Source organism: Mesorhizobium sp. M0862 (assembly GCF_040319795.1).
GTDB lineage: Bacteria > Pseudomonadota > Alphaproteobacteria > Rhizobiales > Rhizobiaceae > Mesorhizobium.
The window spans coordinates 56099-169463 of the sequence record NZ_JAMYOJ010000006.1; the positions used below are offsets into that span (position 1 = coordinate 56099).

At 63.3% G+C, this 113365-nt stretch carries 105 protein-coding genes and 2 tRNA genes (2 of these 107 cut by a window edge); 56 read left to right on the forward strand and 51 right to left on the reverse strand.

Going from position 1 to position 113365, the window contains the following annotated elements:
• Together NKI15_RS11105 and NKI15_RS11110 are read left to right on the forward strand one after the other, a co-directional pair.
• A protein-coding gene (locus NKI15_RS11105) for an AI-2E family transporter (protein ID WP_023728466.1) crosses the window boundary here: on the forward strand, positions 1–660 show its 3' end. The gene continues 1341 nt to the left of window position 1, outside the view; 660 of the gene's 2001 nt are visible here — the last part of the coding sequence; its start codon lies beyond the left edge, outside the window; the stop codon is at positions 658–660.
• A 129-nt stretch (positions 661–789) separates the two neighbouring features.
• Positions 790–948 (forward strand): hypothetical protein, encoded by a 159-nt coding sequence (locus NKI15_RS11110; RefSeq protein WP_023744144.1) that lies wholly within the window; start codon positions 790–792, stop codon positions 946–948.
• Between the two features lie 433 nt (positions 949–1381).
• Here the strand turns inward: NKI15_RS11110 and NKI15_RS11115 are convergent, their stop codons facing one another.
• Positions 1382–1750: a response regulator gene (locus tag NKI15_RS11115; RefSeq protein ID WP_352514019.1), complete on the reverse strand. Its 369-nt coding sequence runs from the start codon at positions 1748–1750 to the stop codon at positions 1382–1384.
• 154 nt (positions 1751–1904) lie between these two features.
• Here NKI15_RS11115 and NKI15_RS11120 point away from each other — a divergent pair, with 154 nt between their 5' ends.
• The 3 genes from NKI15_RS11120 (at position 1905) to NKI15_RS11130 (ending at position 9552) form a co-directional block, all read left to right on the forward strand.
• On the forward strand, positions 1905–3698 hold the full coding sequence (locus NKI15_RS11120; protein WP_352514018.1) for a PAS domain S-box protein: 1794 nt from the start codon (positions 1905–1907) through the stop codon (positions 3696–3698).
• Positions 3699–4654: 956 nt separating this feature from the next.
• Positions 4655–4810: a hypothetical protein gene (locus NKI15_RS11125; RefSeq protein WP_156940817.1), complete on the forward strand. Its 156-nt coding sequence runs from the start codon at positions 4655–4657 to the stop codon at positions 4808–4810.
• A gap of 110 nt (positions 4811–4920) precedes the next feature.
• The gene (locus NKI15_RS11130) at positions 4921–9552 is read left to right on the forward strand and encodes an autotransporter outer membrane beta-barrel domain-containing protein (protein ID WP_352886104.1); all 4632 of its coding nucleotides are present in this window, start codon (positions 4921–4923) and stop codon (positions 9550–9552) included.
• Between the two features lie 161 nt (positions 9553–9713).
• Here the strand turns inward: NKI15_RS11130 and NKI15_RS11135 are convergent, their stop codons facing one another.
• The 3 genes from NKI15_RS11135 to NKI15_RS11145 all read right to left on the reverse strand — a co-directional run bounded on the left by NKI15_RS11135 (position 9714) and on the right by NKI15_RS11145 (position 11608).
• Positions 9714–10946: a MalY/PatB family protein gene (locus NKI15_RS11135; RefSeq protein ID WP_050593557.1), complete on the reverse strand. Its 1233-nt coding sequence runs from the start codon at positions 10944–10946 to the stop codon at positions 9714–9716.
• A 49-nt stretch (positions 10947–10995) separates the two neighbouring features.
• Positions 10996–11409, reverse strand: coding sequence for an amino acid ABC transporter permease (locus NKI15_RS11140; protein ID WP_352514016.1), 414 nt, complete (start codon positions 11407–11409; stop codon positions 10996–10998).
• Positions 11410–11518: 109 nt separating this feature from the next.
• Positions 11519–11608, reverse strand: a tRNA-Ser gene (locus NKI15_RS11145).
• A 360-nt stretch (positions 11609–11968) separates the two neighbouring features.
• On the opposite strand from NKI15_RS11145, the gene NKI15_RS11150 reads away from it, so the two are divergent.
• From NKI15_RS11150 to NKI15_RS11165, 4 genes are all read left to right on the forward strand, one after another.
• Positions 11969–12715, forward strand: coding sequence for a hypothetical protein (locus tag NKI15_RS11150; protein ID WP_023707593.1), 747 nt, complete (start codon positions 11969–11971; stop codon positions 12713–12715).
• Between the two features lie 116 nt (positions 12716–12831).
• Positions 12832–13155, forward strand: a complete 324-nt coding sequence (locus NKI15_RS11155; RefSeq protein ID WP_023683176.1) for a hypothetical protein — start codon at positions 12832–12834, stop codon at positions 13153–13155.
• Between the two features lie 252 nt (positions 13156–13407).
• Positions 13408–14397, forward strand: a complete 990-nt coding sequence (locus NKI15_RS11160; protein WP_023683177.1) for a BMP family lipoprotein — start codon at positions 13408–13410, stop codon at positions 14395–14397.
• A gap of 88 nt (positions 14398–14485) precedes the next feature.
• Positions 14486–14947 carry a GNAT family N-acetyltransferase gene (locus NKI15_RS11165; protein ID WP_352514015.1) on the forward strand — a complete coding sequence of 154 codons (462 nt, stop codon included), beginning with the start codon at positions 14486–14488 and terminating at the stop codon, positions 14945–14947.
• Here NKI15_RS11165 and NKI15_RS11170 read toward each other — a convergent pair.
• Positions 14942–15331: a hypothetical protein gene (locus NKI15_RS11170; protein ID WP_352514014.1), complete on the reverse strand. Its 390-nt coding sequence runs from the start codon at positions 15329–15331 to the stop codon at positions 14942–14944. The two genes, NKI15_RS11165 and NKI15_RS11170, sit on opposite strands and share 6 nt — an antisense overlap.
• Positions 15332–15344: 13 nt before the next feature.
• A complete protein-coding gene (locus tag NKI15_RS11175; RefSeq protein WP_196813821.1) occupies positions 15345–15551 on the reverse strand; it encodes a SlyX family protein in 207 nt (68 codons plus the stop codon).
• Between the two features lie 218 nt (positions 15552–15769).
• Here NKI15_RS11175 and NKI15_RS11180 point away from each other — a divergent pair, with 218 nt between their 5' ends.
• From NKI15_RS11180 to deoA, 6 genes are all read left to right on the forward strand, one after another.
• Complete coding sequence (locus NKI15_RS11180) at positions 15770–17302, forward strand: ABC transporter ATP-binding protein (protein WP_352514013.1); 1533 nt, start codon at positions 15770–15772, stop codon at positions 17300–17302.
• The gene (locus NKI15_RS11185; protein ID WP_352514012.1) at positions 17299–18438 is read left to right on the forward strand and encodes an ABC transporter permease; all 1140 of its coding nucleotides are present in this window, start codon (positions 17299–17301) and stop codon (positions 18436–18438) included. The genes NKI15_RS11180 and NKI15_RS11185 overlap by 4 nt, the downstream gene beginning before the upstream one ends.
• Before the next feature lies 1 nt (position 18439).
• Positions 18440–19411 carry an ABC transporter permease gene (locus tag NKI15_RS11190; protein ID WP_023683182.1) on the forward strand — a complete coding sequence of 324 codons (972 nt, stop codon included), beginning with the start codon at positions 18440–18442 and terminating at the stop codon, positions 19409–19411.
• Between the two features lie 108 nt (positions 19412–19519).
• The gene (gene cdd / locus NKI15_RS11195; RefSeq protein ID WP_023683183.1) at positions 19520–19912 is read left to right on the forward strand and encodes a cytidine deaminase; all 393 of its coding nucleotides are present in this window, start codon (positions 19520–19522) and stop codon (positions 19910–19912) included.
• A gap of 12 nt (positions 19913–19924) precedes the next feature.
• Positions 19925–20743, forward strand: coding sequence for a purine-nucleoside phosphorylase (locus NKI15_RS11200; protein ID WP_352514011.1), 819 nt, complete (start codon positions 19925–19927; stop codon positions 20741–20743).
• On the forward strand, positions 20743–22062 hold the full coding sequence (gene deoA, locus NKI15_RS11205) for a thymidine phosphorylase (protein ID WP_352886107.1): 1320 nt from the start codon (positions 20743–20745) through the stop codon (positions 22060–22062). Before NKI15_RS11200 ends, deoA begins: the two co-directional genes overlap by 1 nt.
• A gap of 9 nt (positions 22063–22071) precedes the next feature.
• Here the strand turns inward: deoA and NKI15_RS11210 are convergent, their stop codons facing one another.
• The 3 genes from NKI15_RS11210 to NKI15_RS11220 form a co-directional block, all read right to left on the reverse strand.
• A complete protein-coding gene (locus tag NKI15_RS11210; protein ID WP_352514009.1) occupies positions 22072–22635 on the reverse strand; it encodes a TIGR02281 family clan AA aspartic protease in 564 nt (187 codons plus the stop codon).
• A gap of 129 nt (positions 22636–22764) precedes the next feature.
• Positions 22765–23394: a uracil phosphoribosyltransferase gene (upp, locus tag NKI15_RS11215; protein WP_023671129.1), complete on the reverse strand. Its 630-nt coding sequence runs from the start codon at positions 23392–23394 to the stop codon at positions 22765–22767.
• A 128-nt stretch (positions 23395–23522) separates the two neighbouring features.
• On the reverse strand, positions 23523–24494 hold the full coding sequence (locus NKI15_RS11220; RefSeq protein WP_023695615.1) for an adenosine deaminase: 972 nt from the start codon (positions 24492–24494) through the stop codon (positions 23523–23525).
• A 134-nt stretch (positions 24495–24628) separates the two neighbouring features.
• Here NKI15_RS11220 and ubiE point away from each other — a divergent pair, with 134 nt between their 5' ends.
• The 3 genes from ubiE (at position 24629) to coaBC (ending at position 28545) form a co-directional block, all read left to right on the forward strand.
• Positions 24629–25405, forward strand: a complete 777-nt coding sequence (gene ubiE / locus NKI15_RS11225) for a bifunctional demethylmenaquinone methyltransferase/2-methoxy-6-polyprenyl-1,4-benzoquinol methylase UbiE (RefSeq protein WP_352514008.1) — start codon at positions 24629–24631, stop codon at positions 25403–25405.
• Positions 25406–25436: 31 nt separating this feature from the next.
• The gene (gene ubiB, locus NKI15_RS11230) at positions 25437–27011 is read left to right on the forward strand and encodes a 2-polyprenylphenol 6-hydroxylase (protein ID WP_352498607.1); all 1575 of its coding nucleotides are present in this window, start codon (positions 25437–25439) and stop codon (positions 27009–27011) included.
• 67 nt (positions 27012–27078) lie between these two features.
• Positions 27079–28545 (forward strand): bifunctional phosphopantothenoylcysteine decarboxylase/phosphopantothenate--cysteine ligase CoaBC, encoded by a 1467-nt coding sequence (gene coaBC, locus NKI15_RS11235; protein WP_352514007.1) that lies wholly within the window; start codon positions 27079–27081, stop codon positions 28543–28545.
• A gap of 120 nt (positions 28546–28665) precedes the next feature.
• Here the strand turns inward: coaBC and NKI15_RS11240 are convergent, their stop codons facing one another.
• The 8 genes from NKI15_RS11240 to NKI15_RS11275 form a co-directional block, all read right to left on the reverse strand.
• Positions 28666–30102 carry an MFS transporter gene (locus tag NKI15_RS11240; RefSeq protein WP_352514006.1) on the reverse strand — a complete coding sequence of 479 codons (1437 nt, stop codon included), beginning with the start codon at positions 30100–30102 and terminating at the stop codon, positions 28666–28668.
• Positions 30103–30296: 194 nt separating this feature from the next.
• A complete protein-coding gene (locus NKI15_RS11245) occupies positions 30297–30791 on the reverse strand; it encodes a DUF992 domain-containing protein (RefSeq protein ID WP_352514005.1) in 495 nt (164 codons plus the stop codon).
• A gap of 89 nt (positions 30792–30880) precedes the next feature.
• Positions 30881–31354: a DUF992 domain-containing protein gene (locus NKI15_RS11250; protein ID WP_023671136.1), complete on the reverse strand. Its 474-nt coding sequence runs from the start codon at positions 31352–31354 to the stop codon at positions 30881–30883.
• Between the two features lie 259 nt (positions 31355–31613).
• Positions 31614–32468, reverse strand: a complete 855-nt coding sequence (locus tag NKI15_RS11255) for a tetratricopeptide repeat protein (RefSeq protein WP_023704049.1) — start codon at positions 32466–32468, stop codon at positions 31614–31616.
• A 203-nt stretch (positions 32469–32671) separates the two neighbouring features.
• Positions 32672–32950 carry a 30S ribosomal protein S21 gene (gene rpsU, locus NKI15_RS11260; protein WP_023671138.1) on the reverse strand — a complete coding sequence of 93 codons (279 nt, stop codon included), beginning with the start codon at positions 32948–32950 and terminating at the stop codon, positions 32672–32674.
• A 176-nt stretch (positions 32951–33126) separates the two neighbouring features.
• Complete coding sequence (locus tag NKI15_RS11265; RefSeq protein ID WP_023671139.1) at positions 33127–33513, reverse strand: SET domain-containing protein; 387 nt, start codon at positions 33511–33513, stop codon at positions 33127–33129.
• A gap of 105 nt (positions 33514–33618) precedes the next feature.
• Complete coding sequence (locus NKI15_RS11270; RefSeq protein WP_023671140.1) at positions 33619–34377, reverse strand: SDR family oxidoreductase; 759 nt, start codon at positions 34375–34377, stop codon at positions 33619–33621.
• Positions 34378–34510: 133 nt separating this feature from the next.
• A complete protein-coding gene (locus NKI15_RS11275; RefSeq protein WP_023671141.1) occupies positions 34511–34879 on the reverse strand; it encodes a YrdB family protein in 369 nt (122 codons plus the stop codon).
• Positions 34880–35081: 202 nt separating this feature from the next.
• Here NKI15_RS11275 and NKI15_RS11280 point away from each other — a divergent pair, with 202 nt between their 5' ends.
• The 6 genes from NKI15_RS11280 to NKI15_RS11305 are packed head-to-tail and all read left to right on the forward strand — an operon-like array spanning position 35082 to position 40928.
• Positions 35082–36335 carry a sarcosine oxidase subunit beta gene (locus tag NKI15_RS11280; RefSeq protein ID WP_023683196.1) on the forward strand — a complete coding sequence of 418 codons (1254 nt, stop codon included), beginning with the start codon at positions 35082–35084 and terminating at the stop codon, positions 36333–36335.
• Positions 36335–36757 carry a hypothetical protein gene (locus NKI15_RS11285; RefSeq protein ID WP_023686459.1) on the forward strand — a complete coding sequence of 141 codons (423 nt, stop codon included), beginning with the start codon at positions 36335–36337 and terminating at the stop codon, positions 36755–36757. Before NKI15_RS11280 ends, NKI15_RS11285 begins: the two co-directional genes overlap by 1 nt.
• Positions 36758–36769: 12 nt before the next feature.
• Complete coding sequence (locus NKI15_RS11290; protein ID WP_352514004.1) at positions 36770–37081, forward strand: sarcosine oxidase subunit delta; 312 nt, start codon at positions 36770–36772, stop codon at positions 37079–37081.
• The gene (locus tag NKI15_RS11295) at positions 37078–40071 is read left to right on the forward strand and encodes a sarcosine oxidase subunit alpha (RefSeq protein WP_352514003.1); all 2994 of its coding nucleotides are present in this window, start codon (positions 37078–37080) and stop codon (positions 40069–40071) included. The genes NKI15_RS11290 and NKI15_RS11295 overlap by 4 nt, the downstream gene beginning before the upstream one ends.
• A complete protein-coding gene (locus NKI15_RS11300; RefSeq protein WP_352514002.1) occupies positions 40064–40648 on the forward strand; it encodes a sarcosine oxidase subunit gamma in 585 nt (194 codons plus the stop codon). The genes NKI15_RS11295 and NKI15_RS11300 overlap by 8 nt, the downstream gene beginning before the upstream one ends.
• A 52-nt stretch (positions 40649–40700) precedes the next feature.
• Positions 40701–40928: a hypothetical protein gene (locus tag NKI15_RS11305; protein ID WP_352514001.1), complete on the forward strand. Its 228-nt coding sequence runs from the start codon at positions 40701–40703 to the stop codon at positions 40926–40928.
• A gap of 123 nt (positions 40929–41051) precedes the next feature.
• Here NKI15_RS11305 and NKI15_RS11310 read toward each other — a convergent pair whose 3' ends face one another.
• The 6 genes from NKI15_RS11310 to NKI15_RS11335 form a co-directional block, all read right to left on the reverse strand.
• Positions 41052–41285: a DUF680 domain-containing protein gene (locus NKI15_RS11310; protein ID WP_023671148.1), complete on the reverse strand. Its 234-nt coding sequence runs from the start codon at positions 41283–41285 to the stop codon at positions 41052–41054.
• Between the two features lie 185 nt (positions 41286–41470).
• Complete coding sequence (locus NKI15_RS11315) at positions 41471–42115, reverse strand: TetR/AcrR family transcriptional regulator (protein WP_023825473.1); 645 nt, start codon at positions 42113–42115, stop codon at positions 41471–41473.
• A gap of 138 nt (positions 42116–42253) precedes the next feature.
• The gene (locus NKI15_RS11320) at positions 42254–43030 is read right to left on the reverse strand and encodes an SDR family NAD(P)-dependent oxidoreductase (RefSeq protein WP_023695622.1); all 777 of its coding nucleotides are present in this window, start codon (positions 43028–43030) and stop codon (positions 42254–42256) included.
• 12 nt (positions 43031–43042) lie between these two features.
• Positions 43043–44080, reverse strand: coding sequence for a phosphotransferase family protein (locus NKI15_RS11325; protein WP_352886110.1), 1038 nt, complete (start codon positions 44078–44080; stop codon positions 43043–43045).
• Positions 44077–44592: a MaoC family dehydratase gene (locus NKI15_RS11330; RefSeq protein WP_280790892.1), complete on the reverse strand. Its 516-nt coding sequence runs from the start codon at positions 44590–44592 to the stop codon at positions 44077–44079. Before NKI15_RS11330 ends, NKI15_RS11325 begins: the two co-directional genes overlap by 4 nt.
• Positions 44589–45404 (reverse strand): SDR family oxidoreductase, encoded by an 816-nt coding sequence (locus tag NKI15_RS11335; protein ID WP_023710918.1) that lies wholly within the window; start codon positions 45402–45404, stop codon positions 44589–44591. The genes NKI15_RS11330 and NKI15_RS11335 overlap by 4 nt, the downstream gene beginning before the upstream one ends.
• Before the next feature lie 127 nt (positions 45405–45531).
• On the opposite strand from NKI15_RS11335, the gene NKI15_RS11340 reads away from it, so the two are divergent.
• Positions 45532–46773, forward strand: a complete 1242-nt coding sequence (locus NKI15_RS11340) for an acyl-CoA dehydrogenase family protein (protein ID WP_023691847.1) — start codon at positions 45532–45534, stop codon at positions 46771–46773.
• 215 nt (positions 46774–46988) lie between these two features.
• Positions 46989–48026, forward strand: coding sequence for a zinc-binding dehydrogenase (locus NKI15_RS11345; RefSeq protein WP_023691846.1), 1038 nt, complete (start codon positions 46989–46991; stop codon positions 48024–48026).
• Between the two features lie 181 nt (positions 48027–48207).
• Here the strand turns inward: NKI15_RS11345 and NKI15_RS11350 are convergent, their stop codons facing one another.
• From NKI15_RS11350 to NKI15_RS11360, 3 genes are all read right to left on the reverse strand, one after another.
• The gene (locus tag NKI15_RS11350) at positions 48208–51339 is read right to left on the reverse strand and encodes an efflux RND transporter permease subunit (RefSeq protein WP_023704042.1); all 3132 of its coding nucleotides are present in this window, start codon (positions 51337–51339) and stop codon (positions 48208–48210) included.
• Positions 51336–52499, reverse strand: a complete 1164-nt coding sequence (locus tag NKI15_RS11355) for an efflux RND transporter periplasmic adaptor subunit (RefSeq protein WP_023691844.1) — start codon at positions 52497–52499, stop codon at positions 51336–51338. Before NKI15_RS11355 ends, NKI15_RS11350 begins: the two co-directional genes overlap by 4 nt.
• 171 nt (positions 52500–52670) lie before the next feature.
• Positions 52671–53495 (reverse strand): MurR/RpiR family transcriptional regulator, encoded by an 825-nt coding sequence (locus tag NKI15_RS11360; RefSeq protein WP_023671160.1) that lies wholly within the window; start codon positions 53493–53495, stop codon positions 52671–52673.
• 147 nt (positions 53496–53642) lie between these two features.
• Between NKI15_RS11360 and NKI15_RS11365 the strand changes: the two genes are divergently transcribed.
• From NKI15_RS11365 to NKI15_RS11435, 15 genes are all read left to right on the forward strand, one after another.
• Positions 53643–54461, forward strand: coding sequence for an N-formylglutamate amidohydrolase (locus tag NKI15_RS11365; RefSeq protein WP_023691843.1), 819 nt, complete (start codon positions 53643–53645; stop codon positions 54459–54461).
• 17 nt (positions 54462–54478) lie between these two features.
• Entirely contained in the window at positions 54479–56023 is a 1545-nt protein-coding gene (locus NKI15_RS11370; protein ID WP_023691842.1) for an amino acid permease, read from the forward strand.
• Between the two features lie 78 nt (positions 56024–56101).
• Positions 56102–57658, forward strand: a complete 1557-nt coding sequence (locus tag NKI15_RS11375; RefSeq protein WP_023691841.1) for an amino acid permease — start codon at positions 56102–56104, stop codon at positions 57656–57658.
• Between the two features lie 79 nt (positions 57659–57737).
• Positions 57738–59108: a glutamine synthetase family protein gene (locus NKI15_RS11380; RefSeq protein ID WP_023671164.1), complete on the forward strand. Its 1371-nt coding sequence runs from the start codon at positions 57738–57740 to the stop codon at positions 59106–59108.
• A gap of 90 nt (positions 59109–59198) precedes the next feature.
• Positions 59199–59654: a DUF7662 domain-containing protein gene (locus NKI15_RS11385; protein ID WP_023691839.1), complete on the forward strand. Its 456-nt coding sequence runs from the start codon at positions 59199–59201 to the stop codon at positions 59652–59654.
• Entirely contained in the window at positions 59651–60070 is a 420-nt protein-coding gene (locus tag NKI15_RS11390) for a type II toxin-antitoxin system VapC family toxin (RefSeq protein WP_023804693.1), read from the forward strand. Before NKI15_RS11385 ends, NKI15_RS11390 begins: the two co-directional genes overlap by 4 nt.
• Positions 60071–60083: 13 nt before the next feature.
• A complete protein-coding gene (locus NKI15_RS11395) occupies positions 60084–61469 on the forward strand; it encodes an aldehyde dehydrogenase family protein (protein ID WP_352513999.1) in 1386 nt (461 codons plus the stop codon).
• An 18-nt stretch (positions 61470–61487) separates the two neighbouring features.
• Positions 61488–62660 (forward strand): iron-containing alcohol dehydrogenase, encoded by a 1173-nt coding sequence (locus NKI15_RS11400; protein ID WP_352513998.1) that lies wholly within the window; start codon positions 61488–61490, stop codon positions 62658–62660.
• A 239-nt stretch (positions 62661–62899) separates the two neighbouring features.
• Positions 62900–64006: an ABC transporter substrate-binding protein gene (locus NKI15_RS11405; protein WP_023671169.1), complete on the forward strand. Its 1107-nt coding sequence runs from the start codon at positions 62900–62902 to the stop codon at positions 64004–64006.
• Between the two features lie 63 nt (positions 64007–64069).
• Positions 64070–64984: an ABC transporter permease gene (locus NKI15_RS11410; protein ID WP_352513997.1), complete on the forward strand. Its 915-nt coding sequence runs from the start codon at positions 64070–64072 to the stop codon at positions 64982–64984.
• The gene (locus NKI15_RS11415) at positions 64981–65772 is read left to right on the forward strand and encodes an ABC transporter permease (RefSeq protein WP_023671171.1); all 792 of its coding nucleotides are present in this window, start codon (positions 64981–64983) and stop codon (positions 65770–65772) included. The genes NKI15_RS11410 and NKI15_RS11415 overlap by 4 nt, the downstream gene beginning before the upstream one ends.
• Positions 65773–65802: 30 nt before the next feature.
• The gene (locus NKI15_RS11420) at positions 65803–66867 is read left to right on the forward strand and encodes an ABC transporter ATP-binding protein (protein WP_023701013.1); all 1065 of its coding nucleotides are present in this window, start codon (positions 65803–65805) and stop codon (positions 66865–66867) included.
• 148 nt (positions 66868–67015) lie between these two features.
• The gene (locus NKI15_RS11425) at positions 67016–68569 is read left to right on the forward strand and encodes a cation:proton antiporter (protein ID WP_023704038.1); all 1554 of its coding nucleotides are present in this window, start codon (positions 67016–67018) and stop codon (positions 68567–68569) included.
• 88 nt (positions 68570–68657) lie between these two features.
• Entirely contained in the window at positions 68658–69566 is a 909-nt protein-coding gene (locus tag NKI15_RS11430) for an endonuclease/exonuclease/phosphatase family protein (protein WP_023671173.1), read from the forward strand.
• A 7-nt stretch (positions 69567–69573) separates the two neighbouring features.
• On the forward strand, positions 69574–70419 hold the full coding sequence (locus NKI15_RS11435; protein ID WP_023683217.1) for an EamA family transporter: 846 nt from the start codon (positions 69574–69576) through the stop codon (positions 70417–70419).
• Positions 70420–70448: 29 nt separating this feature from the next.
• Here NKI15_RS11435 and NKI15_RS11440 read toward each other — a convergent pair whose 3' ends face one another.
• The 14 genes from NKI15_RS11440 to NKI15_RS11505 all read right to left on the reverse strand — a co-directional run bounded on the left by NKI15_RS11440 (position 70449) and on the right by NKI15_RS11505 (position 85698).
• Positions 70449–70682: an MFS transporter gene (locus NKI15_RS11440; RefSeq protein ID WP_023686435.1), complete on the reverse strand. Its 234-nt coding sequence runs from the start codon at positions 70680–70682 to the stop codon at positions 70449–70451.
• Between the two features lie 236 nt (positions 70683–70918).
• Positions 70919–71236 carry a Dabb family protein gene (locus NKI15_RS11445; protein ID WP_352513996.1) on the reverse strand — a complete coding sequence of 106 codons (318 nt, stop codon included), beginning with the start codon at positions 71234–71236 and terminating at the stop codon, positions 70919–70921.
• A 20-nt stretch (positions 71237–71256) separates the two neighbouring features.
• Positions 71257–72885 carry a GMC family oxidoreductase gene (locus NKI15_RS11450; RefSeq protein ID WP_352513995.1) on the reverse strand — a complete coding sequence of 543 codons (1629 nt, stop codon included), beginning with the start codon at positions 72883–72885 and terminating at the stop codon, positions 71257–71259.
• Positions 72886–72897: 12 nt separating this feature from the next.
• Complete coding sequence (locus NKI15_RS11455) at positions 72898–73659, reverse strand: 3-ketoacyl-ACP reductase (RefSeq protein WP_023704036.1); 762 nt, start codon at positions 73657–73659, stop codon at positions 72898–72900.
• Positions 73656–75158: a GMC oxidoreductase gene (locus NKI15_RS11460; protein WP_023704035.1), complete on the reverse strand. Its 1503-nt coding sequence runs from the start codon at positions 75156–75158 to the stop codon at positions 73656–73658. Before NKI15_RS11460 ends, NKI15_RS11455 begins: the two co-directional genes overlap by 4 nt.
• Before the next feature lie 5 nt (positions 75159–75163).
• The gene (locus NKI15_RS11465; RefSeq protein ID WP_023671180.1) at positions 75164–76279 is read right to left on the reverse strand and encodes an ABC transporter ATP-binding protein; all 1116 of its coding nucleotides are present in this window, start codon (positions 76277–76279) and stop codon (positions 75164–75166) included.
• A gap of 4 nt (positions 76280–76283) precedes the next feature.
• Positions 76284–77228, reverse strand: a complete 945-nt coding sequence (locus NKI15_RS11470) for a carbohydrate ABC transporter permease (protein ID WP_023704034.1) — start codon at positions 77226–77228, stop codon at positions 76284–76286.
• Entirely contained in the window at positions 77225–78175 is a 951-nt protein-coding gene (locus tag NKI15_RS11475) for a carbohydrate ABC transporter permease (RefSeq protein WP_023704033.1), read from the reverse strand. The genes NKI15_RS11470 and NKI15_RS11475 overlap by 4 nt, the downstream gene beginning before the upstream one ends.
• Before the next feature lie 256 nt (positions 78176–78431).
• On the reverse strand, positions 78432–79685 hold the full coding sequence (locus tag NKI15_RS11480; protein WP_027049809.1) for an ABC transporter substrate-binding protein: 1254 nt from the start codon (positions 79683–79685) through the stop codon (positions 78432–78434).
• 58 nt (positions 79686–79743) lie between these two features.
• On the reverse strand, positions 79744–81255 hold the full coding sequence (locus NKI15_RS11485) for an aldehyde dehydrogenase family protein (RefSeq protein WP_023704032.1): 1512 nt from the start codon (positions 81253–81255) through the stop codon (positions 79744–79746).
• Between the two features lie 10 nt (positions 81256–81265).
• Positions 81266–82042 carry an enoyl-CoA hydratase/isomerase family protein gene (locus tag NKI15_RS11490; RefSeq protein ID WP_023707598.1) on the reverse strand — a complete coding sequence of 259 codons (777 nt, stop codon included), beginning with the start codon at positions 82040–82042 and terminating at the stop codon, positions 81266–81268.
• Positions 82035–83636 (reverse strand): acyl CoA:acetate/3-ketoacid CoA transferase, encoded by a 1602-nt coding sequence (locus NKI15_RS11495; RefSeq protein ID WP_023707599.1) that lies wholly within the window; start codon positions 83634–83636, stop codon positions 82035–82037. The genes NKI15_RS11490 and NKI15_RS11495 overlap by 8 nt, the downstream gene beginning before the upstream one ends.
• Positions 83633–84643 (reverse strand): Gfo/Idh/MocA family protein, encoded by a 1011-nt coding sequence (locus NKI15_RS11500; protein WP_023704030.1) that lies wholly within the window; start codon positions 84641–84643, stop codon positions 83633–83635. Before NKI15_RS11500 ends, NKI15_RS11495 begins: the two co-directional genes overlap by 4 nt.
• Entirely contained in the window at positions 84640–85698 is a 1059-nt protein-coding gene (locus tag NKI15_RS11505) for a LacI family DNA-binding transcriptional regulator (RefSeq protein WP_023704029.1), read from the reverse strand. The genes NKI15_RS11500 and NKI15_RS11505 overlap by 4 nt, the downstream gene beginning before the upstream one ends.
• 229 nt (positions 85699–85927) lie before the next feature.
• On the opposite strand from NKI15_RS11505, the gene NKI15_RS11510 reads away from it, so the two are divergent.
• From NKI15_RS11510 to NKI15_RS11540, 7 genes are all read left to right on the forward strand, one after another.
• The gene (locus NKI15_RS11510; protein ID WP_023704028.1) at positions 85928–87082 is read left to right on the forward strand and encodes a dihydrodipicolinate synthase family protein; all 1155 of its coding nucleotides are present in this window, start codon (positions 85928–85930) and stop codon (positions 87080–87082) included.
• A 103-nt stretch (positions 87083–87185) separates the two neighbouring features.
• Positions 87186–88256, forward strand: coding sequence for a GDP-mannose 4,6-dehydratase (gene gmd / locus NKI15_RS11515; protein ID WP_352886113.1), 1071 nt, complete (start codon positions 87186–87188; stop codon positions 88254–88256).
• A gap of 9 nt (positions 88257–88265) precedes the next feature.
• Positions 88266–89234, forward strand: coding sequence for a GDP-L-fucose synthase (gene fcl / locus NKI15_RS11520; RefSeq protein WP_023704026.1), 969 nt, complete (start codon positions 88266–88268; stop codon positions 89232–89234).
• A gap of 81 nt (positions 89235–89315) precedes the next feature.
• On the forward strand, positions 89316–89522 hold the full coding sequence (locus NKI15_RS11525; protein WP_023686425.1) for a hypothetical protein: 207 nt from the start codon (positions 89316–89318) through the stop codon (positions 89520–89522).
• Between the two features lie 406 nt (positions 89523–89928).
• On the forward strand, positions 89929–90393 hold the full coding sequence (locus NKI15_RS11530; protein ID WP_023671192.1) for an Hsp20 family protein: 465 nt from the start codon (positions 89929–89931) through the stop codon (positions 90391–90393).
• A gap of 64 nt (positions 90394–90457) precedes the next feature.
• Complete coding sequence (locus tag NKI15_RS11535; protein WP_348524465.1) at positions 90458–90880, forward strand: DUF982 domain-containing protein; 423 nt, start codon at positions 90458–90460, stop codon at positions 90878–90880.
• Between the two features lie 112 nt (positions 90881–90992).
• Complete coding sequence (locus NKI15_RS11540) at positions 90993–91280, forward strand: DUF982 domain-containing protein (RefSeq protein WP_245260022.1); 288 nt, start codon at positions 90993–90995, stop codon at positions 91278–91280.
• 207 nt (positions 91281–91487) lie between these two features.
• Here NKI15_RS11540 and NKI15_RS11545 read toward each other — a convergent pair.
• Positions 91488–91562 (reverse strand) — tRNA-Val (locus NKI15_RS11545).
• Positions 91563–91676: 114 nt separating this feature from the next.
• Positions 91677–92039, reverse strand: a complete 363-nt coding sequence (gene cpdR, locus NKI15_RS11550) for a cell cycle two-component system response regulator CpdR (protein ID WP_023671195.1) — start codon at positions 92037–92039, stop codon at positions 91677–91679.
• Positions 92040–92203: 164 nt separating this feature from the next.
• Between cpdR and NKI15_RS11555 the strand changes: the two genes are divergently transcribed.
• On the forward strand, positions 92204–93145 hold the full coding sequence (locus NKI15_RS11555; protein WP_023747131.1) for an N-formylglutamate amidohydrolase: 942 nt from the start codon (positions 92204–92206) through the stop codon (positions 93143–93145).
• A 337-nt stretch (positions 93146–93482) separates the two neighbouring features.
• Positions 93483–94256: a histidinol-phosphatase gene (gene hisN / locus NKI15_RS11560; protein ID WP_023683233.1), complete on the forward strand. Its 774-nt coding sequence runs from the start codon at positions 93483–93485 to the stop codon at positions 94254–94256.
• A gap of 12 nt (positions 94257–94268) precedes the next feature.
• Here the strand turns inward: hisN and NKI15_RS11565 are convergent, their stop codons facing one another.
• The 4 genes from NKI15_RS11565 to NKI15_RS11580 all read right to left on the reverse strand — a co-directional run bounded on the left by NKI15_RS11565 (position 94269) and on the right by NKI15_RS11580 (position 96762).
• On the reverse strand, positions 94269–95099 hold the full coding sequence (locus NKI15_RS11565; RefSeq protein WP_023683234.1) for a helix-turn-helix domain-containing protein: 831 nt from the start codon (positions 95097–95099) through the stop codon (positions 94269–94271).
• A 125-nt stretch (positions 95100–95224) separates the two neighbouring features.
• Entirely contained in the window at positions 95225–95464 is a 240-nt protein-coding gene (locus NKI15_RS11570; protein WP_023683235.1) for a DUF1127 domain-containing protein, read from the reverse strand.
• A 3-nt stretch (positions 95465–95467) separates the two neighbouring features.
• Positions 95468–95638 (reverse strand): hypothetical protein, encoded by a 171-nt coding sequence (locus NKI15_RS11575; protein WP_023683236.1) that lies wholly within the window; start codon positions 95636–95638, stop codon positions 95468–95470.
• Positions 95639–95802: 164 nt separating this feature from the next.
• Positions 95803–96762, reverse strand: a complete 960-nt coding sequence (locus NKI15_RS11580; protein ID WP_023683237.1) for an alpha/beta fold hydrolase — start codon at positions 96760–96762, stop codon at positions 95803–95805.
• Between the two features lie 458 nt (positions 96763–97220).
• On the opposite strand from NKI15_RS11580, the gene NKI15_RS11585 reads away from it, so the two are divergent.
• Positions 97221–97688 (forward strand): Hsp20 family protein, encoded by a 468-nt coding sequence (locus tag NKI15_RS11585; RefSeq protein ID WP_023671202.1) that lies wholly within the window; start codon positions 97221–97223, stop codon positions 97686–97688.
• Positions 97689–97845: 157 nt separating this feature from the next.
• Entirely contained in the window at positions 97846–98610 is a 765-nt protein-coding gene (locus NKI15_RS11590; RefSeq protein WP_023701029.1) for a sulfite exporter TauE/SafE family protein, read from the forward strand.
• On the opposite strand, the gene NKI15_RS11595 is transcribed toward NKI15_RS11590, so the two are convergent.
• Together NKI15_RS11595 and NKI15_RS11600 are read right to left on the reverse strand one after the other, a co-directional pair.
• Positions 98607–99503, reverse strand: coding sequence for an MBL fold metallo-hydrolase (locus NKI15_RS11595; protein WP_023747133.1), 897 nt, complete (start codon positions 99501–99503; stop codon positions 98607–98609). The two genes, NKI15_RS11590 and NKI15_RS11595, sit on opposite strands and share 4 nt — an antisense overlap.
• A gap of 18 nt (positions 99504–99521) precedes the next feature.
• Positions 99522–100571, reverse strand: coding sequence for a threonine aldolase family protein (locus NKI15_RS11600; RefSeq protein ID WP_023728416.1), 1050 nt, complete (start codon positions 100569–100571; stop codon positions 99522–99524).
• A 508-nt stretch (positions 100572–101079) separates the two neighbouring features.
• Between NKI15_RS11600 and gltB the strand changes: the two genes are divergently transcribed.
• Both gltB and NKI15_RS11610 read left to right on the forward strand, forming a co-directional pair.
• Positions 101080–105831, forward strand: a complete 4752-nt coding sequence (gltB, locus tag NKI15_RS11605) for a glutamate synthase large subunit (RefSeq protein WP_352513986.1) — start codon at positions 101080–101082, stop codon at positions 105829–105831.
• Positions 105832–105971: 140 nt separating this feature from the next.
• Complete coding sequence (locus tag NKI15_RS11610; RefSeq protein ID WP_023671207.1) at positions 105972–107426, forward strand: glutamate synthase subunit beta; 1455 nt, start codon at positions 105972–105974, stop codon at positions 107424–107426.
• On the opposite strand, the gene NKI15_RS11615 is transcribed toward NKI15_RS11610, so the two are convergent.
• Together NKI15_RS11615 and NKI15_RS11620 are read right to left on the reverse strand one after the other, a co-directional pair.
• A complete protein-coding gene (locus NKI15_RS11615; RefSeq protein WP_023704017.1) occupies positions 107423–108628 on the reverse strand; it encodes an SGNH/GDSL hydrolase family protein in 1206 nt (401 codons plus the stop codon). The genes NKI15_RS11610 and NKI15_RS11615 overlap by 4 nt on opposite strands.
• A 104-nt stretch (positions 108629–108732) precedes the next feature.
• On the reverse strand, positions 108733–109956 hold the full coding sequence (locus NKI15_RS11620; RefSeq protein ID WP_023704016.1) for a lytic murein transglycosylase: 1224 nt from the start codon (positions 109954–109956) through the stop codon (positions 108733–108735).
• A 207-nt stretch (positions 109957–110163) separates the two neighbouring features.
• Between NKI15_RS11620 and galU the strand changes: the two genes are divergently transcribed.
• Entirely contained in the window at positions 110164–111069 is a 906-nt protein-coding gene (gene galU, locus NKI15_RS11625) for a UTP--glucose-1-phosphate uridylyltransferase GalU (RefSeq protein WP_023704015.1), read from the forward strand.
• Here the strand turns inward: galU and NKI15_RS11630 are convergent, their stop codons facing one another.
• Positions 111070–112854: an outer membrane beta-barrel protein gene (locus NKI15_RS11630; RefSeq protein WP_031195922.1), complete on the reverse strand. Its 1785-nt coding sequence runs from the start codon at positions 112852–112854 to the stop codon at positions 111070–111072.
• Between the two features lie 150 nt (positions 112855–113004).
• Here NKI15_RS11630 and NKI15_RS11635 point away from each other — a divergent pair, with 150 nt between their 5' ends.
• Positions 113005–113365: the 5' end (the start) of a KpsF/GutQ family sugar-phosphate isomerase gene (locus NKI15_RS11635; RefSeq protein ID WP_023704013.1), read on the forward strand. The gene runs 635 nt beyond the window's last position; only the first 361 of its 996 coding nucleotides appear in the window; the start codon lies at positions 113005–113007; its stop codon lies beyond the right edge, outside the window.

Below are 113365 nucleotides of genomic sequence, written 5' to 3' on the forward strand. Positions count from 1 at the left end.
GATCAACAGCGAAGGCAGGTGGCGGCGAGCGCCCAAATTCTTGTGGCAAATCTTGCTGACGATGCACAGGAAGAGGCAAGCGAGGAAGATGCGCCGACAACCACCGCGGAAGGGAGCGCGAGCAGGGAAACAGATGGCGTCGAAGAGGAAGAGATCGAGCTGCCCGACGGCAAGGACATGTCGGTGCTTTGTGCCGGCGGTCGCGGCGAACTCGACGATGCCGCTGCCGCCATGCTCGCTCAGGTGCTGGAGGTGCAAGGTGCTACGGTGGCGAAGGCCAGTTTTGTCGATATGGAGCCGGCAGGTATTCGTCGTCTCGAACTAGAGGCGATCGACACCGTCGTGGTCGGCTTCCTGAACCGGGATTCGCTCAAGCATGCCCGCTTTCTGGTCCGCAGACTGAAGCGCGCCAAGGCAGGTTTGAGAATTGGGATCGTGTTCTGGTCAGACGCGGAGCAGGGCGATGTCGGGCAAGAAAGGCAAGCTTTGGCCGCCGACATCAGCGCCGATTTCGTAGCGCACGGCATGGTCAACGCTGTGCTTGGCGCACTTTCTCCAGCGCCGGCCGTTCCCCTCAAAGTCGTTTCGAAACGCCGCGATCGACGCCGTCCGGCCCCTCGAAAACGGATCCCGGCCCAAGCAACGGCCGCAACAGCCTAGCCGCACCGCCATGTCTCAGATTGCCGCGCCGGCGCTGGAATGCCTGGTGCGACGGCAAGATCGTCCCCACTCGCAAGCCATGGAACAATCTCGCGGCCTTGCGGTTCCTAACATCGAAGGAGAACCCCCATGCTTAGATTCCTTATCCGCCTCGGCGCGATCTACGCGGCGTTCCAGATCGGCCGAGAGTTCGGCCGCAAGGAGACCGAAATCATGCTCCTGCCGCCGCCCGTTGACTACGAGCGGCACCCCACGTCAAGAAACGAAACCGATTTCGGAGAGGCATAGGACCGCTCAATCTGTCTGGTCGATTTGGCCCATGCTGGCGCCGTCCCTGCGCGGGGCGCTTTATCGTACGAACGGACCCGGCCACTTGGCTGTTGCCAGGATCGTTTCTGGCAACGCAATAATTGAGCCGCTATCTCTGTCGCTCAAACGCGGCACAAAGAGGTTGACCGTGCGTCGAGGAATGAGTCTCTCTCAGATCCTGGCGGTGAGCCGATGGAGAAGGCATGATCAGCACGGGCAAGGTACGACCCTAAGAAAGTGGAAGGGAAGAAGCACTGGTGCTGTCAATTGCCAGGGAGACCGGCATCACCGAGGATCACGGGCGCGACCTTGTTCGCCTGATCGGCACCGGCCGCAATTCGCTGCTCCGTGAGGCGCGGCAGCTGCTCCGGCAGCGCCTGGCTAGTTTAGACCGAAGGTGCTCAGAGCACGGCTATCCCGTCGCCTTCTGCTGCCCGGCGGTCATCGCTTTGAGAGCCCGGACCACTTCTGCAGGTCCGGCGGGTTTCATCACTCTTACGCCAGACGAGAACGCTTCGGGGGTTTCCTCGACCCCCAGGCCGGAATAGACGACGAAAGGAACAGCTCGCCCTGCCAAGGTTTTTGCCGCTTCAACAGTCTCGCCGTCCGACAGCTTGACGTCCAGGACAGCTGCGGCGGGGGTATGGTCCGCAAGAAAACGTTTCGCCTGGTAACATGTCGCCGCCAACGCCACGGCAAAGCCCGCCTCCGAAAGAGTGGACTCCATATCCAGTGCTATCAAGGCTTCGTCGTCGACGACAAGGACCAAGGGTTTGCCCATGAGCAGATGATCGCACGTTTGTAGATGGAAGACGAGTCGAGGCTACGCCCCTTTTAGGATCGAGTTCCCGTACGCCGCGGGTCGAGATCGCGAGTGATGGGAACCAACTGATCCAAGCCGCATTATATTTGGTTGGACTGAAAAAGGTGTTTGGATGCATGAAGCAACACAGGCGAATGTTGTCGCCTTCGAAAACCCGGGAGTGTCCAGCAATGACGGTCTGGATTTCGATTACAAGGATTTCTTCGAAAACGGCGCCGTTGCCCTGCATCTGGTGAACGCAGACGGCGTGATCGTGCATGCCAACCAGGCTGAGCTCGACCTTCTCGGCTATCCTGCGGAGGACTACCTCGGTTGCCACATCGCCGAGTTCTATCCCGACCGGGACGTCATAGAGGACATTTTGGGTCGCCTTGCCAATGGCGAGAAGATCGTAAGATATCCGGCGCGATTGAGGGCCAGCGATGGATCGATCAAGCACGTCGAAGTCACCTCAAGCGGACATTTCCGGGACGGCAAGCTGATCAACACCCGGTGCTTCACGGTCGATGTAACCGACTTGGTGCACACCCGCTCGGAGCTCAGGCAGCATGACAGTACCTATCACCAGATACTCGACGGCCTTCCCGTCGCCATCTACACGACCGATCAGGATGGGACGATCACCTACTACAACCGCGCCGCGGCCGATCTGGCAGGCAGGGAGCCTGAAATCGGCAAGGACAAATGGTGCGTGACGTTCAAGCTGTTCACTGCCGACGGCAAGGAATTGCCGCACGATGAATGCCCGATGGCCATCGCGCTCAAGGAGAACAGGCCGGTCCGCAATCAGCAAGCTGTTGCGCAGCGTCCCGACGGATCGTTTTTTCCGTTCCTGCCCTACCCGACACCGCTGCGGGACGAGCACGGCGCTCTGATTGGCGCCGTCAACATGCTGCTGGACCTGACGGACCGCCAGCGTGCCGAAGAAACCAGGCAGCACCTGTCAGCGATCGTGGAATCCTCATTTGACGCTATCGTCAGCAAGGATCTCAACACCATCATAAAAAGCTGGAACCACGGCGCCGAACGGCTTTTCGGCTATACCGCCGACGAAGCGATTGGCCGGTCGGTGACCATGCTGATCCCCGAAGACCATCAGGACGAGGAACCCCGCATCCTCCAACGCATTCGCCGCGGCGAGCGCGTCGAACCATTCGAAACGACCCGCCTGCGCAAGGATGGCAGCCTGGTTCCGGTTTCGCTGACGATATCGCCCGTGCGTAACGCAACTGGGCAGATCACCGGCGCATCGAAGATAGCGCGAGACATCACGTCGGCGAAGGAGAATGAATACCGCATCCGCATGCTGATGCGCGAGGTCAACCACCGGGTGAAAAACCAGTATTCGGTCATCCTGTCGATGATCCGGGAGACCAACAAGCGATCGGAGACGCCAAAACACTTTGAAACCCAGGTGCGCGAGCGCATCATGGCGTTGTCGCGATCTCACGACCTGCTTGTATCGGCGGATTGGAAGGGTGCCACGATCAGTGACCTTTTGGCGGCCCAGGTCGAGCCTTTCCCGCGGGGGGATGTGATCGAAATGTCGGGCCCATCATTGGTGCTCAGTCCCAACGCTGTTCAGTATCTCGGGATTGCCTTCCACGAATTGGCGACCAACTCGGCCAAGTACGGCGTGCTCTCAGGGGACAAGGGCCGGATCTCGGTCACATGGGGCATCACCGGTTCCGGTGCTTCGAGGCTCTTTCACCTCACCTGGGTCGAAACCGATGGGCCGCAGGTTCAGACTGTCGGACAAGGTGGCTTTGGAACCGTGGTGCTGAAGCGGGTCGCGCCCGCAGCGGTTAGTGGGAAGGGAATTCTCGAACACGGTCCGCTTGGCATAACATGGAGCCTGGAAGCGCCTTTGGCTTCCGTGGCAGCTTCTGCCGTCCATGAAGCTTAGAAGCACGAAGCAGCCCGGCGACGAGCATTCGTCAATTGGGGGCCCTTGATGCGGCCTTTGTCGGGCGAAAACCCCGTTGCCGCTAAAGATCGCCGGAGCCATTGCTAAAGTCGACAGAGCAAATCACCGGCAGAGGGCGCATTTCGTTCCACGGAACGGGACAGGACCGGCGTAGCCAGAGGCGAGGTAACTATGGACGTCGACGAGTTCCGTGCGACCCTTCAGGGTGTAGAGCCCCCGGCGAATCTTGGGATGGCGCTCCACGCTCTATGGTGGGATAGACAGGGCGATTGGGAGCGGGCGCATGAGTGTGTGCAGGCCAACGAATCTGATCCGGCCTCTGTATGGGTTCATGCCTATCTGCACCGCAAAGAAGGCGACCTTTCTGATGCAGCCTACTGGTACTGCCGCGCCGGGCAGCCTGTGGCAACTGGCAAGCTAGACGCAGAGTGGGAGTCGATTACAGAATCACTTCTTGCAGGATAGTGAGGGTCGCCCAAGCGGCAGCCTAGCGCCTCATCGCCCCCGTAGAGGCGAAACTCACCTCCGCCCGATGGGATCGGCTGGGCCCAGGAGGTCCGAACGTTTCCGCATAAATTCATGCAGCGAGATTGTTCTCGCGATTCCGTAAGGTCTCTGTTTAATAAGCTATATCTAATATTGACTATTTTCTGTCGCTCAAAAGTCGCAGACTTCATTTTACTGGTCACCGTTAGCTTCTTGGTAGCTCTCACGACTATAAACTTCTTGCGGGCGAATAGCTTTCATGCTGCCTTCGCGCACTCAGGAATCAGGGAGCTTAGGCATGGCGGAGCGGATTGCGCGTGATGGGTTTTGGGTTTTGCATCTCGCGCGCTTGCCGCAAGTCGTGTCGCTTCGCTCCGGCACTTCCGCCTTGACGATCCTAACTGTTGCCCTTGCGCTGAGCGCCGCGCCAGCTCGGGCCGATGGCGGCAATGGCAGCAGCGCAGGCGCTGGACAAGGTGGCGTTGACGGCGCGCTCGCGAGTGCCACGGGTCAGAATGCCGCCAATGGCGCGACCGCTGGTGGCGGTGGTGGCGGCATTGACCTCACGACGGGTGACGGGGCGCCAGGAGGATCGGGAGCGGTAAGTGGGACAGCCAACAACCCAAATGGCGTTGCCGGTGCCACTGGTGCTACGGGTCTGGTCATCTCGACAGACGGGCCCATTGCAACCAGCATCAGCGGCGGGGCCGGCGCTTTGGGCTCCCCTGGCACGAATGGCGTCGTCAGGAGCGGCGGCGGTGGCGGTGGCGGTGTGGGCGTCAGTGCCACGGCCGACGTTACAGTCACTGGCACAGGATCGGTGAGTGGTGGCACTGGCGGCCGAGGTGGGACCAATGGCAACAGCGGCAGCGGTGGTGGCGGCGTCGGCATATTCTCGTCCGCAAACGTGTTTGTAGAGGCGGGCGGCAGCGTTACCGGCGGCACGAGTCTTTCCACAATTGGGGTCCAAGCAGGTGGTGGCGGCGGCGCAGCTGCCATCGTCCTGATGGGCGGCGGGACAATCCAGAACAGCGGGAATCTGCTCGGGGGTGCCGGTGGAAGAACAGTTCTCGGCGGCGGTGGGGACGGTGGCGCCGCTGTTCTGCTGCTTTCAGGTGGAACCGTCATCAACAAGCTAGGTGCGACGATCGTTGGCGGCAGTGGCGGTCAGGGCTCCTTGGCAGGCGGCGATGGCGCCGCAGGGATCAAGGGCGCCAACATCGCGGTCATCAATGCGGGTACGATCAGCGGCGGTGCCGTCGGCACCGGTGGCGGAACGCCGGCAGCCGGCAAAGCCATCCAGTTCACCGGCGGCGTCAATTCGCTGGAGATTCAGGCCGGCTCCACCATCACAGGCAATGTGGTCGCTTTCAGCGCCGCGGATACATTCAAGCTGGGTGGCGATATCAGCGCCAGTTTCGGTGTGTCGCAGATCGGCGCTGGCGCCAAATATGACGGGTTTGGGTTCTACGAGAAAACCGGAAACAGCACCTGGACCCTAACGGGGACGACAACTGCCGTCACGCCTTGGACCTTGTCCGGCGGGATCCTGCAGATTTCGAACAATGACAATCTGGGCGCCCTCTCGGGCGGCTTGACCTTCGACGGCGGCACGTTGCGCACGACCACCAGCTTCGCCACCAATCGCAATGTCCTGATCAATTCGACCGGCGGGTTCGACACGGTGGCAGGCACGCAGTTGGACGTGTCAGGCCAGGTGACCGGCACCGGCACACTGGTCAAGAGCGGCGCCGGCACCCTCAACGTCACCAATTTGTCCAACAGCTATACGGGTGGCAACATCGTCAATGCAGGAACGCTTGCCGGCAACACCGTGGCGATCCGTGGCGACATCCTGGACAACGGCGCAGTCTCGTTTCTCGACCTCGGCCCCCACACCTTCGGCGGAAATATCTCCGGCTCGGGCAGCGTCGACATCGAAGGCTTCGGCACGCTGACGCTGACCGGTGCCAACACCCACAGCGGCGGCACGAAGGTCGGGACCGGCAAAAGCATCTCGGTCGCGTCGGACCAGAATCTGGGTGCCGCGACGGGCCTGCTGACACTCGACGGCGGCGAACTCGGCACGACAGCAAGCTTCGCCATGAGCCGCGATGTCAAGCTCACTTCCGCCTATGGCTACTTCCGCGCGGCGGCGGGTACGACGCTGACCGCCAATGGCGAGCTGAGCGGCGTGGGCGGCGTCTACAAGGAGGGCGCCGGCACCCTGGTGCTCAAGGGCGACAGTACCTATTCCGGCCGCACCACCGTCGACAGCGGCAAGCTTATCGTCGAGGGCTCGCTCGGCAGCACCGAAACGACGGTCAACAGCGGCGGCACGCTGGGCGGCTCCGGCTCGATCGGCGGCGCGGTGATCGTCGCCGATGGCGGTGTGCTGGCGCCGGGGTCCAGCCCTGGCACGCTTACGGTCGGATCGCTCAGCCTGAGCTCCGGTTCTATGCTCGACTACGAGCTCGGCCAGGCGGGCATTGTCGGCGGCGGTGTCAACGACCTGATCGAGGTGACCGGCGCGCTGACGCTGGACGGCAGCCTCAACATCACCGATGTCGGCGGCTTCGGGCCTGGCGTCTACCGGCTCATCAATTATGGCGGCGCCCTCACCGACAATGGTCTCGAGCTCGGCAATCTGCCGGCCGGTGTCACGGCCGCCGACCTGACGGTGCAGACCTCCGTCGCCAACCAGGTCAATCTCGTCAGCAGCGTCGGCACCGACTTGCTCTTCTGGGATGGTGACGCGGCCGGCAATGCCAACAATGATCTGGTCGATGGCGGCAACGGCACGTGGACGGCGACAAGCCTGAACTGGACGACGAGCACCGGCCTGGTAACTGGCGCGATGAAGCCGCAGCCCGGCTTCGCCATCTTCCAGACGCTCGGCGGCACCGTCATCGCCGACGGCAGCGCCGGCGCGCTTGCGATTACGGGCATGCAATTCGCCGCCGATGGCTACCGCATCGAAGGCGACGCCATCACGCTTGATGGCGCTGGCGGCGAGAGCATCATTCGGGTCGGCGACGGCACGGTGGCCGGAGCAGGTTACACCGCCACCATCGCCTCCGTGCTAACCGGGACCAGCTGCCTGACCAAGACCGATGCGGGCACGCTGGTGCTGTCCGGCGCCAACACCTACACGGGCGGCACCTCCGTCCTGGGCGGCGTGCTATCTGTTTCAGCCGACAACAATCTTGGCGTTGCCGCTGGCGGCCTGACGCTCTCCGGCGGGACGCTGCGCAACACAGCGGCGTTCAGCTCGGCGCGCGACGTCACGCTTTCGTCGGCCGGCGGCACCTTCGACACTGTGGCCGACCTGACCTTGTCCGGTGCGATCTCTGGCGCTGGCAGCCTTGCCAAGACCGGCGCCGGCACGCTGACGCTTACGGGAACGAACAGCTATGGCGGCAACACGTTGGTCAGCGCTGGCACGCTGGTCGGCGATGCAACCTCGATTCGTGGCGACATCGGCAATTCCGGCACTGTCGTGTTCGACCAGGCGGCGGACGCCAGCTTCGCCGGCGATATCTCCGGCACCGGCGCAATGATGAAGGATGGCGCCGGCGTGCTGACGCTGTCAGGCACGTCGCTGCTGGACTGGACCGTCAATCAAGGCGGCCTCGTCTCGGCAGCCGAGCGCTTCGGTGGCGATGTCGCGATCGGCGCCGGCGCCTCCTTCACATTCGACCAAGTCGCCTCCGCCAGCTATGCCGGCGTGCTCTCGGGCGCCGGTACGTTCATCAAGGACGGCCAAGGCACGCTGCTGCTTGCGTTGGACAACTCAGGCTTTACCGGCGCCACTACGGTCAGCGGCGGCACCCTTGCCGCGGGCGCTGCGAACGCGTTCAGTTCCTCCTCGCAGTTTTCCGTCGCCTCGGGCGCCACGCTCGATCTTGCCGGCACGTCCCAGACGATTGCGGGGCTGAGCAACGCCGGAACGGTGCGCATCGCGGGTGGCGACCCAGGCGACACACTTACCGTCAGCGGCGACTATATCGGCAATGGCGGCGCCGTCATCCTCAACACGGCGCTCGGTGGTGACGGTTCGCCGACCAATATGCTGGTGATCGCCGGCAACACGTCAGGGACTGGTACCCTTCAGGTCGTCAATTTCGGCGGGTCGGGCGCCCAAACGGTCGGAGGCATCAAGATCGTCGACGTCGGCGGCGTCTCGAACGGCAGCTTCTCGCTCGACGGCAATTATACCTTCGAAGGCGATGCAGCGGTCGTCGCGGGCGCCTACGCATACAGGCTCTACAAGAACGGCGTCAGCACACCGGCCGATGGCGACTGGTATCTGCGCTCGGCCCTGGTCAACGGCGATCCCGATCCGCAGCCGCTCTATTCGCCCGGCGTGCCTCTGTACGAGGCCTATGAAGGGGTGCTGCAGGCCTTCAATGAACTGGGCACCATGCAGCAACGCATTGGCAATCGGTCGTGGGGCGAGGGTGCTACGCCGCAAGGTGCGGACCTGCCAGGCCAGGGCTCGGTCGACGGCAAGGCGATATGGGCGCGCATCGAAGCTGCCCATGCCGAGATCAAGCCGGAGACGTCGACCTCCGGCACGAACTATGACGTGACCACCTGGAAGCTGCAGGCCGGCGTCGATGGCCTGCTGCACGAAAGCGACGCCGGTACCCTGATCGGAGGGATTACGGCCCACTACGGAACCGCGTCGTCGGACGTGTCCTCGATCTTCGGGGCAGGGTCGATCGCTGCCACCGGCTACGGCGTCGGCAGCACGCTCACCTGGTTCGGCAGCGGTGGCTTCTACGTCGACGCGCAGGCCGAGGCGACATGGTACGACAGTGACATCCGGTCGGCCACGCTGGGCACCACGCTTGCGGACGGCAACAACGGTTTCGCCTACGGGCTGAGCGTGGAGACCGGACAGAAGATCGCCCTCAACGGCAACTGGTCGCTGACGCCCCAAGCCCAGCTTGCCTATTCCTCGGTCGACTTCGACGCGTTCACCGACCCGTTTGGCGCCGTCGTGTCGCCCGGCAGCAGCAACAGCCTCGTTGGCCGCCTCGGCCTCTCCGCGGACTATGAAGACCAGTGGGTGGACGAAGCGGGGCAAGTCAGCCGTACGCACATTTACGGGCTCGGCAACCTTTACTACGACTTCCTCGACGGAAATGATGTCGATGTGTCTGGCACGAAACTGGTCAGCGAAAATCAGGCGCTGTGGGGCGGTGTCGGCCTCGGTGGCTCGCTGAGCTGGGCGGACGGCCGCTACGCAGTCTTCGGAGAAGGGACAGCGCGGACAAGCCTCAAGGATTTTGGCGATAGCCACGCCCTGGGCGCCAAGCTCGGGTTCGCTGTGAAATGGTAGCGGCGATCAAGATGGACATGTCGACTTTGGCTTGAGGGTCGTGTCCGGCACGGTTATGGATCCGGACTTGCGGGCCACCCGGCTCGTCGGCCCTCGGACGTTTCCTTACCGGCTGCCGGCATCAAGTACCAGGCTCGCATCCGAAGCACCCTGGGGCTCGATCACAGGGATGCCAGCGCGCTGGACATGCGCTCCAGCCCTTGGCGCAGCAGAGGACGCGGGCAGCCGACATTCAGGCGGATGAAGCCTTCGCCGCCACGCCCATAGACGCGGCCGTCGTAGAGATTAACCCCGGCCCAATCGACAAAGAACTTCTGAATCCCACCCACTCGGCGATCGAGCGCGCACGCGTCCAACCACACCAGAAACGATGCGTCGGGCCGCATGGGCGTGATGCCTGGAAGGTGTTCACCGGCGAACTCGCAAACCAGATCGATGTTGCCGGCGATGTAGCGCGTGAGTTGGTCGAGCCACGGCGCGCCGCTGCTGTAAGCAACCTCCAAAGCCAGGCGGCCGAAAAAGTTCGCATTCACCATGAATGACGCCTGCATTGCGGCAAGAAGCGCCTCGCGGCGCTTTTTGCTGGCTACCGAAATGATTGCCGAAGGAACCCCGGCAAGATTGAAAGTCTTCGTTGGAGCGGTGCAGATGAACGATTTCTCCGCAGCATCTTCCGAGATGGAGGAGAAGACGATGTGGGGACGATCCGACAACCTTATGTCGCAGTGAATGTCGTCGGATATGACCAGGATGCCATGGCGCTCGCAGATGTCGTTGAGCGCCGCCAATTCTTCGCGTGTCCAGGCCATTCCGGCAGGGTTGTGAGGATTGCACAGCAGGAATGCCTTGGCACCGCCGGCCGCCAGTTTCTCGAAATCCTCGAGATCGAGTTCATATCTGTTGTTCTGCAGCCTCAGCCGGTTCGTAAGCAGAACCCGCCCGTTTCCCTGAACAACTTCGAAATAGGGCGAGTACACGGGCGACTGCACAATGACGCCGTCACCGGGCTTGGTGAAGGTTCGCAGTATCGCAGCCACGGACGGCATGATCGCCGGCGCGGGAAGCAAGGTCTCCAGTTTCGGCGACCAGTTGTGCCGGTGCGCGAACCACGATTGCACGATCTCATAGTGGCGCGGATCGCGGCGTGTGTAGCCGTAAATGCCATGCTCCGCGGCCTCGCGCAGTCGCGCGATGACGGTTTCCGGAGCGCGGAAGTCCATATCCGCCGTCCACAGCGACAGCAGGTCCTGGCCCTCGACCTGGGGAGAGAACTCGTCCCACTGGTTGGCCCATTTGACGGATCCGAACTGCTGACGGTCGTGGATCTGGTCGAAATCTATTCCCGCGATATGTCGTTGCCCAAGCGTCGATGCGGGCGTGTCTGCACAAGCCATTTGATAGTCACCTTGCCGCGGGCATTGCTTGCGGCATCATCAGCGCCTCCTAGGATTTGTGGCCACGCGCCAATTGGCGCTCCACAGATTGCGAGTAACGCGACATGCCGAAGCAAAAGCTCCAGTAGACCAGCCCCGCAAAGAGGTAGCCGGTTGATGAGATCGTCGGGCCTGCCCAGTTCGGATCGACGCGCGCCGTTTCGACGGCCTTCAGGAAATCCGCGATGCCGACGACGGCGACCAGAGTCGTGTCTTTGAACAGACCGATGAAGGTCGAGACGATACTCGGTATGACGATCGTCAACGCCTGAGGGAGGACGATCAGGCGCATCATGTCGAAGTAGCCGATCCCGAGCGCCTTGGCCGCTTCTTGTTGCCCCTTCGGGATCGCCTGAAGGCCGGCTCTCACGACCTCGGCCATATAGGCGGACGAGAACAACGCTATCGCGATGAGCGGGCGCAACAGACGATCAGGCGTCAGATAATCCGGGACAACCCAGGGCGAGCATGTGAAGTAAAGTCAGCCGCACCCGCTGGGAAGGGAAATCGCAGCGGTTTCAATGGCTTGATAATGGCGGAGAGAGCGGGATTCGAACCCGCGTTACGGTCTCCCGTAAACACACTTTCCAGGCGTGCGCCTTCAACCACTCGGCCACCTCTCCGTCCTTGCATTCGCGCCGGCCGGTTTTGCCACGCGGGTTGGGGAGATGCATCCCTTTGGGATTTGCGGGAAGACCCGCTTGATGGACACCGCCAACCAGCGGATGCCCTTCCCGGCGCCCGTCAATTAAACAGGCGCGGGGCTCATCTAGTCGATCCGGCGCCGAATGCCAAGCCATAACGGCAGTCTATTCGCTTTGCCGGCCATGCATCGTTTCGCGGGGCGTTGAACGGCTCCGCTTCTAAGGCGCTTCGGTTCTGAATGGTGTTCCACGGGCAAGGCGGCAGGGCCGGCCGCGCTTGACTTCGCCCCTCGCCACCTGTCGAGTGCGGCGGAGGCTTTGCGAGGGCAACGTCCAGACATGACATCGAGCAATGAACAGCCGGCCAGCGGAACGCCGGCCGGAGGCATGCCAGGCGGGCTGACGCCCGCAGGGCGTTCGGACAGCGGGCTGTCCTTCGTGCCCGTGGTCTGGCTCCTCTTCGTCATGGCATGGTCGGTCTACTGGCTGGTCTCGGCGCGGTGGCTGTTCGAGAGTTCCGGCGTGCCGGACAGGATCTTCTATTTCGTGCTTGGCGGACTGGCCTTCGACATCGTCACCATCGTGTGGGGGCTTTATCTGCTCGGCCTGGCCTTCAGCCGTTCCGCGCGCTTTCCGCGTCATTTCACCATCTGGCAGATCACCACCATCGCCTGGCGGCTGGCCGAGCAGGTCTATGCGCTGACCGTGCCCGATTTCACCGTCTCCGCCAGGGAGCTTGCGATCGCCGCCACCGAAATCGTCATCGGCCTGTTTTGCATTTACCTGCTGCGCCGCCGCGACGAGGCCAAGGCCTTTTATGCAAGGCCGGAAGCGCAGGCACCGTCAGCCTTTGGTTCGATCGTCGCCGCGTTGGCCGGCATCATCCTCGGCGCCGTCGTCGGCACTGTCGCCGGCTTCGCGCTTGGCGCGGGGATCGCCGAAGCCACCGACATCAGCTGTTTCGAAGGCGGCTGCGGCTACTTCGCGGTGTTCATCGGCCTTGCCGGGCTGGTGGTCGGGGCCATTGGCGGCGGCGTCCTCGGCGTCTGGCTCGTCCATCGGCGGAGCCGAAAGGTGGCCATATAGGCGGGCGATAGGCTTCAAATTCGCGTATGGCGATTGCACGCCGGGCGTGCGCATTCTATTCCTCGCCTTTGACCGGAAGGTCCTCGGGAGGAACTTGAGGACCGGGGAAGATTTCGATGTTGCGTTTTTTGTTTCGCCTCGCGGCCATGATCGCACTCTCGGTCGCCGTCATCATGGCCGTGCTCGACGCGACGCGCTCGGTGGCGGCTTCCACTTTGGTCATGACGCCGCTGAATTCGAGCTGGCTGGCGGTTTCGCCCGACACCCGCGCGGCCTTCGAGACCTTTGTGCGCGCCAAGGTCAATCCGATGATATGGGATGGCGGCATCGCCTGGGTGCTTGCCCAGCCGGGGTTTGCCGTCTTCGCGGTGCTTGCCTTCATCCTCTATGCGATCGGCTACCGGCGCCGGCGGCGCGGCGGAGAATTCGCGCCGGGCTGATGGGTTGTCCCAGCGGACTTGCGACGACAACGCGGCAATCGTCCACAGCTGTCACCGCATTGGGCATGTTTTTCCAACGGGGGGCATGCTTTTCCAAAAGGTCAAAATTCCGCGTGAATTTTGTTTCGGGCCGTGCCAGATTGCCTTGAGCGGGAGGGGAGTACACTCCTGGCTGATGCCGCATGCCTGCCGGAGAACCGGGCAGGCGGGCGGCGCGTAACGGAAAAAAATAACCGACAGGGTGTGGATCACATGAAACGTATCGTTCTCGGCCTCCTGGCCGCAACCGCAATGGTTCTTCCGGCTTTCGCCGCGGATGTCCAGCCGGCCATCCTCTACGATCTCGGCGGCAAGTTCGACAAATCCTTCAACGAGGCTGCCTATCACGGCGCCGAAAAGTTCAAGACCGAGACCGGCACCGCCTATGTCGAGTTCGAAGTGTCGAACGCCTCGCAACGCGAGCAGGCGCTGCGCCGCTTCGCCGAGGACGGCCGCAACCCGATCGTCATGGCCGGCTTTGCCTGGGAGGATGCGCTGAAGGTGGTCGCGAAGGAATATCCCGATCTCAACTTCGCCATCATCGACGATGCCGTCGATATGCCCAATGTCCGTTCGCTTGTGTTCAAGGAAAACGAAGGCTCCTATCTCGTCGGCATCCTGGCGGCGATGGCCTCGAAGTCCAAGAAGGTCTCCTTCATCGGCGGCATGGACATTCCGCTGATCCGCAAGTTCGAATGCGGCTATGTCGGCGGCGCCAAGGCGGCCGGTGCGACCGATGTCATCCAGAACATGACCGGTGACACGCCCGCGGCGTGGAACGATCCGGCCAAGGGCGGCGAGATCGCCAAGACACAGATCGACCAGGGCTCCGACGTGGTCTATGCCGCGGCCGGCGGTACCGGCGTCGGCGTGCTGCAGGCGGCGGCGGATGCCGGCAAGCTCGGCATCGGCGTCGATTCCAACCAGAACGGCCTGCAGCCCGGCAAGGTGCTGACCTCAATGCTGAAGCGCGTCGACGTGGCCGTCTACACCGCCTTCATGGACGGCAAGAACGGCACCTTCAAAGGCGGCCTGCAAAATCTCGGCCTCAAGGAAGGCGGTGTCGACTACGCCATGGACGACAACAACAAGGCGCTGGTCACCGACGAGATGAAGGCTGCCGTCGAAAAGGCCAAGGCCGACATCATCGCCGGCACGATCCAGGTGCACGACTACACCGCCGACAACGCCTGCCCGTATTGATCTGTATCCATTAGAGTTGAAACCGCCGGGCGAGAGTCCGGCGGTTTTGTTTTTGGGTTTGACGGGGGCCGCAACTTGAGAGGCGAGAGTGAAGCCGACCATCGGACCGATGACCGAACGCGATGTTGATGCAGTGGCGCGACTGCGCATCGCCGCCTTTTTCGAGGGCAGCGCAAGAACGTTGAATGAGGACGTCGCCGGGCTTCGCGAGTTGCTCAATGGAGATGGCTTCGAGGCGGCGCTTGTGGCGCGGATAGGGGACGTCCCGGCCGGGACCTGCCTGCTGGTTCGCCACGAACTTGAACCCGCGCATGAGCTGACGCCTTGGCTGGCGGGATTGGTCGTCGATAGCGACCACCGCGGCAAAGGGATCGGCCGCGCGCTGGTTGCAGCCATCGAAGCGCATGCAACCGCGATCGGTGTGGAGAGGACCTACCTCTATACGTGGGTGGCGCGAGACTTCTATGCCGGGCTCGGTTGGGCAGTGGTCGAGTCGTTTGAGCAGGACGGCTACCCGATGCTGCTGATGTCGCGCGAACTCGGCCTATAGCTGTCCGACGAGATAACCCAGCGCGAATACCATGATCAGCGCGATGGCGATGACGGCGCCGCGTCGGCCACCGAGCGAATGCACGCCGACGACGCCATAGGGCTTCCGCTCCAGTCTGCCGGTCACCGGCTTCGCTTCGTCCTGGCCAACCACACGCATCTGCGGCAGTTCGGCGATGCGTTGCGAGATCAGCCGCCAGCGATCGCTGCCGCCCGATAGCGCACCACGGTCGAAGACATGCATGCGCTCGGCCAGCCGCATCACCGTGTCGCGGAAGGCGGGATCGATCTCCAGGTCGCGCTCGGCACGTTCGCGGTCGCGATCGTTCATCAGGCCAAGCACATAATCGCCCGCCCGCGCAACGCGATCGCTTTCACTGGCCATAGGCTTCTCCTTGCTACCAGTGCGGCGGTTTGGTTATCGGCACGTCGGGTGCCGATTGTTCCTCCAGCGCCATGAAGCGCCCGGTCAGGGCATCGAGCTTGCGCTGCATGCGTTCGATCGCCGTCCACTGCTCGGCGATCTGGCCCGACAGTTCCTCGATGGTCTTTTCCTGCTCGGCGGCGCGGATTTCCAGCGTCGTCAGCCGGTCGACAGGCATGATCATTCGAAACTCCCCAGGTCCTGGTGCACGCAGTTGCAGCATGATGCGACTGTTGAGCCTTGCATATTAGTGAATGTGAAGGTCTGCGGCCACGTTCGAAATTGACAAGCGCACCGGGATTTGTCGAGAGTGGCCACTGCGCCGCCAATTGGCACGGGTGGGGCATCATGCTAGGCGTTTTGACCAAGCGATAAAAAAATAAGAGTGGGACAGGCTGCATGGCGCAAGCCGCAATCGAACTGATCGGCATCAACAAGAGTTTTGGCGCCGTTCGCGCCAATCGCGACATCAATCTGGAGATCGCACGCGGCACCATCCACGGCATCGTAGGCGAGAACGGCGCCGGCAAGTCGACGCTGATGTCGATCCTCTACGGCTTCTACCAGGCCGACAGCGGCGAGATCCGCGTCGGCGGCAAGCCGGCGTCGATCAAGACTTCCAACGACGCCATCGCGCTCGGCATCGGCATGGTGCACCAGCACTTCATGCTGGTCGACAATTTCACCGTGCTGGAAAACATCATCCTCGGCGCCGAAAGCGATGCGCTGTTGAAAAAGAGCATCGCCAAGGCGCGCTCCGAACTGGAGCGGCTCGAGCGCGAATACGGGCTGGAAGTCGATCCCGACGCCATCATCGAGGAATTGCCGGTCGGCCTGCAGCAGCGTGTCGAAATCCTCAAGGCGCTTTATCGCGGCGCCGAGATCCTGATTCTCGACGAGCCGACGGGCGTGTTGACGCCGGCCGAGGCCGACCATCTGTTTCGCATCCTCAGGCAATTGAAGGACCAGGGCAAAACGGTGGTGCTGATCACCCACAAGCTGCGCGAGATCATGGCCATCACCGACAATGTCTCGGTCATGCGCCAGGGCACGATGGTGGCGACGCGCGAGACCAGCAAGACGACAGTCGGCGAACTGGCCGAACTGATGGTCGGGCGGCGCGTGCTGCTGCGGGTCGAAAAGGGCGAGACGGAGGCTGGCGCGGTCAAGCTGGCCGTCAAGAACCTGACGGTGAAAGACCAGCGCGGCGTCACCATGGTCGACGACATCTCCTTCGATATCCGCGCCGGCGAGATCGTCGGCATTGCCGGTGTCGCAGGCAACGGCCAGTCCGAACTGCTGGAGGCGATCTCCGGCATCAGGCGCGCGGTTTCCGGCTCGGTCATGCTCGACGGCAAGCCGATCGACCTGACGGGGGCCGCCGATCCCGGCGAGTTGCGCGACCGTGGGCTCGCCCATGTGCCGGAAGACCGTCATCATGTCGGTCTGGTGCTGGCCTTCGAAGAGAACGAGAATTCGATCCTCGGCTACCATGACGACCCGCGCTACCTCAAAGGGCCGTTCCTCAACATCGACGCCATCATGACCGACGCCAAGGACAAGATCGAGAAATACGATATCCGTCCCGGCAATCCGCGTCTGAAGACGGCGAATTTCTCCGGCGGCAACCAGCAGAAGATCGTGCTGGCGCGGGAAATGGAACAGGACCCCGGTGTTCTCATCGTCGGCCAGCCGACGCGCGGCGTCGATGTCGGTGCCATCGAATTCATCCACAAGCGGCTGATTGCCATGCGCGACCAGGGCAAGGCGGTGCTGGTGGTGTCGGTCGAGCTCGACGAGATACGCTCGCTGTCCGACCGTATCCTGGTGATGTTTGCCGGCCGCATCGTCGGCGAGCGCGGCCCGGAGGCGACCGAAGGCGAGCTTGGCCTGCTGATGGCCGGTGTCGAGCGCCAGGAGGCGGCGCAATGAGCACGCCTTACGCAAAATTGCCGGCCTGGGCCGATTATGGGCTGATCCCGCTGATCAACCTGTCGGTGGCCTTCATCGTTGCCGGCTTCGTCGTCATGCTCGTGGGCGAAAACCCATTTCGCGCCGCCGTCATCCTGGTCGAAGGCGCCTTCGGCAAGGGAACCGGCATTGCCTTCACCCTGTTCTACGCCACCACCTTCATCTTCACCGGCCTGTCGGTGGCGGTGGCCGCGCATTGCGGCCTATTCAACATCGGCACCGAGGGCCAGGCCTATATTGCCGGCCTCGGCGTGGCGGTGGTCTGCCTTGCCTTCGACAGTGTGCTGCCATGGTGGCTGACCTTTCCGCTGGCGATCGCCGCCGGGGCCGCGGTCGGCGCGCTGTGGGCGCTGATCCCGGCCTATCTGCAGGCCAAGCGCGGCTCGCACATCGTCATCACCACCATCATGTTCAATTTCATCGCCGCGTCGATCATGGTCTATCTCCTGGTCGGGCCGTTGAAGCCGGCGGCCTCGCAAGCGCCGCAGACGCGCAACTTCCTCGCCGGCGCCGAACTGCCCAAACTCAACTGGATCATCGAACTGTTCGGCGCCAAGATCCGCTCGGCGCCGTTCAACATCTGCTTCCTGCTGGCGCTGCTCATGGCATTCCTAGTCTGGCTGCTGATCTGGCGCACCAAGCTCGGCTATGAGATGCGCACCTATGGCCACAGCCCGAAAGCGGCGCGCTATGCCGGCATTTCGGAGACCCGCATCATCATCATCGCGATGATGATTTCGGGCGCGCTGGCCGGCATGATGACGCTGAACCCGGTGATGGGCGACCAGCACAATGTGGCGATCGATTTCGTCTCCGGCGCCGGCTTCGTCGGCATCGCCGTGGCGCTGATGGGCCGTCTGCATCCGGTCGGCATCGTGCTGGCGGCGATCCTGTTCGGCATGCTCTACCAGGGCGGCGCCGAACTTGCCTTCGAAATGCCGGCGATTTCCCGCGACATGATCGTCATCATCCAGGGCTTGGTCATCCTGTTTGCCGGTGCGCTGGAGCACATGTTCCGGCCCTACGTCCAGGCGCTGTTCGCCTCGTTCAGTCCAAGGTCGGTGGGCATCGAAGCGTTCAAAGGGAAGGGCGCCTGAGATGGACGTCTTCATCGCCATCGTGCAGATCCTGGACTCGACCATACGCCTGTCGGTGCCGCTGCTGCTTGCCTGCCTTGCCGGCCTCTATTCGGAACGCGCCGGCGTTTTCGACATCGGGCTGGAAGGCAAGATGCTGGTCGGCGCCTTTGCAGGTGCGGCCGCCGCTTCGGTCTTCCATTCGGCCTTCCTCGGTCTCGGCATGGCGATCGTGATGTCGGTCGCCTTTGCCCTGGTGCACGGCTTCGCCTCGATCACCCATCGCGGCAACCAGATCGTCTCCGGTGTGGCCATCAACTTCGTCGCCGCCGGCTCGACCATCATTCTGGGCCAAGCCTGGTTCCAGCAGGGCGGGCGAACGCCGGCGCTGCAGCCGGGCGAGCGTTTCGAGGCCATCACTCTGCCTGGTGCTGCCGCGATCCACGACGTGCCGATCATAGGGCCGATCTATTCCGAGCTGCTCTCTGGCCATTCGATCCTGGTCTATCTCGCTTTCGCCATGGTGCCGTTCACCTGGTGGGTGTTGTTTCGCACCCGCTTCGGCCTGCGCCTACGCGCCGTCGGCGAGAACCCGGCCGCCGTCGACACCGCCGGCATCTCGGTCGCCTGGCTGCGCTACCGGGCCCTGATCTGCACCGGTGTGCTGACCGGCATTGCCGGCGCCTACCTCTCGATGGTGCAGAATGGCGGCTTCGTGAAGGACATGACCGCGGGCAAGGGCTACATTGCACTGGCGGCGCTGATCTTCGCCAAATGGCGGCCGGTCAACGCCATGTTCGCCTGTCTTCTGTTCGGCTTCCTCGACGCGGCGGCGATCCGCCTGCAGGGTTCGCCGCTGCCGTTGATCGGCAAGGTGCCGGTGCAGTTCATGCAGGCGCTGCCCTATGTGCTGACCGTGATCCTGCTTGCCGGCTTCATCGGCAAGGCGATCCCGCCGCGCGCCGGCGGCGTGCCTTATGTCAAGGAACGTTGATCCGGGCGCCCAGGAGCACTGAGCCGAAGATGCGGCCCGGTGCTCGAAAGGCGCCACGAAAACGCAAAGCGCCGGGTTTTGACCACGATCGTCGGAGAGAACACCTGAATGTCGCATGATCTGTTCGAAGCCGCGCAGGAGGCCATGGCCAAGGCCTACGCGCCCTATTCGAAGTTTCCGGTGGGTGCGGCGTTGCGCACCGAAGACGGCCGTGTCTTCACCGGCGCCAACATCGAGGTCGCGTCCTATCCGGAAGGCTGGTGCGCCGAGACCACGGCGCTCGGCCATTACATCATGGGCGGCGGCGGCAAGATCGTCGAGATCGCCGTCATTGCCTCGCGCATGGCGAAATGCTCGCCCTGTGGCGGCTGCCGGCAAAGGCTGGCGGAGTTCTGCCGGCCGGACACGAAGCTCTATCTTTGCGACAACACCGGCGTGGTCGAGACCGTGACGATGGGCGACATGCTGCCCTACGGGTTTCGTGGCGACATTTTGAAGTGAGAGTTGGCTGATATGAAGGAAGCTCTGGACCACCTCGTCGAAAGGCTGGACGGGTTGGCGCCGACCACCGCCATGGTGCTGGGGTCGGGCCTTGGCGGGCTTGTCGACCAGGTCGAGAATGCCGTGCGCATCTCTTATGCCGACCTGCCGGGTTTCCCCCGCAGCGGGGTGACTGGCCATGCCGGCGAGGTGGTCGCGGGGCTTTTCGCCGGCACGCCGGTGCTGATGCTGTCCGGCCGCGCCCATTACTACGAGCACGGCGTTGCTGCTGCAATGCGGCCGGCGCTGGAGGTGCTTGCCGGCATCGGCATCACCAAGCTGATCCTTACCAATGCCGCCGGCTCGGTCGATCCCGACATGCTGCCTGGATCGGTGATGCTGATCACCGATCACATCAATTTCTCCGGCTCCAACCCGCTGATCGGCGAGCCGAGCGACCGCCGCTTCGTCGGCCTGACCGAAGCCTATGATGCCGGCTTGCGCGCGGCGATCGAACGGGCGGCGAAGGCGACAGGGACGGCGCTGCACAAGGGCGTCTATATGTGGTTTTCCGGTCCGAGCTTCGAAACCCCTGCTGAAATCCGCATGGCGCGCGTCATGGGCGCCAATGCGGTAGGGATGTCGACCGTGCCGGAGGTCATTCTCGCCCGCTTCCTTGGGCTTCGCGTAGCCGCCTGTTCGGTGATCACCAATCTCGCCGCCGGGATGACCGGGGCGGAACTGTCGCACCAGGAGACCAAGGACATGGCGCCGATCGGCGGCGCACGGCTGGCGACGATCCTTGCGCATGTGTTCCAGGATGGGTTGCCGGAGCCGAAGGGCGCTGCCTGATGCTTCCGCAGGAAATCATCCGCCGCAAGCGCGACGGCCAGAAACTGTCCCCGCAGGAGATTTCGGCCTTCGTCGCGGGCGTGACTTCGGGCAGCGTCTCGGACGGCCAGGTCGGCGCCTTCGCCATGGCCGTGTTCTTCAACGGCATGAACCGCGACGAGGCGGTGGCGCTGACGCTCGCCATGCGCGATTCCGGCGATGTGCTCGACTGGTCGGACCTGCCGGGTCCGGTCACCGACAAACATTCGACCGGCGGCGTCGGCGACAATGTCTCGCTGATGCTGGCGCCGATCGTCGCCGCTTGCGGCGCCTATGTGCCGATGATCTCCGGCAGGGGCCTTGGGCATACCGGCGGCACGCTGGACAAAATGGATGCCATCCCAGGCTATATCAGCCAGCCGGATATCGCGCGCTTCCGCAAGACCGTGCTCGAGACCGGCTGTGCCATCATCGGCCAGACCGCCGATCTCGCGCCCGCCGACCGTCGCCTCTATGCGATCCGCGATGTGACCGGAACGGTGGAATCGGTGCCGCTGATCACTGCCTCTATCCTGTCGAAGAAACTGGCGGCCGGCCTGCAGTCGCTGGTGCTCGACGTCAAGGTCGGCAATGGCGCCTTCATGGAGAAGTCGCGCGACGCGACAGCACTTGCCAACAGCCTGGTCGAGATCGCCAACGGCGCCGGCCTGAAGGCATCGGCGCTGGTCACCGGCATGAACGAGCCGCTGGCGTCGGCGGCCGGCAACGCGGTCGAGGTGCGCAACGCCGTCGATTTCCTCACCGGGAGGCTCCGCGACAAGCGACTGGAGGATGTGACGCTGGCGCTGGCCGCCGAGATGCTGCAATCGGCAGGGCTGGCGTCGTCCAATCAGGACGGTCTCAGGCGCGCGGCCGAGACGCTGGCCGGCCGCCCCCCGGCCGCCCCCATAGCACGTATTGTCGCAGCCCTTGGCGGTCCCGCCGATTTCGTCGAGAAGCCGGAAAAATACCTGCCGAAAGCGGCGGTGGAGTTTGCGGTCAAGGCGGCAGGCAACGGCTTTGCCACCGGCATTGCCACCCGCGATATCGGCCTTGCCGTGGTCGGGCTCGGTGGCGGGCGTACGCGGCCGGACGACAGGATCGACCATGCGGTCGGCATCACCAGGCTGCTGCCGCTCGGCGCCGAGGTGCGGACCGGCGAGCCGCTGGCGCTCGTCCACGCCCGCACGCAAGCGGAGGCCGAAGCGGCCGCAGCCGCCGTGCTTTCGGCCTATACGATCGGGGCGTCGAAACCAGCCGCCGACAAGACTGTCATCCGGCGCGTGCTGTCGCGCGGGTAGCGGAAGGCGCTACTGCACCAGCAACAGTGTGCCGTTTTCGACCTGGTATTTTGCCAGCCGCTGCAAAAAGCTCATGCCGATCAGGTTGGTGCGCAGCGCCTTGTCGTCGAGGACCACGGCCTGGATGTTGTCGACGCTGATCTTGCCGATCTGCAGGCGGTCGATGTTGACCACAGCGGCCCTGATCGCGCCATTGGCGGTGTTGACCTGATGGCTGAAATCCGACGGGTTGAGCGAGATGCCGATGCGGCGCGCCGTCGAGGTGTTGATGGCGACCAAAGTGGCGCCGGTGTCGATCATGCCGTCGACCTGGCGGCCGTTGAGCTTGAAGGCGGAGGTGAAATGGCCGCGCTCGTCGGCCGCCACCAGGACCTTGCGACCGGTGGGCAGCGGTGCGGCCGGCTTGTCGGGAACCGAGGCCAGGTTCAGTTCGGGCTGAGGCTGCGCGGACGGCTTGCCGGCGACGGTCGACTTCAACAGGTTGTCGAGAATCTGCGGGTTCGACTGATAGACGATCGGGATCGATGCCGACGTTCCGGCGAACACGCCCAGAATGAGAAGCTTGCGCAGCATGAACGGACCTTCGTGAAGGCCCATTCTCGTGCGCACATGGTGTTTGCCGCTTTAACGCCAACCCGAAACCGCGGCTTTGCGTAAACGGGCGGTAAACGACTGGATGTCAGCTGGCCTTGCCAGCCGCCGTCATTTGGTTCCGTACATGCGGTCGCCGGCATCGCCGAGGCCGGGCATGATGTAGCCCTTCTCGTTGAGCTGGCGGTCGATGGAAGCGGTGAACACGGGAACATCCGGATGCGCCTTGGTGAAGCGCTCGATGCCTTCGGGCGCCGCCAGCAGGCAAAGGAAACGGATGTTGGTGGCGCCGCGCTCCTTCAGCTTGTCGATGGCCGCGATGGCCGAGTTCGCGGTCGCCAGCATCGGATCGACGACGATCACCAGCCGGTCGGCGAGATCGCTCGGCGCCTTGAAGAAATATTCCACCGCCTCCAGCGTTTCGTGATCGCGGTAGAGGCCGACATGCGCGACGCGGGCCGCCGGGACCAGGTCGAGCAGGCCTTCGAGCAGGCCATTGCCGGCGCGCAGCACCGAGGCGAAGACCAGCTTCTTGCCCTCCAGCGTCGGCGCTTCCATGGTTTCCATCGGCGTTTCGATGGTCGTCGTCGTCAGTTCGAGGTTGCGGGTGACCTCGTAGCCGAGCAGGAGCGAGATCTCGCGCAGCAGCCGCCGGAAACCAGCGGTCGACGTCTCCTTCTTGCGCATGATGGTGAGCTTGTGCTGGACAAGCGGGTGGTCGACGACGGTGACGCCCTGCATGGGTTGCTCCAGTGAATGGTGAATAGTGAATAGTGAATAGTGAGCAGGTTTGCGAGTCCCGATGGATCGATCATTGCCGTTGACAGGCCGAAGCGCCGGCAAACCAATCACCAGTCACCAGTCACCAGTCACCTCTTCGCATCGAGCCGGGCAAGCAGCGCGCTTTTCGTCTTCCTGTCGACGAAAGCCGCCTCGATCGCGGTTCGGGTGATGGCGGCCAGCGCCTTTTCGTTCATGGCGAAATGCTCGGCGGCGATGTCGTATTCGCGCTTCAGCGAAGTCCAGAAATAGGGCGGGTCGTCAGAATTCAGCGTCACCTTGCAGCCGGCTGCCTGCAGCGCAGGGAAAGGGTGATCGGCGAAACTGTCGTAGACCTTGAGCGCGATGTTGGAGCCGGGGCAGCATTCCAGCACGATGCCCTCATCGGCGATGCGCCGCACCAGATCGGGGTTTTCGATGGCGCGCACGCCATGGCCGATGCGCGACGGGCGGATATGGTCGAGTGCGGCCTGCACCGTCTCCCATCCGGTCAGCTCGCCGGCATGGATGGTGATGCCGAGGCCGGCTTCGCGGGCGATCTCGAAGGCCCTGACATAATCCTCCATCTCGCCCATGCGCTCGTCGCCGGCGACGCCGAAGCCGGTGACCAGCGGATTTCCGCAGCGCGCCGCAAAGCGCGCCGCCTGCTCGATCGACTCGACGCCGACATGGCGTACGCCGGTGACGATCATGCGGCCCTCGATGCCGGTCTTGGCTTTGGCGCGCAGCATGCCTTCGCCGAGCGCATCGGTATAGGCCTTGGGCGACAGGCCGGCCCTGACGGCATGGTCGGGCGAGGTGAAGACCTCGGAATAGATGGCGCCGTCGCGGGCAAGGCTGGTCAGATAATGGTCGGCGAGGCGGGCATAATCCTCCTCGGTGCGGAACAGGTCGGCGGAAAAATCATAAGCCGCCAGGAACGAGGTGAAATCATGCCAGACGAAGGAGCCGTTCTGGATATAAAGCGAGGTGTCCTTGCCGTATTTCTGCGCCTGACGGATGACGAGTTCGGGCGCCGCTGCCCCCTCGATGTGGCAGTGCAGTTCTGCTTTCAAAGGCATGCAGTTATCCCGTCTCATCAGTCCAGGCCGTAAAGCCCACCACCTGGAAGCGCGGCCGAACACCGCGCCTTAAACAATAGCGCCCGCAGCATCGATCGGCTATGGTCCCGCCGGTTTTATGACGGATCAAAATAATGTCAGTTGAGAGAACCACGGCCGCGGGCGGCATGGAAACCTCCTATGGTTTCAAGAAGGTAGGGCCAGGCGACAAGCAGCCTCTGGTCAACGATGTTTTCCACAAGGTGGCGAACCGCTACGACCTGATGAACGACCTGATGTCGGCCGGGCTGCACCGGCTGTGGAAGGATGCCATGGTGACATGGCTCAATCCGCCGAAACGTCCGGGCTGGAAAGTGCTTGACGTGGCGGGCGGCACCGGCGACATCGCCTTCCGCATTGTAGACGCCAGCCATGGCAACACGCATGCCACGGTGCTCGACATCAACGGCTCGATGCTCAGCGTCGGCCGTGACCGCGCGGACAAAAAGCGCCTGTCCGGCAACACCGATTTCGTCGAGGCCAATGCCGAGGAACTGCCTTTCACCGATAGCACCTTTGACGCCTACACCATCGCATTCGGCATCCGCAACGTGCCGCGCATCGATGTCGCGCTGACGGAAGCCTTTCGCGTGCTGAAGCCCGGCGGACGGTTCCTGTGCCTGGAGTTTTCCGAGGTCGAAATGCCGCTGCTGGACAAGGTCTACGAAGCCTGGTCGTTCAACGCCATTCCGCAGATCGGCAAGATGGTGACGGGCGAGGGCGAACCCTATTCCTACCTGGTCGAATCGATCCGCAAATTTCCCAATCAGCAGAACTTTGCTGCCATGATCACCCGCGCGGGCTTCGAGCGCGTGTCGTTCCGCAACTATTCCGGCGGCATTGCCGCCCTGCATTCGGGCTGGAAGCTTTGAGGCACCACAGTTTGCAGCAGCAGGGTAGGCGATGAGCAGCGTCGGCGCCGCCTTTCGGCTCGCGCGGGCCGGCTGGGTGCTGGTTCGCGAAGGCGTGATCGCAGCATTGCCGGGCGACGAACTCGGCGGCCTGCCGAAATTCGGCTGGCGCATGGCCCGGCTCTTCACCCGCCGCCGCGCACTCGCTTATGAGCGCAGCGACCGGCTGGCCAAGGCGGTGGTCCGGCTCGGACCCTCCTACGTCAAGCTCGGCCAGTTCCTGGCGACGCGGCCTGATGTCGTCGGCAACGACATGGCGCTCGACCTCGCCATGCTGCAGGACAAGATGCACACTTTTTCGCAGGCGGAAGCGGTGGCGGCGATCGAGGGCTCGCTCGGGCGCAAGATCGGCGAACTCTATACGCAGTTCGGCGGGCCGGTCGCGGCGGCCTCCATCGCCCAGGTCCATCCCGCGCAGGCCATGCATGACGGTGTCGATACCAAGGTGGCGGTGAAGGTGATCCGGCCTGGCGTGCGCCGCCGCTTCTTCCAGGATCTCGAAAGCTATTTCCTCGCCGCCCGGCTGCAGGAGAAATACATCCCGTCGTCGCGCCGGCTGCGGCCGGTCGAGGTGACCGAGACGCTGGCGCAGACCACCAAGATCGAGATGGATCTTCGCCTCGAGGCGGCCGCACTTTCGGAACTGGGCGAAAACACCAAGGACGATCCGGGCTTCCGCGTTCCGTCGGTCGACTGGGAGCGCACAGGGCGCGATGTGCTGACCATGGAATGGGTCGACGGCGTCAAGATGAACGACATCGCCGGCCTCGCGGCGGCGGGGCACGATCTGAAGGCGATCGCCACCAACCTGATCCAGTCGTTCCTGCGTCACACGCTGCGCGACGGCTTCTTCCATGCCGACATGCATCCAGGCAATCTGTTCGTCGAGGCCAATGGCAATATCGTCGCCGTCGATCTCGGCATTGCCGGACGGCTCGGCAAGAAGGAGCGCCGGTTCCTCGCCGAAATCCTCTACGGCTTCATCACGCGCGACTATCTGCGCGTCGCCGAGGTGCATTTCGAGGCCGGCTACGTGCCGCGTCAGCACAATGTCGCGGCTTTCGCGCAGGCCATTCGCGCGATCGGCGAGCCGATCCATGGCCAGCCGGCTGAAACCATCTCGATGGCGAAGCTTCTGACGCTGCTCTTCGAGGTCACCGAACTGTTCGATATGGCCACGCGGTCGGAACTGATCCTGTTGCAGAAGACCATGGTGGTGGTCGAAGGCGTCGCGCGCACGCTCGACCCGGCCTTCAACATGTGGAAGACGGCCGAGCCGGTGGTCGGCCAGTGGATCGCCGGCAATCTCGGGCCGAGCGGCCTGCTGATGGACGCGCGCGACGGCGCCAAGGCGCTGCTGGCGCTGGCCCGCCAGGCGCCCGATCTTGCCGCCCGCACCGAACGGCTGTCGCGCGAGATCGATTTTATGGCCGAACACGGCCTGCGCTTCGACGAAGCGACATCGCGCGCCATCGGCAAGGCCGAAGCGCACTACTCCCGCTCCGGCCGGATGGCGCTGTGGGTCATCGCGCTGACGCTGGTGTATATCGCGTGGAAGCTGCTCTGATCGCTTGCAACGCTAGCAACTGTGGTGCTAGCGTTGCGATCGCGCTATTGATGTCGCGGAGCAAGTCATGGGCACCATTACTGTCCGCAATCTAGCTGACGACGTGAAGCAGAAATTGCGTGAGCGCGCTGCGGCGCGCGGGGTGTCGATGGAGGAAGAGGCGCGTTATGCGCTTGCCAAAAGCGTGCTGTCGGCGGAAGCCGGCATGCCCGAGAGCGAAACCCTCTATGCAACAATCCGCCGCTCGGTTGAGCCTCATGGAGGTTTTGACATCGATCTGCCCCAGCGAGGTCAATCCACAAAAACGCACAAAACCCTCGGCGGCAAACGCATCCTGCTGATCATCGGCGGCGGCATCGCCGCCTACAAGGCGCTGGACCTGATCCGCCGGCTGCGCGAGCGCGGTGCGGCGGTGCGCGTCGTGATGACATCGGCGGCGCAGGAGTTCGTCACCACGCTTTCGGTCGGCGCGCTTTCGGCCGACCATGTTTTCAGCGAATTGTTCCACCTCAATGACGAGCACGATGTCGGCCATATCCGCTTGTCGCGCGAGGCCGACCTTCTGGTGGTGGCGCCGGCCACCGCCGATCTGATGGCCAAGCTCGCCAACGGCCACGCCAACGATCTGGCCTCGACGGTGCTGCTCGCCACTGACAAGAAGGTGCTGATGGCGCCGGCGATGAATCCGAAAATGTGGTCGCATGCCGCGACGCGCCGCAACCGGGCGACGCTCGCCAAGGATGGCATCGCCTTCGTCGGCCCGGCCAAGGGCGAGATGGCGGAGAGCAACGAGGCGGGCGAGGGCCGCATGGCCGAGCCGCTGGAGATCGTGGCAGTGATCGAGGCACTGCTCGACAGCAGGCCGAAGCCGCTGGCCGGCCGCAGGATCATCGTCACCTCGGGGCCGACGCATGAGCCGATCGACCCGGTGCGCTACATCGCCAACCGCTCTTCGGGCAAGCAGGGCCATGCGATTGCGGCAGCGCTGGCGAGACTGGGCGCGGATGTACGCCTGGTCTCCGGTCCGGTCAGCATTGCCGATCCGGCCGGCGTTGTGACGACACATGTCGAGACCGCGGCCGAGATGAAGGCGGCCGTCGAACAGTTGTTGCCGGCGGACGCCGCGGTCTTCGTAGCTGCCGTCGCCGACTGGCGCACCGCTGGCACGGCCGGCGAGAAGATCAAGAAGGTGGCGGGCCAGGGCCCACCGGCGCTGCAAATGGTCGAAAACCCCGACATTCTCGCCAGTGTTGGTCATCACGGGCAACGGCCGGGGCTGGTTGTCGGCTTCGCCGCCGAGACGCAGGACCTGATTGCGAATGCCGAGGCCAAGCTGAAGAAGAAGGGCGCCGATTTCATTGTCGCCAACGATGTCTCGCATGAAAGCGGCGTCGGCCCCACCGGCGTCATGGGCGGCGACCGCAACAAGGTGCGCATCGTCTCGAAGGACGGTGTCGAGGAATGGCCTGAGATGGGCAAGGGCGAGGTGGCGGCGCGGCTCGCCGCGCTCATCGCCGAGCGTTTGCAAGCCTGAGCGGCCGCCGGTTCCGCAATCGGGCAGGCCATGGTCTTGCAAGCAGCCTTGTGGCCGAGGGCATTTGACGCCGACAGCGCCGGCGGAATGCTGTCGCCAAATTCTCGATCGGCCGTGCCCTCAGCCTGGCGCCAGTTGCGGCCGGCGTGCCTCCAAAGCCATCTTCACCGCCGCCAGGCAACCGACAATGCCGAGCGGCACGAAGGCCAGGTACAGCCAGCCGGCGACGTGCGCTGCTGCCTCGCGGTTCAGTCCGTCCGAAAAGCCGCTGGCATTGGCGATGATGCCGGCCATGGCGGCGCCCACGGCGTAGCCGATGCGCTGCATGGTCGGCACGGCGGCCGAGGCGATCGTCTGCTCGCCGCCGCGGGCCGAGGCGACGATGATGCGGGTCAGGAAGGGCCATGACACGCCGAAGCCACCGCCTTGCAACAAAGCGCAGAGCAGGATCAGCGGGATCGAGCCGGCGGGGATGGCATAGGCGAAACCCGCGAGGCCGGCTGCAATCATCAGCGCGCCGATGACGAGGATCTGCCGTTCGCGCTGCAGCGGCGCATTGGCGACGGCGATCGACAGGATCGACCAGGCGATCGATTCGGCGGCGATGATGTAGCCTGTGGTCAGGATCGGGATGCCGTGCAGCGTGGTAAGCAGAAGCGGCCCGTAGATGGAAAAAGAGACTGTCGCCACCGAGAAGGCGGCAACCATGCTCATGCCGCTGCCGACCGGCGAGCGCCATGAGAACAGGCCCGACGGGAACAGTCGCGATTGCGGCTTCATGGCGTCGACGAAAACGAACAGCGCCAGGCCGGCGAGGCCGAGGGCCAGCAGCAGCGACGAGCGCAGCAAGGCGACGTCGACGCCTGCGGTGGCGATCAGCACGACGGCGATGGCGAGGCAGCCAAGTGCTGCATAGGGGAAGGGCGGCGAGGTGCCGGCGGCGGCTTGCGGCTTCGTCGCTTCCGGCGTGTTCAGGACGATGAAGCTTGCCGATGCCATGGCGATGCCACCCAGCACGAAGACGCCGAAGGCCCAGCGCCAGGACAGGAGCTCGACCATGATCGCGCCGAGCATCGGGCCGCTGAAGGCGGCGACGCCCCAGATCGCCGACATGATGCCGAACAGCTGTGGCCAGATGTTGCGGTTAAACAGCCGCTCGACCGAGACGAAGGCCAGCGACACCAGCGCACCGCCGCCGAGACCCTCGACCAGACGGCCGGCAAGAAACACCGGCATGGACGGCGCGGTGGCGCAGATCAGGGCGCCTACGGCATAGAGCAGAGCGGCGACCGTGACGTTGGAGCGTAGCGCGACATAGCTGACCAGCCGCCCGGCCGCTGCGCCGGCGACAATGGCGCCGAGCTCGTAGACGGCCAGCGACCAGCCGACGAACTGCACACCAGCGAGGTCTCCGACCATGGCCGGCATGACCGTCGCCACCATCGTCTCGTTGGTGGCGTGCAGCAGGATACCGAGACTGATGAAGCAGAAGCGCGCGAGGTCGCCGCTTGCCCACAATGCCCGCCAGTCGACCTTGTTGCTGGTGATTTCAGTCATTCTTTTACCCTGCATTTGCATATCTCGATGCCGGCGCATGGCGCCAGAAGCCAGTGGGGGCTTTCCGGCGGGGCCATGCGCGCTGTTTCAGTCAGGCGAGTTGTAAAACCTCAAGCGCAGTTGAGCTCAAGTGGCTTTTTATCGAAGTGCAGACGGTCGAGATTGGCCGGAAACCTCTCCGCTTGATGCGCCGGTCAGTTCTCAATGCTGCGCAGCTGAAACTGGCTGACGCCGATGGCAATGTTGATACCGGTCTGCGTCTGCAGGCTGAGCGGCTGCAGGCTGAGCGGCTGCAGGGTGAAGGCCTGCGAGGAGCCGCCGACCAGGAGATTGGCGCCGGCGCCGACCGCCGCCGTCACTTCGGCGCTGGCCCCGATATAGTCGCCGGCCAGCGCGCCGGGCGCATAGATGTTCCTCAGCGGCGTCAGCACCAGCCATTGCATGACGGTCTGCTTGGTGGTGCCGATGTCGAGCCCGTATTTGTTGACGGCGCCGAAATAGGCTTCCGGCGAAAAGCTCTTGTCGGCCGGCGTGAAGGTGCAGCTCAGATCCTTGCTGGAGCCGAAGATGAAGCCGGTGCCGCCGCCGATGGCGCAATCGAGCACGCCGAGTTCGATGCCCTGGTCTTGCGCTTGGGCCTGGGCGGTACAGATGATGGTGATAGCGGCGGCGATGGCTGGTTTCAGCACGGCGGATCCCCCAAAAAGCATACGGCGCGAAACAGTAACCTGTTCCGCGCCGCGCGTAGAGGGATCAGTCGATCCTTATTTGCCGATGCTTACTTGAACGAGTGGATCAGCTCCAGGGAGGTCACGGCGACCGCTACATTGACGCCGGTCTGCGCCTGGACGCTGAGCGGCTCCAGCACAAAGGCGCCGTCGAGCCCGCCGACCAGCAGATTGGCGCCGCCGCCGGTTACCACGCTCGCCTCGGCGTTGACGCCGTAATAATGGCCGGCAAGGTCGCCCTCGTCATGGCCGCGGGTGGCGGCCAGAACCGCCCACACCAGCTGGCCCTGATGCGTCTGGCCGAGATCGACGCCGAGCTTGGAGATCATCCCCGTGTATTTCTCGGACGGCCCATGGTGATAAGGACGGAACGTGCAGTCGACGCCCTTGTTCGACGTGATGACGTAACCGACGCCGCCGTCGATGGTGCAATCGAGCGTGCCGAGCTGAAGCTTGCCGGCGCTGGCGGGAACGGCAAGCAGCGTCGTGGCAAGTGCCGCGGCACAGATGATTTTCTTGATCATGGGTCAGTCCTTTCGAAAAATGCCTTCAACAACGGTTGAATGGCCCGGAGCGTTCCGCTGAAAACTTGGCGCGATCAAGGCAGGGGTTAACGCTTTGCCCCCGGTGGTTAAGATTGGGTGATAGTGGGGTTTTCTGGATACGCAATCCCTAGGGGACGGGCTCTGCGCTTTCCCGGGGAGAAACCGCTCACGCGGCGCACTGCATCAGGAATGGAACGTTGTTATAAAAGGCCGCCGATGGCGGCGCGCCGGCCGCATCTCAGCCGGCGGTGGCGCCCGATGTGCGCGACAGGCCGTCCTTGGCCGGCTGGTAGGCCGGGTCGAGATGGACGGCTTCGCGGTAGGCTTTCGAGGCCTTGACCTTGTCGCCGCGGCGCTCGTAGATCAGCGCCTGGTTGGACCAGGCTTCGGCGTTCTTGCCGTCGAGTTTGATGGCCATGTTGAAGTCGGAGAAGGCGTTGTCCTCGTCATTCATGGCGAGATAGGAGAGGCCGCGGCCGTTGTAGGGTTCGGCGGCGTCCGGCGCCAGCGAGATGGCGGTCGAGAAATCCTCGATGGCAAACTTGTGCTGGCCCTGGCTCTGATAGATCAGGCCGCGATTGTGGTACGCGCGCGCATCCGTCGTATCAAGCTGGATCGCCTTCTGGAAATCGTTGAAGGCCTGCTGGGTCTGGCCTGCCTTGCGATAAAGGTTGCCGCGGCCGATATAGGCGGCGTCATAATTTGCATTGATCTGGATTGAGCGGTTGTAGTCGGCAAGGGCGGCCGCCTGGTTGCCGAGGAAGCGCTGGATCAGCGCCCGGTTCGAATAGGCCTGGTAGAAATTCGGGTTGAGCTGGATGGCGGTGTCGAAATCCTTCAGCGCCGCCTGATACTGGCCGCCACGGCCATAGGCCGAGCCGCGCACATTGTAGCCTTCCGGATCCTGCGGATTGCGCTGGATCACCGCCGACAGCGAGGAGATGTTCTCGCTCGAGCCTTGCGCCTTGTCAATGTTGTTGAATTCGCCGGTCGGAACGCTCTGGCAACTGGCAAGCACCAGGCCGGACATCAGGGCTGCCGCCAGGGCCAAACCGCGCATTGTGGTTCTGCGCTCTACGCCGATTGCGTTCATGTCTGCCCTGTCCTCACTTCAGCCTCGCCGTCCAGGTCCCCCTCCGGGCCGGGTCACAGATTCTCGTAACAAAATCTAGAACGCCGTTTGCGCGTTCAAGGGAACGGCCTCCAACAGAATGGCGGCGCTCCAAACAAAAAGGTGGCGGCGATTCCGCATCGCGCCACCTCAGAGTATCCTTCGAAAAGGACGAAAAATTGGCGTCAGAACCGCGGCGGACGCGGAGCACCACCAGGACCACCGGCGGCGCCGGCAGCAACCGGGCGCGGCGTCATCGGCAGCAGGCCTTCGCGCTGGGCGCGCTTGCGGGCCAGCTTGCGGGCGCGGCGAACGGCTTCGGCCTTTTCACGGGCGCGCTTCTCGGAAGGCTTCTCGTAATGGCCGCGCATCTTCATTTCGCGGAAAATGCCTTCGCGCTGCATCTTCTTCTTGAGAGCGCGAAGCGCCTGATCAACGTTATTGTCGCGGACGAGTACCTGCACGGGCAATCCTGTCTTTCGGGTTTGATATCAACAGGCAAGTGACCATAGCCACATGCCTCCGCGGCGCTTTACACCACGAATTGTGGCGGCTGATAGCAGAATCAGGCCGCGCTGTCCACACTGGAAATGAAGGACAACCGCCAATTTGCCACGGCAGCCCCGAGATAGGGCGCCAACTAGGCGCTGGCCAGATGGAGCCGTGCGAAATCCTCGAAGAATTCGCCGTAATCGCAGGTAATTTCCTCGCCGGCTGATATATCTCGAGTGGCGGTGGCGCCGCCATATTGCGAAAAATCCGTGTTCGGCCGCTCGGCGTGGTTCATGAAGCGGCCATTATCGACTTCATAGACCATGAAGCCGGGACGGTCGGGGCTCGGATAGGCATAGCGGTCGAGCAATTCCTTGAGGTGCGGCGGCGCCGCCTCGTATTTGTCCATCGGGATCAGCCGGTCGAAATCCGGATCGAGCCGCCAGATCGAGGCGCCCTTCCTGATCGGCTCGGCGGCGAACACGCCGACGCCTTCGATTGCGCTCTGGGCGACATAGGTCCTGATCAGCAGCATGTCCGTCCTCCTCACCCGAAAGCGAATCGCCAAATCGCGTGGAAAAAGCAAGTCCGGTTTCGGGTTCTATGGCTGATCGGCGCGGGCGATGACCCGCGAAATGCTTCACGTCCGGGTGATCGAGACGCCGCCATCGGCAAACAGCGCCGATCCTGTGGTGAAGCTCGACGCATCCGATGCCAGGAAGAGCGCAGCGCGGGCGATCTCTTCAGGCACAGCGACACGTTTCAAGGCATGCAGGTTTTCCACGAAAGCGCGTGATTCCGGCGTCTTGAATGTTGCCGACGGCGTGTCGGTGCCACCCGGCATCAGCGCGTTGACCCGCACGCCCCTGGGGCCGTATTCGGCGGCCAGCACCTGCGTCAGGCCGATCAGTCCGGCCTTGCTCGCGGCATAGCTGGTCATGCCCGGCATGCCGACTGTGTGACCGACGAAGGTCGAGGTGAAGATCAGCGATCCGCCGCCGCGTTCGACCATCGCCGGCACCTGGTATTTCGCGCCGAGAAAGGCGCTGGTCAGATTGGCGTCGAGCGTCTCGCGCCATCCGTCCAGCGACAGTTCCGAAATCGGACCCATCGTTCCGACGGAGCCGACATTGTTGAAGGCGATATCGAGCCCGCCGAATTTTTCGACGGCGAGATCGACGAGGGCTTTTGCATAGGCTTCGTCGCGGACATCGCCGGCAAGCGCGACTGCCGTGCCGTCGGCGTCCTCGATTTCGACGACCAGCGCATCGAGTTCGGCCTGGCGGCGGGCGGCGATGACGACCCTGGCGCCTTCTTCGGCGAAGAGTTTTGCGGTGGCGCGGCCGATGCCGGAACTGGCGCCGGTGACGATCGCTATTTTATTGGTGAGTGCGAACATTTTTTACATCCTTTCATCGCGCCGGCTGTGCCGGCAACCGGGATGTTGATCGCAGTTCGGGACGGTGCTAGCCACCCGATACGTGCTCGACTTGCTGAATGGCTTCGCAGCGGCACAAGCGCCGCGCGCCGGACTATTGCTTCAGCAGCCAGCCGAGGCGGTCGAGCGAAAATGCGTAGCTGATGGCGATGAGCAGCGTGATGACAACGCCCGTGGTCGTGTGACCGGCGGCATAGAATCCGGCTGCACCGCCAAACAGGATGGCCAGTTCAAGCACCAGCCTGACTGCGCCTGGTACAGGAACCGGCGCGCGTCCGGACCGGCTCGGATCGCCGCGCACCGCGAAGGTTCCCCACAGCGCAGCTGCAATGAACGGCAAGGCCAAGGCGAAGAGCCAGCGCCACCATCCGCCGGAGAGGCTCCAGCCGGCAAAGCCGAGGCCAAGCAAGGCGGCAAGTTCCAGCAGGAAACGCAACGTCAGATTCCACCAGGCGTTGCCCATATTCGTCCTCCAGAGTCTCGCGATCGCCAGTGTGTCCGAACGCAGCCATGCCTGCCAGCCCGGGCAGGTCTTTTCCACCGCGGCGCAAAACGGCAAGCGCCGTCGCAAACAGCGCAAGGGTGGAAGCGCCGTTTCGCTAGTGATACACCTCGCGCGCCGGGGCTGCGTAAAATACCCCACCGCCATTTGCGAGGCTGGAACGTTGAAAAAATATTCGGTATTCGCCATCGCCCGCGAGGCCATGCGCGGCCACAAGGGCTGGGAGGAACAATGGTCCTCGCCGGAACCGAAGAAGGAATATGACGTCATCATCGTCGGCGCCGGCGGTCATGGCCTGGCCACCGCCTACTATCTCGCCACCGTTCACGGCATCACCAATGTCGCGGTGCTGGAAAAGGGCTGGCTGGGCGGCGGCAACACCGGGCGCAACACCACCATCATCCGCTCCAACTACCTTTACGACGAGAGCGCCGGCATTTACGACCATGCGCTGAAGCTGTGGGATGGGCTCTCCCAGGAACTCAACTACAACGTCATGTATTCGGCGCGCGGCGTCATGATGCTGGCGCACAATGTGCACGACATCCAGGTGCTGAAGCGCCATGTCCATGCCAACCGTCTCAACGGCATCGACAATGAATGGCTGACGCCTGAGCAGGCGAAGGAATTCTGCCCGCCGCTCAACATTTCCAGGCAGGCGCGCTATCCCGTCGTCGGCGCCGCCTTGCAGCGGCGAGGCGGCACGGCGCGTCACGATGCGGTGGCCTGGGGCTATGCGCGCGGCGCTTCGGCGCGCGGCGTGCACATCATCCAGAATTGCGAGGTCACCGGCGTCAAGCGGGCGGCCAATGGCGCGGTCATGGGCGTCGACACGACGCGCGGCTTCATCGGCGCCAAGAAGGTCGGCGTGGTGGCTGCAGGCCACTCCTCGGTGATCATGAACATGGCCGGCGTGCGCATGCCGCTGGAAAGCTATCCGCTGCAGGCGCTGGTGTCGGAGCCGGTCAAGCCGGTGGTGCCGTGCGTGGTTATGTCGAACACGGTGCACGCTTATATCTCGCAGTCCGACAAGGGCGAGCTGGTGATCGGCGCCGGCACCGACCAGTATGTCTCCTATTCGCAGACCGGCGGCCTGCATATTTTGCAGCATACGCTGGACGCCATCTGCGAGATGTTCCCGATCTTCACCCGCATGAAGATGCTGCGCTCGTGGGGCGGCATCGTCGACGTGACGCCCGACCGTTCGCCGATCCTGGCCAAGACGCCGGTGCCCGGCCTCTACGTCAATTGCGGCTGGGGCACGGGCGGCTTCAAGGCAACGCCCGGCTCAGGCCATGTCTTTGCCCACACGATTGCCAAGGACGATCCGCATCCTATCAACGCGCCCTTCACCATCGAGCGCTTCCGTACCGGCCGCCTCATCGACGAGGCAGCGGCGGCGGCGGTGGCGCACTGATGATGGTGGAGTTGGCTGTAGCGGTGCCGCTGGTGCTGGCGGGGGAGCAGGACCTGTTCCATTTTCCGTCACCGGACGAGGTGCGGACGCAGCCGATCAGCCGCGCCGGCAACGAAGCCAATTGGCCGTTTTCGATCGACGCCGGCATTCTGGCATGCGTGTGGAGCGGTGGCCAGAAGGTGGTCATCTTCATGGAGAACAGGCCCTCCGATCTCGGCGAGGACGACACATTCGATGCGCGCAGCGTCATCGTGACGACCGATCCGTTTCAGCTCACGATCGGCAACATGGCGTATCGCGAGCTGTTTCGCCCCGCCGCAAGTGTAGAGGAGCGCATTCGGCTCGTCGCGCCTTTTGCTGCGATGGGCCAGAGGCTTTGCAACCAACCGGCCGGCGCGCATGTCGGCCACGGCGAATTGTAGGAACGAACGATAATGCTTCTCATCCGCTGCCCCTATTGCGAGGAAGAGCGCCCGGAGCTCGAGTTCCGTAACGCCGGCGAGGCGCATATTGCGCGTTCGGCCAACATGGCGGGCGAGAGCGACGACGATTTTGAAAAGTTCTTCTTCATCCGCTCGAACCCCAAGGGCATCATCTATGAGCGCTGGCGCCACATCCATGGCTGCTCACGCTTCTTCAATGCGGTGCGCGACACCGTCACCGACAAGTTCGTCATGACTTACAAAGCCGGCGAGCCGAAACCGTCCAAGCTGCCCAAAAACTCCAACGAAATGGCTTCCAAATGAGCGGCGCGTTCCGCATTTCGAGCGCCGGCCGTCTCAGCCAGGCGAAGACCGCGCGGTTCTCTTTCGACGGCCAGTCTTACACCGGCATCGAAGGCGACACGCTGGCCTCGGCGCTGCTTGCCAATGGCGTGCATTTGGTGGGACGTTCGTTCAAGTATCACCGTCCGCGCGGCTTCCTGTCGGCCGGAGCGGAAGAGCCCAACGCGCTGGTCGAGGTCAAGCGCGACGCGGCACGCAAGGCGCCCAACATCCGCGCCACGGTGCAGGAGCTCTATGACGGGCTCGTCGCCAACTCGCAAAACCGCTGGCCGTCGCTCGCCTTCGACGTCGGCGCGGTCAACGACATTGCATCGCCGCTGTTTTCGGCCGGTTTCTACTACAAGACCTTCATGTGGCCGAAGGCGGCCTGGAAGAGCCTCTACGAGCCGAAGATCCGCGCCGCGGCCGGCCTCGGCGTTTCGCCTGACAAGCCAGATCCCGACCATTATTCGTCGCGCTATGCGCATTGCGACGTACTGGTGCTAGGCGGCGGTGCGGCCGGCATTGCGGCAGCGCTCGCCGCTGCCGAAACCGGCGCGCGTGTCATCCTCGCCGATGAACAGGCCAGCTTCGGCGGCAGCCTGCGCTTCGAGAGCGGGGCGAAGATCGACGGCCAGGACGGTTATGCCTGGGCGCAAGGCGCGGTGGCCAAGCTCACCGCCCTGGACAATGTCCGCGTTTTGTCGCGGACGACGGCGTTCGGCTACTACGCGCAGAACTTCGTCGGCCTGGTCGAGCGGGTCAGCGACCATCTGCAAAACCCCGGCCACGATTTGCCGCGCGAGCGCCTATGGCAGGTACGCGCCAAGCGCGTGGTGCTGGCGACCGGCGCCATCGAACGCCATATGGTGTTTGCTGACAATGACCGGCCCGGCATCATGCTGGCCTCGGCGGCGCGGACTTATCTCAACCAGTACGGTGTCGCGGTCGGCAAAAATGTCGGCGTCTACACCGCAAATGACTCGGCCTACTCCGCCGCGATCGACCTGAAGAAGGCCGGCGTCAACGTGGCGGCGATCGTCGACCTGCGCGACCATCCGACCGGACCTGTGATCGACGAGGCGAGGGCGCTCGGGATCGAGGTCAATTTCGGCCGCGCGGTGATCCGCGCCGGCGGCAAGTTGCGCGTGACCTCGATGACGGTGCAGCCGAAGAATGGGGGCGGCGAGCGCACCATTCCGGTCGACGCCATCCTGATGTCGGCCGGCTGGACGCCGTCGGTGCATCTGTTCTCACAGTCGCGCGGCAAGGTCGCCTTCAATGACGAGACCAAGCGCTTCGTGCCGGGCATCTATGCGCAGGACTGCGTTTCGGTCGGCGCCTGCAACGGTACGGATGGGCTCTCGGCGTCGATCGATGAGGCCTATGCGGCCGGCGCAAAGGCGGCGAAGGATGCGGGCGGCAAAGTGGCCAAGGGCGTAAAGCCGAAGGTCGACGCGTCGGAAAGCTGGTCGCGCGGCATGCTGGGCGCGGCGCCCGGCGCCGGGCCGGACAAGACGGTCAAGGCCTTCGTCGATTTCCAGAACGACGTCACCGCCAAGGACATCCGCCAGGCGGTGCATGAAGGCATGCGCTCGATCGAGCACGTCAAGCGCTTCACCACCAACGGCATGGCGACCGACCAGGGCAAGACCTCCAACATGCACGGCCTGGCGATTGCCGCCGAGACGCTTGGCAAGCCGATCCCCGAGGTCGGGCTGACCACGTTCCGCGCACCCTATACGCCTGTTACTTTCGGCGCGATCGTCAGCCATTCGCGCGGTCCGCTGTTCGACCCGACACGGAAGACCGCGATCCATCCCTGGGCCGAAGCGCAAGGCGCCGTGTTCGAAGATGTCGGCCAGTGGAAGCGCGCCTGGTATTTCCCCCAGGCGGGCGAAGACATGCACAAGGCGGTCGACCGCGAATGCGTCGCGGTCCGCAGCAATGCCGGTCTGTTCGACGCCTCGACGCTGGGCAAGATCGAAGTGGTCGGGCCGGATGCGGCCAGGTTCATGGAACTGCTCTATACCAATCCATGGGAGAAGCTTGAGCCCGGCCGCTGCCGCTATGGCATCATGCTGCGCGAGGACGGCTTCATCTATGATGACGGCGTCGTCGGCCGACTGGCGCCGGATCGTTTCCATGTGACGACGACAACCGGCGGCGCGCCGCGTGTCATGAACCACATGGAGGACTATCTCCAGACCGAGTTCCCGCATCTGAATGTCTGGCTGACGTCAATCACCGAACAATGGGCGGTCATCGCCGTGCAAGGGCCGAAGTCGCGAGACACCATTGCACCGCTGGTCGAAGGCATCGACATGTCCGACGAGGCGCTGCCGCATATGTCGGTGCGCGAAGGCAAGATCTGCGGCGTGCCGACCAGGCTGTTTCGCATGTCGTTCACCGGCGAGCGCGGTTTTGAAGTCAACGTGCCGGCCGATCACGGCCAGGCCGTCTGGGAAGCGCTGTGGGCCGAAGGCCAAAAGCATGGCGCCGCCGCTTACGGCACCGAGGCGATGCACGTGCTGCGCGCCGAAAAGGGCTACATCATCGTCGGCCAGGACACGGACGGCACGGTGACGCCGAACGATGCCGGGCTCGACTGGGCGGTCGGCAAGAAGAAGACCGATTTCGTCGGCATCCGCGGCCTGACGCGGCCCGATCTGGTCGCCAAGGGCCGCAAGCAGCTGGTCGGCTTGAAGACCAAGGACCCGAAAGTGGTGCTTGAGGAAGGCGCGCAGATCGTCGCTGATCCGAAGCAGGCGATCCCGATGAAGATGATCGGTCACGTCACATCCAGCTACTGGTCGGAAAATTGCGGTCGCTCGATCGCGCTGGCGCTGGTTGCCGGCGGCCGCGACCGGATGGGCGACACGCTCTATGTGCCGATGCCGAACAGGGTGATCGAAGTGGAGGTTACCGGCATGGTGTTCTTCGACGAGACGGGAGGGCGCCTCAATGGCTAAGGCTGCTGCAAAGAAGACGGCCCCAGCTGCAGCGCCGTCCATCGAGCGCCGCCCGGCCCTGGCTGGACGCGTCGTTTCCGCAACGGATGTCAAGGTCGAGGTGCTGCCGCCGGCGGAGCGCATGTCGCTGCGCGCGCCGGAGGCTTCCGTCGCGGCGCTGTCGAAGGCGCTCGGCCTGACCTTGCCGAAGCAGCCGAAAACTTCGGCGGCCAAGGCTGGCCGCACGGCGCTGTGGCTCGGCCCTGACGAGTGGCTGGTCATCGACGAGGCCGGCAAGGATCCGCTGGCCGATTGTGCTGGGGTTGCCGCATTGCATTCGGCGGTCGGCATCTCGCACCGCAACGTCGCCTTCGCCGTCACCGGCCCGGCGGCGGCCGCCGCGATCAATGCAGGCTGCCCGCAGGATTTGTCGCTCGAGGCTTTTCCGGTGCGCGCGGCGTCGCGCACCATTCTCGGCAAGTGCGAAATCCTGCTGCTGCGCACGGCAGCCGATGCCTTCCGGGTCGAGTGCTGGCGTTCCTTCTCGGACTATGTCTTTACTTTCCTGTCGGAAGCAGCCAGCGACGCGGCGGCGTAGGAACGTTTGACGGGTCAAGCCGTTCTGCTTCCCCCATCAGGGAGAACATACGATGCCGTCGAAAGCGCCGCCGAAGTCAGCTAGCAAGACGTCCGCCGTGCGCTCACTCGAACATGAGCAGCATCACGAGGTGACTGCCGAAGAGGAACTCGAGGAAGGCCTCGAGGACACGTTTCCGGCCAGCGATCCGGTGTCGATCACCTCGACCGCCATCCCAGGCGCGCCGGCAAGACCCGGCAAGGCTAAGACGGTGCCGGGTCGCAAACCGCGCAAGAAATAACCCGTTCGGCTACGCCAGGTTTGAACTCAGGAAAAGCCGGCTTGCGCTGAGGAAAAAACGGGCGGCCGGGATTATCCTGCCGCCCTTAAATTAGTCGTTGTGCTGTGGTCGAGCCCGATCAACTTAGAACGTGCTCGGCACGATCCATGGGTTGATCTCGATGCCGAGACGCGGGCTCTTGGCCTTGACGTCGGACTTTTCGACCGAGCCGGTCACGGCGCAATCGAGCTTGGCATTGGTCGTGGTGTCGACGCAGGTGGCGGCGGGGGCCTGCTTGGTCGAGTGTGTGTTGTTGGCGGCGAAAGCCGAGCCGGAGAGAGCCAGCACGGTGGCGAGGGCGAGAAGGGTCTTGTTCATGTCAGTCTCCATCGGTTAAACTTTTTCGTACATGTACGATACAACGTACACATACGTCCACCGAGATGGGTTTTCAAGTCGGAAAACGTACGCGTACGACAAATTTTTTTGAATGCCGAAAATTACGGCGCACTGACACAGCCGAAGCTGTCAGGCCGGACGCTGAATTGGAGGGGCGGGGATGCTCAGCAGTCGGCCGGGGTCTCGGTCAGCGGCGGCACATTCTGGGTGCTGAGCGTGGCGAGTGTGAAATCGCACATCCGCGTCACGAAAGCCTGCGGGTCGCCGAAGGGGTAGAACGGGAACGTGATCAAAAGCGAGATGGTGCCGTGGCCGACTGCCCAAAGCATGGTGGCGATGGCGCGCGGATCGCCCTGCAGCTTGCCTGCAGCAACGCAGGCCTCGACCCTAGATATCAGCGCTTTCATCGCCGGGTTGGCCTCTTCCATGTCCTCATAGCTTCTGCCTTCCGGCAGCTTGGTCTTTTCGGTCATGAACACGGTGCGGTATTCGTTGGGGTTGCCGAGCCCGAAGGCGGCATATTCGGTCATCACCGCACGCAAGGCCTCGATCGGATCGTCGGAAGGATGCTCCTCGATGCGGCGGGCAAGTGTTTCGAAGGCATCCTCGGCCAGCGCAAACAGGATGTCTTGCTTGTCGGCGAAGTAGGAATAGACCGACATCGGAGCATAGCCGACCCGCTTGGCCAACTTGCGGATGGTCAGGCCTTCATAGCCCTCTTCCTTGACGAGCTTGTGGGCTGCGTCGAGCAGTTCGGAACGCAGTTCGGCCTTTTGTTTCTCGCGGCGTTTCTGGACGCTCAGCGGCACTTGAGTCTGCCTTCATGTGGTGGGTGTTGGCTAAATTATATACGCTGTACGGAAACGAACAAGGGCGCCGTAGGTTCCCCACCGGCAATGGTTACCAAATCGGGGGTTATCAAATCTGGGGTTGCCAAATCGGGGCTATCAAATTGCACCGACGCCGCCATCCACGGCCAGTGTGTGGCCAGTCATGAAGGAATTCGAGGGGTCGGCGGCAAACAGGATGGCGGTCACGACTTCGTCCACTTCCGCCACCCGCTTCATCGGCACGCCGCGCGTCAGTTCGGCCAGCGCTGCGGCTTCCGGCGCGCCGGACATGCGCACGAAACCGTCGACCATGGCGGTCCGCGTGTGCGCCGGGCAGACGGCATTGATGCGGATGCCCTTGGTGGCGTATTCGGCGGCCGCCGATTTGGTCAGTCCGACCACGCCATGCTTGGCGGCGGCATAGACCGACAGTTTCGGCGCGCCGACCAGGCCGGCAACCGAGGCGATGTTGACGATGACGCCGCCCTTGCCCGTGGCCTTGAACTGCCGCTCCATCTGCGGAATCTGGTGCTTCATGGCGTAGAAGACGCCGAGCAGGTCGATTTCCAGCACGCGGCGCGCCTCGTCGGAGGCCACTTGCGGCAGGCGCACGGAACTCTGGACAATACCGGCGTTGTTGATGGCGATATCCAGCCGGCTGAATTTCTCCGCCGCCAGTTTCACCAGATCCTCGGACAGTTTTTCATCGGCTATGTCGCCGGCACGGACGGCGGTTTCAGTCTGCAAAGAGCCGGCGAGCTCGGCCAGCGCCTTGTCATCGATGTCGGACAGCACGAGGCGGGCGCCTTCGGCGGCAAAGCCCTTGGCCGCGCTGCGACCGAGGCCGCCGGCGGCGCCGGTGATCAGCACGGTCGCTCCATCGAAACGGCCCATCATGCCTCCCCTTTATGCCTGCTTGTCGATCAGCTTGCTGGCGACATGCGACAGCAGTTTCACCGCCTCGCCATAGGTCTTGGCCTTCTCGGGATTGGAGGCGTTGCCGTCCAGCGCCCGCTTGTAGACGCCTTGGCAGATCGCTGCCAAACGGAAGAAGGAGAAGGCGAGGAAGAAACTCCAATTGTCGATGCCGACAAGCCCGCGCCGCCGGCAATACGCCGCGACATAGGCTTCCTCCAAGGGCAGGCCGAGGGCAGCGCGGTCGACGCCGCCAAGACCGCGAAAGCCCGAGGCGTGCGGCAAGCGCCATTGCATGCATTGATAGGCGATGTCGGCGAAGGGGTGGCCAAGCGTCGACAGTTCCCAGTCGAGCACCGCCAGCACTTTCGGCTCATTGTGCGCGAAGATCATGTTGTCCAGCCGGTAGTCGCCATGCACCAGCGAGACGCGACCGTCATCGGTCGGCATATGCGTCTCCAGCCAGGCGATCAGCCGGTCCATGTCGGCGACCGTGCCGGTCTCCGAGGCGCGGTACTGGCTGGTCCAGCGTGCCAGCTGGCGTTCGAAGTAATTGCCGGGTTTGCCGAAATCGCCGAGCCCGATCGCCTCGACATCGACATCGTGCAGGGCCGCAAGCGTGGCGTTCATAGCATCGTAGAGGGCGGCGCGCTCATCGTTGCCAGCGGCCTCCGGCACTGCCGGATCCCAGAAGATGCGGCCGTCGAGAAAGTCCATGACGTAGAACATGCGGCCGATCGGCGTCGCCTCCGCCGACAGATGCAGCATCGCCGGCACCGGCACGGCGGTGCCGGCCAGGGCCTTCATGACCGTGAATTCGCGGTCGACCTGATGCGCCGATTTCAGCAACTGGCCCGGCGGCTTGGCGCGCAGGACATAGCGGCCGCTGGCCGCGGTCAGCAGATAGGTCGGGTTGGACTGGCCGGACTTGAATTTTTCGATTGCGGAAAGTCCGGCAAAACCCGGGATGTGCAACTCGAGATAGGGCGCAAGTTCTGTCTGATCCGGCGCATTGGCGTCGCCGCTCATGCGGTCTCCGGCTCACGCTCCATCAGCGTCAGCGTCAGCCAGCGCGCGGTCAGCGCCGGCTTCTTCGAGCCTTCGATCTCGATGGTCACGTCATGCGCCGTCTGCACCCAGCCCGACGGCCTGACCTTGACGTCGGCCAGCACGAAGCGGGTGCGGATGCGCGCGCCGGTCTTCACCGGCGCCAGGAAGCGCAGCGAATCGAAACCGTGGTTGACGCCCATCTTGCCCTTTTCCAGCGGCGGCATGGTCTCGAAGGTCATCGCCGAGAGCAGCGACAACGACAGGAAGCCATGCGCGATGGTGCCGCCGAACGGCGTCTCGTTTTTGGCCCGCTCGGGGTCGCAATGGATGAACTGGTGGTCGTCGGTGGCGTCGGCGAACTGGTCGATCATGGTCTGTGTGACCTCGCGCCATGGCGAGACGCCGACTTCCTTGCCGACGCTGGCCAGAAGCACATCGAGACTGATCGGTTCCACTGCGGTGTCCTCCCCTCGCCGCCGACCGCGGCTCATTCCTTGAACAGTGTCAGCCCATGCTGCACCGACTGCCCGCCGTCGATCGGCAGGATGGCGCCGGTGACATAGGAACCGGCACGGCTGCACAAATAGAGCGTTGCGCCGCCGATGTCATCCGCCACGCCGATACGGCCGATGGGGACATGGCTGCCGACATGTCTGGCCTTTTCGTCGGTGCCCGTGGCAAAGGCGGTCATCCGGCTCTGGAAGGGACCGGGCGCGAACGCGTTGACGGTGATGCGCCGCGCCGCGAGTTCGATCGCCAGCGTGCGCGTCAGGTGGTGAACGGCGCCCTTGGACGCGGTATAGGAATAGGCGTCGTCGGCCAGCGGCTGCGTGCCCATCACCGAGCCCAGATTGATGACGCGAGCCGGATCGGCATCGCTGGCCGCGGCTTCCAGCAGCGGCAGCAATTCGCGCGTCAGATGAAAGACGGCGGTGACGTTGACGGCGAACACCTTGGCCCAGCCGCTATAGGGAAAATCCTCCAGCGAGGCGCCCCAGGATATGCCGGCATTGTTGACGAGGATGTGCAGCTTCTCGGTGCGCGCCTTGACCTCGCTGACCAGCGCGGCAATGCCTGCTTCGCTCGAGACGTCACCGGCGAAACCTTCGGCACTGCCGGAGCCGCCGAGCCCGTTCAACTCAGCGGCGACCTTGATGCAATCCTCGCCCTTGCGCGAGGCGATCATCACGGTAGCGCCGGCTTGGACCAAAGCGGTCGCCACCATGCGGCCGATGCCGGTCGCGGCTCCCGTCACCAGCGCTGTCTTGCCGGCGACTGAGAACAGTTCTTCCAGATAGCTCATCGCAATTCCTCCGCGCCTCTCTGCTCACGGTCTGGGGCGAAAGGGCTCGCGTTGACAAGGCTACCCGAAGTACGGTCATCCTTGCCACGGGTAAAGTGCCCCAGATGCGTGAAAGGGTTGGAGACCGATGGCGGACATGAATCTCGGCATGACCGAGCGGCTGAAGCCGATCCACGCCCGCGTCGCCACCATGGTGCGCGATGAGATCATGCCGCTCGATCATGAGTTTTTGAGCGAGGTCGGCAAGGGCGGCGACCGCTGGGTCTACACCGCGCGGCAGACCGAGATCCTCGAAGGGTTGAAGAAGACGGCCAAGGAGCGCGGTCTGTGGAATTTCTGGCTGACCGGGTCCGAGCGCGGCTACGGGCTCTCGACCGTTGAATATGCCTATCTCGCCGAGGAGATGGGCAAGGCGCATCTCGGCGCCGAGACCTTCAACTGCTCGGCGCCCGACACCGGCAATATGGAGGTGCTGGAGCGCTATGGCTCGGAGGATCACAAGCAGGCATGGCTGGCGCCGCTGCTCGAGGGGAAAATGCGCTCGGCCTATCTGATGACCGAGCCGGACGTCGCTTCCTCCGACGCCACCAACATCGCCATGCGCTGCGAACGGCGAGGCGACGACTATGCACTCAACGGCGAGAAATGGTGGGCGTCGGGGGCCGGGGACCCGCGCTGCGCCATCTACATTGTCATGGTTCGGACCGGCGGCGAAGCCGAGCCGCAGCACCGCCGCCATTCGATGATCTTGGTGCCGTCCGGTACCAAGGGCGTGACCAAGCTGCGGCCGATGCAGGTTTATGGCGACGACGACGCGCCGCATGGCCACATGCATCTTCGCTTCGACAATGTGCGGGTGCCGGCCGGAAACCTGATCCTCGGCGAGGGCAGGGGGTTCGAGATCGCCCAGGGGCGGCTTGGCCCCGGCCGCATCCACCATTGCATGCGCGCCATCGGCCAGGCCGAAATGGCGCTGGAGCTGCTGTGCCAGCGCTCGGTGCGCCGCGAGGCCTTCGGCCAGCCATTGGCCAAGCTCGGCGCCAATTTCGACATCATCGCGGAGTGCCGCATGGAGATCGAGATGGCGCGGCTGCTCTGCCTCAAGGCGGCGTGGATGATCGACCAGGGCGATGCGCGCGCAGCCGCGCCCTGGATCAGCCAGATCAAGGTCATCGCACCGCGCGTCGCGCTCAAGGTCACCGACGAGGCAGTGCAGATGTTCGGCGCGCAAGGCATCAGCCAGGACACGCCGCTGGCACGCTCATGGACGCATCTGCGAACCCTGCGCCTCGCCGACGGGCCGGACGCCGTGCACCGCCGGCAGGTGGCGCGCACGGAGCTCAGGAAATACACGCAGGAAAAGGTCTGAGTGGATGAAAACCCTCATCGCCCGCGATCGCGCCGCTCGGCCACCTCGTCTATGCCGACAATCTGAAGGAGCTGGGTCGGCTGGCATCGCGCCGGCAAGGTTCGGCCGGTCATCGAAGGCACTTATCCGCTGGCCGATGCCGCCGCCGTGGTGACGCGCGTGCTTGGCCGTGGCGCATCCGGCAAGCTCATCCTCAAACTGTAAGGAGCCCCGCCATGGCGATCCCCTCAGACATGAAAGCACTGCTGCTGACCGGCGACGGCTACACCAGGACGCCCTCCGGCAGTGCGCTGGAGGCGATGGAGCCGTATCTCAAGCTTGGCAGCATCGGCGTGCCGACGCCCGGACCGAGCCAGGTGCTGATCAAGGTCAGCCTCGCCTCGATCAACCCGTCCGACGTCATGTTCATCAAGGGCCAGTACGGTCAGCCGCGCGCCAAGGGCCAGCCGGCCGGCTTCGAGGGTGTCGGCACGGTCGTTGCCAGCGGCGACGAGCCCTATGCGAAAAGCCTGATCGGCAAGCGCATCGCCTTCACCACAGGCGTCACCAATTGGGGCGCCTGGGCGGACTATGCAGTTGCCGAAGCTGCCGGCTGCATTCCGCTGCTCGACACGGTCCGCGACGAGGATGGCGCGGCGATGATCGTCAACCCGCTCACGGCGCTCGCCATGTTCGACATCGTCAAGGAGACGGGCGAAAAAGCCTTCATCATGACCGCCGGCGCCAGCCAGCTTTGCAAGCTGATCGCGGGTCTCGCCAAGGAGGCTGGGTTCCGGCCGATCGTCACCGTGCGCCGCGACGAGCAGATTCCGCTGTTGAAGGAGATCGGGGCTGCCCATGTGCTCAACGAGAAGGCGCCGGATTTCAAGGCAGCACTACGCGATGTGGTCAAGGCCGAGCAGCCGCGCATCTTCCTCGATGCCGTGACCGGGCCGCTGGCCTCGGCGATCTTCGACGCCATGCCGAAGCGCTCGCGCTGGATCATCTATGGACGGCTCGATCCGGACACCACTGTCATCCGTGAGCCCGGCCAGATGATCTTCCAACACAAGCACATTGAAGGCTTCTGGCTGGTCGAATGGATGCGCCAGTTCCGCGACAAGCGCGGCCCGGCGATCATGGAAGCACAGAAGCGCTTTTCGGATGGGCGCTGGTCAACCGACGTGACGGCGGTGCTGCCGCTGGATGAGGCGATGGCGAAGGCCCCGGCGGAGCTGGCCAAGCCGAACGGGAAGGTGTTTATTAGGCCGTGACTTTCTACCCTCCCCCTTGTGGGGAGGGTCGACGAAAGAGCAATTTTGCTCTTTCGTCGGGGTGGGGGTCTTGGCTCCTACCTCTGTTATCGCGGGAGCGCTGGACCGACGGTAGTTGGCGCTGCACCCCCACCCCGGACCTGCGGTCCGACCCTCCCCACAAGGGGGATGGTAAGCGGAGCTACTCCGCCGGCTCGACATTGGCGTACGCCGCTTCCTCAAGCTCCCGCTTCAGCCTCGCTTCCTCATGCGTCTTCGGCGTGACGAAGCGGCCGAGCAGGAGGTAGGCGACCGGGGTCAGGAACAGCGTCGAGACGGTGGCGAGACCCAGCCCGCCGACAATGACCCAGCCGAGCGCGATGCGCGCTTCGGCACCGGCGCCGGCGGCCAGCACCAGCGGGACCCCGCCGAGAATGGTGCAGATCATCGTCATCATCACCGGCCGCAGGCGGATGATCGAGGCCTGCTCGATCGCCTCGCGCACGCCGAGGCCGCGGTCGCGCAGCTGGTTGGCGAATTCGACGATGAGGATGCCGTTCTTGGCCATGACGCCGACCAGAAGCACGAGGCCAATCTGGCTGTAGGCATTGAGGCTGGTGCCTGACAAAAGCAGCGCAAAGATTGCGCAGGCAAGGCCGAGGGGGACCGTCGCCATGATGATGACGGCGCTGACGAAGCTTTCGAACTGGGCGGCGAGCACCAGGAGGATGATGACCAGCGCGAAGCCGAAAATGGTGATCATGGCGCTGTTGGTCTCGCCGAGCGTCGCGGCTTCGGCCAGCGGCAGGACGCGGCTGCCCGGCGGCAGCAGCGGGGCGGCGATCTGCTCGGCAACGCCGAGCGCGTCACCCAGTGCGAAATTGCCGTTCAGGTTCGAGGTGATCGCCACCGAAGGCTGCTGCTGTTCGCGGGTCAGCGACGGCGGCACGGCGCGCTCGGTCAGCGTGGCGATGGTCGACATTGGCACGAAGCGGCCGTCGGCGGTCTTCAGGAAGATGTTTTCCAGATCGGTCGGATCATTGATCGGGTTGGTGGTCGAGACCAGCTTCACGCCATAGCTGCGGTCGGCGATGTAGACATCGACGACATCGTTGCCGTCGAGCATCGCCTGCAAGGTGTTGGCGAGACCCGATATGTCGATGCCGAGATCGGAGGCGCGCTCGCGGTCGATCGCCACCGCCAGCTGCGGCTGCGTCGGGTCGATGGAAAGCCGCGGCGTCTGGAAGCGCGGATCGGCCTGCATCCGGGCGATGATCTTCACCGCCGCGTCGCCGAGCGCCTTGCGGTCGTTGCCGACCAGCGCGAATTGCAGGCCGTTGCCGGCGCCGCGAATGCCGAGGCTATTGGCCTGCACCGGGAAGATGCGCACGGATGGCACCTGCCGGGTCAGCTGGCTTATCTGCGCCATGATCTCCTGCTGGCTGCGCGTGCGCTCGTCCCACGGCGCCAGCGTCATCACCATGAAGCCGGAATTGTAGGCGCCGTTCTGGCCGGCGTTTTCGAAGGTCGAGACGATCTCGCCGGAATCGCGCAGCGGCTGGATCAGCCGCTCGATCTTCTGCATCTGCTGCGTGGTGTAATCGAGGCTGACGCCTTGCGGCGCGTTGATGCGCAACAGCACGACGGCGCGGTCCTCGCTCGGCGTCAGTTCCTGGCGGATGGTGCCGAACAGGCTGAAGGCGACGCCCGCAAACAGCACCGCAACCAGCAGCACGATCCACGGCGCGCCGAGGCAGGCATGCAGGGCGCGCTTGTAGGCCGCGTTCAGCGCGCCACCGACGCGCGCGCCAATGCCGTGACCGCCTTCATGGTGGAGCGATGCGCCGGTCAACATGCGCGAGGCCAGCATCGGGCACAGCGTCAGCGCCACCACGCAGGAGAGCAGCACCGACATGGCGAGGACGAAGCCGAATTCGCGAAACAGGCCGCCGGTCTGTCCCGGCAGGAAGGAGATCGGCACGAAAACGGCAACGAGCGTCAGCGTCGTGGCGATGACTGCGAAGAACACTTCTTGGGCGCCGAGCACGGCGGCGGCACGAGGCCCCATGCCTTCGTTGCGCCGTCGCACGATGTTTTCCAGAACGACGATGGCGTCGTCGACGACAAGGCCGGTTGCCAGCACCAGCGCCAGAAGCGTCAGGATGTTGATGGAGAAGCCGGCGAGATAGATGGCGGCGATGGTGCCAATCATGGCGACCGGCATTGACAGACCAGGGATCAGCGTCGCGCGCCAGTCGAGCAGGAAGATGTAGATGACGATCAGCACCATGGAGATCGACAGGCCGAGCGCGATCTCGACCTCGTGCACGGCGCCGTTGACGAAGACTGCGTCGTCGCTGGTGATCTTGATCGACATGCCCTTGGGCAGGTTTTCCTGCAGCTTGGCGACGGCTGCCTTCACTCCGGTGGAAATATCCAGCGTGTTCGATTCCGCCTGGCGGATGATGCCAAGGCCAATGCCGGTCTTGCCGTCGGAGCGCAACGAGGTCTGGCCGATGTCGGGACCGAGCGTGACGGTGGCGACGTCGCGGATGCGCGTCGTGCCGCCGATGATGATGTTTTCGAATTCTTCCGGCGTCGTCACATCGGCCGTGGTGCGGACGATGAGATCCTGGTTGGTGGTGGTGATCGAACCGGCTGGTGAATCGAAAGCGACCGAGGCAAGCGCTGCCCTCAGATCGGCCACAGTGAAGCCGAGGCTGGCGAGCTTGTTCTGGTCGACATCGATGCGGAAGATCTTGTCGCGGTCGCCATAGACCTGAACGTCGGCGACGCCAGGCACGGCAGCCAGTTCGTCCTCGATCTGGTCCTGGACGATCACCGTCATGTCCTGCACCGACATGGTGTCGGAGGTGACGGCCAGTCGCATCACGGCATCGGAATTGGCATCGGCCTTGACGATGCGCGGCGGGTCGGCGGTCTCCGGTATCATGTTGGCGACACGGCCGACCGCGTCGCGCACGTCGGAGGCGGCGACGTTCAAATCGACGCCGTCGTTGAACTCGATGGTGACGCGGCTCTGGCCGAAGGAAGAGGTCGACGAGATCGACTTGACGCCGGAGACGCGGGCGACCGCGCCCTCGATGGTGTCGGTCAGTTCACGGTCGACGGTTTCGGCGGCGGCACCCTCGAAGGCCGTCGACACGGTGACCACGGCGCGGTCGACATCGGGCAGTTCGCGGATTTCGACGCCATAGAAAGCGGCAAGGCCGGCCACTGCGATCAGCGTGTTCAGCACGAAGGCCATAACCGGCCTGCGGATGAAGAGTGCGGTGAAGCCGGTTTCGCTGGCGGTGCTGACGGGTGCAGTCATGAGCCTTCGGCAGCTTCCGCGGCGCGCTGATCCTGGCCGGCGATGCGGACCGCGCCGCCTTCGCTGACGCTCTGGGTGCCTTCGGTGACGACCATGTCGCCATCCTCGATCTCAGCGTCGATCAGCACCGTCTCAGTGTTGCGCTGGATGATGCGCACGGGAACGCGCCTGGCCTTGCCGTCCTCGACCTGCCAGACATAGGCGCCGTCGGAACCCCACAGGATTGCCAGCGGGCTGACGGCCGGATAGGTGTCGCCGGGGAAGCGCATGGTGATGCCGAACGACATGCCGGCGCGCAGCGAATCCGCCGGATTGGCGATTGCAGCCTTGACCAGCAGGGTGCGGCTCTTTTCGTCGATGTGGTTGTCGATGGCCGACACAGTGCCGGTATAGGCCTTGCTCGGATTGGCGATCGGCGTCGCCGACAGTTGCGCGCCGACCTTGACGGCGGCGGCGAAGCGCTCGGGCACCAGGAAATCGACCAGGATGGAGGAGCGGTCGTCAAGCGTGGCGATCGCCGACTGGCTGGTGACGTAATTGCCGGCCGATATCGGCAGGATGCCGACCGTGCCGGCGATAGGGGCGACGATCGAACGACGCTGCAAGGCGAGTTCGGCATCCTGCAGCGCCAGTTTGGCGCCGGCCAGCACCACTTGGGCATCGGCGACGGCGACCGGGGTCGCGGCGTTGGAGGCCCTCAATGATTTCACCCGCTCGAGCTTGTCCTGGGCATCCTGCAAGGCAAGCTTGGCACGATCTTGCGAGATCACCTCGGTCTCGGAATCGAGAACAGCGATGATCTGCCCCTTGTCGACGCGGGTGCCGGATTGGACGAGAAATTCAACGAGGCGCCCAGAGCTGTATGGGTTGACCGTCACCGAGGCGTTGGCGCGGCCGGTGCCGATCGCCTGCAGGCGATCGTTGATGGTGGCGGTGGTCGCCGGCAAGGCGACGACATTTGCCGGGCGGCCGGCAGCGTTGCGGCCGCCTGCCTGTTTTGTCGTGTCGACCGCACCGGTTGTGGCGGGCGCCGAAGCATAGGTCCAGTCGATGCCCCAGCGTGCTAGAACCTCCGGCGCGCCCGGGAAGAATCGCGCCCAGGCGAGGACAGCCGCGACCAGGATCACAAGCGCAAAAACGATCTGTTTCCAGGCGGCCATCGACACTCCGGTTGGCAAAACGTCTACCGGTTTCGCCAAGCAAAAAAACGCGCAGCGACGCACCCGGTATGTGCGAAGCCGCCGCAATATCATGGCTTTATGGCAATTCTGCCGCTTCCATGCACATTAAATCTGCGTAATTTTGCGCACCTGCGGCGGGGATTGAACGTGTCAGCGCAGGCTTTCGAGGTCGCGGATGCGCCTGGCGCTGTCGGCCTCGAGCTGCCTCGTGACGGCGCCGATCAGCGTCTCGGCGACAACGAACAGAGCGGCCGAAGAGTCCCACGCCGAAGGCACGGCGGTGCGTCCGGCAATGACATGGCGGGCAAAGCGGGCGATCGGCGATAGCCACTGGTCGGTGAACAGCACGATCTGAACGCCGCGCTGATGCGCGGTCTGGGCAAAGCGGACCAGACTGTCCTGGTAGCGCCTGATGTCGAAGATCACCAGCACGTCGCGCTTGCCCATGTCGATCAGCCGGTCGCGCCAGATGCTCTCCTGGCCGGCAAGGTGATAGACATCGGGCTGGATGATGGCGAGGTGGGCGGCCATGTAGCGTGCCAACGGATCGGTGAAGCGGCCGCCGATCAGGAATGTCTTGCCGCGCCGGTCGGCAAGCCTTGCGGCGATGTCGGCAAGCTGTCTGTCGGAGAGATGCCTGAAGGTCTCGCGCATATTGTCCAGCGTCGCCTCCAGCATTGGCGATACTGCACCGCTTGGGGAGGCCGGGTTGAGCGTGCGCGATGCCGGCGACTGCAATTGCGCCGCCAGTTCGTCCTGCAGCGCCGACTGGAATTCGGGATAGTTCTGGAACCCCAGCCTGGAGACAAAGCGCAGGATGGTCGGCGACGATACGCCGGCGGCGGTCGAGAACTCGGCGACCGTCTTCAGCCCGATCAGCGGATAGTTCGCAATCAGTGTCTGCGCGGCGCGGCGCTCGCCGGCCGGCATCGTGCCGATGCGGTCCGAAATCAGTTCGGCAATGCTGGAAATCATCGTTTTCCCCACCCCTGAGCCCGTCCAGACCGCTTCCCCGAAATCGCGTTTGACAAAGCCGGACAAACTGTATGAAATCATCCACAGGGACGCAATGAGGCAAAATACGTAACATAAGATACAGCGCTCCCCAGGGGACGGCAGACTATGGAGAGAGCACGGCCCGCCAGCCTTGCATCGTCTGATACCGTAGGGGTGACGAACCCCGGCGGGTCCAGCCCTTTCGTGCTGACCTGCGACCACGCTTCCAACTTCCTGCCGTCCGAATTCGGCACGCTTGGCCTGCCGGCCGAGGACCTCTCCCGCCACATCGCCTGGGACCCCGGCGCGCTGCCGGTGGCGCGCCGCATCGCGACCGCCCTCGATGCGACGCTCATCGAAACCCGCATCTCGCGCCTGATAATCGACTGCAACCGTCCGCTCGAGGCACCGGACCTGGTGCCGCCGGTAAGCGAGACGACGGCCATTCCGGGCAATGCCGGCCTGTCGGACAGTGAGCGCGCCGAGCGCATCGCTTTGTCGTGGCGGCCGTTCCACGACACGATCGCATCGATCATCGACGACCGGCAGGCGCGTGGGCAGGACACCCGGCTGGTGTCGGTGCATTCCTTCACGCCGGTCTACAAGGGCAAGAACCGGCCCTGGCATATCGGCATCATCCATGATGACGACCGCCGGCTGGCGTCGCCGCTGATAGCGGCGCTGCAGCGGCTCTCCGGCGTCACTGTCGGCATCAACGAGCCCTATTCGCCGGCCGACCGCGTCTATTTCACTTTGGAGCGCCATGCACGCTCGCGCGGCCTTGCCTGCGCAATGATCGAAATCCGCAACGACGAGATCTCCGGCGAGACCGGGCAGCGGAAATGGGCGGATCTGCTCACGGGCATTTTTTCTGACCTGGAACCCGAGGAGGCCAAGGGTTCCCGGCGACACGCAATGGGAAAGTCAGTTCAATCGGCCAGCTAGAAAAACAGGGGACGAAAATGGCAGGACCGGACAAATCAGACGCTGAAAGATCGGAGGATGTAAAAACCCTCCATAGCATGGGCTATGCCCAGGAGTTGGCTCGCCGCATGAGCGGCTTCTCGAATTTCGCAATTTCCTTTTCGATCATTTGTATTCTGGCGGGCGGCATCACGTCCTTCCCGCTGGCCATGGCGACCGGCAGCGGCTTCGAGGCGACTGTCGGCTGGGTCATCGGCGGCGTCTTTGCACTTGTCGTTGCCGCGTCCCTTGGCCAGATCGGCTCGGCCTACCCAACGGCCGGCGGTCTCTACCACTGGTCGTCAATTCTCGGCGGGCGCGGCTGGGGCTGGGCCACGGCCTGGATCAACTTGCTCGGCCTGGTCTTCGTCGTCGCCTCGGTCAATGTCGGCGTCTACGCGCTGTTCAAGGACCTTGTCTGGTCCGGCGTGTTCGGCAACGACGTCTCCGCGTGGGGCTATCAGGAGCAGGTGATCGGCGTTGTGATCATCACGGTCGCACAGGCGCTGATCAACCATTTCGGTATCAGGCTCACCACCATGCTGACGGATTTCTCGGGCTACCTCATTCTGGTCGTCGCCGTCGTGTTGACCGCGATGTTCCTGATCTGGGGCGCAAGCTGGGATTTCTCGCGGCTCACCACCTTCGTCAACAACACCGGTGATCCAGGCGCAGGCTACGTTCCGACCGCACGGACGGCACTCGTCGCCTTCCTGATCGGCCTGCTCTACCCACTCTACACCATCACCGGCTTCGACGCTTCGGCCCACACGTCCGAAGAGACCCACAATGCCCGCGTGGCGGTGCCGCGCGGCATGATCCATTCGGTCCTGTGGTCGCTGGTGTTCGGCTTCGTCATGGCCGTTTCGTTCGTACTGGCCAGCCCCGATCTGGCAGCGACGGCCAAGGATGGCGCCAATGCCTGGTTCAATCTCTTCAACAACCTGCCGGCACCATTCCTGCTGAAGAGCATCATTGCCATCGCAATCGTGCTGGCGAACTTCATCTGCGCTCTCGCCGGACTGACGTCGACCTCGCGCATGATCTTTGCCTTCGCGCGTGACGGCGGCCTGCCCGGTTCGTCGGTGTGGAAAACCGTCAGCCCGACATGGCGCACGCCGGTGGCGGCAATCTGGCTCGGAGCGGTGCTCGCGGTCGCAGCGACATTGTACTCACCGGCTTTTGCCGCACTGGCGGCCGGCTGTGCATTGTTCCTCTACGTGTCCTACGCCATGCCCGTGGCCGCCGGCCTGCTTGCCGAGGGCAAGAGCTGGACCGAATTCGGCCCGTTCCGCCTCGGCATCTGGTCCAAGCCGTTCGCCGTCATCACGGTGCTTGGCGTTCTGGTGCTGATGTATGCCGGCATCCAGCCGCCCTTCGACATCCTGATCAACTATGCCATCGGCCTGATCGTTCTGCTCGTGGTGCTGTGGTTCGGCATCGAATCGCGCCGCTTCAAGGGCCCGCCGATCGGCGCCGACATTGCTCGCCGCGCTTCGGAGATCGCGGCCGCGGAAGCAGCCGTCGGCCAGACGGCAGGCTAACAGCAAAGACTAGATGCTCCGGCCGGCGCAAGCCGACCGGGGCAGGGCCGGCCAGCTAAGAATGCAAAGGGGACTACAATGGCAGCACCGGGTTATTCAGACACAGACAAGGCGGAAGACGTAAAGCACCTCCATTCCATGGGCTACGCCCAGGAACTTGAGCGGCGGCTAAGCCGCTTCTCCAACTTCGCCGTTTCCTTCTCCATCATCTGCATCCTGTCGGGCGGCATCAATTCGCTGGCGCAGGCAACGTCGGGCGCCGGCGGTATCGGTATCGGCATCGGCTGGCTGGTCGGCTGCTTCGTTTCGCTCACCTTCGCGGTCGCCATGTCGCAGATCAGCTCGGCCTATCCGACGGCCGGCGGCCTCTATCACTGGGGTTCGATCCTCGGCAATCGCGGCACCGGCTGGGTGACGGCCTGGCTCAACCTGCTCGGCCTGATCACCGTGCTCGGCGCCATCAATGTCGGCACCTGGACCTTCTTCATCGGCGCCTTCGGGCCGACGCTCGGCATCGAGGGTACGCTGACCAATCAGATGATCTTCCTGGTCATCATCACTGGCGCCCAGGCGCTGATCAACCATCTCGGCATCAAGCTGACTGCGAAGTTGACCGACTTTTCGGGCTACCTGATCTTCTTCGGCTCGATCCTGATTGCTGTCGTCTGCCTGTTCTCCGCCGAGACCTGGGATTTCAGCCGGCTCTTCACCTTCCACAACTACTCGGGTGAGGCCGGCGCCAGCGTCTGGCCGTCCGTCTCGAACGCCTGGGTGTTCGCTCTCGGCCTTCTGCTGCCGATCTACACCATCACCGGCTACGATGCTTCGGCACACACTTCCGAGGAAACCATCAAGGCGGCCTCATCGGTGCCGCGTGCGATGGTGATGTCGGTTATCTGGTCGGCGGTCTTCGGCTATTTGTTCCTAGCCGCCTTCGTACTGATGATCCCCAACATGGACGACGCCGCCAAGCAGGGTTGGAACGTGTTCTTCTGGGCCTTCGACCAGCGCGTCAGTCCCGGCCTCAAGGAGTTCGTCTACCTCGTCGTGTTCATCGCCCAGCTGTTGTGCGGCCTCGCAACCGTCACCTCGGCTTCGCGCATGATCTTTGCCTTCTCGCGTGACGGCGGCCTGCCGGGCTCGTCGGCACTGGCCAAGGTCAGCCCGACCTATCGCACGCCGGTGGCGGCGATCTGGACGGCGTCGGTCCTGTCGGTGCTGTTCGTCTGGGGTTCGACGCTGGTTTCGGTCGCCGGTACCTCGGCCTACACCATCGTCGTGTCCTGCACCGTCATCTTCCTGTTCCTGTCCTTCACCGTGCCGATCGTGCTCGGCATGGTGGCCTGGGGAACGCCGAAGTGGGACAAGATGGGACCGTGGAACCTGGGCCGTGGCATCTTCATGCTGTTCGGCGTTCTCTCGATCGTGTCGATGATCCTGATCTTCATCATCGGCATCCAGCCGCCGAACGACTGGGCGCTGTACATCACCGTCGGCTTCTTCATCCTGACGGCGATTGTCTGGTTCGCCTTCGAGCGCAATCGCTTCCAGGGCCCGCCGCTGGGCGACATCATCGCGGCGCGTCAGGCAGCGATCAAGGCTGCCGAACAGGCTGTCGGCGAAACCGGCCACTGACGTCACCATCATGGCCATGGCCGGCGTGCAGCCGGCTATGGTTTCGTCCTCAACGACCAAGCACTGGAGTGCCAAAGGAATGGCCGGAAATTTCTCGTTCGATCAGTTGAAGAAAGCGGTCTCCAATGGCGAGATCGACACGGTGCTGGCCTGCATCGTCGACATGCAGGGGCGGCTCGCGGGAAAGCGTTTCCTGGCGCAGTACTTTGTGGATTCTGCTCATGACGAGACGCATGGCTGCAACTATCTGCTCGCCGCCGACATCGATATGGAGCCGGTGCCGGGCTACAAGGCGGCAAGCTGGTCGAAGGGCTATGGCGACTTCGTCATGAAGCCGGACCTTGCCACGCTGCGGCGGATTCCGTGGCTGGAAAAGACCGCGCTGGTGATCTGCGACGTGCTCGACCACCACACCCATGACGACCTTCCGCATTCGCCGCGCGCGATGCTGAAAAAGCAGGTCAAGCGGCTCACCGAACGCGGCTATATCGGCTACTTCGCCTCCGAGCTCGAATTCTACCTGTTCAACGAGACCTATGATTCCGCCCGCAAGAAGCACTGGCAGGGGCTCGACACCGCGTCGCCCTATATCGGCGACTACCAGATCGGCATCACCACCAAGGAAGAAGGCGTCATGCGCCGGCTTCGCAACGAGATGGAAGCGGCGGGCATTCCGATCGAAAACTCCAAGGGCGAATGGGGCCCGGGGCAGGAAGAGATCAATGTGCGCTATGCCGAGGCGCTCGACATGGCGGACCGCCACGTCATCCTGAAGAACGGCGCCAAGGAGATTGCCGAGTCCGAAGGCAAGTCGATTTCCTTCATGTCGAAATACAATTACGGGCTCGCCGGTAATTCCAGCCACATCCACAATTCGCTGTGGAGCGCCGATGGCAAGACGCCATTGTTCTTCGACAAGAAGGCGGACTGGACTTTGTCCACGCTTGGCCAGCAATGGGCGGCTGGGCAACTGAAATATGCCAGGGAGTTTACCTGGTTCCTGGCGCCCTACATCAACTCCTACAAGCGCTTCCAGGCCGGCACCTTCGCACCGACCAAGATCATGTGGAGCGAGGACAACCGCACCGCCGGCTTCCGCCTGTGCGGTGAGGGCACCAAGGGCATCCGCATGGAATGCCGCATCGGCGGCGCCGACCTGAACCCCTATCTCGCTTTCGCGGCGCTGATCGCCGCCGGCCTTGCCGGCATCGACGAGAAGCTCGAACTGCAGAAGCCGTTCGTCGGCGATGCCTACCAGGCCTCGCGCCTGCCGGAGATCCCGAAGACGCTGCGCGACGCCACCGAGACGCTGGCCAAGTCGAAGATGTTGAAGCAGGCGCTCGGCGACGATGTGCTCGAACATTATGTCCACACCGCAAAGTGGGAGCAGTTCGAATACGACCGCCGCATTACGGATTGGGAACTGCACAGGGGGTTCGAGCGGTATTAAAACTTTATACAGCTTTAATGTTGACAATGTAGTGAAGTTAGTACCATATGGTACCTGTAAACTGCAGTGCGCTACATTGAGGAGTTTGCAATGTCCAAATATGCGCCGCTCAAGGACTTTCTCATTGCCCAAAATGTCGATCGCATTCCGATGTCATTCGCCGAAATCGAGAGAGTGCTCAATCTGCCGCTGCCCGCATCGAAGCAATACCCTGCATGGTGGAGCAACAATCCGAGCAACAATCCCATGACAAGGGAGTGGCTTGAGGCTGGGTTCGAGACCGAATCCGTCAATATAGGGAGTGGGAAATTGGTATTTCGCCGCGTTCGCAAAGTGCCCATTTCGGCGCCGCCCAGTGGTAGCGTGCCTGCCGCGCCAAAGGAGGCGCGCGCGGATCGCCACCCCGGTTTTGGTTTCATGAAGGGCCTGATAACAATCGAAGCCGGATTTGATATCACCAAACCTTTCGATGACGAGCCATGGGACCGGGGCTATCTGGGCGGTGAGGCTGACGCGCGTGACGGCAAACTTGCGGTGCGTAAATGAGCGAAGGGCCAAACCTGCTTCTGGATACATGTGCGATGATCTTTGTCGCCAACGATAGTCTGATCGATCCGCACGCAAGCCGGGAGATTTCGGAAGCGGCCTATGACGGCCGTCTGTATCTTTCGCCGATGTCGGCATGGGAGATCGGAATTGGCGTAGCCAAGGGCCGGCTCAATCTGCCATTGGCGCCACTCGACTTCGTGGAGAGATTCATCGAGCGAATGTCGGCAAAGCTCAGCGCTATCTCACCAGCCATTCTGATTGCGTCATCCAACCTGCCCGGTCCGCCTCATGGTGATCCCATGGATCGGATACTGATGGCAAGTGCGAGAGCGTTGGACATGGTTCTGGTGACGCGTGACGAGCCCATCCTTCGCTATGGCCGCAATGGCCATCTGCGCACCCTAGCCTGCTAAACTGGAGTATCCTTTGGAAACCGTAAAACTCAAATCGCCCATCGATGGTTCGATTTACGCCGAGCGGCCGATCGCGACCGACCAGGCGATCAATGCCGCGGTCGAGCGCGCCAAGGCGGCGCGGGAGAAGTGGGCGCTGACGCCGATCGTCGAGCGCGGCAAATTTATGCTGGCGATGCTCGAAGCGCTGGTCGCGATGACCGACGAGATCGTGCCGGAGATCGCCTGGCAGATGGGGCGACCGGTGCGCTATGGCGGCGAGTTCGGCGGCGTCAGGGAACGCACCAATTACATGGTCGAGATCGCTGAAGCCGCGCTGAAATCCGTGCCGGCATCCAACCCGAAGGACGGCTTCCGACGCTATGTGAAGAAGGATCCGCTCGGCGTCGTCATGGTGATCGCGCCGTGGAACTATCCCTATCTGACCGCCGTCAACACCATCGTGCCGGCACTGATGGCCGGCAATACCGTTATCCTCAAGCATGCGGCGCAGACGATGCTGGTCGGCGAACGGTTCCAGCAGGCGTTCGACAAGGTTGGGCTGCCCAAGGGCGTGTTCCAGAATGTCGTGCTGAACCATGCCCAGACCGAGAAGCTGCTCGGCTCGGGCAAGATCGACCATGTCAATTTCACCGGTTCGGTCGGCGGCGGCCGCGCCATCGAGAAGGCGGCGGCCGGCACCTTCATGACGCTCGGGCTCGAACTCGGCGGCAAGGATCCGGCCTATGTGCTGCCCGACGCCAAGCTCGACCATGCGGTGGCCAATCTGGTCGACGGCGCCTTATACAATTCCGGCCAGTGCTGCTGCGGCATCGAGCGCGTCTATGTGCATGAGAAGGTCTACGACCAGTTCGTCGAAGGTTTCATCGCCGAGACGAAGAATTATGCCGTCGGCAATCCGCTGGAACAGGCGACGACAATGGGGCCGATGGCGCAGGCGCGCTTTGCCGACCTGATCCGCGAGCAGAAGGCCGAGGCGCTGCGCAAGGGTGCAATCGCACACATCAATATGAAGGTGGCTAACGACAAGGCCGGCTCGCCCTATCTGGCGCCGGAAGTGCTGACCGGCGTCGACCACCAGATGAGCGTCATGCGCGAGGAAAGTTTTGGCCCGATCGTCGGCATCATGAAGGTGCGCAACGACGAGGAGGCGATCGCGCTGATGAACGACAGCCCCTACGGGCTGACCGCTTCGATCTGGACCGACGATATCGAGCATGCGGTGGCGATCGGCGACCGCGTCGAGACCGGCACCGTGTTCATGAACCGCTGCGACTACCTCGATCCGGCGCTGGTCTGGACCGGCGTCAAGGACACCGGCAAAGGCGTCGCCCTTTCGGCGCTCGGCTACGACAATCTGACCCGGCCGAAATCCTTCCATCTGCGCGAAGCCATCTGATTTTTTGAAAGACAAGACATGTCCAAGCTGATCTCCAAATGGAACTACCCGACCACCGTCCGCTTCGGCGCCGGGCGCATCAAGGAACTGCCTGAGGTGCTCGCTGCCACCGGCATTAAGCGGCCGCTATTCGTCACCGATCCGGGGTTGGCGAAACTGCCGGTCGTCGCTTCGACGCTGAAAATCCTCGACGACGCCAAGGTATCCTATGGCGTGTTCTCCGAGGTGAAGCCGAACCCGGTCGATTCCAACCTCACCGCCGGGATCGCCGTGTTCAAGAAGGGCAAGCATGACGGCGTCATCGCCTTCGGCGGCGGTTCAGCGCTCGATCTCGGCAAGCTGATCGCGTTCCAGGCTGGCCAGACGCGGCCGATCTGGGACTTTGAGGATGTCGGCGACTGGTGGACGCGCGCCAATTCGGATGCCATCGCGCCGATCATAGCCGTGCCGACCACTGCCGGCACAGGCTCGGAAGTCGGGCGTGCCGGCGTCATCACCAATGAGGCGACGCACACTAAGAAGGTGATCTTCCATCCGAAGCTTTTGCCGGCAATCGTCATTGCCGATCCGGAACTGTCGGTCGGCATGCCCGGCTTCATCACCGCCGGCACCGGCATGGATGCGCTGGCGCACTGCCTCGAAGCCTATTGCGCGCCGGGCTATCACCCGATGGCCGACGGCATTGCGGTGGAAGGTGTGCGCCTGGTGTTCGAGAACCTGCCCAAGGCCTATGCCAACGGCAAGGACCTTGTCGCGCGCGCCCACATGATGAGTGCGGCCGCCATGGGTGCTGCCGCCTTCCAGAAGGGTCTTGGCGCCATCCACTCGCTGTCGCATCCGATCGGCGCGCTCTACGACACCCATCACGGCATGACGAATGCGGTGTTCATGCCCTATGTCTTGGCCTTCAATCGCGACTCTATCGAGGAGCGGATTGCCCGGCTCGCTGCCTATTGCGGCATCAAGGGTGGCTTCGACGGCTTTGCCAAAGCGATCATCAAGCTGCGCAAGGAATTGAAGGTGCCGCATGCGCTGCCCGATCTGATCAAGGGGCTCGACATGGACAAGAAGCGCAAAGGGCTGATCGCCGACATGGCGCTGGTCGATCCGACCGCCGGCGGCAACCCGGTCAGGCTGACCAAAAAGGCGGCGCTGACGCTGCTCGAGAACACTATCGCCGGCACTGTCTGAGGCGGTTTCTGCGCCGGACGTGATCTAAAAACGAAGGGAAAGGAAGGGCAAGGGGGCAAAAAGCAAGGCAATAAACCATTAGCCGGGAAATTAAGTCGAGGCTAATTGCTACAGCCGGTTAAAAAGAGTTAACTTTTCGTACCGCCGGGGGCCAGTTTCAAAAAGCTTTCATCTGGCTGTCATATGAAACCGATACCGCATCGCAGGCGTCCAGGACGCCAGTTCAACGGAGAGAACACATGTTCAAGTTCACAGGGAAAGTGCTTTCCCTTTCGGCCGTCGCCCTCATGGCGACCTCTGCTATCTCGTCGGCCCAGTCCATGGATGAACTGGTTGCCGCAGCGAAGAAGGAAGGCCAGCTCACGACCATCGCGCTGCCCCATGACTGGTGCGGCTACGGCGCCGTCATCGACGGCTTCAAGGCAAAGTATCCTGAGATCACCATCAACGAACTCAACCCCGATGCCGGCTCCGGCGACGAGGTCGAGGCGATCAAGGCCAACAAGGACAACAAGGGCCCGCAGGCGCCCGACGTCATCGACGTTGGCCTGTCCTTCGGCCCGACCGCCAAGGCTGACGGCCTGATCCAGCCCTACAAAGTGTCGACCTGGGACTCGATCCCCGACAGCGCCAAGGATGCCGATGGTTACTGGACCGGCGACTACTATGGCGTGCTATCCTTCCTGGTGAACAAGGACCTCGTCAAGGAAGCGCCGGCTGACTGGGCTGACCTGCTGAAGCCGGAATTCGCCAACACCGTGGCGCTTGCCGGCGACCCGCGCGCCTCGAACCAGGCCATCCAGGCCGTCTACGCGGCCGGCATTTCCGGTGGTGCGGCTGCCGGCGAAGCTGCTGGCACTGCTGGTCTCGACTTCTTCAAGAAGCTTAACGCCGCCGGCAATTTCGTGCCGGTCATCGGCAAACCGGCGACCCTGGCACAAGGCCAGACGCCGATCCTGGTGACCTGGGATTACAATGCACTTGCCGGTCGCGACACGCTGAAGGGCAATCCGCCCGTCGACGTCGTCGTGCCGAAGACCGGTGTCGTTGCCGGCGTCTATGTGCAGGCGATCAGTGCTTTCGCACCGCATCCGAACGCTGCCAAGCTCTGGCTGGAGTATCTCTACTCCGACGAAGGCCAGATCGGCTGGCTGAAGGGCTATTGCCACCCGATCCGCTTCAACGATCTTGCCAAGAACGGCAAGCTCCCGGCGGACGTGATGGCCAAGCTGCCGCCGGCCGAGGCTTACGCTGCCGCGGTGTTCCCGACGCTGGACGAGCAGGGCAAGGCAAAGGAAGCCGTCACCAAGAACTGGGATGCCGTCGTCGGCGCCAACGTCAAGTGAGGCTTGAAACCAACCGGGCGGCCTCGCGGCCGCCCGGTGTTCCTCGGAGACGGTAGCCGGCGCATGACAGATATCTCGCTTTCCGATCACGCAGTTGCCGGGAAGACCGCGCCCCCCAGCGAGGCGCGTGCAATGCGACTGCCGACGCAGTGGCTCGGCGTTGCGCCATTCTTCATCTTCGCCATCATGTTCCTGATCCTACCCACGCTCTATCTGATGCTGGGTGCATTCCAGAACGATGCCGGCGAATTCACGTTCGAAAACATAGCAGCACTGGCGCAGCCATCGATTGTCGCCGCCTACTGGATCTCGCTCAAGGTCAGCCTTTCCTCGTCGCTGATCGGCGCCTTCGCAGGTATCGGCATCGCCATCGCCATCGTGCGCGGCGGCCTGCCGGAGTGGATACGTTCGGCGACGCTGACATTCTCCGGCGTGGCTTCCAATTTCGCCGGCGTACCGCTGGCCTTCGCCTTCATCGCCACGCTCGGACGCCTCGGTCTCGCCACGGTGCTGCTCAACACCGTGTTCGGCCTCAACATTTATGCGCACGGCTTCAACATCCTATCGTTCTGGGGCCTGACGCTGACCTATGTCTATTTCCAGATTCCCCTAATGGTGGTCATCATCACGCCGGCGATCGACGGCTTGAAGAAGGAGTGGGGCGAGGCTGCGGCGACGCTTGGCGCCACCCAGACGCAATACTGGCGCATGGTTGTCATCCCGGTGATCTGGCCGAGTTTCCTCGGCACGGTCATCCTGCTCTTCGCCAATGCCTTCGGCGCCATCGCCACGGCCTATGCGCTGACCGGCTCTTCACTCAACATCGTGCCGATCCTGCTCTATGCGCAGATACGCGGTGACGTGCTGCACAATGCCCATCTCGGCTATGCGATCGCCTTCGGCATGATCGTCATCACTGGGCTGGCCAATGTCTTCTATATCTGGTTCCGGACGCGCTCGGAGAGGTGGCTGAAATGAAGTCCGGAAAATTCTGGGCCTGGGTCGTCTTCGGGCTGGGCGCGGCCTATTTCTTCATTCCGCTGATCGCGACGGTGGAATTTTCCTTGCGCATGCGGCGCGGCGCTTATTCCTTCGACGCCTATCAGATCGTGCTTGGCGACCCTCGTTTTCAGGCGACCTTTGGCTACTCAGTGCTTGCCGCCATCTTCACCATCATTCTGGGCGTGTTGATCGTGGTGCCCGCCGCCTACTGGATTCGACTGCGCCTGCCGCAACTGCGGCCGATCGTAGAGTTCATCACGCTGCTGCCGCTGGTCATTCCCGCCATCGTCATCGTCTTCGGCTATATCAGGATGTACGGTTCGAATTCGCCGCTGCCGTTCCTGGCGACCGACATGGGCACAAATGCCTTGCTGGTCATCGGCTATGCAATGCTGGCGCTGCCCTACATGTATCGCGCGGTCGATACCGGACTGCGCACCATCGACGTCAGGACGCTGACCGAAGCGGCGCAGATCCTTGGCGCCGGTTGGGGCACGATCATTGGTCGTGTGATCCTGCCCAATGTGCTGATCGCCGTGCTGTCGGGCGCCTTCCTTACCTTCGCCATCGTCATTGGCGAATTCACCATGGCCAGCTTGCTCAACCGGCCCGCCTTCGGCCCCTATCTGCAAAACGTTGGCGCCAACCGCGCCTATGAGCCGGCGGCGCTTGCTATCATCGCCTTCGCCATCACCTGGGGCTGTATGTCGCTGATCCAGATCCTGTCCCGTTTCGCGCCGAGATCGGCGAACCGCCCGAACTGATCGACAAAGTACTGATCGAAAGAAAAAGCCATGGCCGAACCATTCCTCTCCATCCAGCATGTGCGAAAATCCTTCGGCGCCACCACCGTGGTTGAAGATTTCAATCTTGATGTCGAGCCGGGCGAGTTCGTTTCCTTCCTTGGGCCATCGGGTTGCGGCAAGACCACCGTGCTGCGCATGGTCGCCGGTTTCGAAGAGCCGTCGGCGGGCAAGATCGTCGTCGCAGGCAAGGACATCACGAGGCTAAAGCCCAACCAGCGCAATGTCGGCATGGTGTTCCAAGCCTATGCGCTGTTCCCCAACCTGACGGTGGCGCAAAACATCGGCTTTGGCCTGAAGGTCGCCGGCATGCCCAAGGCGGACATCGACAGACGCGTGGCCGAGATGCTCGACATCATCAAGCTGCCGCAGATGGCCGACCGCTATCCCTACCAGCTCTCCGGCGGCCAGCAACAGCGCATCGCGCTGGCCCGCGCCATCGCGCCGAAGCCGAAGCTGCTTTTGCTCGACGAGCCGCTGTCGGCGCTCGACGCCAAGGTGCGCGTCTCGCTGCGCGAGGAAATCCGCTCGATCCAGAAGAAGCTCGGCATCACTACCATCTTCGTCACACATGACCAGGAAGAGGCGCTGTCGATCTCGGACCGCATCGCGGTGATGTATGGCGGCAAGGCCGAGCAGGTCGGCACCCCGTTCGAGATCTACAACCGGCCGGCGACCAAGTTCGTCGCCAATTTCGTCGGCACGCTGAACGTGCTCGAAGGCACTGTCACCGATGCCGCGTCCGGCAAGGTGCGCGTCAACACGCAGGAAGTGTCGCTAATGGGCAAGCTCAACGGCTCGAAGTCCGGTGACACGCTGTCGCTGGCGCTGCGACCGGAGGCGATTTCGCTCGGACGCCAACCCGGGCGCGATTCAAGCCTGTCGGGCGAAATCTCCGAAGTGCACTTCCTCGGCTCAGTCATTCGCGTTCGCGTCGGCATCGGCGGCAACACAGTGTCGCTCGACACCTTCAACAGCCCGGCAACGCCACCGCCCGCGGTCGGCGAGAAGGCCGACATATCGTTCTCATCAAGCGATATGCTGGTGCTGCACTAGCAAGCAGCATTTTGGCGCGACCGAGGCGGTCGATTAGAGCTGGCGCGATGAACGGCCGTATCATTGCCGGACCCCGAGTGCTGGATAATCAACAGCATCTTGCCATCCAGCCACTGCCCATGATGCCGCTTCGCCGCTACGATGGGCCATGGCGCTATTCGAACTTACCCTCATCCTGCTTCTGGCTGCCGTCGCGCTGACGGCGCTGTCGCGGCGGCTGGAAATTCCCTATCCGTCCCTGCTGGCTCTGGCCGGCGTCGCGATTGCCTTCGTACCCGGTGCGCCGACGATCGAGATCGATCCGGAGCTGGCGCTTGCCCTGTTCATCGCGCCGGTGCTTCTCGACGCCGCCTATGACACGTCGCTGCGCGACCTCAAGCGCTACCGGCTGTCGCTCGCGTTGCTCGCGCTGGGCGCCGTGGTCTTCACCACCGTGGTGGTTGCCTTGGTCGGCTGGAAGATGGCCGGCCTGCCGATCGCGGCGGCAATCGCGCTTGGCGCCATCGTCGCGCCACCGGATGCGGTGGCCGCATCCGCCGTGCTCAGCCAGTTCAAGGTACCGCACCGCATCACCGCCATCCTGCAGGGCGAGAGCCTGCTCAACGATGCCACGGCGCTGCTGATCTACCGGCTGGCGGTTTCGGCGGCGCTTGGCACGATCATGCTCAGCAACGCCGTTCCGGTGATCCTGCTGGCAACGATCGGCAGTGTGATCGCGGGCTATCTGTTTGGCCGCGTCTCGCTGCTGGCGCTCGGCCGCATCGAGGATGCGGCGAGCAGCACGGTGGTGCAGTTTGCCGGAACCTTCGCCGTGTGGATCATCGCCGACAGGCTCGGCCTTTCCGCCATCATCACCATCGTCGTCTATGCCATGACCATTGCGCGCAGGGCGCCGCGCCAGTCGTCGGCGAGACGCCGCGTCAGCACCTATTCGGTCTGGGAGTCGGCCGTGTTCGTGCTCAACGTGCTGGCTTTCGTGCTGATGGGCCTGCAGGCACGCACGATCGTCGGCAGGCTGGCCGGCGACGGGCAAGGCGAAGCATTCCTTTTCGCCGCAACGGTGCTGGTCGTCGTTATCGTCGCGCGCCTTGTCTGGGTGGCGAGTTACGTCGCGATCATCCGGTGGCTTGCCCGCTTCGGCAGCCAAGAGGCAAGGCGGGAATTGCCGACATTCGGCGGCGCCGTCATTGTCGGCTGGTGCGGCATGCGTGGGTTGGTGACGCTGGTGGTCGCCATTGCGCTGCCGGCCGATTTTCCCGGCCGCGACCCGATCGTGCTTGCCGCCTTCGCGGTGGTGCTGGGCACGCTGGTGCTGCAAGGCATGACGCTGAAGCCGCTGCTGCGCTGGATCAACTTCGACCCCGATAGAACCGTCGACAATGAGGTGGCGCAAGCGCGCGTCGCCATCATGCAGGCAGCACTGGACGTGCTGAGCCGCAAGACATCTGCGGCCGCCGCCGTCGTGCGCGAACAGTATGAAGCGCAGCGCCTGATTGCGGAAAACCCGGAGGACGCTCAGGCCGCGACCGAATACGACCGGCTGCGCCTCTATGCCATCAACCGCCAGCGCGACACGCTCGAGGAGTTGCGCAGCAACGGCACGATCGGCGACGAAGCCTACCACCGGCTGGAGGAAGAGATCGACTGGGCCGAACTGGCGGCATCGCCGGCGGGCCGGTTCCAGCCGCTGACCACATCATAGACGCTGGCCCAGTTCCGCCATCCTGCCGGTACATTGCAACCCATCTGCCGAACCGCTACTGCCAAAGCGAAATTGAGCCGGATAAGCAATGAAGCTGGTCAGCTACAACATCCAGTACGGGTTCGGCGGCGATGGCCGTTACGATCTTTCGCGCTGCACCAAGCTGGTCGACGGCGCCGATATCATCGCGCTGCAGGAGGTCGAGAGGCATTGGCAGCGCACCAATGAGGACGACCAGCCGGAGGTCCTGTCCAAGCTGCTGCCTAGCTATTACTGGGTCTATGGCCCGGCCTTCGACATGGACGCCAGTGAGCAGCGCGACGGCCGGGTCGTCAACCGCCGCCGCCAGTTCGGCACCATGCTGCTGTCGAAGCTGCCGATCGCCTGGTCGCGGCTGCACGCGCTGCCCATGCGCCGCACGCTGCGGCCGCTCAACACGCGCAACGCCGCGCTCGAATGCATGATCCGCACGCCGGCCGGACCGGTAAGGGTCCTGTCGCTGCATCTCGCCCATATCGCGGCGGAGGAGCGTCTGGAGCAGATCGACTATCTCTTGGCCGAGCATCGCCGCGCGCCGTCCGAGGGCGGCCCGTGGAGCGGCGCGGACGATGAGCCTTCGCGCAACTGGACCAGTGGCGAGGCCGAGCCGGAAAACCCGACAGCTGCGATCTGGATGGGCGATTTCAACATGGAGCCTGGCAGCGCCGAATACAGCCGCATCGTCGGCAGCACGCCCTATCATCGCGGGGCAGCTTATCTCGACGGCTTTGTTGATGCCGCTGCCGTCGCTAGCGAGCCGGCTGCCGATTTCCACACCCATGTGAAAACGATCGACGGGAAAGTGGCAAAACGCCGGCTCGACCATTGCTTCGTCGGCGGTATGTTCGCGGACCGTGTGCGCTCGGTCAGTGCCGATATAGGCGAGATCGCTTCAGACCATTTTCCGGTCCGGATCGATATCGATCTCGAAACGCCTTTGAGCTCGGGAGATCGGTGAGCCCTCAATGACGCTTTTCGTCTTTTTCGCGGTGCTTGCCGCCGCCGCCATGCACGCGATCTGGAACGCGCTGGTCAAGGTGCATCTCGATCGCTTCCTGTCGATCACGCTGATGACGCTGGGCATGGGTTTTGCCGCACTGTTCGTGCTGCCCTTCGTCGAGTTTCCGAAGGCTGCGGTATGGCCCTTCATCATCGCCTCGGTGCTCTTTCACATGGGCTACCGGACCTTCCTCATCGGCGCCTACAAGGCAGGCGACTTTGCCCAAACCTATCCGCTGGCGCGCGGCACGGCGCCGCTTTTGACCGCCCTCGGCGGCGTTGTCGTGGTGCAGGAGATGCCGGCGCCTTTCGCCATCCTCGGCATCCTGCTGCTGTCGGCCGGCACGCTGGTGATGTCGTTTCGCGGCGGCGCGCATCTGGAGCGGATCAATGTGCGGGCGGTCGGCTTTGCGCTCGGCACTTCGATCTTCATATCCAGCTACACGCTCTCCGACGGCAGCGGCGCGCGGCTGGCCGCAACGGCAACGAGCTATGCCGCATGGCTGTTCATCTGCGATGCCACGTGGGCGCTGGTGCTGTGCCTCATCTTTCGCGGGCCCAAGGCGCTGCCCGTGCTGGCGCGTGACTGGAAGGCAGGCCTGTTCACCGGCGTGCTCAGCGGCGCGGCCTACTGGATCGTCATGTGGGCGATGACCAAGGCGCCGATCGCCTCGGTGGCGTCGTTGCGGGAGACGTCGATCCTGTTTGCCATGATGATCTCGGTTTTCGCGCTCGGCGAGAAGATGACAGGCTGGCGCGGCGCCGCCGCGCTCAGCATCGTCGCCGGTGTCGTGGCCCTCAGACTGGGCTGAGAGCCTGATACTTCAGCCGAGCACCGTCATCACCTGTCCGCGCCGTTCCGGACTGAAGCGGATGACGACGATGATGCAGACGGCGACCACGCCGGCAAACAGCGCCAGCGCGTAGCCACGAGATTGGGCGAGAAGGCAGCCAGCGCGCCGATCACCGAATAGCTGACGATGTTGAGCATCAGAATGGGCTTGCGCCCATATTTGTCGGCCAGCCTGCCGAAGAAGAAGGCGCCGATGAAGCGTGTCGCCAGCGTCAGGAACAACGCTTTGGAGGCTGCCGGAACGTCAGTGTTGAATCAGGTTGCGATATCGGTGAGCAGGAACGTCAGAAGGAAGAAATCAAAAGCGTCGAGCGTCCAGCGGAGGAAGGAGGCAAGGACGGTTTTCTTCTGCTGCGCGGTGAGAGCCACGACGTTCCTCCTAAACGCCCCCGGGGAACGGTATGTTCCTTGGGGCGCAAAAGAGAACAGGCGTCAGCCGGCTTTCGAAAGAAGCGCGGTCACTTTTTCGTAATGTCGAGATCGAACACCATCAGCCCGTCGGTGCCGCCTTCGAGCGCTGCGACCAATCGGGCGCCGGCGCGCTGATGCGCTTCATGCACGAGATAGGCGTCGCGGGCGGCGGCATCGCGGAAGTCGATGGTGAAGGCATGGCTGAAGCCGCGCGCGAACGGCTCCGGGCTGACATTGGTGCTGAAATGGGCCGTGTCCATGCCGTCGACAACGGAGCGCAGTGCTTCGAGATCGGCGTGGATTGCCGTGCGCTCGGTGGCGGGCACATCGCTGCGGAAGCGTACGAAGACGCAGTGTCTGAGCATTGGTTCGTTCTCCTAAGTGGCTATGCGGCCCGATTGCCGGAGAACACCGCCGGCGGAAGCGGCTCGCGGCCGAGGATGATGTCGGCGCCTTTTTCGCCGACCATGATGGTCGGCGCATTGGTGTTGGAGGAAGGCACGCGCGGCATCACCGAGGCATCGCAGACGCGCAGGCCCTCGATGCCGCGCAGGCGCAGGTCCGGTGTGACCACCGCCATATCGTCATGGCCCATGCGGCAGGTACCCACGGGGTGATGGTCGGTCTTGGCGGTGCGGCAGGCATAGTCGATCAGCTCGTCATCGCTGGCGAGCGATGGTCCGGGCAGCACCTCGCGCAACACGTAAGGTGCAAGCGCCTTTTGCCGCATGATCTCGCGCGCAAGCCTGAGGCCCTTGATCGACATGGCGCGGTCATAAGGGTCCGACCAATAGTCGGGATCGATCAGCGGGTGGTCGGCCGGGTCGGCGCTGCTCAGCCGCACCGTGCCGCGCGAGCGCGGGCGCAGGAAGGCCGAGTTCAAGGTCACGCCGGGGTTCTTCAACCTCTCGACGCCGGCCTCGATGCCGGAGCCCAGTCCCAGATGGAACTGGATGTCGGGCGAGGCGGCGGTCGGATCGGCGTACCAGAAGCCGCCGGTCTCGAACAGGCTGGAGGCGACCGGCCCTTTCTTCAGCAGCAGATACTGCAAGCCGGCCCACGCGGTGCGGTGCAGTTTGGCGTAGTTGTCATAGGTGTGGTCGCCGGTGCATTCGGCGATGACGAACAAATCGAGATGGTCCTGCATGTTGGAGCCGACACCGGGCAGATCATGCACCGGCGTCACGCCGACCGATTTCAGGTGATCAGCCGGGCCGATGCCCGACTGCATCAACAGCTTCGGCGAACCGATGGCGCCGGACGAGACGATCACTTCGCGCTCGGCGCGCATGATGGTCTTCTCGCCGCCGGGTTTGTCGACGATCTCGACGCCAATGGCGTGGCCTTTCTCGACGACGATGCGGGTGACCAGCACATCGGTTCGGACCGTCAGGTTCTTGCGGGCGCGGATAGGCTTCAAATAGGCGACCGAAGCGGATGAGCGCCGGGCGTCCTTCTGGGTCAGCTGGTAGTAGCCGACGCCTTCCTGGCTAGCGCCGTTGAAATCCGGGTTGAAGGGGATGCCCATCTCTTGGCCGGCGCGGAAATAGGCCTCGCAAATCGGCAGCGGCGAAATCGGGTTCGACACGCCGAGCGGCCCCTGGTCGCCGTGAAAATCGTTGGCGAAGCGCTGGTTGTTCTCGGCGCGCTTGAAATAGGGCAGCACGTCGCGATAGCCCCAGCCCGCGAGGCCCTCTTCCTTCTCCCATGCGTCGTAGTCGCGAGCGTTGCCGCGCGTGTATATCTGGGCATTGATGGACGAGCCGCCGCCGACCACCTTCGCCTGCGTATACCAGAAGACGCGGTCCTGCATGTGCCTCTGCGGCACGGTCGACCAGCCCCAGGAAGCGATGCCCTTGGTCATCTTGGCAAAGCCCGCCGGCATGTGGATGTAGGGGTGCCAGTCCTTGCCGCCGGCCTCGAGCAGCAGCACGGAATTCGCTGGATCGTCGCTCAGCCGGTTGGCCAGAACGCAGCCGGCCGGGCCGGCACCTACGATGATGTAGTCGGTCATAACCCTATCCACCTACAGTCGAGGCACGGAGAGCGCGCCGTCGATATTGATAATCGAGCCTGTGGAAAAGCCGAGCTTGCCGGCGGCAAGCGTCGCCACCACGGCGCCGATGTCCGATGCTTCGCCCCAGCGTTTTGCCGGCACCAGGCCGCTGTCGATAAGCGCGTCGTATTTGGCTGATACGCTCGCGGTCATGTCGGTGCGAATGATGCCCGGCCGCAGTTCGAACACGCCGATGTTTTCCGGCGCAAGCCGTAGCGCCAGGTTCTTCACCCACATCGAAAGGCCGGCTTTCGAGATGCAGTAGTCGGCGCGTTCCGGCGAGGCCATATCGGCGCTGACCGAGGTGATGGTGATGATCGAGCGCGGATGATTGCTGGGAGCCGCCAGCATCGCCTTGGCGACGGCCTGGCTAAGGAAGACTGTGCCGCGCAGATTGACGTCCAGCGCACGGTCGAAATTCTCGGGCTTCAGCTCCAGCAGATCGCCGCGCACCACGGCGCCGATGCCGGCATTGTTGACGAGGCAGTCGATGCGGCTGAAGGCACGTATGGCGGCGTCGACGAGGGCCGTGTGATCCTCGAGGTTGGCGATATCACAACGGACATAGGCGAACTCCGCACCCCGTGCGGTGATGTTGGCGGCCAGTTCGTCCGGCGCTTGTTCGGCAAGGTCGGCGATCAAAATGTCGAAGCCGTCCCCGGCCAGCGCCTCGGCGCAGGCGAGCCCAATGCCGCGCGCACCGCCGGTGACGATTGCTGCGGGGCGGGTCATGCCGCGAGGTCCGTTCGGCGAATATGCTCGGCCACGCGCAGCGCCTGTGCCGCAATCGACAGCGCCGGATTCACGGCGGCCGAGTTCGGCAAAAAACTGGCGTCGACAACGAACAGGTTCGGGTGGTCGAAGGCGCGGCAGAAAGGGTCGAGCGGCGACGTCGCCGGATGGTCGCCCATTTTCACCGTGCCGCACTGGTGCGAGGGCGTGCGCTTGTCGAAGGCACGCGACAGCACGATGGGATAACCGCAGGCGCGGAAGTTCTCACGCATCACCCTGGTCAGCCCGTCCAGCGACTGCATGTTGGAGCGCCGCCATTGCATGACGATGTCCTTGCCGTCGACCATGATGCGGCTTTCCGGATCGGGTAGATCCTCGCACATCAGATACCAGTCGACGGCGTGACCGGCCATGTAATCGAGCGCGAATTTCGGCACGCGTTTGACGTTGGCCTTCAACATGTTGCCGTCGATCTTGCCGAGCAGCTGGACGTTGCCGAGCGGCTTGCCGCCTTTGCCGTCGGAGAGATAGTAGTCATTCAGCATCAGCGTCTTCTGGTAGACGCTGTCGTTCCTGCGGCGCGGATCGATCGCCAGCATGGCGCTCGAATTATGGTTCATGAAATTGCGGCCGACCTGGTCGGAGCGGTTGGCGAGGCCTTTGCCATCTGGTGAAGGCGAGCGCAGCAGGATGACGGCGGAATTGACCGCGCCGGCGGACAGGATGACCAGCTTCGGCGCGACTTTCTTCAGCTCGCCATTCTGACGGTAGTGAACGGCAGCGATGCTTTTGCCGTCGGACGACGCTTCGAGATATTCGACATGGCAGCCGGTTTCGAGTCGGATATTGCTGTCCTTGAGTGCAGCCGTCAGCGGTCCGGTCTGCGCATCAACCTTGCCCTGGGCGGTGTTGGGGAATGCGTCCCAGCCGGTCTTGCCCTCTTTCAGCCAGGTGTCGATGTCGACGCCGAGCGGCAGCGAGGCGGGGTGCAGGCCCAGTCCCTTCAGCTCGGCGCGGGCGCGCGCAATCGGCGCTTCGTCGGGCACCGGCTTGAAAGCATAGGGGATCGAGTGGAACGGTTCGGTCGGGTCCTCGCCGAGCGAGCCGCGGACGCGAAACAGCTGCTCGGCTTTGGAATACCAAGGCTCGAATTCATCGTAGGAAAACGGCCATGCCGGCGAGACGCCACCGAAGTGCTCCATGGCGGCGAAATCCTCTTTGCGGTAGCGGATCAGCACCGCGCCGTAGAATTTCGAATTGCCGCCGACATAGTAGTAATTGCCGGGGTTGAAGGCGCCGCCGCCGGGCTCGCGCCACATCTCCTTCGGACGGTAGTGGCCATCGACGAAGATCGAGCGCGTGTCGCGGGCATGCGGCGTTGCCGGCAAGGGCTCGCCGCGCTCCAGCATCAGGACCGAGGCGCCGCTGCCGGCCAGGCCGGAAGCGATCGTAGCGCCGCCGATGCCGGAGCCGATGATGACGATATCGGGGCTGACCATCTCGATCAGCGGATGCGGTGTTCGGTCGCCGGATCGAAGAACACGGCCTTGGTTAGGTTGAAGGCGAGCGGCGTGCTGGTGCCTGGCTGGATGTTGGCGTCGGCCCGCAACCGCGCCACCACGCCCTTGCCGCCGAGGTTGGTCACCGCGAACGTGTCGGACCCTGCCGGCTCGACCACTTCGATGTGCAGGTCGGCAGTGGCAATGTTGGAGGCGTTGCGTTCCGCACCTTCCGGATCGGTCAGCGCTTCCGGGCGCACGCCGAAGATGATCGGCTTGCCCTGGAATGCCGAAAGACCCGCCGGCGCGTTGGCCATCGGCAGCGTGATCGGCTCGCGCGCCTCGCGCTCCAACACGACGGACAGCGCATTGCCCGACGTGGCAATGGTCGCCGGGATCAGGTTCATCGCTGGCGAACCCATGAAGTCGGCGACGAACAAATTGGTCGGGTTGTTGTAGATCTCGGCCGGGGTGCCGAACTGCTGCACCTCGCCGTCGCGCATGACGGCGATCTTGGTAGCCAGCGTCATCGCCTCGATCTGGTCGTGGGTGACGTAGACGATGGTTGTGCCGGTGGTGGCATGCAGGCGCTTGATCTCGATGCGCATGTCAACGCGCAATTTGGCGTCGAGGTTGGACAAAGGCTCGTCGAACAGGAACAGCTTGGGGTCGCGCACCAGCGCCCGGCCCATGGCGACGCGCTGGCGCTGGCCGCCGGAAAGCTGGCTCGGCTTGCGCTGCAGGAGGTGGCCGATCTGCAGGACCTTGGCCACCTTGTCGATCGCCTTTTGGCGTTCGTCGGCCGGCACGCCGCGCATCTCCATGCCGAAGGAGATGTTTCCGGCCACCGTCATGTTCGGATAGAGCGCATAGCTCTGGAACACCATGGCGATGTCGCGCTTGGATGGGTGCAGATCGTTGATGGCGCGGCCGTCGACGCGGATTTCGCCCTCGGTGATCTGCTCTAGGCCGGCAATCGTGTTGAGCAAGGTGGACTTGCCGCAGCCGGACGGGCCGACCAGCACCAGGAAGCCGCCCTTTTCGAGCTCGACATCGATGCCCTTCAGGATCTCGACATTCCCGAAGCGCTTCTTCAGCCCATCAATTTCCAGAAAAGCCATCAGATTATCCTTTGACCGCGCCCGCCATCAGGCCACGCACGAAGTAGCGGCCGGCGACCACATAGACGAGAAGGGTGGGCAGGGCTGCGATCATCGCCGCAGCCATGTTGACGTTGTATTCGACGACGCCTGTCGAGGTGTTGACGACGTTGTTGAGCGCCACCGTCATCGGCATCACGTCGCCGGAGCCGGCATAGGCGGAGGCGAACAGGAAGTCGTTCCAGATGTTGGTGAACTGGTAGATCACCGTCACCACGATGATCGGCAGCGAGTTGGGCAGCATGATGCGCCGGAAGATCTGGAAGAAGCTTGCCCCGTCGATCTGCGCCGCCTTCACCAGCTCGTTCGGAAACGCTTCGTAGTAATTGCGGAAGAAGAGGGTGGTGAAACCGATGCCGTAGACGACGTGAACGAACACCAGGTTCACGGTCGGATTGCCAAAGCCGAAGGTGAAACCGGTCGCGTTCTGCAGCTTGACGCCGAACCGGCCCAAGCTGCCGAGGATCGTTGCCATCGGCAGCAGTACCGACTGGAACGGGATGAAACAGGCAAACAGCATCAGCCCGAACACCAGCGTCGCCCCGCGAAAGCGCCATTTGGTCAGCACATAGCCGTTGAGCGCGCCGAGCAGGGTCGAGATGATGACTGCCGGAACCACCATCTTGATCGAGTTCCAGAAATAGCCCTTCATGCCGACGCAGGTCAGGCCCGAGCAAACTTCGCTCCACGCCTTTATCCATGGGTCGAAGGTCGGCGCCTGGGGCAGCGCCAGCATGTTGCCGTTCTGGATCTCCTCCATGGTCTTGAACGAGGTCACCAGCATGACGAACAGCGGCATCAGGTAGAACAACGCAAACAGCGCCAGCAGTCCGTAGATGACGATGCGGTTCAGGGTCTTGGTGCTCATGCCGCTAGAGGCCTGGCGGGCAGGGGTGGCAACGGCGCTCATTGCGGCCTCTCCCGCAGTTCCGAATAGAGATAGGGCACGATGATGGCGACGATGGTCATCAGCATGATCACGGCACTCGCCGAGCCGACAGCCATTTCGTTGCGCTTGAACGTGTACTCATACATGAAGTTGGACGGCAGCCAGGCCGAGCCACCGGGGCCGCCGCTGGTCAGCGCCACCACCAGATCGTACGACTTGATGGCGAGGTGGGCGAGCACGATGAAGGCCGACAGGAAGATCGGCCGCAGCAGCGGAATGACGATGCGGCGGTAGAGCTGGAAAGTAGTGGCGCCATCGATCTGCGCCGCTTTCATGATCTCACCGTCGATGCCGCGCAGGCCGGCCAGGAACATCGCCATGATGAAGCCGGAGGCTTGCCAGACGCCGGCGATGACCACCGTGTAGATGACGAAATCCTTGTTCTTGATCCAGTCAAAATGGAAGCTCGTCCAGCCCCATTGATGCAGGGTCTGCTCAAGGCCGAGGCCGGGATCGAGAAACCATTTCCAGGCGACGCCGGTAACGATGAAGGACAGCGCCATCGGGTAGAGATAGATCGGCCGCAACACGCCTTCGCCGCGGATCTTCTGGTCGAGCAGGATGGCCAGGAACAGGCCGAGCGCCAGGCACATGGCGATGTAGAGAAAGCCGAAAATGCCCATATTGACGATCGACGTGTACCAGCTCGATGGCGGGTCGGAGTCGAACGTCCAGCCCCATAGCCGTAGGTAGGCGCGCGGTCCGGTGATGACATAGGACGGAAAAGTCTTGGAATTGGTGAAGGACAGATAGACCGTCCACAGGATGAAGCCATAGACGAAGACGATGGTGATGGCGAAGCTCGGCGCCAGCACGATCTTCGGCAGCGCGTCCTGCAGTCGCGCGCGCACCGAGGGGCGCGACCGCTCCGGCGTCAGCTTGATCTGGGTTGTCGCTACACTGCTCATGAGGCTCCTCCCGTTTCGGGTTGTCCGTGCTCTGCCGTCAGGCGGCAAGGCGACCCCGTGCATACGGGTCTCTGGTCGGCATGGTGTTCAAGAGCGTTTTCACCGTTTCACGGAAACGGCGAACCTCTCTAACTCTTTCTTTTACGCAATTCCGGCCGGAAAACCGCTCACACTTTTCCTGGAATTGCGCCAGCTGGCCAATCCTTAGGTGAAACCTTCCCCGCCGAAGCGGGGAAGGTGTGTTTCTGGCTAGCGCTTACTTGGCGTCGTCGATCGCCTTTACCAGTTCGGTCACGGCTTCGTCCGAGGTCTTGATCTGACCATGGACGAACTTCGAAACGACGTCCTTGTAGGCATTGGCGACTGCCGGAGGCGCGCCATAGCCCTGGGCAAGCGAGCCGAACAGTGTGCCGCCTTCGTTGGCAGCCTTCAGGTCGGCGATGCCCTTCTTGCCGCACGCGTCGAAGTCGGTGTCCGGAACGTCGGTACGGGCGGGAACCGAACCCTTGACGACGTTGAAGGCCGACTGGAAGCTCTTCGACAGGGTGGCGGTGGCCAACGCGACCTGGGCGGCCTTGCGGTCGTCCGGAACGTTGAACATGCCGAACATGTCGGAGTTGTAGACCACCGAGCCTTCCGTGCCCGGGAAGCGATAGCACAGGAAGTCGGTGCCCGGCGTTTTCTTGGCGGCGTTGAACTCGCCCTTGGCCCAGTCACCCATCACCTGCACCAGGGCATCGCCCTTGATGACCATGGCGGTGGCAAGGTTCCAGTCGCGGCCCGAGAAGTTCGGGTCGACATAGGTGACGAGCTTGGCGAGGTTATCGAACGACTTCTTCATCGTGTCCGACTTGAGGGACTCGTCGTCGAGGTCGTTGAAGGCCTTCTTGTAGAACTCAGGTCCGCCGGTCGACAGCACAACCGAGTCGAACATGGTGGCTTCCTGCCAGTTCTGGCCGCCAAGGGCGAGCGGAATGACGCCAGCCGCCTTGGCTTTGTCGAGCAGGGCGACGAAGTCGTCGAAGGTCTTTGGCTCGGTGCCGCCGATCTTGTCCATCACCGCCTTGTTGATCCACAGCCAGTTGACGGAGTGGACGTTGACTGGAGCAGCGACCCACTTGCCGTCATAGACGGAGAACTTCTGCAGGGCTGCCGGAACCGACTTATCCCAGCCCTCCTTCTTCGCCGTCTCGGTCAGGTCGCCCATGACGCCGGCCGCCGCATAGTCGAGCACGGTGTAGCCGAGCATCTGCGACGCGGTCGGGTAATTGCCGGCCGCGACCATCGCCTTCAGCGCAGTCATGGCGGCGTCGCCGCCACCACCGGCCACCGGCACGTCCTTCCAGGCATAGCCTTCCTTGGCAAGGTCGCCCTTGAGGACGTTGAGAGCAGCCGCTTCGCCGCCCGACGTCCACCAATGCAGCATCTGCACTTCCTTGACGTCCTCGGCATGGGCCGAGAAAGCAAAGGCCGTCGCCAGAGCCGTTCCGATAAGCAGTTTGCGCAACATGTTCTACCTCCCTTGTTGCATTACACGACCGGTGGAAGCCCACCGGGTTCTTCCAAACTCAGCCGACCCACCAACCGGTGCGCTGGCCGCGATGAAATTGGATTGTCTTTTCCTCGGTATAATCCTCGACAGCGCGTTTGCCGAGTTCGCGTCCGATGCCGGACTGCTTGTAGCCCCCGAATGGCAACTCGGGAAAGCCTTCCATGAATGTGTTCACCCAAACGGTCCCCGAACGCACACCACGCGCCACCGACATACAAGTGTCGATGCTGGCGCTCCACACCCCTGCCGAAAGACCATAGGGCGTGTTGTTGGCGATGTGCAACGCCTTTTCAATCGATCCAAAAGTCAGCACGGAGAGCACCGGGCCGAACACTTCCTCGCGCGCAATAGCCATGTCTTCGGTAACGCCGCGGATGATGGTCGGATCGAGGTACTGGCCGGCATTGGACGCCAGCTGGCCGCCACCGCAATAGACATTGCTGCCGTCTTTTGCTGCTACCGCGACGTAACCCGCGACCTTGGTCAGATGGTCGGCTGATATCATCGCGCCAACCTTGGTTCGGTCGTCGAGTGGGTCGCCGACCGTTACCTTGGCGGTCAGGGCCTTGACAGTGGCGAGGAAATCGTCGGCGATGGCTTCATGCACGATCAGCCGACTGCCGGCATTGCAGCATTCGCCGGCGTTGAAGAAGCCGCCGAACACTGCTGCGTCAGCGGCCGCCTCGAGATCGGCATCGGGGAAGACGATCTGGCCGTTCTTGCCGCCGAGCTCCATCGAGACTTTCTTCAGCGACTGCGCGGCGGAAGCCATGGTCATCTTGCCGACGCGGGTAGAGCCGGTGAACGACACCATCTCGACCAGCGGATGGCTGACCATCGGCCCCCCGACATCGGCGCCGAGGCCGGCCAGGATGTTGACGACGCCCGCGGGCAGGCCGGCCTGCATCAGGATGTCGCCGAGCACGAAGGTCGAGGCCGAGGTCATTTCGCTCGGCTTGACCACCGCGGTGCAGCCGGCGGCGAGCGCGAAGGGCAGTTTCTGGCTGACGATCAGGAACGGGAAATTCCACGGGGTGATGATCGAGACGACGCCGATCGGCTCGCGCAGGACCACGCCCAGCATGGCGTCGCCGAGATTGGCGTAGCTTTCGCCGTGCAGCGTGCGGGCGAGCGAGGCGGCATAGCGCCAGATGTCGATGGCGCCGCCGATCTCGCCGCGCGCCTGGGCGATCGGCTTGCCGGATTCCAGCGCATCGAGTCGGGCGATGTCTTCGAGCTGGGCCTCGATCAGGTCGGCCGTCTTGAGCAGGATGGCGGCGCGCTCGGCCGCCTTCGTGCGCGGCCACGGGCCGGTCTCGAATGCCTTGTGCGCGGCCTGCATGGCCGCCTCCACCTCGGCCTCGCCTGCCTGCGCATAGCGCGAAACGGTGAAGCCATGGCCGGGGCTGTTGCGCGCAATCGTGCGGCCGTCACGGGCATCGACATGCTTGCCGTCGATCAGGAGCTTGTAAGCCTTCGGCGCCTTGGACGCCTCGGCCGGCATGGAAATGTTGAGCGGTGCGTTCATCATGCTTTCTCTAGGATCTTGAAAAGGCCGGCTTCTGCTTGGCCTTGAAGGCGCTCACGCCGGCTTTGAGGTCGCCGGTCAGCGCAACGAAGCCGCTGGCGAGCGCCTCGGTGGCGGCCGCACTTTCCTCGCCTTCGGCGACCGCAATCATCAGCTTGGCGGCTTCGGTTGCGAGCGGCCCGCGCCCGGCGATTTTTTCGGCCCAAGTCCTGGCCTCTGCCAGCGCCTGGCCGGTCTCGACCACGCGGTCAACGACGCCGAGGGCAAGCGCGTCGGAGGCGGCAAAGAGCTCGCCGCCGAGTGCCATGCGGCGCACGATCTGCGCACCAAAGCGGCGCACGGCGCGCTGCGTGCCGGACCAACCGGGGACGACGCCGATCGATGTCTCGGGGAAGCCGAGCTTCACCTGCGTTTCGGCGACACGGAAGTCGCAGGCGACCGCCAGCTCCAGCCCGCCACCCAGCGCATGGCCGGAAAGCACCGCGATGGTCGGCTGCCGCAGCCGCGCCAGTCGGTCGAAGACACGGTGCCCGTAGCGCACCCATTGCACCTGAAAGTCGGCAGCGCTCATTTGTGCCCAGGCCTCGACGTCGCCGCCGGCGCAAAAGCCTTTGCCTTCGCCACGGATCAGCACGACGCGCACGTCTTCAGCCATTTCGGCCTCGTCGAGCGTTGCCTCGAGCGCGCGCAGCATCGGAATGTCCAACGCATTGAACTTTTCCGCCCGGCGCAGCGTGACGATGCCGATGGCGCCGTCCTGTTCGAAGGTGACGAGGCGCTCAGCCATGCGCGCCTCCGAGCGAAGCGCCGCCATTGAGCGACAGGCCGATCGGCCGATCCTGGTACAGCGCCGCCGGTGTCACCTTGAGGTCGTTGGCGACGCCGAGCGGTGTTTCGGACTGAGCCAACACATCGCGCTCGAGGTCGACGCCCGGCGCAAGTTCCGTCACCATCAGGCCGTCCGGCGTCAGCTTCATCACGCAACGCTCGGTGACGTAGGTGATGTCCTGGCCTTGAGCGACGGCGCGCTTGCCGGAGAAGGAGATGTGTTCGACCTCGTTGACGACCTTCTTGACCTTGCCTTCCGCGTCGATGCGGATGCCGCCATCGGCGAGCGAAAGCTTGGCGCCGGCATTGAACAAGCCGGAGAAGACGATCTTTTTCGCCCGTGCCGTGATGTCGACAAAGCCGCCGGCCCCGGCGGTGACATGTGGCCGGGCCGAGAGTTTCGACACGTTGACGGAGCCATGGCGGTCGATCTGCAAGAAGGAGAGCAGCGAGGCATCGAAGCCGCCGGCCTGGAAATAGATGAACTGGTGCGGCGAGGGCATGATCGCCTCGGCGTTGGAAGCGCAGCCGAACTTGAAGTCGAGCAGCGGCACGCCGCCGACCGCGCCCTGCTCGATCACCCAGGTGACCTTGCCGTGCTGGCCTTCCTCGAGAAGGATACGCGGCACATTGGCCGAGATGCCGAAGCCGATATTGACGGCCATGCCATCGCGCAACTCCATGGCGACGCGGCGCGCGATTACTTTCTGGACGTTCATCTCGGCGTTGCGAAAGCTTGACAGCGGGCGGAAGATCTCGCCCGAAATCGCCGGGTCGTAAGGAGTCAGCGTCGTCTGCAACTGGTCCGGCGCCACCACGATGTGGTCGACCAGGACGCCGGGCACGCGCACGTCATGCGGCTTCAGCGTGCCGTTCTCGACGACCCGCTTGACCTGCGCAATGACGATGCCGCCATTGTTGCGCGCGGCGAGCGCCTGTTCGAGGCCGCCGAGATAGGCGCCTTCATGTTCATAGGTCAGGTTGCCGCGCTCGTCGGCGGTGGTGGCGCGGATGATCGAAATGTCAGGCACGATCGAGCGGAAATAGAGCCATTCCTCGCCGTCGAACTGCTGCACCGAGACGATCGGCTCGCTTGCCGCCGCGTTCATGGCGCAGCCCTGGTGGCGCGGGTCGGCAAAAGTGTCGAGGCCGACCTTGGTCAGCACGCCCGGCCGCTTGGCGGCGGCCTCGCGGTGCATGTCGAACAGGATGCCGGAGGGCACGTTGTAGGCGGCGACCGAATTGTCGCCGATCATCTTCCATATCTGCGGCGGCTCGGACGAGGAGGGGCCTGAGGGATAGGAGCCGCAGAGCGTGCGCTTCAACAAGCCGGGCTTGGCCAGATGGTCGATGCCCTTGATGCCATACATGTCGCCGGCGGCGATCGGATGCAGCGTGGTGATGTCTTTCGGATGGCCTTCGGCGTCGAAGCGCTCGCCGATGGCAGCCAGGACGGCGTCAGGGCAGCCAAGGCCGCTCGACGACGAGACGGAGACGGTCATGCCGTCCTTGATGAGGCTTGCTGCTTCAGCGGCGGAGACGAGCTTGCTCACACGACACCTTTCGGATCGATAGTGACGGCCTTGCCGGACTTTGCCGACTGCAACGCTGCTTCGGCTGAGGCCAGCGACCAGACGCCGTCCTCGCCGGTGGCGGAGGGCTGGCCTTCTCCACGCATGGCGGCATGGAACTGGCGCAGCGACCTGGCGTAGAGGTCTTCTCGGTCTAAGCTCAGTTCTTCCTCGCCTTTGGCGGTGCGTAGCAGCACCGAGCCGACTGGCTTCTGCGTCATCACATTTTTTGCGATCAGCGAACCTTCGGAACCATGCACCTCAAAGCCGGTATCGGCGAACTTGGTTGTGAAGCCTTCATGCGACTGGGCGATGATGCCCGACCCGAAGCGCCAGATGCACATGGCGCCGTCTTCCAGCCCGCTGCTGGCCATGCCGGCCAACTGGGTGAAGGCGGAGACCTCGACCGGGTCGTCGCCGAGCACGAAGCGCAGCGTGTCGGCATCATGCACGGTGATGTCGAGCACCACGCCGCCGCCGGCCTCAGGCTTGGTAATGCGCCAGCCCTGCAGGTTTTCCGGCAAATAGACGGAATGGAAGACGCGCGCGGCAATCGGCTTGCCGATGCGGCCGGCTGATATGGCGTCGCGCATGGCGCGGTGGGCGCCGGCATTGCGCAGATGATGGTTGGTGCCAAGCACCACGCCGGCTTCCTTGGCGGCGGCGACCATGGTGCGCGCGTCAGTGCTGGTCAGCGCAAGTGGCTTTTCGCATAGGACATGCTTTCCCGCCTTGATCGCGGCCAGCGCCTGTTCGAGATGCAGTTCATTGGTGGTCGAGATGTAGACGACGTCGATGTCGGCGCCGAGCAAATCGTCAAGCGTCGAGACGGCGAGAGGAATGTTGTTTTCTGCGGCATAGGTCTTGGCGCGCTCCGGGTTGGAGCTCATCACCGCTGATATCTCGCCATCCTTTTGTGCGCGGATGGCGTTGATCATGAACTGTTTGGCGATCGTGCTGGCGCCGATCAATCCCCATCTGACGCTCATGCCGCGTCTCCCATTCCTGCTGATGTGTCCTGGGCGCGGCGATCGGGACCGCAGCTGTCCCTGACGACCAGATTGACCGCGCCGATATGGTCCTCGGCATGGGTGATGCGCGACTGGATCATCTTCAGCATGACGTGAGCGGCGCGTTCACCGAGGCCGGGTGTGTCGACCGAGACGCTGGTCAGCGCCGGCATATAATGCTCGGCTTCGACCACGTCGTCGAAGCCGACGACGGCAAAGTCCGCGCCGGGCTCCAGCCCGCGCTTGCGCAGCGCCAGCATGACGCCGAAGGCGACGGCGTCGTTGAAGCACAGTGCCGCCGTCGGCGGCTCGGCCATGGCAAGGGCGGTTTCCAGGCACGCGATGCCGCTCCTGCGGCTGGTCTCGCCTTCGACGACAAGCACGTCGCGCCTGGGGATGCCCAATGTTTCGCAAGCTTCACGAAAACCGCCCAGGCGCTCCTGATAGACGACCAGGTCGGAGGTGCCGCCGAAGAAGGCCAGCCGGCGATGGCCCTTGCCGATCAGATGGGCGGCGGCGAGATACGCGCCGCGATGGTTGTCAGGAGCGATCACCGGGATGCGGCTGTCCGGCAGGCGGCGCATGGCGAAGACGACCGGCACGCCCGCCATCTCGAGGCGACGGAAGGCGCCCGGCGTGGTGCCGCGTGCCGGTGACACGATCAGGCCTGCGACGCCCTGTTCCATCAGCGACTTCAGCACTTCTTCCTGGCGCACCGGGTTCTCCGCCGTGTTGGCGATGAAGGGCACTATGCCGGCCGACTGGAAGACGCGCTCCATGCCGACCGCCAGCTCGGCGAAAAAGGGGTTGGTGAGATCGTTGATGACCATGCCGATGACGTTGGAATGGGCTTTGCGCAGATTGGCGGCGCCGCGGTTGTAGACATAGCCGACATCCTCGATCGCCTTGCGAACCTTGACCGCGGTTTCAGGCCGGATCAGCCCTGAGCCTTGCAGCACAAGCGACACCGTCGATTTGGACACACCAGCCTCGCGGGCGATGTCCAGGATCGTTGCCTTGGCCCGGCTGGCCATGTCGGTGGTTTCCTCCGCCTAAATGGGCAAATCTATTGGAACGTTCTAACCACTCTGCCAAACGAGAGTCAATCAGGATTCTTGCGGAGATCGAAAAGGTGATGAATGCGGTTCCCAGCAAGGACTCTTAGCCTTCTTCGGCAGTTGGACCGGTTCAATCGCCGGAATCATAAAGGTGCTTGATTTATTGGAACGTTCCATTTACAGGATGCCGAAAACGGAGGTTGCCATGGATATCACCCTGCCTACGCAGAATGGCGGCCGCGTCAGCTACAAGCTCGCGGGCAGTCCGGTCGAGCCCGTAATCGGTGCGGTTTTCCCGCGCATCGCCTATGCCGCGGCCCATGTCGTCGCCGACCCTTTCGCGATGACCGACCCCTGGTCGAAGCCTGCGGTCGACTGGGACAAGACGATGGCGTTTCGGCATCATTTGTGGCGGCTTGGCTTCCGCATCGCCGAGGCGATGGACACCTCCCAGCGCGGCATGGGTTTCGACTGGGCGAATGCGCAGGAATTGATCCGCCGCTCGATCGCCGAGGCGCGCAGCGTCGAAGGCGCAGACCTCGCCTCGGGCGCCGGCACCGATCATCTGGCGCCGGCCAATTCGAGATCACTCGAAGATGTGATCGCCGCCTATGAGCAGCAGTTCGCTTTCATTGAAGGCGAGGGCGGCAAGGCGATCATGATGGCCAGCCGGGCGCTGGCAGCGGTCGCAAAGGGTCCGGACGACTATATCAGGGTCTACGATCGCATCCTCAGCCAGGCATCCGGCAAGGTCATCCTGCACTGGCTGGGCGACATGTTCGATCCTGCACTGAAAGGTTATTGGGGCAGCGGCAATTTCGAGGCCGCGCTCGACACCGTCGTCGCCATCATCGAGCGCCATGCCGGCAAGGTCGAGGGGATAAAGATTTCCCTGCTCGATGCCGGCAAGGAAGTTGCCTTGCGCAACCGGTTGCCGGAAGGCGTCGTCATGTTCACCGGCGACGATTTCAACTATCCCGAACTGATTGCCGGCGACGGGAAGCGGCACTCGCACGCCTTGCTCGGCATATTCGACGCCATCGCGCCGGTCGCCAGTGCGGCGCTCGCGAAACTGGCTGACGGCGACCGCGCCGGCTTTGACGCGCTGATGGCGCCGACAGTGCCGTTGTCGCGCAAGATCTTCGAGGCGCCGACGGAGTATTACAAGGCCGCCATCGTCTTCATGGCCTGGCTCAACGGCCATCAGGACCATTTCGCCATGGTCGGCGGCATGCAGTCGGCGCGCGGCATCCTGCACTATGCCGACATCTTCCGCCTTGCCGACCAGGCAGGGTTGCTCGCCGATCCCGAGCTTGCGCTGGCCAGGATGAAGCATTTCTGCGCGGTTGCAGGTGCCTGAGAACGACACAATCGCTGGCTGAAACCTGTCCCCCGTATGGGGATTTGCGTTCTCGCGCCAAATCTGTATTCGGTTGCCGGGATTGGATGCGGACGGAGCGGCAATGACGGAAAAAGTGGCGCTCATCACCGGTGTAACCGGGCAGGACGGGGCCTATCTCGCAGAATTGCTTCTGCAGAAGGGCTATATTGTCCATGGCGTCAAACGCCGCTCGTCCTCGTTCAACACCGAGCGCGTTGACGACATCTATGTCGATCCGCACGAGCGCGGTGCGCGTTTCTTCCTGCATTATGGTGACCTGACCGACGCCACCAACCTTATTCGCCTGGTGCAGGAGACACAGCCCGGCGAGATCTACAATCTCGGCGCCCAGAGTCATGTCCAGGTGAGTTTCGAGACGCCGGAATACACCGGCAATGCCGATGCGCTGGGAGCACTCAGGCTGCTCGAGGCGATCCGCATCCTGCGCCTGGAGAAGTCGGTGCGCTTCTATCAGGCCTCGACGTCGGCGCTTTATGGCAAGGCGCGCGAGGTCCCGCAAAGCGAGACCACGCCCTTTCATCCGCGCTCGCCCTATGCCGCGGCCAAGCTTTACGCCTACTGGATCACGGTCAATTACCGCGAGGCTTACGGCGTGTTCGCCGCCAACGGCATCCTGTTCAATCACGAAAGCCCGACACGCGGCGAGACCTTCGTCACTCGCAAGATCACACGGGCCGTCGCCTCGATTCATCATGGCCTGCAGGACACGCTCTATCTCGGCAACATCGATGCCAAGCGTGACTGGGGCCATGCGCGCGACTATGTAGAGGGCATGTGGCGCATTCTGCAGCACAGCGAAGCCGATGACTTCGTGCTGGCGACCGGCGAGGCGCATTCCGTGCGCGAATTCGTCGAACTGGCTTTTGCCGAGACCGGACGCAGCATCCGCTGGCAAGGCGAGGGTGTCGATGAAGTCGGTGTCGATGCCGGTTCGGGCACTGTCCTGGTCCGTATCGATCCGCGCTATTTCCGGCCGACCGAGGTCGATCTGCTGCTCGGTGACCCCGCCAAGGCCAAGGCAAGACTCGGCTGGTCGCACACGACCGGCTTCAGGGATCTGGTGACGGAAATGGTGCAGGCCGATCTGGCACGCGCGGCCGGCGGCACGCGGCAGAACAGCCGTTCTGCGTGAGGCAGGCCGATGGACGCGACATTTGAACTGAAGGGCAAGCGTGTCTTCGTCGCCGGGCATCGTGGCATGGTCGGTTCGGCCGTCGTGCGCCGGCTGGCGAGCGAGGACTGCGAGATACTCACCATATCGCGCGACAAGCTCGACCTGCTCGACCAGGCGGGGGTGCGGCGCTGGATGGCCGACCACAGGCCGGATGCGGTGGTGATGGCGGCCGCCAAAGTCGGCGGTATCCTGGCCAATGACCGGTTCCCTGTCGATTTCCTGCAGCAAAACCTGGTTATGCAGGGCAATGTCATTGACGGCGCCTTTCGCAGCGAGGTCGGCAAGCTTTTGTTTCTCGGCTCGTCCTGCATCTATCCAAAGCTCGCGCCGCAGCCGATCAGGGAAGACGCGCTGCTGACCGGTCCGCTCGAACCCACCAATGAATGGTATGCGATCGCCAAGATCGCCGGGCTCAAACTGTGCCAGGCCTATCGGCGCCAGCATGGCGTCGACTACATCTCGGCGATGCCGGCCAACCTTTATGGTCCTGGCGACAATTTCGACCTGCAGAGCAGCCATGTCGTACCGGCGCTGATGCGCAAGGCGCATGCGCTGGCGCTGAGCGGTGGCAGCAGCCTGGAGGTCTGGGGCTCGGGCACGCCGCGGCGTGAATTCCTGCATGTCGACGACGCCGCCGATGCCTTGGTCTGGCTGTTGAAGAATTATGCCGGCGACGGCCACGTCAATGTCGGCTCGGGAGAGGATGTCACCATTGCCGAGCTTGCCCAGACCGTCGCATCGGTCGTCGGCGTCGAGGCTGATATCGCCTTCGATACGACCAAGCCAGACGGCACGCCGCGCAAGTTGATGGATGTTTCGCGGCTGTTTGCGACGGGATGGCGCCCCCGCTACGCGCTTCGCGGTGGATTGGAACAGACATATGCGTGGTTTCTCAACCATGTTGAGAAGGGTGATGTCCGCCTCGGCGCGGCCTGATTCCAATTTTCCTTGAACCATTTCGCTGCCGCCCGCGACCAAGCGGTGTGTAGCAAACACGGTCCATCAAGGAGAACGTCAATGTTTATCACTTCAAGAAACGTCTTTCTCGCCGCCATCGCGGTTTCGGTGCTGGCAGGGTGTCAGACGGCACCGCCGAGGGAATGCGAGAAGACCAAGCCCGGTGTCACCTACAACGGCAAATGCTGCGGCATCGGCACACCGTGCCGTGAAGGCAACAACACCCCTCATGACAAGCCCGACAGGCCCGATCCGCGGCCACAGTGATCCGCGAGCCAGAAACGTCCCGGCACGTGCCGGGACGTTTCGTCCCCCGACAGGGTGGATTTACGGTCGGAAGGCCGCTACCCGGTTCCTTGCTGGCCGGCATTTTAATACGAAACGGGACGGCGGGGCAGTAGACGATGCGGTCGCGCAGATCGCGCGAAAACTTCCCGCCGGATCTGTACTTCAAGGGGCTGTTCGACTGTTCGAAGGGAAGGTCCCGGAGAAACTCAGATTTCGCTTTCCGTCGATGCGAAGGATGCTACTAAAAAAAATTCGAGATGCTCTTGAACTCATTTGGGGCGCCTCCTAATTCGATTTCCGCCAAGGCCATAAGGCTCGGCAAAAAATGGCGGCGCCGCACGGGGCGGCGTCCTTGTACCCATGTTGCTTCAAGGAGGATGTGGCTATGAGAACCTTTGATACCCTCTATCGGACCACCGTCGGTTTCGACCGGCTTTTCGACATGCTCGACAGCGGCACGCGTCCGGACTGGCCGCCCTATAACATCGAGAAGGTCGACGAGAACGATTACCGTATCTCGATGGCCATCGCAGGCTTCAGCCAAGATGAGGTTGAGCTGACCCAGCATGGACCCGAACTGGTCGTGGTAGGCCAGAAAGCTGATGATCAGAGCGGACGCCAGCTGCTGCACCAGGGCATTGCCTACCGCAGTTTCAGGCAGACGTTCAAGCTTGCCGACCACATGAAGATCAAGGCAGCCAAACTGGAGAATGGCCTCCTCTCGATCGACATTGTCCGCGAGATTCCCGAAGAGCTGAAGCCGCGCCGCATCAGCATCGGCGTGGGCGACACGCCAACGGCCGCCACTCAGATCACGCAAGACACGGACCGCGCGCGTAAAGCCGCGTAATCCTGTCGATCTGTCACACTTTGAACTGCGGGTCCGCCTCCCGGTTCCGGCCGGGAGGCTGTGATTGCGGAGAAACGAAGATGATCACTGCAGGACCTACTGGCGCGCCTCTGTCGCGCGCCTGCAGTTGGCCTGGACCGCGCAAACCATGAAACTCAATGGTTCGTTCGATTTGGAGGATCATATGAACGATCGGATGTTTGACAGCGCCGTTTTCGTGAAAAGCGGCGACAACCTTGTTCAGGAAATCACGTGTCTCGAGGACGCTCTGGAGTTCCTCTATGAATGGCCGAAGGACAGGCGCGGCCCCATTCACCAAACCGCATTGCGGGCCTGCCAGCGAGCTTTCGATAGCGATTATCCGCTTTCCGCAGCCAGAGACGCGTTCAGCGGTTTTGCGAAAGCAGCCAGAATCCTTGAGGAAGTATCCACGACAATGCCGTGGATGATGGGCAGAGGTGGCGAAGGCGGAGGAGTGACTGCCTAAAGCGCGTCGCGAAACGGATTCATGCGACACGCTTTAAGTCTTTGTTTTGATGCATGTCGTTGTCCCAGAACGGCGGCATACTTCTGGGTGACATGCATTAGGAAAGGAGGTCATGATGCTATCGAAACCTTTTGAAAAGCCAGTCCGGGTGTGGGTGGGATTGGGCTTTCCCCGCCAACTCAACACGGTCGCAGATGCCTATCAATTCGCAGCCGAATGGTGTGGCAACAGCCCGGAGCAGAGAGCTGCTATTCGCGCTTGCAAAGCCGCTCTGATTGGTGATGTGGAACCCGAGACAGCACGAGGCGTCTTCGTCGCGTTCGCTCGCAAGAAGGATATTCTTATGGAGGACGGCATCGAGCCTGCGCCTTCAAGGACGCTAAGCCCGCACCACGTCTAAAGCGCGTCGCGTTTGAACGGACTCAGACGACGCGCTTTAGGTCTTTGTTTTTATGCATGTCGTCGTCTCAAAACCGGGGCCACTTTTGAGCGCCATGCATTAGAATGTCCACAAACACGAGGCGGCTGCCACAAGCGGTGGCCGCCTTACCGGCTAAGTCGTCGAAGGGGTGCGCCAAAAACGGGCTTGGCTAAGTTATTGAAAGGATGGTGGGCGTGACAGGGATTGAACCTGTGACCCCTGCAATGTCAATGCAGTGCTCTCCCGCTGAGCTACACGCCCATCCGAAGCCGCGCATACACCATTTTTGGTCCAGCGCGTCAATAGCCGGAAAGGGAAAGAAAGGCTCGTTTTGTCGCGCCGCCGACGAAGCGGCGAGATCACACTGTGCGTGCTTCAGGCGGCCTGCAGCATTTTTTCGACCTCGTTGACGAGATCGCGCAGGTGGAAGGGCTTGGACAGCACCTTGGCGTCTTTCGGCGCCTTGGAATCGGGGTTGAGCGCGACGGCCGCGAAACCGGTGATGAACATCACCTTCAGGTCGGGATCGATCTCGGTGGCGCGGCGGGCGAGTTCGATGCCGTCCATCTCCGGCATGACGATATCGGTCAGCAGCAGGGAGAAAGGTTCTTCGCGCAGCCGCTCGTAGGCGCTGGCGCCATTGTCAAAATCGCTGACGTGGTAGCCGGCCCGCTCCAGTGCCTTGACCAGGAACCGGCGCATGTCGTCGTCGTCTTCCGCCAGCAGAATGCGTGCCATCTTGTCCCGTCCGAATCACCCCAGCCAAGCCTGCCGTCCGGCAAGCCCGTTAACCATCCTGTATATGAGGAGCTGACGGTAAACATCAAGTGAACGTTGGCGGCATTAATCCTGATTTGACGGGGTTCCTGACATGCCGAAATGCTGGACATGCGGCCGATGAGGTGGCAGTTTCCCATCATGATGCATTGCTGTTTCCGGGTTCGTTCAAATTGACGACGGCAGCCGAAGATTTTTCGGTCGTTCCACCCTTCGAAATCCGATCGGGCGCCGAGCAGCGCGTTCCCTTCGTCTTCAACTCACCGCATAGCGGCCGCTATTATCCAGACCGCTTCCTGGCCATGGCGCGGCTCGACCGGAACGCCATCCGCCGCTCCGAGGATTGCTATGTCGACGAGCTGTTCGGCAGCGCGGTGGCGCTGGGCGCGCCGATGCTGGCGGCGAATTTTCCGCGCGCCTATCTCGACGTCAACCGCGAACCCTGGGAACTCGACCCGCGCATGTTCGCCGAGCCGGTGCCGTCCTTCTGCAACATCCGCTCGGCGCGCGTCGCCGGCGGGCTCGGCACCGTGCCCAAGCTGGTGGGCGAGGGGCTCGACATCTATTCCGGCCGTCTGCCGCTGGCGGAGGCCGTCCAGCGCATAGAGGTGGTCTACAAACCCTATCACGAGACGCTGAAGCGGCTTTTGACCAGAACCCATGCCAGGTTCGGCTATGCCGTGCTGATCGACTGCCATTCGATGCCGGCGAGCATCAGGGTGGGCGACAGCGGCCTGCGGCCGGATTTCATCGTCGGCGACCGTTTCGGCATCTCGGCCACGGCGGCCCTGACCGAGACGGCGATCGGCCTGCTCATCGGCATGGGCTACACCGTCGCGCACAACAAACCCTATGCAGGCGGCTTCATCACCGAGCATTACGGCCGGCCGGCGCGCCATCTGCATGCGCTGCAGATCGAGGTCAATCGCGGCCTCTACATGAATGAGCGGACGTTCCAGAAATCGGCCGGCTTCGATGCGCTGGGCGACGATATGGCGCGCTTTTCGGCCGACCTGATGGCGATGCCCGACCACCACTTCGTCGACCTGCCGCTGGCCGCCGAATGACGCCGGAGCGGCGGCTGTTCATGCAATCCCGCGCTGGCCATCCCGCAGCGTAAAAAAAGACCGCATCGTTTGCACGACACGGTCGAAGTCTAGGGAGGAAACGCCCAAGGAGGGCATGGACAGGAAAACCTGTCCGAGAACAAATTTATTGTGCGATGCACAAATGTCAATCGATCCCACGCTTTTTTAATTCACTCTGATGTGAAAATGCGTTTCGATGGTCCCGATGTGTGACATTTCAGCAACGCTGATGTCTCTGATAAATCGATAAACCGGCTTGTTTTGGCGGGAAAGTGCCGGCAGACCGGGTTGGCACTCTGTAATGCGGGAGAATCACGTGGACATCAGCATCGATTTCATGCGCCGGATCGCGCAAGCAGCGGCGGCTGAAACCTTGCCGCGTTTCCGCGCACAGGGCGCCGTGGCCAACAAGGAAAAAGGCAGTTTCGACCCGGTCACCGAGGCCGACCGCGAGGCCGAGCGCGCCATTCGGGCGCTGATCTCGGCTGAGTATCCCGATCACGGTATCCTTGGCGAAGAACATGGCAGCGAAAACATCTCCTCAAGGCATGTCTGGGTGATCGATCCGATCGATGGTACCCGCGCCTTCATCTCAGGCCTGCCGGTGTGGGGAACGCTGGTCGGGTTGACGGTCGACGGTGACGCCGTCGCCGGCATGATGGCGCAGCCGTTCACCGGCGAGCTGTTCTACGCCAACGCTTCCGGCTCCCACTACGAAGGCCCCGGTGGGCCGCGGAAGCTGTCGACCCGCAAGAGGACGAAGCTTGACGAGGCGACCTTGTTCACCACCACGCCGGCGCTTTTCAAGGGCGAGGCGCGCACCCGCTACGACGCGTTCGAGGAACAGATCCAGCTCGCCCGCTACGGCGCCGATTGCTACGCCTTTGCCATGATTGCCTCGGGCAGCGTCGACATCGTCGCCGATCCCGGATTGAAACCCTACGACATCGTGGCGCTGATCCCGATCATCGAAAAGGCCGGCGGCGTCGTCACCACATTCGAGGGCGGTCCGGCGGAAAAGGGCGGCGACATCCTGGCCGCCGCAACGCCGGAGCTTCATGCGGCTGCAATGGCAGCCCTGCGGGGCTGATAGTCGACCCGATCAGCGCGGCTTGATCGAGCGCTGGAATTCCGCCGGCGTTCGCCCGTAGACCTGCCTGAACGCGGAGCTGAAATGGCTGTGGCTGGAGAAGCCGAGGTCCAGGCCGAGCGTGGTCAGATTGTCGTAGCGGCCAAGCAGGTCGAGCGCGCGCGCCAGCCGCAGGCGCAGATGGTAGCGATAGAGCGGCATCGCCTCGACCTGCTGGAAAACCTGCGTGAGATAAACCGGTGATACCCCGACTTCAGCGGCGATCTCGGCCAGCGTCCAGCGCCGCGAAAGATCCGAGGACAGGACGAGCTTGGCGCGATCGACCAGCTTCTGCCGGCCAGCGCTGGCGCCGGCGGCATGCGAGGTGCTCTCGCCGAGGGAGCGCCGCACCAGCGTCAGCGCCAGGGTTTCGGCCTCCAGCGTTTCGGCAATGTTGCGGCTCAGGCTGTAGCGCAGCACCGCCACCAGCGCCTGAGCCCGCGGGTCGATGCGGCGGCGCTGACGACGAAACGCCACGGCGCTGCCCGAGCGCAACTGCTCCTTCGGCGTCAGCTCCTGCAGTTGCGCCTCCTCGACAACGAGATCGAGGCAGGAATCGCCACCCTCGACGGGATGGCTGATCCGGTAGCCTTCGGCGTTGTTGAAGAACAACAACTGGTTGGCTTCGGCGACCGCATCGTTGCGGCCGACATGGCGCACGAAGACGCCGCGATAGGGAAACACAAGATGCGTGGCAGCGGTGCACTCTTCTTCGCTCTTGTGCCGGCATTCGCCGCTGCAGAGGACATCCCTCACCCTGACGGTGCCGGTGTCCAGAAGCGTCTGTACCGTGAACTGCGACATGGTGAGCTGAGACATGGCCGTTGCATTCTACCCTTGCGCCGAAAGCTGCTCCGGCACATTAGGCGATTGGCTTGTCCAAACCTGTCAGGAGACTTCACCTGTCGGGCCCTTCGTACGGCCATGGCTCAGTCCCACAAACGGCGCATGTATTCGCAGTGAGCTTGGCTGCGCGACAGGCCGATGTCCTTGAGCTGTTCGTCGGTCATTTCGAGCAAGGCAAGGCGGCTTCGGCGCCTTTCCAGTTGACGGCCGATCCAGTTGGCCGCCGCGATGCCTTGTGTCCGCAAGGACCGCCGGAACGTCGCGGTTTGAGTTGTCGGCTGATGTGCGAGGCATTGCGCCGCCGCTGCATGATCGGGGCGCATCGCTCAGGCTTCCCCGTTGCCGGCCACTGATGCGCCGGCCACTGATGCGCCGGCTTCGTTCAGCGCAATCGCGCATTCCTCACAGCAGACCTCGACGGTCTTGCCGCCGACCTTGACGCGGATCGGATTGGCGTCCAGCTGGCAATCGCAGGCAGCGCAGGTTTTCTCGGTCATGACGTCATCTCCTTGGCGTTCGGTTCGACACGGAGAGATGAGCATTCCGGGGCGGCACCGGCTGTCAGAATCTTTAGCTCTTTGTGTGCTGCCGACGCTGCTCCTGACAGAAGGCTGTCAGCAGGCGCAAGCTCAAGGCGCCGCAACATGCAGCGCCGGTGGCATCAGGCTGTGGGGTCGTCGTTGCCGGGTATGAAGGCGTCGAAGGCGGCGAGCAACTGCTCGCGATAGACATCGGCCTCCTGCAGGATCTCGTGTTTCGAGCCATCGATCATCAGCAGCGAGCCGAGGCGCAGACGCCTGGCGTAGGCTTCCACGGCCTTGGTCGAGACGACCTGATCGGCGCCGGCGGCGATCATCAGCAGCGGCACCTGGATCCTGGCCATGAAGTCGGGCTCGCTGATGGCTTCGCCTGCCTTGATTGCCGCCTGCAGCCAGCGGATCGTCGGCCCGCCGAGCGCCAGTTGCGGATAGTGCTCGTAGATTTTCGTGTTGCGCTGATAGCGCCCGGGGTCCGATGTCACCTTGTTGAGGGCGAAGGGCAGGGTTTCCCTGGGACGCGGACCCCAGGCGGCGTAGAGCCGACCGAAGCCGAGAAAGCACAATACCGAGCAGACGCGGCGCGCCATTTTTGCCGACACGGGCGAGTCGGGCACCGTCAGGAAAGGCGCAATCAGCACCATTCGACGCACCCGGTTGACCATCGACGGCGCCGCGAGCAGCGCGATCACGGCGCCCATCGAATGGGCGAGGATGTAATACGGGCCGCGGCAGTCGGGCAGCACGATGTCCTCGAAGAACTGTTCGAGGTCGCCGGTGTAATCGTAGAAGGAGCGGACATAGCCGCGTTGCGGGTCGGCGATCAGCCGGTCGGAATCGCCCTGGCCGCGCCAGTCGAGCGTGGCGACGCCGAGGCCGCGGTCGGTCAGGTTGCGGATGGTTTCGAAATATTTCTCGATGCACTCGTTGCGGCCGGGCAGCAGCACGACGGTGCCTTTCAGCGGCCGGGTGACCGCGGCAAACAGGCCGTAGCGGATCTTCTTGCCGTCGCGCGTGGTGAAAAAGCCGCCGGCGACATTTTGCGGCGGCGGATTGCCTGGCGTGGGATGGAAGAGATCCGTCATTAGGCGCTTGCGTCTTCGTGGTGTCTCACCCGGCAGGGCGTCGGCATGGTGATAGACGCCAATGGATGAAAAGCAAAGGGAGGACGCCAAGGGGGCGGACGAACAACAAGCAAGGCCGGAAGCAGCCTGCGGCGGCGTGCTTCCGGCCTCTGTCGATCCGGGAGGAAGGGACGTTACACCCGGTCGGCCTCGTCGCGGCGCTTTCATCCGGCGCCGCCTGGTTCTTTATCCTGGGGGCACTCTAGCGCCGGCCGGCTGAACGGGCGCCGAAGCAGCGGTTCATCTGCCGTTCATCGACGCCTCGATTGGCGCTCTTCAAAAATCCTTGAAATGCGCTTTTGCGCTCCCCAAATGTCGGATGCAGCCGCCGATGTCGGGGCTGCTGGTCCACCCGAAACGCCTTTCCAGGGTTTCGCACCGGCCACACGCAAACATGTTGCTCAACAGGAGAACACCTCATGCGTCACGTTGATTTTTCCCCACTCTATCGCTCGACCGTCGGCTTCGACCGCCTGTTCACCATGCTCGACTCGCTGGCCCAGCCCGATGGCGCGCAGACCTATCCGCCCTACAACATCGAGCGCACCGGCGAGGACGCCTATCGCATCTCGATGGCGGTTGCCGGCTTCTCGGACGAAGAGATTTCGATCGAAGCCCACCGCAACGTGCTGACCGTCAAGGGTGAGCGCAAGGAAGAGGGCAATGGCGAAGGCTCCGAGCTGCTCTACCGCGGCATTGCCTCGCGTTCGTTCGAGCGCCGCTTCCAGCTTGCCGACCATGTCGAGGTCGTCGGCGCCACCCTGAAGAACGGCCTGCTTTTCGTCGACCTTAAGCGCAACATCCCCGAGGAGCTGAAGCCGCGCAAGATCGCGATTACCGCCTCTTCGGCCAACGCCAAGCAGATCGAGGCCAAGAACGCCGCGTGATCAAGAGGGCGGCGTCACAACGCCCAAGGTTGAAAGCGTCTCCTCCCGAGACGAAAGCGGCGCCGCGAGGCGCCGCTTTTTTTCGCCGCAGCCTCTGTCACCCCAACCGAAGAGTTCTGGCTCTTTTGCGGCGGGCGCCGTCTTCCCATGAAGGGCGATGTCTGATCTTTCGGCTGATTTTTCCCTGGCCCTAACGGCAACCATTGCGGTGACCTTCCTGCTGGCCGGCATCGTCAAGGGCGTTACCGGTATGGGACTGCCGACGTTGGCGATGGGGCTGCTGGGCACAATCATGCCGCCGGTCGCCGCGGCTTCGCTGCTGATCGTGCCGTCCTTCGTCACCAATATCTGGCAGCTGTTTGCCGGCCCGAGCTTCGGATGGATCCTCAGGCGGCTGTGGCTGATGATGGTCGGCATCGTCGCCGGCACGCTGGCCGGCTCATGGCTGCTGGCCAGCGACAATGTCAAATGGACGACGGCCGGCCTCGGGGCGGCGCTGATCGTCTATGCCGTCTATACGCTGCTGGCGCGGCAGTTGACGGTTCCCGCGTCAGCCGAGCGCTGGTCGTCGCCCATCGTCGGTTTCCTTACCGGCATCGTCACCGGCGGCACCGGCGTGTTCGTCGTGCCCGCTGTACCTTACATTCAGGCGCTGGGCTTGAGCCGTGACGATCTGATCCAGGCGCTCGGCCTGTCCTTCACCGTGTCGACGATCGCGCTCGCTGCCGGCCTTGCCTCGCACGGCGCGTTCCAGGTCGGGCATGTCGCCATGTCGTCGCTGGCGGTTGCGCCGGCCTTGCTCGGCATGTGGCTCGGACAGTTGCTCCGGCAGCGGATCAGCCCGGCGACCTTCCGGCGCTGGTTTCTTATTTTCCTGATCTTGCTTGGCCTCGAGCTTTTGGCGCGGCCTTTCCTTGCTTAGCGATCGGTGCCGGTTGCGAGAACGGCCTCGACGTTTTGCCGGTGGACGGGCTCGTACAGCGCGAAGTACTCGACCGCGCCCGTGGCGAATATGTCGGCGCCGCAGGTTTTCAGATCCTGCTTCGCAAGATCAGGCTCACGCCGGCAGCGAAGCAGTTTTTGAACGTAGGCTTGCGTCGCGGCGATGAGGCCTTTGTCGTAGCCGCCTCGCTCAATCGCTTCGAGCGAGCCGTGATTGGGCAAGATGCGGTCTATCGACCAGCCGGCCATGCGTTCGAGATCGACCAGATGTTGCGCCAGCCGATCCGCCTCGCTGACATAGGTGATCGGATCCTCCAGCGTGTCGCCCGCCAGGAGCAGGCCGGTTTCGGGCATGAACAGCACCGTGCCGTCATGGCTGTGGATTTCGACCTGACGCAGTTCGACGGCGATCGATCCAACGGCGAGGTCAAGACTGCCTGCGAAGGTCCTGTTCGGCAGCACGAGAGGCTTGATCGGTGGAACACCGCTTTCGATCTCAGCCCGGTTGTTCGCGAGCGCCGAGGCGGTGAGCGTGTTGGCGATAATCTCGCAATCCTGAAACACCTCATTGCCGGCAATATGATCGTCATGCCAGTGGCTGAGCACGACTCGGATCGATGTTGCGCCCATGTCTTCGAGCGTCTGCCTGATGAAGCGCGCGTGAGGCAGCGAAATATGCGTGTCGTAGACAAGCGCCTGCGAGCCATCGACGATCGCATAGGTGCAGATGCCGAGGGCATAGGCGCCGTCGTCCAGCCAGTTCGGCTCGTCCGACCAGGCGCGAACGCCGTCAACGCGGCCATCGTAGAAGCCGAGCACGTTTGGCGCCGGGCGAACCAGCCGCATGGTTGAGCCGAGAGGTGGCTTTGTCATTGGCGCGGTCTCGCGGGTTCAGGCGATCATCTGCCCGAAGCGATCGACCTCATCTGAAGTCGTGGCAAAGCTCGTGACGAAGCGATAGAGCAACTCGTCGTCGCCGACATGGCCGTCGAAGCCGTGCGGCCTGTGCCAGTCGTAAAAGGCGGCGCCGAGGGATTGCAGCCTTTCGGCTTCCGCCTTTTTCATCACCGCGAACACCTCGTTGGCCTGCGGCAACCAGGCGAGCTTAGCCGTTGCCGAATCCTCGATCGCAGCCGCCAGGCGCGCGGCCATGGCATTGGCATGACGGGCCATGTCCAGCCACAGGCCGTCCGTGAAGTAGGCGTCGAACTGCGCTGCGATGAAGCGCGACTTGGAGAACAGCTGTGCGGCGCGCTTGCGCAGGAAGGACAGCTCCTTGGCGCGGTCTAGATCGAACAGCACCACCGCTTCGGCGCACCAGCAGCCGTTCTTGGTGCCGCCGAACGAGACGATATCGACGCCGCGCTTCCAGGTCATTTCGGCCGGCGTCGTCTCAAGCGCGACCAATGCGTTGGCAAAACGGGCGCCGTCCATATGCAGCGGCAGGGAAAAGCGTTTGGCGATCTCCGAAATGGTGGAAATGTCGTCGAGCCCGTACACTGTGCCGACTTCGGTCGATTGGGTGATCGAGACGGCCGTCGGGCGTCCCCAATGGACGATTTCGGGTGCGAAACGGGCGACGGCCCGTTCAAGATTGTGCGGATCGATCTTGCCCAGGGCGCCGTCGACAGCATGGAGACGCGAGCCGCCGCTGAAATATTCCGGCGCGCCGCATTCGTCCTCGATGATGTGCGATTCGCGGTGCGCAAAGGAAATGCCGCCGGGCTTGTTGTAAGCGGCCAGGGACAGCGAGTTGGCCGCCGTGCCGGTAGCGACGAAGAACACCGCGACCTCGCGTTCGAAGATCTCGCTGAAACGCTGGTAGACGGCGCGGTCGAGATCGCCATCGCCATAGGCGGTCGAAAAGCCGCCGGCGTTGGCTGACAGCCCGGCGGCAATGTTGGAATGGACGCCCGCCCAGTTGTCGGATGCAAAGAACATCAGGAAAGTCCCTGTCTGGTTGAGAAAGTCTGGTTGCGACAAGAGCGCGACCATGGCCGTTTCGGGGTTTGACGCGCAAGGGCCAAGGGCTGAAAAAGCGGTAAAGCCAAAGGCGATCACGAAGGAGTGCCGGGACCGAAATTTCGTTTCGACAGCGCCCGACGTAATTTTCTGTCGCCAAACGTCCAAGAATTTGGTGAATCGGTCTTGTGTACGCCCAGGATTTCTGACATAAAAATTTAGGACAGTAGTGCTGTCTTATTTTGTCGCACAAGTCAGGCTGGATTGGCGTATCATTTGGGCCACTCCGGCCGTTGCCGCGAGCGACGGGTAGACGGCTCGGCTGTGGCCTGTACGATACCGGATACGAACCGGCGGTGCACCGCACGGTCCGCCAAGGATTTCGAAAAGACGTGCCGCAAGATGAGAGCGGAAGCCAGTCGCTTCCCAAGGTAGACCAGCGCCCCAAATGCTAGACGTGCAAGGGGCCGGAACGGAGGACAGGACGATGACGGAACTGACGCCATCTGCGATTATCGGCCAGGCCGCGCAGACGAAAGCGGCAGCCGTTAAAAATACCGTTCTGACCAAAGAAGGCCAGACCACCAACGGCCTGACCACCAATGGCATGGCCGCGCAGGGTCTCTACGATCCGCGCAACGAGCATGACGCGTGCGGCGTCGGCTTCATCGTCAACATGAAGAACGTGAAGTCGCACCAGATCGTCAAGGACGGGCTCTTCGTGCTCGAAAACCTGACGCATCGCGGCGCTGTCGGCGCCGATCCGCTGATGGGCGACGGCGCCGGCGTGCTGGTGCAGATTCCCGATCATTTCTTCCGCGAAGAGATGGCGGCCCAGGGCGTCGAACTGCCGGCGGCAGGCCAATACGGCGTCGGCCACTGGTTCATGCCGCAGGATGCGGCACTGCGCGCCCATATCGAAGAGATCATCGCCGAATCGGCGCAGTCAGAAGGGCTGCCGCTGCTCGGCTTTCGCGACGTGCCGGTCGACAATTCATCGCTGTCGAAGGCGCCCGATATTGCGGCCTCCGAACCGTTCCATCGCCAGGTCTTCATCGGCCGCACATCGGACATTCCAGATGACGAGGAATACGAGGCCAGGCTGTACCTGCTGCGCAAGGTGATTTCCGGCCGCATCTACGCCGAGAACAACAACAAGGATATCGGCGCCTACTCTGTGTCGCTATCGGCGCGTACCATCGTCTACAAGGGCATGTTCCTGGCCTACCAGGTCGGCGCCTATTACAAGGATTTGTCGGATCCGCGTTTCGAGACCGCGCTGATCCTCGTCCACCAGCGCTTCTCGACCAACACCTTCCCGTCATGGAAGCTCGCGCACCCCTACCGCATGGTCGCGCATAATGGCGAGATCAACACGGTGCGCGGCAACAACAACTGGATGGCGGCGCGCCAGGCCTCGGTCGATTCCGAACTGTTCGGCAACAACATCTCCAAGCTGTGGCCGATCTCCTATGACGGCCAGTCCGACACGGCGTGCTTCGACAATGCGCTCGAATTCCTGTTCCAGGGCGGCTACAGCCTCAGCCACGCCATGATGATGCTGATCCCGGAAGCCTGGGCCGGCAACAAGCTGATGGATGCCGATCGCAAGGCTTTCTACGAATACCATGCAGCGCTTATGGAGCCGTGGGACGGGCCGGCCGCGGTCGCCTTCACCGACGGCCGCCAGATCGGCGCCACGCTCGACCGCAACGGGCTGCGGCCGGCGCGCTACATCGTCACCGACGACGACCGCGTCATCATGGCGTCAGAGGCCGGCGTGCTGCCGGTGCCGGAGGAGAGGATCGTCAAGAAGTGGCGGCTGCAGCCCGGCCGCATGCTTTTGATCGACCTCGCCAAGGGCCGCATCATTTCCGACGAGGAGATCAAGTCGGAGATCGCCACCAGGCATCCCTACAAGACTTGGCTCAACAACACGCAGCTGATCCTCGAGGATCTGAAGCCGGTCGAGCCGCGCGCGCTGCGCAAGGATGTCAGCCTGCTCGATCGCCAGCAGGCTTTCGGCTACACGCAGGAAGACACCAAGCTGTTGATGTCGCCGATGGCGACCACCGGCCAGGAAGCCGTGGGTTCGATGGGCACCGACACGCCGATCTCGGCGATGTCGGACAAGTCGAAGCTGCTCTACACCTATTTCAAACAGAATTTCGCCCAGGTCACCAACCCGCCGATCGACCCGATCCGCGAGGAGCTGGTGATGAGCCTGGTGTCGTTCATCGGGCCGCGGCCGAACATCTTCGACCTGGTCGGCAATTCGCGCCGCAAGCGGCTCGAAGTGCGCCAGCCGATCCTGACCAATGGCGATCTGGAAAAGATCCGCTCGATCGGCCACACCGAGGACCGTTTCGACACCAAGACCATCGACATCACCTACGGGTCGAGCGAGGGCGCGGCCGGCATGCAGGGCGCCGTCGAGCGTCTGTGCGAGCGGGCGGAAGCCGCTGTCGCCGGCGGCTACAACATCATCATCCTGTCCGACCGCCAGGTCGGTCCCGACCGTATCGCCATTCCGGCACTGCTGGCGACGGCTGCCGTGCACCACCATCTGATCCGCAAGGGTCTGCGCACCGCGGTCGGCCTGGTCGTGGAATCCGGCGAGCCGCGCGAAGTGCATCATTTCTGCTGTCTCGCCGGCTACGGCGCCGAGGCGATCAACCCCTACCTTGCCTTCGATACGCTGCTCGACATGCACAAGCGTGGCGAACTGCCGGCTGAGGTTGACGCCTACGAGGTGGTCTCGCGCTACATCAAGTCGATCGGCAAGGGCATCCTCAAGGTGATGTCGAAGATGGGCATCTCCACCTACCAGTCCTATTGCGGCGCGCAGATATTCGACGCCATCGGGCTGAAGTCGGATTTCGTCGAGAAGTACTTCACCGGCACAGCGACGCTGATCGAAGGTGTCGGTCTGGACGAGGTCGCGGCCGAGACGCTCAGCCGCCACACCGACGGTTTCGGCAACGATCCGGTGCTGCGCAACAGCCTCGAGGTCGGCGGCGAGTACATGTACCGCATGCGCGGCGAAGCCCATATGTGGTCGCCCGACGCCGTCGCCACCTTGCAGCACGCCGTGCGTCAGGGCTCGTGGGAGACGTTCAAGGAGTATTCCGCGCAGATCAACAGCGAGACGGCCCGTGCCCAGACCATACGCGGCCTGTTCAGGATCAAGCTTGCGGAAGAGACCGGCCGCAAGAAGGTGGCGATAGAGGACGTGATGTCGGCGGCCGATATCGTCAAGCGCTTCTCGACCGGGGCGATGTCGTTCGGCTCGATCTCGCGCGAGGCACACACGACGCTGGCGCGCGCCATGAACCAGATCGGCGGCAAGTCGAACACCGGCGAGGGCGGCGAAGAGGCCGACCGCTATCTGCCGCTGCCCGGCGGCAGCAAGAACCCCGAACGTTCGGCGATCAAGCAGGTCGCCTCGGGGCGCTTTGGCGTCACCGCCGAGTATCTCGTCAATTCCGATGTCATGCAGATCAAGGTCGCGCAGGGCGCCAAGCCCGGTGAGGGCGGCCAGCTGCCCGGCCACAAGGTCGACGCCACCATCGCCAAGGTCCGGCACTCGACGCCCGGCGTCGGCCTGATCTCGCCGCCGCCGCATCACGACATCTATTCGATCGAGGATCTGGCGCAGCTGATCTACGATCTGAAGAACGTCAACCCGGCGGCCGACGTATCGGTCAAGCTGGTGTCGGAAGTCGGTGTCGGTACGGTTGCGGCCGGCGTCGCCAAGGCACGCGCCGACCACATCACCATATCGGGCTATGATGGCGGCACCGGCGCGTCGCCGCTGACCTCGCTCAAGCATGCCGGCAGCCCGTGGGAAATGGGCCTAGCCGAGACGCACCAGACGCTGGTGCTGAACGGGCTGCGCTCGCGCGTTGCGCTGCAGGTCGATGGCGGCTTGCGCACGGGGCGCGACGTCATCATCGGTGCGCTGCTCGGCGCTGACGAGTTCGGCTTCTCGACCGCGCCGCTGATCGCGGCCGGCTGCATCATGATGCGCAAGTGCCACTTGAACACCTGCCCGGTCGGCGTCGCGACGCAGGACCCGGTTCTGCGCAAGCGTTTCAAGGGCACGCCCGAGCATGTCATCAACTTCTTCTTCTATGTTGCGGAAGAGGTGAGGGGGCTGCTGGCCGAGATGGGCTACACCCATATCGACCAGATCATCGGCGACAGCGACCTGCTGGAAAAGCGCGAGATGATCCAGCATTGGAAGGCGCGTGGGCTCGATTTCGGCAAGATGTTCTTCAAGCCGGACGCGCCGCATGAGGCGGTGCACTGGACCGAACGGCAGAAACACCCGATCGACGATGTACTCGATCGCAAGCTGATCGAACTGGCCAAGCCCGCGCTCGAAAGCAAGCAGCCGGTCAAGATCGAGGTCGACATCCGCAATGTCGATCGCTCCACGGGCGCCATGCTGTCGGGCGAAGTCGCCAAGCGCTTCAGGCACAAGGGCCTGCCCGAGGACACGATCCAGGTGAAGCTGACCGGCACAGCCGGCCAGTCGTTCGGCGCCTTCCTGGCGCGCGGCATCTCGTTCGATCTCGTCGGTGCGGCCAACGACTATGTCGGCAAGGGCCTGTCGGGCGGACGCATCGTCATCCGGCCGCCGGAGGAGTCCAGGATCGTCGCGGCGGAATCGATCATCGTCGGCAACACCGTCCTCTATGGCGCGACCGAGGGCGAGGCCTATTTCGCAGGTGTCGCCGGCGAGCGCTTCGCGGTGCGCAATTCGGGCGTCGCCGCCGTCGTTGAAGGCGTCGGCGATCATGGCTGCGAATACATGACCGGCGGCATCGTCGTCGTCATCGGCCAGACCGGTCGCAACTTCGCTGCCGGTATGTCGGGCGGCGTGGCCTATGTTCTGGATGAGGCCGGCGATTTCGCCGCGCGCTGCAACATGGCGATGGTCGAGCTGGAGCCGGTTCCGGAAGAAGACGATCTGATGGAAAGGCTGCTGCATCATGGCGGTGACCTCGACCACAAGGGTCGCGTCGACGTCTCGGGCGACATGACCACCCATGACGAGGAACGGCTTTACCAGCTTATCTCGAACCACGTCCATTTCACCGGTTCGGTACGCGGCCGCGAGATACTCGACGACTGGACGACCTTCCGGCCGAAATTCCGCAAGATCATGCCGGTCGAATACCGCCGCGCGCTGATCGAGATGGAACGCATGCGCATGGGCGTGGCGGCGGAATAGGTTTTTCGACTTGCCGGGAGGCGCAGGCTTCCCGGCGGAACTTTCAGCGACAGTTTGACCTCGGATGCAAGGTTGCCACGGCTGCCTCAAGGGGTTAACGGGTGCGAAAACCGCACCATCTGGACAGCAGGAACTGGACTATGGGCAAGGTAACAGGCTTTCTCGAAATCGACCGGCAGGTGCACAAGTACCAGCCGGCCTCCGACCGCATCCGGCATTTTCGTGAATTCACGCTGCCGATGTCCGACAAGGAGGTCGAGAAACAGGCGGCGCGCTGCATGGATTGCGGCATCCCGTTCTGCCACGGGCCGACCGGTTGCCCGATCCACAACCAGATCCCGGACTGGAACGACCTCGTCTACAATGGCGACTGGGACAATGCGATCCGCAACCTGCATTCGACCAACAATTTCCCCGAGTTCACCGGCCGCATCTGCCCCGCGCCCTGCGAGGAAGCCTGCACGCTGAACCTCGAGGACATTCCGGTTGCCATCAAGACTGTCGAACAGGCAATCGCCGACAAGGCTTATGAAACCGGCCATATCCGGCCTTATCCGCCAGAGAAGAAGACGGGCAAGCGGGTCGCTGTCATCGGCTCCGGCCCGGCAGGGATGGCGGCGGCGCAGCAGCTTGGCCGCGCCGGCCACGAGGTCAGCGTTTATGAGCGTGAGAGCCGTCCCGGCGGGCTGATGCGCTACGGCATTCCCGACTTCAAGATCGAGAAGCACTATATCGACCGCCGCATCGAGCAGATGCAGGGCGAGGGCGTGACCTTCCATTGCGGCGTCAATGTCGGCGTCGACAAGCCGGTGGCAGAGTTGCTCGCCGGATACGATGCGGTGCTCTATTGCGGCGGTTCGGAATCGCCGCGTCCGGCCAACATTCCGGGCGACGATCTCGGCGGCGTCTATGACGCCATGCCCTATCTGGTGCAGCAGAACCGTCGCGTTGGCGGCGAGCCGATCCAGTCGGTGGCCTGGCCGTCGCATCCGATCATCGCCGGCGGCCAGCATGTCGTCGTCGTCGGCGGCGGCGATACCGCGTCCGACTGCGTCGGCACCGCCTTCCGCCAGGGCGCGGTGCGCGTCACCCAGCTCGACATCCGCCCGCAGCCGCCGGAGAAGGAAGACAAGCTTTCGGTCTGGCCTTACTGGGCGACCAAGATGCGCACCTCGTCCTCACAGGCCGAAGGTGCGGAGCGCGAATTCCAGGTGGCGACGCTCGAATTCATCGGCGAGGACGGCCAACTGACCGGCGTCAAATGCTGTGAAGTCGACGAGAAGCGCAAGCCGATCGCCGGCACCGAATTCGTCATCCGTGCAGACCTCGCCTTCATCGCCATCGGCTTTGCCGGACCGGCTGCCGCCGGCGTCGCGAAAGAGCTGGACGGTGAGATGAAAATCACCACCGACAGCCGCCGTTCCCGCAATGTCGAAGCCAATGATCGCGACTACAAGACCAGCGTCGACAAGCTCTACGCCGCAGGTGATGTGCGCCGCGGCCAGTCGCTGGTTGTGTGGGCGATCCGCGAAGGCCGCCAGGCCGCGCGCTCGATCGATGAAGCGCTGATGGGGTCGACGGTACTCCCCCGTTAACGGTTGATCGCCGTCGTCGTATCCGTCGCGGCAGCGGCCTTGGGCGGCCACGAGAAGTCGTCGGCGCGGCCGGGCGAGGCCTCGGGCGCCTTGCCTTCGAGGATTAGTTTTTCGCCGGGCAGATCCGGATTGGCTTTCGGCGCCGCCGCCGCACCGAGAAGTTCGGTACCGCCGTCGAGCGCCGGATCGTTGAGCAGCATCGGAACGGTGCGGTCGACCACGATCGGGGCGGCGGGCAGCGACGGCGCCTCGACCGGGGCGCCGGCCGGTGCGGCAGCCGTCACCACGCTTCCCGGCGCTGCCAGGCCGAGGATCTTGGCCAGCGGCTTTTCGGTGTAGAAGGCGAGCTTTCGCTTGCCGGCTTTCGAGACGTTGATGCCGTCGTCGGAGCGCAGCCGCACGGCCTGGCCGTTAATGTCGGGGCCGGTCGAGACAAAGGCGCCGTTCTCGTCGACGAACCCATCCCAGACATCGACGAATTCGCCGCCGTTCTTCTCGGCAGCCGAGTGGTAGATGTCGTTGAATGCCAGCATGTCGGAGGTCATCTTCGGCGTCTTGAAGGCTGGCATGCCGACCCACAGATAAGGCACCTTGGTCGCCGCCAGTGCCTTTCCCAAGGCTTCGGTCCGGCGTTCGTATTCCTTGGTCCAGTTCTCGGAGCGCGGCTGCTCGCGCACATCGTTGACGCGCATCTGCTGGCGGTCGTTGGAGCCGAGCATGACGACGACCACGGAGGGTTTTTCGGTCTCGACCAGCGATTTGACCTGTTCGGGCCAGTTGTAGACATCATCGCGCACGAAACCCGAAGAACCGTTGGCGCGCTCGACGATCCTGACGTTGGCATTGTCGGCAAAGGCTGTTTCGAGGCCTTCGGCCAGGCCGTTGGCCATGAAATCGCCGATCACCAGAATGACGCGGGCATCCGGTGTCTTCTCGACAATCGGAGCGGAAGGTTCAACCGGTGCACGGGGCTTCTTCTTGACCTTCGGCTTTGCCTTGCGGACGTCGAGCGGCGGCTCGATGCGTTCGCTGCGGCGCGGGAACAGAAGGTCGCGCAGCGACCAGCCGCGGTTCTGCGGTTGTTCCTGCGCCAAAGCCGGTGTGTGGAAAGTGCCGGCGACCCCCGTCGCCAGGACGACGATGGCCAGAATGAGGATCGGCAAGCGGAAAACGATCACACGGATACGCGCTGCCGGAACCAAGCACCCTCTCCATCCCTTGGTGCATGGCCCTCGCAGGGGATCATGCACAGACCGATGCTACGGCATCCCTTGCGCGTCGCAGATGCGCGCTGCCGTCGCCGGCTCTATTTCTTTCTGAGCCATTTGAGCACTTCCATGCTCGGATACCCGTCCTGGGTCAAGCCGACCGTTGCCTGATAGGTCATGATGGCGGTTTTCGTGCCGTCACCGATCTTGCCGTCGAACTTGCCGTCGTAAAGTCCGTGCTGCGAAAGCCGCTTCTGCAACTCCTGCCTTTCCTCGAAGGACAGTTTGGTGAAGGGCCGCTTCCAGTCCTGCACCAGACCATTAGAGCCGGCGATTTCGTCGGCAAGAAGGCCGACGGCCAGGGCATATTTGTCGGCGTTGTTGTAGGCCTTGATGACGGAGAAGTTCTTGATCATCAGGAATGCCGGTCCGCCGCGGCCGTCCGGCACTTTCAGCGTCGCCTTGTCGGTTGCGTTCTTGAACGGCTTGCCATTGGCCCTGGCGACGCCGAGCGCCTGCCACTGCGCCAATGTCTTCGAGCCGGCAGGCAGTTTGCCGGCCGGAATGGTAACCTCGTAGCCCCAGGTCTTGCCGCCCTGCCAGCCATTCTTCTTCAGCAGATTGGCTGATGTCGCCAACGCATCGGGGATCGAATTCCAGATGTCGCGCTTGCCGTTGCCGTCCATGTCGACGGCATAATGCTGGTAGCTGGTCGGGATGAACTGGGTCTGGCCCATGGCGCCGGCCCAGGAGCCCATCAGGTGGCTTTCGTCGATGTCCCCGGTCTGCAGGATTTTCAGCGCGGCGACCAATTGGGTGCGGGCGAATTTCGAACGCTTCGGGTCGCCATAGGCGAGGGTTGCCAGCGAGCGGATGACATTGCGCATGATGTCGTCGCGCTTGAGGATCTCACCGTAATTCGATTCCATCGACCAGATGGCGAGCAGGATGTAGCGGTCGACGCCGAACCTCGCCTCGATCCGGTCCAGCCACGGCCTCCATTTTTTGGCCATCTGCTGGCCGACGGCAACGGACTGGTCGTGGACGCGGTTGTCGAAATAGTCCCAGGCAGGTGCGGTGAATTCGGGCTGGGTGCGTGCCTTTTCCAGCACCACCGGGTCGGGTTCATTGATGCCCCGGAACGCCCGGTCGTAGACCGCGCCGGAAACGCCGCCCGCCACGGCCGTGGCGCGGAAGCCGGCGACCCATTGCCGAAACCCGGCATCGGCGGAGGCCGGTCCGGCCGGCATCAGCAAGGCGAGCGAGAGGCTGGCCGCCGTCAGCACGCTGGTAAAGAGTTTTGCGGCACTGCGAACGGACATATTTTCCCCTTTCTCTATCTCAGGAAAGACCATTCATCGCCGAACCGGGTTAGCAATTGGTTTACCATAGGCGGCGCCTGGAACGAAAAGACACCTGGATGCTTTACCGGTTGATGTTTCCCTCAATGGCCCGATAATCCCCAATTCCGGCGCGAAAATGTCGCGAGGCGGGATTGCCGGGCACGCCCTCAAACGGATAATTGACGCATGAAACGAGTTCGCAAGGCAGTTTTCCCGGTCGCCGGTCTCGGCACACGGTTTCTCCCGGCCACCAAGGCCATTCCCAAGGAGATGCTGACCGTCGTCGACCGGCCGGTCATCCAGTATGTCGTCGATGAGGCGCGCGAGGCCGGCATCGAACATTTCATCTTCGTCACCGGCCGCAACAAGGCGGTCATAGAAGACCATTTCGATATCCAGTTCGAGCTCTATGATACGCTGGCACAGCGCGGCAAGGACGACCAGCTGGCCCGCTTGCAGCGGCTGCAGCCGGCGCCGGGGCAGACCTCGTTCACCCGCCAGCAGGTGCCGATGGGGCTCGGCCACGCCGTCTGGTGCGCCCGGGAACTGGTCGGCGACGAACCCTTCGCGCTGTTGCTGCCCGACATGATCATGCAGTCGGAAAAGAGCTGCATGAAGGCCATGGTCGAGCTCTACGAGGAGACCGGCAACAACATCATCGCGGTGCAGGAATGCGATCCGGCCGAAACCCACAAATATGGCATTGTCGGCCGAGGCGAGGACACGCATCACGGCTTCCGCATCACCGAGATGGTCGAAAAGCCGAAGACCGGCACCGCACCGTCCAATCTCTACATCAACGGCCGCTACATCCTGCAGCCCGAGATTTTCAAGATTCTGGAAAGCCACGAAAAGGGCGCCGGCAACGAGATCCAGCTCACCGACGCGATGCTGAAGCTGGAAAAACAGCAGCCCTTCTTTGGCTACCACTTTCAGGGCCGCACCTTCGATTGCGGATCGCCGGAAGGGTTCGTCGAGGCCAATGTCGCCTTCGCGCTGTGGCGCAGCGACATGAACGAGAACATGGCCGGCGTCATCCGCACGCTGCTCGATGAGATGAAGCCATCCGAGCGTCGCGGCGCTGCTTTTTAGCTACCGCTGCAGCTTCAGCCCCAAATAGATGCTGTTGGCGGTGTAGTTGCGCCCGGGCAGATTGCTGGTCAGCTTTTCGGTGCGGGCGCGGCTGGTGAGGCCGACATAACGGTTCAGCCACCAGGTCAGCCCGGCCTCTGCACTTAGTGTCATGTCATGGCCATCGGAGCCGGTGTAATTGCGCCAGTCGAGCCCAAGGGCTGCGTTGCCGGTCAGGTCGGCGCGGATCTGCCGCTCGCCGGTGAGGCGGCCGGAATAGAGGATGTCGCCGCTCTCACCGGCGTTCGTCGTGCCTTCGACCGTGGTTTGCCCGGTGAGGCCGATGATGGTGCCGCGCTCGGGCGACCATTTGAGGTCGGCATTGATGGTGGCTCCCGAAATCGCCTCCAGGTTCTTGTCGTCGATCGCTTCCCTCAGCCAGCCAGCCGAGAACTCACCTTTGAGCTTCTCGCCCATGTCGACTTCGATACCGGCGCGTGCGCCAAGCCGGGTCGAAGAGCGCTCGAAGCCCTTGTTGTCGATCCGTTGGCCATATACCCTTCGGCCGAGCTCAATCTCGGCAAAGGGCGTCAGAGCCGGGGAAATTTCATAGCCGGTCCGCAACGTTGCAGTATAGAGCGTGTTGTCCTGATCCTTCTGCGACAACACGGTGCCGTCCGTTAGCTTGGCGTCGCCATAGATGTCGTGGGAGACCGCACCGGTCAGCGCAAAGCGCAGCTTGCCGACATCCTTCTCGACGGCGAGGCTGCCGTCGACAGTCTGGCGGATCGGCTGCGAGGTGACGCCGGCAATGGCGTCGGGCGCGGAGGCCGATTCCGGCGCAATCTCGTAGCCGAGCTTGGCGATGGCGCGCAGTTCATTGTCGAGGTCGACATTGTACGTGCCTTGGATACGGCCGCGTGCCTCATTGATCTTCTGGCCCGAAATGGTGTTGCGGAAATTGCCGTAGCCGTCGATGACCGCCGAATTCTCGCGCCAATCGGAGGCGGCGGAGAAACGCAGCGCCGTTTCGGACAGCACCGCCGACTTGCCGCCAGCGCTGGAATCGGCGTTCGACGTGACGGCAACGCCCTGCTCGAGCGTCGGCCGCAGCAGGAACGAGCCGACCTTGATGCCGGTTGCCGCGTACGGGTCGTCCTCGAGCTTCTTCTTCTGGCCCTCGATGGCGCCGGTGCGCTCGGCGCCGGGGTCGAGCTTTCGTCGGTCGACACCGCCGACGGTGAGGACACGGCGGTTCGCTGTGTCCTGATCGGCGTCGCCTGCCGCAGTGCCGTCCGGAGTCGTTCCGGTGGTGGTCTGGTCCGTGGCTTTGCCAGGCTTCTTCTTGTCGGCAGCCTTGGTTTTGTCCTTGGCCTTGTCTGCATCCGCGGCGGCGCGTTGTTTTGCCGTCGATGGCCGGCGTGGCTGGACGGTTGGCGGCTTGTCGGCGAACGAATCGTCGATGGTCGCCGGCGGGTCGAAAATGCTGTTTGCGCCGGCCTGTGACGGGTCGGTGTCGTCAGGCAAGGCGCCATCGCTGGCCGGCACATAAGCGGTTGGCGTGTTTCCCGTGGGGGCGGTGTCGGCAGGGGCGGGCTTGACCTGCGTGTTGGCCTTGCTCAATTGCCTGGCCCGGCGCTGCTGGTCGGACAGGATCGCCGATTCCGAAACTTCGCCGCGCAGCTCGGTCTCCTGGGCATGAAGCGCAGTTGGCCGCAGCAAAGCGAGCACGCTCGTCGCCAGAAGCAGAGCGCAAAAGGCTCTGCCCGTTCGACCTTTTTTCTCTTGAGGCTGGGCCCGCGACATCGTCACCACTGCTTGCGCGGCGCAAGCGCGCCATACTTACCGAACCGTAAACGGGGATGGTTAACGGAGGGTTGAAGGTGTGCCTGTACGACATGGCTGGACGGCAATTCTGTTGGACAGGCGAACGGCAAAGCGCTAATCGCATCAGCCATGCATGCGGGATCCCCAGAAAAGAAGCCTTTGGAGGCTTCGGTCGCCTCGGCGCTGAGAACGGTAGCCACGGAACAGGCCGGCGTGGCGGCATTGGCCGCCGCGCTGGAGAACGAACTGGCCGAACCTTTCGCCCGCGCCGTCGACATGGTGTCGCGCATCAATGGCCGTGTCATAGTCACCGGCGTCGGCAAAAGCGGCCATATCGGCACTAAGATCGCGGCCAGTCTGGCTTCGACCGGCACGCCTGCCTTCTTCGTCCATCCGGCGGAGGCCAATCATGGCGACCTTGGCATGATCGCCAGAGACGATGCCATCATCGCCATGTCATGGTCCGGCGAGAGCAAAGAATTGATGGGCA

What these genes read in the sequence shown, in the direction of transcription:
- NKI15_RS11240 (WP_352514006.1), bottom strand. Translation starts at nt 30,102, where the DNA reads ATGACTGAAATCACCAGCAACAAGGTCGACTGGCGGGCATTGTGGGCA.
- NKI15_RS11290 (WP_352514004.1), top strand. Translation starts at nt 36,770, where the DNA reads ATGCTTCTCATCCGCTGCCCCTATTGCGAGGAAGAGCGCCCGGAGCTC.
- NKI15_RS11445 (WP_352513996.1), bottom strand. Translation starts at nt 71,236, where the DNA reads ATGCTCAGACACTGCGTCTTCGTACGCTTCCGCAGCGATGTGCCCGCC.
- NKI15_RS11575 (WP_023683236.1), bottom strand. Translation starts at nt 95,638, where the DNA reads ATGACCGAGAAAACCTGCGCTGCCTGCGATTGCCAGCTGGACGCCAAT.
- NKI15_RS11465 (WP_023671180.1), bottom strand. Translation starts at nt 76,279, where the DNA reads ATGGCTTTTCTGGAAATTGATGGGCTGAAGAAGCGCTTCGGGAATGTC.
- NKI15_RS11220 (WP_023695615.1), bottom strand. Translation starts at nt 24,494, where the DNA reads ATGCCTTTGAAAGCAGAACTGCACTGCCACATCGAGGGGGCAGCGGCG.
- NKI15_RS11370 (WP_023691842.1), top strand. Translation starts at nt 54,479, where the DNA reads ATGGCAGGACCGGACAAATCAGACGCTGAAAGATCGGAGGATGTAAAA.
- NKI15_RS11275 (WP_023671141.1), bottom strand. Translation starts at nt 34,879, where the DNA reads ATGGGCAACGCCTGGTGGAATCTGACGTTGCGTTTCCTGCTGGAACTT.
- NKI15_RS11330 (WP_280790892.1), bottom strand. Translation starts at nt 44,592, where the DNA reads ATGAGCCGCGGTCGGCGGCGAGGGGAGGACACCGCAGTGGAACCGATC.
- NKI15_RS11450 (WP_352513995.1), bottom strand. Translation starts at nt 72,885, where the DNA reads ATGACCGACTACATCATCGTAGGTGCCGGCCCGGCCGGCTGCGTTCTG.
- NKI15_RS11425 (WP_023704038.1), top strand. Translation starts at nt 67,016, where the DNA reads ATGGCGCTATTCGAACTTACCCTCATCCTGCTTCTGGCTGCCGTCGCG.
- NKI15_RS11525 (WP_023686425.1), top strand. Translation starts at nt 89,316, where the DNA reads ATGTTTATCACTTCAAGAAACGTCTTTCTCGCCGCCATCGCGGTTTCG.
- upp (WP_023671129.1), bottom strand. Translation starts at nt 23,394, where the DNA reads ATGCAGGGCGTCACCGTCGTCGACCACCCGCTTGTCCAGCACAAGCTC.
- NKI15_RS11270 (WP_023671140.1), bottom strand. Translation starts at nt 34,377, where the DNA reads ATGTTCGCACTCACCAATAAAATAGCGATCGTCACCGGCGCCAGTTCC.
- NKI15_RS11620 (WP_023704016.1), bottom strand. Translation starts at nt 109,956, where the DNA reads ATGTCCGTTCGCAGTGCCGCAAAACTCTTTACCAGCGTGCTGACGGCG.
- NKI15_RS11570 (WP_023683235.1), bottom strand. Translation starts at nt 95,464, where the DNA reads ATGCGCCCCGATCATGCAGCGGCGGCGCAATGCCTCGCACATCAGCCG.
- NKI15_RS11415 (WP_023671171.1), top strand. Translation starts at nt 64,981, where the DNA reads ATGAAGTCCGGAAAATTCTGGGCCTGGGTCGTCTTCGGGCTGGGCGCG.
- NKI15_RS11325 (WP_352886110.1), bottom strand. Translation starts at nt 44,080, where the DNA reads ATGAGCGGCGACGCCAATGCGCCGGATCAGACAGAACTTGCGCCCTAT.
- NKI15_RS11115 (WP_352514019.1), bottom strand. Translation starts at nt 1,750, where the DNA reads ATGGGCAAACCCTTGGTCCTTGTCGTCGACGACGAAGCCTTGATAGCA.
- NKI15_RS11345 (WP_023691846.1), top strand. Translation starts at nt 46,989, where the DNA reads ATGGCGATCCCCTCAGACATGAAAGCACTGCTGCTGACCGGCGACGGC.
- NKI15_RS11350 (WP_023704042.1), bottom strand. Translation starts at nt 51,339, where the DNA reads ATGACTGCACCCGTCAGCACCGCCAGCGAAACCGGCTTCACCGCACTC.
- NKI15_RS11170 (WP_352514014.1), bottom strand. Translation starts at nt 15,331, where the DNA reads ATGGCCAGTGAAAGCGATCGCGTTGCGCGGGCGGGCGATTATGTGCTT.
- NKI15_RS11385 (WP_023691839.1), top strand. Translation starts at nt 59,199, where the DNA reads ATGTCCAAATATGCGCCGCTCAAGGACTTTCTCATTGCCCAAAATGTC.
- NKI15_RS11480 (WP_027049809.1), bottom strand. Translation starts at nt 79,685, where the DNA reads ATGTTGCGCAAACTGCTTATCGGAACGGCTCTGGCGACGGCCTTTGCT.
- gltB (WP_352513986.1), top strand. Translation starts at nt 101,080, where the DNA reads ATGACGGAACTGACGCCATCTGCGATTATCGGCCAGGCCGCGCAGACG.
- galU (WP_023704015.1), top strand. Translation starts at nt 110,164, where the DNA reads ATGAAACGAGTTCGCAAGGCAGTTTTCCCGGTCGCCGGTCTCGGCACA.
- NKI15_RS11120 (WP_352514018.1), top strand. Translation starts at nt 1,905, where the DNA reads ATGCATGAAGCAACACAGGCGAATGTTGTCGCCTTCGAAAACCCGGGA.
- NKI15_RS11505 (WP_023704029.1), bottom strand. Translation starts at nt 85,698, where the DNA reads ATGGCCAGCCGGGCCAAGGCAACGATCCTGGACATCGCCCGCGAGGCT.
- NKI15_RS11500 (WP_023704030.1), bottom strand. Translation starts at nt 84,643, where the DNA reads ATGAGCGTCAGATGGGGATTGATCGGCGCCAGCACGATCGCCAAACAG.
- ubiE (WP_352514008.1), top strand. Translation starts at nt 24,629, where the DNA reads ATGTCAGTTGAGAGAACCACGGCCGCGGGCGGCATGGAAACCTCCTAT.
- NKI15_RS11200 (WP_352514011.1), top strand. Translation starts at nt 19,925, where the DNA reads ATGAAGGAAGCTCTGGACCACCTCGTCGAAAGGCTGGACGGGTTGGCG.
- NKI15_RS11365 (WP_023691843.1), top strand. Translation starts at nt 53,643, where the DNA reads ATGGAGAGAGCACGGCCCGCCAGCCTTGCATCGTCTGATACCGTAGGG.
- NKI15_RS11435 (WP_023683217.1), top strand. Translation starts at nt 69,574, where the DNA reads ATGACGCTTTTCGTCTTTTTCGCGGTGCTTGCCGCCGCCGCCATGCAC.
- NKI15_RS11430 (WP_023671173.1), top strand. Translation starts at nt 68,658, where the DNA reads ATGAAGCTGGTCAGCTACAACATCCAGTACGGGTTCGGCGGCGATGGC.
- NKI15_RS11460 (WP_023704035.1), bottom strand. Translation starts at nt 75,158, where the DNA reads ATGGTCAGCCCCGATATCGTCATCATCGGCTCCGGCATCGGCGGCGCT.
- NKI15_RS11380 (WP_023671164.1), top strand. Translation starts at nt 57,738, where the DNA reads ATGGCCGGAAATTTCTCGTTCGATCAGTTGAAGAAAGCGGTCTCCAAT.
- NKI15_RS11390 (WP_023804693.1), top strand. Translation starts at nt 59,651, where the DNA reads ATGAGCGAAGGGCCAAACCTGCTTCTGGATACATGTGCGATGATCTTT.
- NKI15_RS11510 (WP_023704028.1), top strand. Translation starts at nt 85,928, where the DNA reads ATGGATATCACCCTGCCTACGCAGAATGGCGGCCGCGTCAGCTACAAG.
- NKI15_RS11160 (WP_023683177.1), top strand. Translation starts at nt 13,408, where the DNA reads ATGAAACGTATCGTTCTCGGCCTCCTGGCCGCAACCGCAATGGTTCTT.
- NKI15_RS11375 (WP_023691841.1), top strand. Translation starts at nt 56,102, where the DNA reads ATGGCAGCACCGGGTTATTCAGACACAGACAAGGCGGAAGACGTAAAG.
- NKI15_RS11485 (WP_023704032.1), bottom strand. Translation starts at nt 81,255, where the DNA reads ATGAACGCACCGCTCAACATTTCCATGCCGGCCGAGGCGTCCAAGGCG.
- cdd (WP_023683183.1), top strand. Translation starts at nt 19,520, where the DNA reads ATGTCGCATGATCTGTTCGAAGCCGCGCAGGAGGCCATGGCCAAGGCC.
- NKI15_RS11405 (WP_023671169.1), top strand. Translation starts at nt 62,900, where the DNA reads ATGTTCAAGTTCACAGGGAAAGTGCTTTCCCTTTCGGCCGTCGCCCTC.
- NKI15_RS11250 (WP_023671136.1), bottom strand. Translation starts at nt 31,354, where the DNA reads ATGATCAAGAAAATCATCTGTGCCGCGGCACTTGCCACGACGCTGCTT.
- NKI15_RS11600 (WP_023728416.1), bottom strand. Translation starts at nt 100,571, where the DNA reads ATGTTCTTTGCATCCGACAACTGGGCGGGCGTCCATTCCAACATTGCC.
- NKI15_RS11320 (WP_023695622.1), bottom strand. Translation starts at nt 43,030, where the DNA reads ATGGGCCGTTTCGATGGAGCGACCGTGCTGATCACCGGCGCCGCCGGC.
- NKI15_RS11475 (WP_023704033.1), bottom strand. Translation starts at nt 78,175, where the DNA reads ATGAGCAGTGTAGCGACAACCCAGATCAAGCTGACGCCGGAGCGGTCG.
- NKI15_RS11150 (WP_023707593.1), top strand. Translation starts at nt 11,969, where the DNA reads ATGACATCGAGCAATGAACAGCCGGCCAGCGGAACGCCGGCCGGAGGC.
- NKI15_RS11410 (WP_352513997.1), top strand. Translation starts at nt 64,070, where the DNA reads ATGACAGATATCTCGCTTTCCGATCACGCAGTTGCCGGGAAGACCGCG.
- NKI15_RS11610 (WP_023671207.1), top strand. Translation starts at nt 105,972, where the DNA reads ATGGGCAAGGTAACAGGCTTTCTCGAAATCGACCGGCAGGTGCACAAG.
- NKI15_RS11590 (WP_023701029.1), top strand. Translation starts at nt 97,846, where the DNA reads ATGTCTGATCTTTCGGCTGATTTTTCCCTGGCCCTAACGGCAACCATT.
- NKI15_RS11595 (WP_023747133.1), bottom strand. Translation starts at nt 99,503, where the DNA reads ATGACAAAGCCACCTCTCGGCTCAACCATGCGGCTGGTTCGCCCGGCG.
- NKI15_RS11300 (WP_352514002.1), top strand. Translation starts at nt 40,064, where the DNA reads ATGGCTAAGGCTGCTGCAAAGAAGACGGCCCCAGCTGCAGCGCCGTCC.
- NKI15_RS11470 (WP_023704034.1), bottom strand. Translation starts at nt 77,228, where the DNA reads ATGAGCGCCGTTGCCACCCCTGCCCGCCAGGCCTCTAGCGGCATGAGC.
- NKI15_RS11190 (WP_023683182.1), top strand. Translation starts at nt 18,440, where the DNA reads ATGGACGTCTTCATCGCCATCGTGCAGATCCTGGACTCGACCATACGC.
- gmd (WP_352886113.1), top strand. Translation starts at nt 87,186, where the DNA reads ATGACGGAAAAAGTGGCGCTCATCACCGGTGTAACCGGGCAGGACGGG.
- NKI15_RS11180 (WP_352514013.1), top strand. Translation starts at nt 15,770, where the DNA reads ATGGCGCAAGCCGCAATCGAACTGATCGGCATCAACAAGAGTTTTGGC.
- NKI15_RS11295 (WP_352514003.1), top strand. Translation starts at nt 37,078, where the DNA reads ATGAGCGGCGCGTTCCGCATTTCGAGCGCCGGCCGTCTCAGCCAGGCG.
- NKI15_RS11125 (WP_156940817.1), top strand. Translation starts at nt 4,655, where the DNA reads ATGGCAGCAGCGCAGGCGCTGGACAAGGTGGCGTTGACGGCGCGCTCG.
- NKI15_RS11210 (WP_352514009.1), bottom strand. Translation starts at nt 22,635, where the DNA reads ATGCTGCGCAAGCTTCTCATTCTGGGCGTGTTCGCCGGAACGTCGGCA.
- NKI15_RS11310 (WP_023671148.1), bottom strand. Translation starts at nt 41,285, where the DNA reads ATGAACAAGACCCTTCTCGCCCTCGCCACCGTGCTGGCTCTCTCCGGC.
- NKI15_RS11155 (WP_023683176.1), top strand. Translation starts at nt 12,832, where the DNA reads ATGTTGCGTTTTTTGTTTCGCCTCGCGGCCATGATCGCACTCTCGGTC.
- ubiB (WP_352498607.1), top strand. Translation starts at nt 25,437, where the DNA reads ATGAGCAGCGTCGGCGCCGCCTTTCGGCTCGCGCGGGCCGGCTGGGTG.
- NKI15_RS11135 (WP_050593557.1), bottom strand. Translation starts at nt 10,946, where the DNA reads ATGGCTTGTGCAGACACGCCCGCATCGACGCTTGGGCAACGACATATC.
- NKI15_RS11530 (WP_023671192.1), top strand. Translation starts at nt 89,929, where the DNA reads ATGAGAACCTTTGATACCCTCTATCGGACCACCGTCGGTTTCGACCGG.
- NKI15_RS11565 (WP_023683234.1), bottom strand. Translation starts at nt 95,099, where the DNA reads ATGTCGCAGTTCACGGTACAGACGCTTCTGGACACCGGCACCGTCAGG.
- coaBC (WP_352514007.1), top strand. Translation starts at nt 27,079, where the DNA reads ATGGGCACCATTACTGTCCGCAATCTAGCTGACGACGTGAAGCAGAAA.
- NKI15_RS11355 (WP_023691844.1), bottom strand. Translation starts at nt 52,499, where the DNA reads ATGGCCGCCTGGAAACAGATCGTTTTTGCGCTTGTGATCCTGGTCGCG.
- NKI15_RS11265 (WP_023671139.1), bottom strand. Translation starts at nt 33,513, where the DNA reads ATGCTGCTGATCAGGACCTATGTCGCCCAGAGCGCAATCGAAGGCGTC.
- cpdR (WP_023671195.1), bottom strand. Translation starts at nt 92,039, where the DNA reads ATGGCACGCATTCTGCTGGCGGAAGACGACGACGACATGCGCCGGTTC.
- NKI15_RS11490 (WP_023707598.1), bottom strand. Translation starts at nt 82,042, where the DNA reads ATGGCTGAGCGCCTCGTCACCTTCGAACAGGACGGCGCCATCGGCATC.
- NKI15_RS11305 (WP_352514001.1), top strand. Translation starts at nt 40,701, where the DNA reads ATGCCGTCGAAAGCGCCGCCGAAGTCAGCTAGCAAGACGTCCGCCGTG.
- NKI15_RS11110 (WP_023744144.1), top strand. Translation starts at nt 790, where the DNA reads ATGCTTAGATTCCTTATCCGCCTCGGCGCGATCTACGCGGCGTTCCAG.
- NKI15_RS11255 (WP_023704049.1), bottom strand. Translation starts at nt 32,468, where the DNA reads ATGAACGCAATCGGCGTAGAGCGCAGAACCACAATGCGCGGTTTGGCC.
- NKI15_RS11540 (WP_245260022.1), top strand. Translation starts at nt 90,993, where the DNA reads ATGATGCTATCGAAACCTTTTGAAAAGCCAGTCCGGGTGTGGGTGGGA.
- NKI15_RS11420 (WP_023701013.1), top strand. Translation starts at nt 65,803, where the DNA reads ATGGCCGAACCATTCCTCTCCATCCAGCATGTGCGAAAATCCTTCGGC.
- deoA (WP_352886107.1), top strand. Translation starts at nt 20,743, where the DNA reads ATGCTTCCGCAGGAAATCATCCGCCGCAAGCGCGACGGCCAGAAACTG.
- NKI15_RS11340 (WP_023691847.1), top strand. Translation starts at nt 45,532, where the DNA reads ATGGCGGACATGAATCTCGGCATGACCGAGCGGCTGAAGCCGATCCAC.
- NKI15_RS11285 (WP_023686459.1), top strand. Translation starts at nt 36,335, where the DNA reads ATGATGGTGGAGTTGGCTGTAGCGGTGCCGCTGGTGCTGGCGGGGGAG.
- NKI15_RS11585 (WP_023671202.1), top strand. Translation starts at nt 97,221, where the DNA reads ATGCGTCACGTTGATTTTTCCCCACTCTATCGCTCGACCGTCGGCTTC.
- NKI15_RS11360 (WP_023671160.1), bottom strand. Translation starts at nt 53,495, where the DNA reads ATGATTTCCAGCATTGCCGAACTGATTTCGGACCGCATCGGCACGATG.
- NKI15_RS11400 (WP_352513998.1), top strand. Translation starts at nt 61,488, where the DNA reads ATGTCCAAGCTGATCTCCAAATGGAACTACCCGACCACCGTCCGCTTC.
- NKI15_RS11185 (WP_352514012.1), top strand. Translation starts at nt 17,299, where the DNA reads ATGAGCACGCCTTACGCAAAATTGCCGGCCTGGGCCGATTATGGGCTG.
- fcl (WP_023704026.1), top strand. Translation starts at nt 88,266, where the DNA reads ATGGACGCGACATTTGAACTGAAGGGCAAGCGTGTCTTCGTCGCCGGG.
- NKI15_RS11630 (WP_031195922.1), bottom strand. Translation starts at nt 112,854, where the DNA reads ATGTCGCGGGCCCAGCCTCAAGAGAAAAAAGGTCGAACGGGCAGAGCC.
- NKI15_RS11335 (WP_023710918.1), bottom strand. Translation starts at nt 45,404, where the DNA reads ATGAGCTATCTGGAAGAACTGTTCTCAGTCGCCGGCAAGACAGCGCTG.
- NKI15_RS11580 (WP_023683237.1), bottom strand. Translation starts at nt 96,762, where the DNA reads ATGACGGATCTCTTCCATCCCACGCCAGGCAATCCGCCGCCGCAAAAT.
- NKI15_RS11455 (WP_023704036.1), bottom strand. Translation starts at nt 73,659, where the DNA reads ATGACCCGCCCCGCAGCAATCGTCACCGGCGGTGCGCGCGGCATTGGG.